Source organism: Actinomadura sp. 3N407 (genome assembly GCF_052245875.1).
Lineage (GTDB): Bacteria > Actinomycetota > Actinomycetes > Streptosporangiales > Streptosporangiaceae > Spirillospora.
Genome location: NZ_JBQQBP010000011.1, coordinates 111,849 through 227,191, shown reverse-complemented (window position 1 = coordinate 227,191; position 115,343 = coordinate 111,849). Strand labels below are relative to the sequence as shown.

At 70.6% G+C, this 115,343-nt stretch carries 102 protein-coding genes and 3 pseudogenes (2 of these 105 cut by a window edge); 59 read left to right on the top strand and 46 right to left on the bottom strand.

The features are described from left to right. From ACTWPP_RS27185 to ACTWPP_RS27170, 4 genes are all read right to left on the bottom strand, one after another. A protein-coding gene (locus ACTWPP_RS27185) for an alpha/beta hydrolase (protein ID WP_443107205.1) crosses the window boundary here: on the bottom strand, positions 1–878 show its 5' portion. Its footprint begins 103 nt before the window's first position; the window shows 878 of its 981 coding nt (coding positions 1–878); it begins with the start codon at positions 876–878; its stop codon lies off the left edge, out of view. Between the two features lie 269 nt (positions 879–1,147). Next, positions 1,148–2,494, bottom strand: coding sequence for a hypothetical protein (locus tag ACTWPP_RS27180; protein ID WP_443107204.1), 1,347 nt, complete (start codon positions 2,492–2,494; stop codon positions 1,148–1,150). Continuing rightward, on the bottom strand, positions 2,494–2,748 hold the full coding sequence (locus ACTWPP_RS27175; protein ID WP_443107203.1) for a hypothetical protein: 255 nt from the start codon (positions 2,746–2,748) through the stop codon (positions 2,494–2,496). Before ACTWPP_RS27175 ends, ACTWPP_RS27180 begins: the two co-directional genes overlap by 1 nt. Before the next feature lie 99 nt (positions 2,749–2,847). Further along, complete coding sequence (locus ACTWPP_RS27170) at positions 2,848–3,138, bottom strand: hypothetical protein (RefSeq protein WP_443107202.1); 291 nt, start codon at positions 3,136–3,138, stop codon at positions 2,848–2,850. Positions 3,139–3,475: 337 nt separating this feature from the next. Here ACTWPP_RS27170 and ACTWPP_RS27165 point away from each other — a divergent pair, with 337 nt between their 5' ends. Then, the gene (locus ACTWPP_RS27165) at positions 3,476–4,444 is read left to right on the top strand and encodes a TIGR03557 family F420-dependent LLM class oxidoreductase (RefSeq protein WP_443107201.1); all 969 of its coding nucleotides are present in this window, start codon (positions 3,476–3,478) and stop codon (positions 4,442–4,444) included. Positions 4,445–4,583: 139 nt separating this feature from the next. Then, positions 4,584–5,561, top strand: a complete 978-nt coding sequence (locus ACTWPP_RS27160; protein WP_443107200.1) for a winged helix-turn-helix transcriptional regulator — start codon at positions 4,584–4,586, stop codon at positions 5,559–5,561. Between the two features lie 210 nt (positions 5,562–5,771). On the opposite strand, the gene ACTWPP_RS27155 is transcribed toward ACTWPP_RS27160, so the two are convergent. Next, entirely contained in the window at positions 5,772–8,042 is a 2,271-nt protein-coding gene (locus ACTWPP_RS27155) for a PA domain-containing protein (RefSeq protein ID WP_443107199.1), read from the bottom strand. A gap of 455 nt (positions 8,043–8,497) precedes the next feature. On the opposite strand from ACTWPP_RS27155, the pseudogene ACTWPP_RS27150 reads away from it, so the two are divergent. Continuing rightward, positions 8,498–9,645, top strand: a pseudogene (locus ACTWPP_RS27150) (RNA-guided endonuclease InsQ/TnpB family protein). A gap of 253 nt (positions 9,646–9,898) precedes the next feature. On the opposite strand, the gene ACTWPP_RS27145 reads toward ACTWPP_RS27150, so the two are convergent. From ACTWPP_RS27145 to ACTWPP_RS27135, 3 genes are all read right to left on the bottom strand, one after another. Further along, positions 9,899–10,228, bottom strand: coding sequence for a MerR family transcriptional regulator (locus ACTWPP_RS27145; RefSeq protein WP_443107198.1), 330 nt, complete (start codon positions 10,226–10,228; stop codon positions 9,899–9,901). Positions 10,229–10,398: 170 nt separating this feature from the next. After that, a complete protein-coding gene (locus tag ACTWPP_RS27140; RefSeq protein WP_443107197.1) occupies positions 10,399–10,839 on the bottom strand; it encodes an Hsp20/alpha crystallin family protein in 441 nt (146 codons plus the stop codon). Positions 10,840–11,153: 314 nt separating this feature from the next. Further along, entirely contained in the window at positions 11,154–12,425 is a 1,272-nt protein-coding gene (locus ACTWPP_RS27135; RefSeq protein ID WP_443107196.1) for a M14 family metallopeptidase, read from the bottom strand. A gap of 836 nt (positions 12,426–13,261) precedes the next feature. Here ACTWPP_RS27135 and ACTWPP_RS27130 point away from each other — a divergent pair. Further along, positions 13,262–13,744 (top strand): hypothetical protein, encoded by a 483-nt coding sequence (locus ACTWPP_RS27130; RefSeq protein WP_443107195.1) that lies wholly within the window; start codon positions 13,262–13,264, stop codon positions 13,742–13,744. Positions 13,745–14,552: 808 nt separating this feature from the next. On the opposite strand, the gene ACTWPP_RS27125 is transcribed toward ACTWPP_RS27130, so the two are convergent. The 5 genes from ACTWPP_RS27125 to ACTWPP_RS27105 form a co-directional block, all read right to left on the bottom strand. Beyond that, positions 14,553–14,966, bottom strand: coding sequence for a DUF6082 family protein (locus ACTWPP_RS27125; protein WP_443107258.1), 414 nt, complete (start codon positions 14,964–14,966; stop codon positions 14,553–14,555). Next, positions 14,879–15,238, bottom strand: a complete 360-nt coding sequence (locus ACTWPP_RS27120; protein ID WP_443107194.1) for a DUF6082 family protein — start codon at positions 15,236–15,238, stop codon at positions 14,879–14,881. Before ACTWPP_RS27120 ends, ACTWPP_RS27125 begins: the two co-directional genes overlap by 88 nt. Before the next feature lie 23 nt (positions 15,239–15,261). After that, positions 15,262–15,861, bottom strand: a complete 600-nt coding sequence (locus ACTWPP_RS27115) for a DUF6879 family protein (protein WP_443107193.1) — start codon at positions 15,859–15,861, stop codon at positions 15,262–15,264. Positions 15,862–15,907: 46 nt separating this feature from the next. Further along, positions 15,908–16,081 (bottom strand): hypothetical protein, encoded by a 174-nt coding sequence (locus ACTWPP_RS27110; RefSeq protein WP_443107192.1) that lies wholly within the window; start codon positions 16,079–16,081, stop codon positions 15,908–15,910. Between the two features lie 456 nt (positions 16,082–16,537). Next, positions 16,538–16,975: an NUDIX domain-containing protein gene (locus ACTWPP_RS27105; RefSeq protein WP_443107191.1), complete on the bottom strand. Its 438-nt coding sequence runs from the start codon at positions 16,973–16,975 to the stop codon at positions 16,538–16,540. Positions 16,976–17,349: 374 nt separating this feature from the next. Between ACTWPP_RS27105 and ACTWPP_RS27100 the strand changes: the two are divergent. After that, positions 17,350–18,076, top strand: a pseudogene (locus ACTWPP_RS27100) (transposase family protein). 252 nt (positions 18,077–18,328) lie between these two features. Continuing rightward, positions 18,329–18,796 carry a hypothetical protein gene (locus tag ACTWPP_RS27095; RefSeq protein ID WP_443107190.1) on the top strand — a complete coding sequence of 156 codons (468 nt, stop codon included), beginning with the start codon at positions 18,329–18,331 and terminating at the stop codon, positions 18,794–18,796. Between the two features lie 833 nt (positions 18,797–19,629). Here the strand turns inward: ACTWPP_RS27095 and ACTWPP_RS27090 are convergent. Both ACTWPP_RS27090 and ACTWPP_RS27085 read right to left on the bottom strand, forming a co-directional pair. After that, positions 19,630–19,896 carry a DUF397 domain-containing protein gene (locus tag ACTWPP_RS27090; protein WP_443107189.1) on the bottom strand — a complete coding sequence of 89 codons (267 nt, stop codon included), beginning with the start codon at positions 19,894–19,896 and terminating at the stop codon, positions 19,630–19,632. Next, a complete protein-coding gene (locus tag ACTWPP_RS27085; protein WP_443107188.1) occupies positions 19,893–20,690 on the bottom strand; it encodes a helix-turn-helix domain-containing protein in 798 nt (265 codons plus the stop codon). Before ACTWPP_RS27085 ends, ACTWPP_RS27090 begins: the two co-directional genes overlap by 4 nt. 209 nt (positions 20,691–20,899) lie before the next feature. Between ACTWPP_RS27085 and ACTWPP_RS27080 the strand changes: the two genes are divergently transcribed. Together ACTWPP_RS27080 and ACTWPP_RS27075 are read left to right on the top strand one after the other, a co-directional pair. Beyond that, positions 20,900–21,100, top strand: a complete 201-nt coding sequence (locus ACTWPP_RS27080; RefSeq protein WP_443107187.1) for a hypothetical protein — start codon at positions 20,900–20,902, stop codon at positions 21,098–21,100. Then, complete coding sequence (locus ACTWPP_RS27075) at positions 21,097–21,411, top strand: hypothetical protein (RefSeq protein ID WP_443107186.1); 315 nt, start codon at positions 21,097–21,099, stop codon at positions 21,409–21,411. The genes ACTWPP_RS27080 and ACTWPP_RS27075 overlap by 4 nt, the downstream gene beginning before the upstream one ends. A gap of 210 nt (positions 21,412–21,621) precedes the next feature. On the opposite strand, the pseudogene ACTWPP_RS27070 reads toward ACTWPP_RS27075, so the two are convergent. Beyond that, positions 21,622–22,250, bottom strand: a pseudogene (locus ACTWPP_RS27070) (DUF7008 domain-containing protein). Between the two features lie 1,059 nt (positions 22,251–23,309). Between ACTWPP_RS27070 and ACTWPP_RS27065 the strand changes: the two are divergent. From ACTWPP_RS27065 to ACTWPP_RS27020, 10 genes are all read left to right on the top strand, one after another. Further along, positions 23,310–24,122 (top strand): hypothetical protein, encoded by an 813-nt coding sequence (locus tag ACTWPP_RS27065; RefSeq protein WP_443107185.1) that lies wholly within the window; start codon positions 23,310–23,312, stop codon positions 24,120–24,122. A gap of 610 nt (positions 24,123–24,732) precedes the next feature. Next, positions 24,733–26,271, top strand: coding sequence for a TIGR02677 family protein (locus tag ACTWPP_RS27060; protein ID WP_443107184.1), 1,539 nt, complete (start codon positions 24,733–24,735; stop codon positions 26,269–26,271). Beyond that, complete coding sequence (locus ACTWPP_RS27055; protein WP_443107183.1) at positions 26,268–27,449, top strand: TIGR02678 family protein; 1,182 nt, start codon at positions 26,268–26,270, stop codon at positions 27,447–27,449. The genes ACTWPP_RS27060 and ACTWPP_RS27055 overlap by 4 nt, the downstream gene beginning before the upstream one ends. Continuing rightward, on the top strand, positions 27,446–31,495 hold the full coding sequence (locus ACTWPP_RS27050) for a TIGR02680 family protein (protein WP_443107182.1): 4,050 nt from the start codon (positions 27,446–27,448) through the stop codon (positions 31,493–31,495). Before ACTWPP_RS27055 ends, ACTWPP_RS27050 begins: the two co-directional genes overlap by 4 nt. Continuing rightward, positions 31,492–32,721 (top strand): TIGR02679 family protein, encoded by a 1,230-nt coding sequence (locus ACTWPP_RS27045; protein WP_443107181.1) that lies wholly within the window; start codon positions 31,492–31,494, stop codon positions 32,719–32,721. The genes ACTWPP_RS27050 and ACTWPP_RS27045 overlap by 4 nt, the downstream gene beginning before the upstream one ends. 88 nt (positions 32,722–32,809) lie before the next feature. Next, positions 32,810–34,345, top strand: coding sequence for an FAD-dependent oxidoreductase (locus tag ACTWPP_RS27040; RefSeq protein ID WP_443107180.1), 1,536 nt, complete (start codon positions 32,810–32,812; stop codon positions 34,343–34,345). A 145-nt stretch (positions 34,346–34,490) separates the two neighbouring features. Continuing rightward, positions 34,491–35,744, top strand: coding sequence for an alpha/beta hydrolase-fold protein (locus ACTWPP_RS27035; RefSeq protein ID WP_443107179.1), 1,254 nt, complete (start codon positions 34,491–34,493; stop codon positions 35,742–35,744). A gap of 127 nt (positions 35,745–35,871) precedes the next feature. After that, entirely contained in the window at positions 35,872–36,855 is a 984-nt protein-coding gene (locus ACTWPP_RS27030; protein WP_443107178.1) for a DUF5954 family protein, read from the top strand. A 37-nt stretch (positions 36,856–36,892) separates the two neighbouring features. After that, positions 36,893–37,444: a hypothetical protein gene (locus ACTWPP_RS27025; protein WP_443107177.1), complete on the top strand. Its 552-nt coding sequence runs from the start codon at positions 36,893–36,895 to the stop codon at positions 37,442–37,444. 88 nt (positions 37,445–37,532) lie between these two features. Continuing rightward, on the top strand, positions 37,533–38,342 hold the full coding sequence (locus ACTWPP_RS27020) for a VOC family protein (protein ID WP_443107176.1): 810 nt from the start codon (positions 37,533–37,535) through the stop codon (positions 38,340–38,342). An 11-nt stretch (positions 38,343–38,353) separates the two neighbouring features. Here ACTWPP_RS27020 and ACTWPP_RS27015 read toward each other — a convergent pair whose 3' ends face one another. Both ACTWPP_RS27015 and ACTWPP_RS27010 read right to left on the bottom strand, forming a co-directional pair. Then, entirely contained in the window at positions 38,354–38,884 is a 531-nt protein-coding gene (locus ACTWPP_RS27015; protein ID WP_443107175.1) for a hypothetical protein, read from the bottom strand. Next, positions 38,866–39,744: a DUF4231 domain-containing protein gene (locus ACTWPP_RS27010; RefSeq protein ID WP_443107174.1), complete on the bottom strand. Its 879-nt coding sequence runs from the start codon at positions 39,742–39,744 to the stop codon at positions 38,866–38,868. Before ACTWPP_RS27010 ends, ACTWPP_RS27015 begins: the two co-directional genes overlap by 19 nt. A gap of 352 nt (positions 39,745–40,096) precedes the next feature. Here ACTWPP_RS27010 and ACTWPP_RS27005 point away from each other — a divergent pair, with 352 nt between their 5' ends. Genes ACTWPP_RS27005 through fxsT form a run of 4 tightly spaced genes read left to right on the top strand, consistent with a single transcriptional unit; the run spans position 40,097 to position 47,788 of the window. Further along, on the top strand, positions 40,097–40,276 hold the full coding sequence (locus ACTWPP_RS27005; protein ID WP_443107173.1) for a hypothetical protein: 180 nt from the start codon (positions 40,097–40,099) through the stop codon (positions 40,274–40,276). Positions 40,277–40,302: 26 nt separating this feature from the next. Then, the gene (locus ACTWPP_RS27000; RefSeq protein ID WP_443107172.1) at positions 40,303–42,579 is read left to right on the top strand and encodes an FxsB family cyclophane-forming radical SAM/SPASM peptide maturase; all 2,277 of its coding nucleotides are present in this window, start codon (positions 40,303–40,305) and stop codon (positions 42,577–42,579) included. A gap of 51 nt (positions 42,580–42,630) precedes the next feature. Further along, positions 42,631–43,848, top strand: a complete 1,218-nt coding sequence (locus ACTWPP_RS26995) for a TIR-like protein FxsC (RefSeq protein ID WP_443107171.1) — start codon at positions 42,631–42,633, stop codon at positions 43,846–43,848. A gap of 13 nt (positions 43,849–43,861) precedes the next feature. Beyond that, positions 43,862–47,788: an FxSxx-COOH system tetratricopeptide repeat protein gene (gene fxsT / locus ACTWPP_RS26990; protein ID WP_443107170.1), complete on the top strand. Its 3,927-nt coding sequence runs from the start codon at positions 43,862–43,864 to the stop codon at positions 47,786–47,788. Here the strand turns inward: fxsT and ACTWPP_RS26985 are convergent. After that, a complete protein-coding gene (locus ACTWPP_RS26985) occupies positions 47,774–48,664 on the bottom strand; it encodes an alpha/beta fold hydrolase (RefSeq protein ID WP_443107169.1) in 891 nt (296 codons plus the stop codon). The two genes, fxsT and ACTWPP_RS26985, sit on opposite strands and share 15 nt — an antisense overlap. A 146-nt stretch (positions 48,665–48,810) precedes the next feature. Then, the gene (locus ACTWPP_RS26980) at positions 48,811–49,458 is read right to left on the bottom strand and encodes a TetR/AcrR family transcriptional regulator (RefSeq protein WP_443107168.1); all 648 of its coding nucleotides are present in this window, start codon (positions 49,456–49,458) and stop codon (positions 48,811–48,813) included. 137 nt (positions 49,459–49,595) lie between these two features. Here ACTWPP_RS26980 and ACTWPP_RS26975 point away from each other — a divergent pair, with 137 nt between their 5' ends. From ACTWPP_RS26975 to ACTWPP_RS26950, 6 genes are all read left to right on the top strand, one after another. Beyond that, on the top strand, positions 49,596–50,810 hold the full coding sequence (locus tag ACTWPP_RS26975; RefSeq protein WP_443107167.1) for a YncE family protein: 1,215 nt from the start codon (positions 49,596–49,598) through the stop codon (positions 50,808–50,810). A gap of 106 nt (positions 50,811–50,916) precedes the next feature. After that, on the top strand, positions 50,917–52,023 hold the full coding sequence (locus ACTWPP_RS26970) for an FUSC family protein (protein WP_443107166.1): 1,107 nt from the start codon (positions 50,917–50,919) through the stop codon (positions 52,021–52,023). A gap of 51 nt (positions 52,024–52,074) precedes the next feature. Further along, a complete protein-coding gene (locus ACTWPP_RS26965) occupies positions 52,075–52,815 on the top strand; it encodes a PIG-L deacetylase family protein (protein ID WP_443107165.1) in 741 nt (246 codons plus the stop codon). Next, positions 52,812–53,534, top strand: coding sequence for a 4-carboxy-4-hydroxy-2-oxoadipate aldolase/oxaloacetate decarboxylase (locus tag ACTWPP_RS26960; RefSeq protein ID WP_443107164.1), 723 nt, complete (start codon positions 52,812–52,814; stop codon positions 53,532–53,534). The genes ACTWPP_RS26965 and ACTWPP_RS26960 overlap by 4 nt, the downstream gene beginning before the upstream one ends. A 4-nt stretch (positions 53,535–53,538) precedes the next feature. After that, the gene (locus tag ACTWPP_RS26955; RefSeq protein WP_443107163.1) at positions 53,539–54,594 is read left to right on the top strand and encodes a 4-oxalomesaconate tautomerase; all 1,056 of its coding nucleotides are present in this window, start codon (positions 53,539–53,541) and stop codon (positions 54,592–54,594) included. Then, positions 54,591–55,538 (top strand): catechol 2,3-dioxygenase, encoded by a 948-nt coding sequence (locus tag ACTWPP_RS26950; protein WP_443107162.1) that lies wholly within the window; start codon positions 54,591–54,593, stop codon positions 55,536–55,538. Before ACTWPP_RS26955 ends, ACTWPP_RS26950 begins: the two co-directional genes overlap by 4 nt. Before the next feature lie 70 nt (positions 55,539–55,608). Here the strand turns inward: ACTWPP_RS26950 and ACTWPP_RS26945 are convergent, their stop codons facing one another. After that, positions 55,609–56,370 (bottom strand): DUF1932 domain-containing protein, encoded by a 762-nt coding sequence (locus ACTWPP_RS26945; protein WP_443107161.1) that lies wholly within the window; start codon positions 56,368–56,370, stop codon positions 55,609–55,611. Between the two features lie 152 nt (positions 56,371–56,522). Between ACTWPP_RS26945 and ACTWPP_RS26940 the strand changes: the two genes are divergently transcribed. Next, positions 56,523–57,155, top strand: coding sequence for a GntR family transcriptional regulator (locus tag ACTWPP_RS26940; protein WP_443107160.1), 633 nt, complete (start codon positions 56,523–56,525; stop codon positions 57,153–57,155). A 109-nt stretch (positions 57,156–57,264) separates the two neighbouring features. Beyond that, entirely contained in the window at positions 57,265–59,307 is a 2,043-nt protein-coding gene (gene fusA, locus ACTWPP_RS26935) for an elongation factor G (protein WP_443107159.1), read from the top strand. An 84-nt stretch (positions 59,308–59,391) separates the two neighbouring features. Here the strand turns inward: fusA and ACTWPP_RS26930 are convergent, their stop codons facing one another. Beyond that, positions 59,392–59,826 carry a DoxX family protein gene (locus ACTWPP_RS26930; RefSeq protein WP_443107158.1) on the bottom strand — a complete coding sequence of 145 codons (435 nt, stop codon included), beginning with the start codon at positions 59,824–59,826 and terminating at the stop codon, positions 59,392–59,394. Continuing rightward, the gene (locus ACTWPP_RS26925; RefSeq protein WP_443107157.1) at positions 59,823–60,776 is read right to left on the bottom strand and encodes a hypothetical protein; all 954 of its coding nucleotides are present in this window, start codon (positions 60,774–60,776) and stop codon (positions 59,823–59,825) included. The genes ACTWPP_RS26930 and ACTWPP_RS26925 overlap by 4 nt, the downstream gene beginning before the upstream one ends. A 447-nt stretch (positions 60,777–61,223) precedes the next feature. Here ACTWPP_RS26925 and ACTWPP_RS26920 point away from each other — a divergent pair, with 447 nt between their 5' ends. Together ACTWPP_RS26920 and bsaP are read left to right on the top strand one after the other, a co-directional pair. Then, complete coding sequence (locus ACTWPP_RS26920) at positions 61,224–62,570, top strand: acetyl-CoA carboxylase biotin carboxylase subunit (protein WP_443107156.1); 1,347 nt, start codon at positions 61,224–61,226, stop codon at positions 62,568–62,570. Positions 62,571–62,594: 24 nt separating this feature from the next. Then, positions 62,595–62,867, top strand: coding sequence for a biotin synthase auxiliary protein BsaP (gene bsaP / locus ACTWPP_RS26915; protein ID WP_443107155.1), 273 nt, complete (start codon positions 62,595–62,597; stop codon positions 62,865–62,867). Here bsaP and ACTWPP_RS26910 read toward each other — a convergent pair. Together ACTWPP_RS26910 and ACTWPP_RS26905 are read right to left on the bottom strand one after the other, a co-directional pair. Then, positions 62,864–63,358, bottom strand: a complete 495-nt coding sequence (locus ACTWPP_RS26910) for a GNAT family N-acetyltransferase (RefSeq protein ID WP_443107154.1) — start codon at positions 63,356–63,358, stop codon at positions 62,864–62,866. The two genes, bsaP and ACTWPP_RS26910, sit on opposite strands and share 4 nt — an antisense overlap. Continuing rightward, positions 63,351–65,012, bottom strand: a complete 1,662-nt coding sequence (locus tag ACTWPP_RS26905) for an acetolactate synthase (RefSeq protein WP_443107153.1) — start codon at positions 65,010–65,012, stop codon at positions 63,351–63,353. Before ACTWPP_RS26905 ends, ACTWPP_RS26910 begins: the two co-directional genes overlap by 8 nt. Before the next feature lie 109 nt (positions 65,013–65,121). On the opposite strand from ACTWPP_RS26905, the gene ACTWPP_RS26900 reads away from it, so the two are divergent. Together ACTWPP_RS26900 and ACTWPP_RS26895 are read left to right on the top strand one after the other, a co-directional pair. Further along, positions 65,122–65,604: a carotenoid oxygenase family protein gene (locus ACTWPP_RS26900; RefSeq protein ID WP_443107152.1), complete on the top strand. Its 483-nt coding sequence runs from the start codon at positions 65,122–65,124 to the stop codon at positions 65,602–65,604. Then, positions 65,580–66,674: a carotenoid oxygenase family protein gene (locus ACTWPP_RS26895; protein WP_443107151.1), complete on the top strand. Its 1,095-nt coding sequence runs from the start codon at positions 65,580–65,582 to the stop codon at positions 66,672–66,674. The genes ACTWPP_RS26900 and ACTWPP_RS26895 overlap by 25 nt, the downstream gene beginning before the upstream one ends. Here the strand turns inward: ACTWPP_RS26895 and ACTWPP_RS26890 are convergent. Then, positions 66,671–67,399 (bottom strand): hypothetical protein, encoded by a 729-nt coding sequence (locus ACTWPP_RS26890; RefSeq protein WP_443107150.1) that lies wholly within the window; start codon positions 67,397–67,399, stop codon positions 66,671–66,673. The genes ACTWPP_RS26895 and ACTWPP_RS26890 overlap by 4 nt on opposite strands. Positions 67,400–67,588: 189 nt before the next feature. Here ACTWPP_RS26890 and bioD point away from each other — a divergent pair, with 189 nt between their 5' ends. Together bioD and bioB are read left to right on the top strand one after the other, a co-directional pair. Further along, positions 67,589–68,314: a dethiobiotin synthase gene (gene bioD, locus ACTWPP_RS26885; RefSeq protein ID WP_443107149.1), complete on the top strand. Its 726-nt coding sequence runs from the start codon at positions 67,589–67,591 to the stop codon at positions 68,312–68,314. Between the two features lie 3 nt (positions 68,315–68,317). Beyond that, positions 68,318–69,406 carry a biotin synthase BioB gene (gene bioB / locus ACTWPP_RS26880; protein ID WP_443107148.1) on the top strand — a complete coding sequence of 363 codons (1,089 nt, stop codon included), beginning with the start codon at positions 68,318–68,320 and terminating at the stop codon, positions 69,404–69,406. 50 nt (positions 69,407–69,456) lie between these two features. On the opposite strand, the gene ACTWPP_RS26875 is transcribed toward bioB, so the two are convergent. The 4 genes from ACTWPP_RS26875 to ACTWPP_RS26860 form a co-directional block, all read right to left on the bottom strand. After that, positions 69,457–69,699: a hypothetical protein gene (locus ACTWPP_RS26875; protein WP_443107147.1), complete on the bottom strand. Its 243-nt coding sequence runs from the start codon at positions 69,697–69,699 to the stop codon at positions 69,457–69,459. A gap of 16 nt (positions 69,700–69,715) precedes the next feature. Then, entirely contained in the window at positions 69,716–70,396 is a 681-nt protein-coding gene (locus tag ACTWPP_RS26870; RefSeq protein ID WP_443107145.1) for a Uma2 family endonuclease, read from the bottom strand. 99 nt (positions 70,397–70,495) lie between these two features. Continuing rightward, positions 70,496–71,224, bottom strand: a complete 729-nt coding sequence (locus ACTWPP_RS26865) for a GntR family transcriptional regulator (RefSeq protein ID WP_067905497.1) — start codon at positions 71,222–71,224, stop codon at positions 70,496–70,498. 112 nt (positions 71,225–71,336) lie between these two features. After that, positions 71,337–72,509: an 8-amino-7-oxononanoate synthase gene (locus ACTWPP_RS26860; RefSeq protein ID WP_443107144.1), complete on the bottom strand. Its 1,173-nt coding sequence runs from the start codon at positions 72,507–72,509 to the stop codon at positions 71,337–71,339. Between the two features lie 75 nt (positions 72,510–72,584). Here ACTWPP_RS26860 and ACTWPP_RS26855 point away from each other — a divergent pair, with 75 nt between their 5' ends. Beyond that, positions 72,585–74,240 (top strand): histidine kinase N-terminal domain-containing protein, encoded by a 1,656-nt coding sequence (locus ACTWPP_RS26855; protein ID WP_443107143.1) that lies wholly within the window; start codon positions 72,585–72,587, stop codon positions 74,238–74,240. 169 nt (positions 74,241–74,409) lie between these two features. Here ACTWPP_RS26855 and ACTWPP_RS26850 read toward each other — a convergent pair whose 3' ends face one another. Both ACTWPP_RS26850 and ACTWPP_RS26845 read right to left on the bottom strand, forming a co-directional pair. Further along, positions 74,410–74,664: a WhiB family transcriptional regulator gene (locus tag ACTWPP_RS26850; RefSeq protein WP_443107142.1), complete on the bottom strand. Its 255-nt coding sequence runs from the start codon at positions 74,662–74,664 to the stop codon at positions 74,410–74,412. A 315-nt stretch (positions 74,665–74,979) separates the two neighbouring features. Beyond that, positions 74,980–75,921 carry a diacylglycerol/lipid kinase family protein gene (locus tag ACTWPP_RS26845; protein ID WP_443107140.1) on the bottom strand — a complete coding sequence of 314 codons (942 nt, stop codon included), beginning with the start codon at positions 75,919–75,921 and terminating at the stop codon, positions 74,980–74,982. Positions 75,922–76,021: 100 nt separating this feature from the next. Here ACTWPP_RS26845 and ACTWPP_RS26840 point away from each other — a divergent pair, with 100 nt between their 5' ends. Next, the gene (locus tag ACTWPP_RS26840; RefSeq protein WP_443107139.1) at positions 76,022–76,579 is read left to right on the top strand and encodes a hypothetical protein; all 558 of its coding nucleotides are present in this window, start codon (positions 76,022–76,024) and stop codon (positions 76,577–76,579) included. 51 nt (positions 76,580–76,630) lie between these two features. Here ACTWPP_RS26840 and ACTWPP_RS26835 read toward each other — a convergent pair whose 3' ends face one another. The 3 genes from ACTWPP_RS26835 to ACTWPP_RS26825 form a co-directional block, all read right to left on the bottom strand. Continuing rightward, positions 76,631–77,389 carry an RNA polymerase sigma factor SigF gene (locus ACTWPP_RS26835; protein WP_026401215.1) on the bottom strand — a complete coding sequence of 253 codons (759 nt, stop codon included), beginning with the start codon at positions 77,387–77,389 and terminating at the stop codon, positions 76,631–76,633. Positions 77,390–77,451: 62 nt separating this feature from the next. Next, positions 77,452–77,880: an anti-sigma factor gene (locus ACTWPP_RS26830; protein WP_443107138.1), complete on the bottom strand. Its 429-nt coding sequence runs from the start codon at positions 77,878–77,880 to the stop codon at positions 77,452–77,454. A gap of 146 nt (positions 77,881–78,026) precedes the next feature. Next, positions 78,027–79,001: a sugar kinase gene (locus ACTWPP_RS26825; protein WP_443107137.1), complete on the bottom strand. Its 975-nt coding sequence runs from the start codon at positions 78,999–79,001 to the stop codon at positions 78,027–78,029. Between the two features lie 136 nt (positions 79,002–79,137). Here ACTWPP_RS26825 and ACTWPP_RS26820 point away from each other — a divergent pair, with 136 nt between their 5' ends. The 12 genes from ACTWPP_RS26820 to ACTWPP_RS26765 all read left to right on the top strand — a co-directional run bounded on the left by ACTWPP_RS26820 (position 79,138) and on the right by ACTWPP_RS26765 (position 93,135). Beyond that, positions 79,138–79,905, top strand: coding sequence for a phytanoyl-CoA dioxygenase family protein (locus ACTWPP_RS26820; protein WP_443107136.1), 768 nt, complete (start codon positions 79,138–79,140; stop codon positions 79,903–79,905). A 10-nt stretch (positions 79,906–79,915) separates the two neighbouring features. After that, positions 79,916–80,965, top strand: coding sequence for a DUF4432 family protein (locus ACTWPP_RS26815; protein WP_443107135.1), 1,050 nt, complete (start codon positions 79,916–79,918; stop codon positions 80,963–80,965). Further along, on the top strand, positions 80,962–81,759 hold the full coding sequence (locus ACTWPP_RS26810) for an SDR family NAD(P)-dependent oxidoreductase (RefSeq protein ID WP_443107134.1): 798 nt from the start codon (positions 80,962–80,964) through the stop codon (positions 81,757–81,759). The genes ACTWPP_RS26815 and ACTWPP_RS26810 overlap by 4 nt, the downstream gene beginning before the upstream one ends. 103 nt (positions 81,760–81,862) lie before the next feature. Beyond that, positions 81,863–83,173 (top strand): DUF5005 domain-containing protein, encoded by a 1,311-nt coding sequence (locus ACTWPP_RS26805; RefSeq protein ID WP_443107133.1) that lies wholly within the window; start codon positions 81,863–81,865, stop codon positions 83,171–83,173. 134 nt (positions 83,174–83,307) lie between these two features. Then, a complete protein-coding gene (locus ACTWPP_RS26800; protein ID WP_443107132.1) occupies positions 83,308–84,264 on the top strand; it encodes an alpha/beta hydrolase in 957 nt (318 codons plus the stop codon). A gap of 35 nt (positions 84,265–84,299) precedes the next feature. Then, positions 84,300–85,001 carry a FadR/GntR family transcriptional regulator gene (locus tag ACTWPP_RS26795; protein ID WP_443107131.1) on the top strand — a complete coding sequence of 234 codons (702 nt, stop codon included), beginning with the start codon at positions 84,300–84,302 and terminating at the stop codon, positions 84,999–85,001. Between the two features lie 122 nt (positions 85,002–85,123). Next, positions 85,124–86,395: an ABC transporter substrate-binding protein gene (locus ACTWPP_RS26790; RefSeq protein ID WP_443107130.1), complete on the top strand. Its 1,272-nt coding sequence runs from the start codon at positions 85,124–85,126 to the stop codon at positions 86,393–86,395. Positions 86,396–86,402: 7 nt separating this feature from the next. Next, positions 86,403–87,377, top strand: a complete 975-nt coding sequence (locus ACTWPP_RS26785; RefSeq protein ID WP_443107129.1) for a carbohydrate ABC transporter permease — start codon at positions 86,403–86,405, stop codon at positions 87,375–87,377. Beyond that, positions 87,374–88,228 carry a carbohydrate ABC transporter permease gene (locus tag ACTWPP_RS26780; RefSeq protein WP_443107128.1) on the top strand — a complete coding sequence of 285 codons (855 nt, stop codon included), beginning with the start codon at positions 87,374–87,376 and terminating at the stop codon, positions 88,226–88,228. Before ACTWPP_RS26785 ends, ACTWPP_RS26780 begins: the two co-directional genes overlap by 4 nt. A gap of 66 nt (positions 88,229–88,294) precedes the next feature. Continuing rightward, positions 88,295–91,387 carry a glycoside hydrolase family 38 C-terminal domain-containing protein gene (locus ACTWPP_RS26775; RefSeq protein WP_443107127.1) on the top strand — a complete coding sequence of 1,031 codons (3,093 nt, stop codon included), beginning with the start codon at positions 88,295–88,297 and terminating at the stop codon, positions 91,385–91,387. Positions 91,388–91,419: 32 nt separating this feature from the next. After that, positions 91,420–92,655, top strand: coding sequence for an enolase C-terminal domain-like protein (locus tag ACTWPP_RS26770; RefSeq protein WP_443107126.1), 1,236 nt, complete (start codon positions 91,420–91,422; stop codon positions 92,653–92,655). A gap of 9 nt (positions 92,656–92,664) precedes the next feature. Beyond that, positions 92,665–93,135, top strand: coding sequence for a GNAT family N-acetyltransferase (locus tag ACTWPP_RS26765; RefSeq protein ID WP_443107125.1), 471 nt, complete (start codon positions 92,665–92,667; stop codon positions 93,133–93,135). A 46-nt stretch (positions 93,136–93,181) separates the two neighbouring features. On the opposite strand, the gene sodN is transcribed toward ACTWPP_RS26765, so the two are convergent. Next, entirely contained in the window at positions 93,182–93,586 is a 405-nt protein-coding gene (sodN, locus tag ACTWPP_RS26760) for a superoxide dismutase, Ni (protein WP_443107124.1), read from the bottom strand. Positions 93,587–93,777: 191 nt separating this feature from the next. Between sodN and sodX the strand changes: the two genes are divergently transcribed. Continuing rightward, positions 93,778–94,233: a nickel-type superoxide dismutase maturation protease gene (gene sodX / locus ACTWPP_RS26755; protein ID WP_443107123.1), complete on the top strand. Its 456-nt coding sequence runs from the start codon at positions 93,778–93,780 to the stop codon at positions 94,231–94,233. On the opposite strand, the gene ACTWPP_RS26750 is transcribed toward sodX, so the two are convergent. Next, positions 94,134–94,697, bottom strand: coding sequence for a CGNR zinc finger domain-containing protein (locus ACTWPP_RS26750; RefSeq protein ID WP_443107122.1), 564 nt, complete (start codon positions 94,695–94,697; stop codon positions 94,134–94,136). The two genes, sodX and ACTWPP_RS26750, sit on opposite strands and share 100 nt — an antisense overlap. Positions 94,698–94,942: 245 nt before the next feature. After that, positions 94,943–96,133 carry an NAD(P)-dependent malic enzyme gene (locus ACTWPP_RS26745; protein ID WP_443107121.1) on the bottom strand — a complete coding sequence of 397 codons (1,191 nt, stop codon included), beginning with the start codon at positions 96,131–96,133 and terminating at the stop codon, positions 94,943–94,945. Positions 96,134–96,534: 401 nt separating this feature from the next. On the opposite strand from ACTWPP_RS26745, the gene ACTWPP_RS26740 reads away from it, so the two are divergent. The 4 genes from ACTWPP_RS26740 to ACTWPP_RS26725 all read left to right on the top strand — a co-directional run bounded on the left by ACTWPP_RS26740 (position 96,535) and on the right by ACTWPP_RS26725 (position 100,248). Beyond that, positions 96,535–97,446 carry an ABC transporter substrate-binding protein gene (locus ACTWPP_RS26740; RefSeq protein ID WP_443107120.1) on the top strand — a complete coding sequence of 304 codons (912 nt, stop codon included), beginning with the start codon at positions 96,535–96,537 and terminating at the stop codon, positions 97,444–97,446. 4 nt (positions 97,447–97,450) lie between these two features. Continuing rightward, positions 97,451–98,362 (top strand): amino acid ABC transporter permease, encoded by a 912-nt coding sequence (locus ACTWPP_RS26735; RefSeq protein WP_443107119.1) that lies wholly within the window; start codon positions 97,451–97,453, stop codon positions 98,360–98,362. An 83-nt stretch (positions 98,363–98,445) separates the two neighbouring features. After that, entirely contained in the window at positions 98,446–99,198 is a 753-nt protein-coding gene (locus ACTWPP_RS26730; protein WP_443107257.1) for an amino acid ABC transporter ATP-binding protein, read from the top strand. An 81-nt stretch (positions 99,199–99,279) separates the two neighbouring features. Next, positions 99,280–100,248, top strand: coding sequence for a zinc-binding dehydrogenase (locus tag ACTWPP_RS26725; protein WP_443107118.1), 969 nt, complete (start codon positions 99,280–99,282; stop codon positions 100,246–100,248). Positions 100,249–100,293: 45 nt separating this feature from the next. Here ACTWPP_RS26725 and ACTWPP_RS26720 read toward each other — a convergent pair whose 3' ends face one another. The 7 genes from ACTWPP_RS26720 to ACTWPP_RS26690 form a co-directional block, all read right to left on the bottom strand. After that, positions 100,294–101,046: a helix-turn-helix transcriptional regulator gene (locus tag ACTWPP_RS26720; RefSeq protein WP_443107117.1), complete on the bottom strand. Its 753-nt coding sequence runs from the start codon at positions 101,044–101,046 to the stop codon at positions 100,294–100,296. Between the two features lie 9 nt (positions 101,047–101,055). Then, the gene (locus ACTWPP_RS26715; RefSeq protein ID WP_443107116.1) at positions 101,056–101,880 is read right to left on the bottom strand and encodes a DUF4097 family beta strand repeat-containing protein; all 825 of its coding nucleotides are present in this window, start codon (positions 101,878–101,880) and stop codon (positions 101,056–101,058) included. A 95-nt stretch (positions 101,881–101,975) separates the two neighbouring features. Further along, on the bottom strand, positions 101,976–102,158 hold the full coding sequence (locus tag ACTWPP_RS26710) for a DUF6104 family protein (protein ID WP_443107115.1): 183 nt from the start codon (positions 102,156–102,158) through the stop codon (positions 101,976–101,978). 123 nt (positions 102,159–102,281) lie between these two features. Beyond that, the gene (locus ACTWPP_RS26705) at positions 102,282–105,968 is read right to left on the bottom strand and encodes a multifunctional oxoglutarate decarboxylase/oxoglutarate dehydrogenase thiamine pyrophosphate-binding subunit/dihydrolipoyllysine-residue succinyltransferase subunit (RefSeq protein WP_443107114.1); all 3,687 of its coding nucleotides are present in this window, start codon (positions 105,966–105,968) and stop codon (positions 102,282–102,284) included. Between the two features lie 405 nt (positions 105,969–106,373). Beyond that, positions 106,374–107,045 carry an AIM24 family protein gene (locus tag ACTWPP_RS26700; protein ID WP_443107113.1) on the bottom strand — a complete coding sequence of 224 codons (672 nt, stop codon included), beginning with the start codon at positions 107,043–107,045 and terminating at the stop codon, positions 106,374–106,376. A gap of 61 nt (positions 107,046–107,106) precedes the next feature. Next, a complete protein-coding gene (locus ACTWPP_RS26695) occupies positions 107,107–108,015 on the bottom strand; it encodes a glutathione S-transferase family protein (RefSeq protein WP_443107112.1) in 909 nt (302 codons plus the stop codon). Positions 108,016–108,099: 84 nt separating this feature from the next. Next, positions 108,100–109,167 (bottom strand): NAD(P)H-dependent amine dehydrogenase family protein, encoded by a 1,068-nt coding sequence (locus ACTWPP_RS26690; protein WP_443107111.1) that lies wholly within the window; start codon positions 109,165–109,167, stop codon positions 108,100–108,102. A 258-nt stretch (positions 109,168–109,425) separates the two neighbouring features. On the opposite strand from ACTWPP_RS26690, the gene ACTWPP_RS26685 reads away from it, so the two are divergent. Together ACTWPP_RS26685 and ACTWPP_RS26680 are read left to right on the top strand one after the other, a co-directional pair. Continuing rightward, positions 109,426–110,328, top strand: a complete 903-nt coding sequence (locus ACTWPP_RS26685) for an SDR family oxidoreductase (RefSeq protein WP_443107110.1) — start codon at positions 109,426–109,428, stop codon at positions 110,326–110,328. Between the two features lie 4 nt (positions 110,329–110,332). Continuing rightward, positions 110,333–111,130: an enoyl-CoA hydratase/isomerase family protein gene (locus ACTWPP_RS26680; protein ID WP_443107109.1), complete on the top strand. Its 798-nt coding sequence runs from the start codon at positions 110,333–110,335 to the stop codon at positions 111,128–111,130. A 97-nt stretch (positions 111,131–111,227) separates the two neighbouring features. Here ACTWPP_RS26680 and ACTWPP_RS26675 read toward each other — a convergent pair whose 3' ends face one another. Continuing rightward, positions 111,228–112,070 carry a sirohydrochlorin chelatase gene (locus tag ACTWPP_RS26675; protein ID WP_443107108.1) on the bottom strand — a complete coding sequence of 281 codons (843 nt, stop codon included), beginning with the start codon at positions 112,068–112,070 and terminating at the stop codon, positions 111,228–111,230. Positions 112,071–112,462: 392 nt separating this feature from the next. On the opposite strand from ACTWPP_RS26675, the gene ACTWPP_RS26670 reads away from it, so the two are divergent. Further along, positions 112,463–115,210, top strand: coding sequence for a sensor histidine kinase (locus tag ACTWPP_RS26670; RefSeq protein ID WP_443107107.1), 2,748 nt, complete (start codon positions 112,463–112,465; stop codon positions 115,208–115,210). Further along, positions 115,210–115,343, top strand: the start of a protein-coding gene (locus ACTWPP_RS26665) for a roadblock/LC7 domain-containing protein (RefSeq protein WP_443107256.1). The gene runs 325 nt beyond the window's last position; only the first 134 of its 459 coding nucleotides appear in the window; it begins with the start codon at positions 115,210–115,212; its stop codon lies off the right edge, out of view. Before ACTWPP_RS26670 ends, ACTWPP_RS26665 begins: the two co-directional genes overlap by 1 nt.

Genomic DNA, 115,343 nt, shown 5'->3' with positions numbered 1-115,343 from the left:
GGGATGCCGAGGTGCCGGAGCCGGCCGACGAACGCGTGCGCGTGTTCGCTCGCGGCCGCCTCGACCGGGTCGGTGAACGGCAGCCCGCCGAGCGACCCGGCCCTGCCGTTGCCGCTGGCCACCCACAGCCGGACGCCGCGCAGCCGCCCCGCGAGATCGACGGGGTTGTGCGCGCGCCAGATCGCGGCCTGGTCGTCGGGGTCGCCCCAGACGCGCCGCCAGTCGGTGCCGGGGCATGCCAGCGCGGGCCCCCAGCCGGTCGAGTTCTTCCCCGGCTCGTGGCCGTGGAGCGTGTGCAGGTATCCGCTGAATGCCGCCGCCGCCTTGAACATGCCGGGGAAGCGGGCCGCGTACAGCATGGCGCCGAGACCGCCCATGGAATTCCCGGCGATGACACGCCGCTTTCCGGCATGGTAGTCGCGTTCGAGAATCCGCCGGAGTTCGGTCATGTGGAACGTCTCCCATTGCGGTGAGCCGCCGTTCCCGTAGTTCCACCAGTCGGAGTAATTGCCGCAGCGTCCGCCGTTCGGCATGACGACGATGACGCCGGTGCGGGCGGTGAGACGCGCGACGTCGGTGTCGCGCGTCCAGGCCCGGTAGCCGTCGACGCCGCCGTGCAGCAGCCACAGGGTGGGCCAGGTGCGGCGGGCGTTCCTCGACCAGCCGCGCGGCAGGAGGAGCCGGACCTTCTCGCGGCGGTCCATGGCGGGTGAGTCGATGGTCAGGTCCAGTGTGCGGGACGCGACGGCCGTTTCGGCGACGACCTCGGCTCCGGTGCCCGCCACCGCGATGGAGCGTTCCACGAGAGCGGACGGGAGGAGCGGGACGAGCAGGGCGAAGGCCGCCGGCCATGCGGCGAGGGTGGTGCGGCGGAACAATGCGGGGGCCTTCCGGAAACGCCGGCCGGGGTGGGGCCGGTCTTCGAAAAGGGGGGAGCGCCGTTGTGCGGCTGATGTGCGATCCCGGCATTGTCGTGAACGCCGGGCCGACGTCGGGACAAGAGGTGAATTTCGCTACTTACTCCGAGTAGGTTCCCGCCGCATGCCCGTCCAAAGCGTCATTGAGAAAGCGTATAAAATGCATTTCGAGTGGTCGCTGCGGCGAGCGCCGGGGCCCGCGGCGGGCACCCGGCGCGCGCTCGGCGAACTCAGCCGTGCGCCATCGGATCGGGGGCGGGGCCGTTCACGTACCGGATGGCCCACCGGAGCAGCGCGCGTCCCACCCCGTACAGGATCAGCGCGACGCCGGCCAGCGGCAGCACGAGCAGGATGATCTGCAACCCGGACGTGATCAGTACGAGCGGCCCGGCCCCGTTCGCGGCGTCATGGCCGAGCTGGCGGATCATCCACCAGTCTTTCGCCACCAGGTCGGGAACCTGGCTGATGATGAGCCCGATCTGGAACACCAGCAGCGGTATGACGGTCAGTACCCAGAGCGTCACGAAGACCTGCGGCCAGCGCTTGAGGTCCCGAAGCCGCGCGTCCGCCGGACGCCGCAGCAGCGCCCGGCGCAGGATCGGCCCGATGTACTTGAACAGGTCGGGGATGCCGATCAGGTCCGACATGATGTAGTACCCGTCGAACCGCAGCGTCGGCAGCAGCTGCTGGATCATCTGGAGATTGACGTACAGGACGGTGACGAGCAGCGGCCCGAACCCCGTCTGCAGGTACAGCAGCGTCAGCCCGACGATGAAGATGGCGTTGAAGTACACCCCGGCCAGATCGGTGCGGAGCCGTCCGCCGCGCCCCAGCCGGTACGACTCGGTGATGTCGGTGTAGAACGCCGGCCACACCAGGTAGATCCCGCAGCCCATGACGCCCGGCCGGACGCCGCCGTACCGGCAGGCCGCAGCGTGCCCGACCTCGTGGAACGCGCACGATGCGATCCCGAGGCCCAGGACCAGCAGGATGCTGACCGGGTTGAAGATCGTGAGCGAGATCGCGTCGACCATGGACCGGGTGGTGAGCAGCCAGGCCTCGCCGGCCGCGAAGGCGATGATCATGGCCGCCATCACCACCGGCCGCAGCAGCCAGGCGAACAGGCCGGCGACGAACCAGGTGAACGATTCGGGGAACACCGCGACCTTGAACCGCAGCGCCAGGAACGGGTCGGCCTTGACCACGGAGGGCGGCGAGCCGTCGCTGTAGGTGGTGACGCCGAGCGGGGCGAGCTTGCGGTCGACGAGGTAGACGATCTGCTCGGCGGTGAGCCGCGCGCCCGCCTCCTCGCTGACGGCCTCGGCCACCCGGTCGAGGGCCCGGCCGACGTCCTCGTCCGCGAGGTGACGGTGCTCGTGGAGGGCCTTGGCGACGAGGAACAGCAGGGGTGGCAGACGGGCGAGCTGCCGGTTCGGCAGGAGGACGAGCTGCGGCGGTTCCCGGTAGCCGGAGTTCTTGAACTCGCCGACGAGCTCGGCGCCTTCGGCGAGCGCCGGCAGGGTGAGCGCGGCCGGGGGTTCTCCGCCTTGCGTGGCCGGCGTGGCTGGCGTGCCCATCAGTGCTGCTGGACCACAGCGCCTGGGACGCAGGTCAGGGTGGAGTAGGCCGGCTGGGCGAACAGGCCGGTCCCGAGCAGGCCGGTGGTGCCGGGGGAGTAGGTCGCCTGGCACGCGTAGACGACCGTGGTGCTGCCGGAGCCGCCCCCGCCGTGCGGCAGAAAGGTGGACAGCAGCAGCCGCTCCGGCAGGATTTCGGGAGCGAGCCGATCCAGATCCGAGTGGGAGAGCGTTCGGGTGTGTGCAGGGGTCATCGTTTCGCCTTCGCTTCGTCGGGAGAAAGGGGGAAGGGCTGGCGGGAGAACGCCAGCCCTTCCCTAGCGGGCCTGAGCCCGCGGTCATGCTCGGTCGGATCAGTGACCCGAGACCACCGTGCTGCCGGCGCAGGTGAACGAGGTGCTGGGGTTCTCCGAGCTGAGGCCCAGCGCGCCGATGAGGCCGCCCTGCGAGTGGTTGATGTTGCTCTGGCACTGCGGGACGACGGCGGTGGTGCCGCCGTCGTGGCCGCCGCCACCGTGGTTGAGGTTGAGGTTGGCGTTCTCGTTTTCGCTGCCGCCGCCAACGAGAAGCGTGGACAGCACGGCGCGCTCCGGCAGGACCTCGCCGGCCAGCAGGTCCAGCTCGGTGTAGCTGAAGGACTTCATGTGGTTCCTTTTCTTCCTTGTCACGCCCGGTTCTCAAGGTGGATACCGGATGTCCCTTGCCTCACCGCGGGTCGCAGCGAGGTAGCTCTACGTATAGCAGATGTCACTGACCGTGGCCAAGCCCCGGGTGCTCAACGGCTGTGTCAAGGCCGTCCACACGAAGCATGACGCGGCCCCGGATCAGGGGCCTCACTCCCGCCCTGACCAGCGGGAGAACCTGACCCGGAGGGGGCGGCATCGCCGCCACGGCAGGCTTGGCGCGATGGGACGCACGGGCCTCGGGGACGCTGACCGTGTCTTGACGATTCGGGACGTCCGGACGGGTATGCGAGTCGACATGGAATTCGGATACACGCTGCTCTGCGAGCAGACACCGCCCAGGCAACTCGTCACCGACCTGGTGGAGGCCGAGGAGGCCGGCTTCGGCTACGCGGCCATCTCCGACCACTACTTCCCGTGGCTGGAGAGCCAGGGCCACTCGGCCTACGCCTGGTCGGTCCTGGGCGCCCTCGCCCAGGCCACCCACCGCATCCCGCTGATGACGCAGGTGACCTGCCCGATCATGCGCTACCACCCGGCCGTGGTGGCGCAGAAGGCCGCCACGGTCGGCGTCCTGTCGGACGGGCGGTTCACGCTCGGGCTCGGCTCCGGCGAGAACCTCAACGAGCACGTCGTCGGGCGCGGCTGGCCGTCGGTGGACGTCCGGCACGAGATGTTCGAGGAGGCCGTCGAGATCATCCGGGCGCTGCTCGGCGGCGACTACGTCAACTACCGGGGCCGGCACTTCGGCGTCGACTCCGCGAAGGTGTACGACCTGCCGGACCAGCCCGTCCGGATCGGGATGGCCGCCTACGGGCCGCGTGCAGGGCGGCTGGCCGCCCGGCACGCCGACCTGCTGATCTCCGACCAGCCCGTCGGGGACGTCGTCGACCTGTTCCGGAACGAAGGCGGCGCGGGCAAACCCGTCTACGGGCAGATCCCCGTCTCCTACGGCGCCGACTACGACGAGTGCAAGGAGCGGGCGCACCGCATCTGGAAGTTCTCGACGCCGGCGTGGAGGGTGATGGCCGAACTCCCGGGTCCGGTGAACTTCGAGGCCGCGACGAAGACCGTCCGTCCCGAGGACGTCGCCGAGTCCGTCCCGTGCGGCGACAACGTGGACGACTACGTCGAGGCCGTCCAGAAGTTCGCGGACGCGGGCTTCACCCATATCGCGCTCTGCCAGTCCGGGCACGAGCACCAGAAGGACTTCCGCACCTGGGCGGAGTCCGACCTGCTCCCCGCCCTCCGCGAACGCTTCGGCTGACCCTTCGGCGCACCCGGGGCCCCGGATCTCCTCCTGGACGATCCCGCTGCCCGTCCTCGGCCGTGACACGCGTCCCCGGGGCGGAGGTCCGCCAGTGGCGGGAACCCACCAAACGGACCGAAAGCCCTAGATTTATGACGTGGCCGAATCATCGTTGCTGGAGGGACTCGGGGTAACCCGCCCTGAAGAAGCGGCCTACCGCGCTCTCCTGCGCGAAGGCCCGTCCACGCTCGCGGCCCTAGCGCGCCGCCTCGGCATGTCCGCCGCCGCGCTCCGCCGGCAGCTGCCGCGGCTGGAGGAACTCGGCCTCGTCACCCGCCTGGCCGGACGTCCCCTGCGCATCCTCGCCACCCCGCCGCACGTCGCGGTGGAGGCGCTCGTCGCGAGCCGGCAGGAGGAGATAGCCCGCAGCCGTGCCGCCATAGGCCCGCTCCTGGCCGAAGCCGCCCCGCACCCCGAAGAACTGGTGGAGGTCGTCAGCGGGCGGGCGGCCGTCGCCCGCCGCTACCTGCAGCTCCTTACCGGGACCCGCGAGGAGCTGATGGTCCTCGTCCAGCCGCCCTTCGCCACCGACGCCGCCGTGTCCAGCGACGAGCAGGAGCGCACGATGGACCGCGGTATCCGCGTCCGCGGCATCTACGGTCCCGACGCGTTCGACGAGCCCGGCGCGCTCGACCGCGTCCGCCGCGCCGTCGCGTCCGGGGAACAGGCCCGCCTGGGCGGCGTCCCCATCAAGCTCGCCATCGCCGACCGCCGCATCGCGATGCTGCCGCTGACCTCGGAGCAGGCCAGCTCCGTCGACAGCTCGCTCATCGTCCACCCGTCCGCCCTGCTGGAAGCCCTGGTCTCGCTCTTCGAGGCCCTCTGGCACACCGCTGTCCCGCTGTCGGGCGCGGACGGTGAGACGGCTCGGGACGACGACGTGCTCACCATGCTCGCCGCGGGTCTGACCGACGACGCCATCGCCCGCCGGCTCGCGATCAGCACCCGGACCGTCCAGCGCAGAGTGCGCGAGATCTGCGATCGCCTGGGCGCCCGCACCCGCTTCCAGGCGGGCGTCCTGTCCACCCGGCGGCATGATCGTGCATCCCCGGAGGGGGACGGATTCCTCCGATGAAAGGAGATCGCGGCCGCCCGCCGCGCTCCCTGGGACCGGCCGGCCCGACGTCCGAGCCCGCTTCCGAAACCGTGACCTCGGCCAGCCGCCGGGTCACGGCGCAGCCGCGGAGCCGGCCCCCGCCCGTATGGGCCGAGGGCCGGCGCTGCCGGGCAGGGAGCTGCCGGCCAGGGCACAGGGCCGCGGCACGCCCTTCGCTCCCGCCGTCGGTCAGTGCAGCTCGAAGGCGCGAGTGATCTCCTGTTCGATCGCGTTGCCCGCGGTGTCTTCGGCGACGACCCGCAGTGACACCGGCCCCTTGCCCTTGATGTGAGCGACACCGTCCTTCACGGGGACGCTCGTCCACGTCACGCCATCGTCGAACGACGTCTCGAGCGAGAGGCGCTCCAACGGCGTGGTCGACCCGTCCTGGTGACGGATGTCCAGTTTCAGCTTCCCGGACCGGGACCTGTTGCGCAGGTCGACGTCGGCGTCGTAGGCGATCTGGAGCAGGGGAAGGAGGGTGACGTCTGTGGTGTGCGCGGAACGGAACGTCCAGGCCGTCTTCGTCATCGGGGACAGCCGAGCCCAGGCGGACTTGTTCAGGAAGTCGTATTCGATGCGGTACTCCGCGTCGCCCGGGACGGTCCGCAGGACGCCCCTCGGGGGACCGGCGGTCTTGGCGACGAGCCGATCGTTCCAGTAGATGCGGAAGTCGGTGGCGAACCCGTTGGGGAACGGGCTCGTGACAGCGTTCGCGAAGTTTCCCCCCGCGTCTGCCAGCCCCACGTGCAGGCGGATCAGGTCACCGTGCCGGGTGATCGGGTCGAGTTGTGGGACCGCGCCGCCGATCGGGGCCTTGAACCAGGCGCGCTCGCCCCGGTATCCCGGCCTGTACGTGGAGTCCCCTGTGGCGAGCACGAGGTGCGGGATCTTCGTCTGGGGGAACTGGAAGTTATAGGGCTCCTCCGGTGTCGAGGCCGACGCCGACCAGGTCGTCTCCGGATCGGCCGAGACGTACTCCACGCGCGTTCTCGGGGCGCCGATGAGCGGCCTGCTGAACGCGACCGTGAAGGTCTCCCAGGGACGGCTGCTGTAGCGCGCGGTGGTCATGGAACCCGTGCCGTGATACGAACTGTCGATCCGCGCCAGGTCCCGCGGGCGCACGACGTGGCGCTGGTTCTCCGAGATCCGCCCGTTCTCAGGGAACACCAGGTCGTACTGGTAGGGACTCTCCACGACACCCTTGGCCTGCACCATCGTGTTCTTCTCGCGCAGCAGGGCCCGTCCCTCCTCGTGGGACAGGCGGACGGTCGGGACCCGCAACCGCGTCCCGTCGCCGCCCGTTTCATCGTTCACGCCCGGCTCGTCGTTGTAGATGGCGACCATGCGGGCACCCGCCTTGGCCGCCCTGTTGGACTGCTCGGCGACGGACACGCCGTCCTTGCGCCGGATGAGCGCGAGACGGCCGCGCAGATCGGCGCCGGGCCCGTCCCCGTCCGCGACCCGCATGCGCGCCTTGCCGTCCAGGCGGGGGAACTGATCCGAGGTGTCGCTGAACTGGTCCGCGCGGTAGTACATCGGGTGCAGCGAGCGGCCCCGGGCCCGCATCGTGATGGCCGGGGCCTCCAGCCGCCACCGCGTGTAGACCTCGAACGTGCCGGTGCGGATCTTCTCGGTCGGCTGGAGGAACACCCGCTCCTCCAGCTTCGCCCCGTGCACGTACACGCCGTCGGCCACGGCCTGACCCTTGGCGGTGCCGCGGGTCCACATCAGGTGGCTGATCGCGCCCAGGTTGGCCTTGGTGGCGTGCCCGGGGGTCTCGACCGTCACCTCCTTCGCCTTGCGCGCGTCGAGGACGATCTCGGTGTCCTCGGTGATCTCGATCTCCGGGTAGCCGACGAAGCTGTAGTTGAGCGGCTTCCCGGAGCCGGTGCTCGGCGCCCACGACGGCATCGTCTTGATGGTGCCCAGGACCGAGTAGGTGCCGGGCCGCAGCCGTACGCAGTCGGCCTGGCTCCAGCGTTCGTCGGTGCACTGCTCGTCCGGGTTCCCGGGCAGCGGCCGTTGCGCGTTGCCCTGCAAGGCGTCCTCGACGTTCAGGAACCGGGCCAGGCCGAGGCCCGGTCGCCCGTCCCGCGCGATGCTCTTCACCCGGACGGTGACGAGGTCACCGGACGCCCGAGGCTTCGGCGCGGCCGGAGGCCGGTGCTCGTGCAGCGCCGTCACGTTGTACCGCTCCGGGTCGTCGGTGAACCTGTCGTCCGGTATCACGTACAGGTCGCCGCCGCTGTGCCTGATCGAGAAGGCTGGGTCGCGTCCCGGCGCGGGCGTCACCGACACGGCCTTGCCCGCGACGTGGACCTTGTCCCCCGTGGGCAGCGAGACGTCGTAGGAACCGCTCTGCGCCCGCCACGCCGGCACCGGTTCGGCGTCCGCGGCCGCCGGCGCCGCGGACCCCAGGACACCGAGCCCCAGGGCCGCCGCGATCTTCAGCCACATGGGCATCCCTCCCCTAGAAGTGGATCTTGATTGTGCGGTCGGTGATCACCGGGAATCCAGACAAAACGCTGGCGGGCTTCCGTCATGGCGGGAACCCGCCAGGGCCTCCGCTTCGTGAAGCCACTGGACGGTCGCACCCTTGAGGAGAAGCTCCGCCCCGTTTTCAGCGCGCCGTCCAGAGGCAGTCGCCCGGCACTCCGCGAACGCTTCGGATGATCAGTGATCCGCATGGGAGCGGACCTTTCATCCAATAAGGTTGCGTAACATTCCGCTCCCACGCACCAGGAGTCACATCCGATGCCGGCAACCGAGCCCCTGGAACCCGACGACCCGTCCGGTGTCGGCCCGTACCGGCTGTCGGGACGGCTCGGCATGGGCGGTCAGGGGGTCGTCTACCTGGTGCATGGTGCCGACGAGAGGCCGGTCGCGCGCAGGCCGCCGCACTGGCCGAGACCCTGCACGCCTGCAACGCCGCGGCGAACCAGGTGTCGCAGGTCGCGTTCGACACCGGCCGGGCCCGCAACTACGACTTGCGCAAAGCCACCTACCAGCAGGTGCGGGACGCGGGGATCGGATCGCAGGCGGCCCAGCATGTGATCAAGAAGGTCGCCGACGCCTACACCACCCTGCGCGCCAACATCCCCGCCGGGAACCTCGGCAGGCCCGGCTCACGACGTCGCGCCCGCGCCGAGGGAAAACCGATCGCGTTCCGGTCGGACGCGGCGCAGCCGTTCGATCAGCGGAACCTGTCGATGGCCCTGGACGTCGGCATGGTGTCGATCTGGACCACCCGCGGCCGGTGCAAGAACATCGCCTTCACCTGCTCCGCCCAGGCGCGCAGATGCTGGCCGAGTGCCCGCGCGGCGAATCGGACCTGCTGTACCGGGACGGCAAATGGCTGCTGCTGGTCACCGTCGACGTGCCCGAACAGCCCATGAACCAGGATCCCGGCGGGTTCGTCGGGGTGGACCTGGGCATCGAGAACATCGCGACCACCTCGGGCGGGTACCGGGCCGCCGGGCGCGGGCTGAACCGGCACCGGGCCCGGCAGGCCGCCCTGCGCCGCAAACTACAACACAAGCGCACCAAGGCCGCCAAACGCGTCCTGAAACGGCAGCGCCGCAGGGAGCGGCGGCGCGCCACCGACATCAACCACTGCGTCTCCAAACGGATCGTGGCCGAGGCTGAACGCACCGGGTACGGGATCGCCCTGGAGGAGTTGACGGGCATCCGCTCCCGGGTACGGCACCGCAAGCCCCAACGGGCCGCGTTCCACTGCTGGGCCTTCGCCCAACTCGCATCGTTCATCTGTTACAAGGCCCGTCGCGCCGGAGTCCCGGTCGTGGTCGTGGATCCGGCCTACACCTCGCAGACCTGCGCCGATTGCGGTCATGTGAGCGGCCGCAACCGGGTGGGCCAGGCCTTGTTCGTCTGCCGGGGCTGCGGCGTCGTTGCGCACGCGGACCGGAACGCTTCCCGCAACATCGCCCACCGAGGCGCTGTTGCGTGGGATGCGGGGCGGCAGTCATCCGCCCCCGCACCCGCCCCTGACCGGGACGGGTACTGGACGCGGCAGGCACCCCGGCAGCCGGCCGGGACCTAGCTGCAAGCTCGGCCGTTCACGGCACGTTCACGGCCGAGAAGCTGACCATCTACTCAACGGCCGTCTCGGCAGAGGCCACCCGATCGAGGTCCTCGCGGAGCCGTCCTTCGCCAGCGGCGGCCTCCGGGGGGAGACCCCGGGCACCTACACCTACCGCCTCGTCCTGCAGAGCCCCAGCCACCAGGAGATCACCCGCACGGTAAAGGTCTGCTGACGAATTCGGAAGGCGCGGGTCCACCTCCCGGGGGCCCGTTCAGGGGCGGTCCCGGGGGCCGGAGCGCAGGGCGTCCAGGCGGCGCGCGAGTTCGTCGCGTTCGCGGGTCACCTGGGCGAGTTCGTGCTGGAGTTCGATGATACGGCGGATGGCGGGCAGAGTCATGCCCTCGTCCATCATGCCGACGACCTGCTGGATGCGGCCGATCTCGTGGCGGCTGTAGCGCCGCTGGCCCCCGGTCGAGCGCTGAGGGGAGACCACCTGCTGGTGGTCGATGCGGCGCAGGAACGCCTGCTGCACGTTGAGCATGTCGGCGACCTGGCCGACGGTGAACAGGGCGGCGTGCTCGTCGTCCATGGGCAGCTTCACGCGCCCTCCCTCTCTGCGGTGCGACTCCCGGGTCCGCCGCGCGGCGGAAGGCCGCGGCCCCGCCGCGGTGAAGCGGTACCTGTGACCCTGGGGTACCGCCCTCGCCGGGACGGGGCCGCGCTGATCGGCCGCCGCCGGCTGATCCGATCCGCTGCCGGCGGCGGGCCCGGTCAGCTCTTGATCGCCTTGCGACCGCCGCCGGACTGCTGGACGGCGACCTTGCGCGGCTTGGCCTTCTCCAGCACGGGGATGCGAACGGCCAGGACGCCGTTGTCGTAGGCGGCCTCGATCGCGTCCGCGTCCAGGTGCTCGGACAGGTAGACCCGGCGGGTGAAGGACCCCATCACACGCTCGCGGACGAACGGGCGCTCGTCCTCGGTGAGCTCCTCCTCGCGGCGCGCGGTGACCGACAGGACACCGCGGTCGACGGTGACCTCGATGGAGCCGGGGTCCACGCCGGGCAGGTCGAACCGCAGGACGACGTCGTCGGCGCGGCGGACGCCGTCCATCGGCATGCCGGTGCCGTTCCCGCCGCCGGTGGCCTGCCGCAAGGCGCGGTCGAACTGGCGCTCGAACTCCTGCACGAACGGGTCGATCGACGTCAGCAGCATCGTGCTTCACCTCCGAAGATTCCCCGGGTCTCCCGGCGACCCGGGACGCCTGATCGCTTCAGAAGAAACCTACAACTCGAATTATAGGTACCTTGCAGCTCGGCTTGTCAAACCCCGCTCCGCAGCCGGGACGCCGAGGGGGTGCGGCAGAGTTCTCGACGGCTGAGTTTCGCCAGGTGAAGTCTCGTTCCGGCCCCGACGACGACGAGACCGGCGGGCGATCCGCCCGCCGGTCTCTCATCGCCCGGCCGCGCTTCCGGCCGCCTCGGCCCCGATGCCGACGCGATGCACCACGCGGTCGGCGCCGGTGGACGTCAGGCGGCGCAGTACTGGCCCTCCTTGCCTATCGCGCGGTAGGGGCAGTCGGCGTAGCCGGTCAGCCGGAGCAGGGCCTCGCGGCTGCGCTGGACCTCGCGGTCGATCGCGGACGGCGGCGGGTAGAAGCTGCCCCCGCCGAGCTCGAACGTGTACGAGAAGATGCGGTGCTCGCCCCACGTCCAGTCGATGGTCGTCCCGTCGGTGATGTAGAGGTCGCTGGACTGTTCCGGGACGAAGCCGTTCGTCCCGGCCAGTTCCCGGCCGATCGTGCGGTGAGCGGCCTCTTCGTCCGCGGACATGGCCCCGGGGACCGTGTTGTTGTAGGTGTAGCCGAACGGCCACAGCACCAGTTCCGCCTCGGAGTGGATGTCCAGGAACATCCCGATCTGCTGCTTCCCGCCCACGACCCGGCTCCGCACGAAGTCGGCGAGCACCTTGGTCTCCGGGGCGGACTCGGGGCCGGTGCCCCGGTAGGTCTGGCTGGAGCCGTTGCCGGACGAGCCGCCGCAGCAGCCCCACCGGTAGGCGAAGTTGCGGTTCAGGTCCGTGCCCACCGACCGCGAGTTGGGCTGGCGGTTCTTCCGCCACCACCGGCCGGGGGAGGTGTCGCTGGTCATGTCGTAGACCTGGCCGTCCGGGTTGACCATCGGCATGATCCAGATTTCGCGCTCGTTCACGAGGTCCGTGATGCGGTCACTGGTCCCGTAGCCGTCGGTGAGCTGCCCGATGTAGTCGAGCGCCTGCTCGGCGGTGAGCCGCTCACGCGCGTGGATGTTGGCGATGATGAGCACTTCGGGCTCGTTCTCGTCGGCCGTCACGTTGTCGCTGATCTTCACGCCGACGATGTCGCGGCCCTGGTAGGATCTTCCGGCGACGAACTGGCGGGCGATCTGCGGATGCGCTGCGACGACGGAGTCCACCTCCTGCCGCATCTCGGCGAACGTGTGGTAGGACGTCGCCGCCCTGGTCGGGGCCGGGGCCGGGGACGGTGCGGACCGCACCGTGAAGCCGAGCCTCCGGATCGCCCGCACCTCGGACGGGATGGCGGTGACCTTGAGTTCGCCCGTCCGGACGTCGTCGATCGCCGCCCCGGTCCGCGCCACCTGGCTGCGCTCCTGGACGGTCGCGGGCCCGGTCACCACGTACTGCCGGGCGGTTTCCGCCGGACCCGGGGCGGAGGCGGCGGAGGGAGCGGCGGGCCCGGCCAGGACCAGGGCGAGCGCCGACGGGATGGCGAGAAGGGAGCACAGTTTGCGGGAGCTTTTCATACGGGGTACCTGCCGTCCGGCTCTGCGCGCCCGGCGTCACATTGCGGGGTGGCCTCAAGGACGCTCACGGACGCTGGCGGTGCCGCCACGATGAACGGAAACCGTCCGCGTGACAATGGCCGGCCGTCCGCCCGCCGGGACACCCGGAAGCCTCCCGCGGTGCACGAAACGCCAGGCCAGAGTTCCCAGGGGCCGGTCGCCGCACGCGAAATTCAATGCAGATCAGGGCCGTTGTGAAATTTCACTTTCGGATCGACGGGCCCTGTGCGCCGGGCCGTGCCGCCTCCGCCCGGAGCGAAGCCGAGGACGCTCCCCATCGGCAGGACTCGGCGCGGGTGCATTTCACGTGTCCGAAGAGAGTGGTATTCGGCTGCCCGTATCCGAACCATTCTCCGCGATATCGACCGCACGCCCGACCTGACTCTGTAACAGGTTCTCATGTGCGGCTCCGCACTCTCGCGGCTGGTGGCAGCGGGTTTCGGTCCGGGGGTCAGGCGAGGGACCCAATCGCCGCTGACGCCGCGATCCAGGCTGGTGAAGGGATTTATGGGCGCCAATATATACCGTTTGCGGCTAAGTCACAATCGAAGTATGGGAGATCTCTGTCCGGGTATTGACCAGCTCATTACTTTTGCTATTGTTCTTGGTAGAACGCGTTCTACTTGCCGTTCGGAGCCTCGCGTCGATGCGGACACGACGGTTCCCGGCTCCCGTCCCTCGATTTGCGACGCCCCGCCGCCCATTGGCCACGGGCGAGGTCGGCGCATGGTCGAAGGACTCCCACCCCATTCCTTCGGGTGCAGGCGCGACGCCCGCCGTTCGAAATGAGGACTCCCATGTCCCGCACCACGAAGCTGGCCACGATCGCCTCGACCGCAGCCGCCGCCGCACTCGCCATCGGCGTGACGGCCACCCCCGCAATGGCCTGGACGGCCGGCGACTTCACGGCCACCCTCAACGGGAACATGACCATCGACGCGGGGATCGCCGCCGAGTGCACCGACTCCACGCTGACCGGCACCATCGACGCCAACGGAAACCTCACCATCACTGACGCCTCGGTCAGCGGCTGCGGTGTCACGGTCACGCCCCAGGGCCTGCCCTGGGACGGCAGCCTCAACAACGGCGTCGCGAGCATCAACGGCTTCTCGATGAGCGCCATCGGCTGCACCTACGGCGGGGACATCAGCGGTAGCTTCACCGGCACCGACCTCCCGGTCACCGCCACCTTCACCGAGCAGACCGTGGGCAAGACCAGCGGCTGGTTCTGCCCGGGCTCCGCCACCGTCACCGCCGCGTACGACTTCAACCCGGCCTGACCCCGGTAGCCGGCCGGCCCGACGTCAGCTGAGCCGGTTCCCGCCCCGTGACCCCGGTTTCCACCCCGCCGGGGTCGCGGGTGCCGGGCCCGCCGGCGAGGGCCGGGCGCGCACCGCGGCCGGGGCGGAGGGGCATGGTCCGCCCGTCCAGGCGGTTCCCGAAGTTCCCCTGCCCGGGACGCGGCGATGATGCGGTCCCCGCGCCGGTCGGCGGCGTCACCGATCATGGTGCGCACGGTCAGGCCGCCGCGATCGTGGACAGCGGAGATCAGGGGCCCGAGGCTGCTCATCCCGTCCGACGCCCCGTTTCGGAGAGCGTCTTGAAGTGGTCCCTTACCGAGGGGTGCCGGCATGAGATCTGGGGCCTTCTCAGGTCGGATGACTGGAAGTTCGCCGGGCCTTCATGCAGGGAGCCGCAGATCCGTGCTCGTGACGCCGGGGACGGTGGCGCCGAGGCACCCGGTGCCCGGCCCGATGCGCAGTGACGGCGACCGGCTTCGTCGCTGTTGACGAGTGCGGAGACTTGCGCTTGGTCGGCCTGGGACGCGTGGCTGTCGCGGGTGTGCGTGCTGTGCGGAGCGACCGGGGGACAGCTGTGGCTGGGCGGCGGGCTGGGCGATCCGGATGGTGCGCCGTACGACCGTGTGATCGGGACGGCGATGGCCCGCACTGACTCCTACGCGTGGGTGGGGCGGCCAGCGACGGCGCCACGGTCGTTTTCCTGTACGGCAGGCCGCATGGGGCGGGCTTTCCGGGGGTCCTGGACGGTGTGCGGCGGCCCGCCGTTCGCCGATGCCGGACGTGAAGGTCAGCTTTGGTGGCGGCGCGTGTCCTGGATGGTCCGGAGAACGCGGTCGGCGAGCATGACGCCGATGCCGCCCAGGATCGTGCCGATGAGGATCCCCCGGTGGCGGCCGGTCACTGAACCGCGGCGCGGTTCTTCGTCGGGGCGGGGTGGGCCCTGCTGTTCCGCCACCCGGTATTCGTCGTCCACGATCTGGTGGAAGCGACGCTCCCGGCGGGTGGAGGACGTGGTGATCCGGGCCTCCCGCGCCGTGGTCCAGAACCGCCTACCGCCTTCCCCTTGGAACAGGCCCTTCGCGAGCAGGCGCAGGTGCCGCTCGTCCAGCATTCTCAGCTCGAAGGACGTCTGCCACTCCGAGAGGATGAGGTTGATGTGCACGTTCTGAAGGTCGGCCTCAGGATCGTCGGCGGGGTCGATGTACCCCAGGCGCGCCGGTAAAGCGGGTTTTCCAGCGCCATTTTCAGCAGGTCGACGTGCAGGACGCGGCGGCCCTGTTCCCGGTTCACCTCGGTGTCGCGCGCCTGAAGGATGAGGGTGGCGGCGATGCCGATGAGTGCGAAGGCCGATAGCAACGCCGACGCCGCGCCGTAGGTCTGGCCGATGAAGCTCAACCGTTCCCACGTCTTGACGTTGCCGCGGAACAGGTCGAGCGCGACCGGGGACAGCCCCACCAACCCCACTGCGAACACGATGAGAAGGATAAGCAGGACGGTCAGGCCAGTGCGTCTATGCCCGCCTCTGGTGAGTCGTGTTCCCGGCACAGGTCACTGTTGCGCAGGGGGCGGCGGAAGCGGGGCGATCTCCCTTTGGAGTAGGACGTGATGTCCTCCCCTTTGTGCCAGAGAGCGGCCAGCTCGGCCCGGCACTCGTCGATGACCGTCCGTTCGGTGATCCGGCGGCCACCGCTGTGGAGACCTGCTTCGTCATAGAGGACTTCGTAGAGGACCCTCGTCCCGAGGATGATGACCTCGGGCATCAGGCGGTCCGCCTCACGGTCGCGGATGGCGGACGCGTCCAGGACGCGGATCTGCTCTCCCGCCTCGGCCCGAACCCGCAACGCCTGCATCTCCCACTGGAGGTACGGCGTGACGGGGGACTCGACGACCCGGACCCGGCGGAGCACGAATTCCTGTTCGGCGAAGCGGCGGCGGAGGGCGCCGCGTCCCTGGTCCTTGATCCGCAGAGATTCGTCCCAGTCGCCGCGCGCGAAGGCTTGGTAGCTGGCGTCGCCCGGTTCCTGGAACGCCTGCCGCCGTTCGAGTTTCCAGAAGTAGTCCTCGATCTCCGCGGAACGCGCCGTGGCTTCGGTCACGTACTCATCTGCGCCAAGGGAGTCCGCGGGAAGGAGCGGGATTCGATCAAGCATCCGGAATATCCGGCTTCGCTGCGATCATCATGTTACGGGGAAGAATGACGATCCTTTCGTCCGGCCCGACGCTGACGCCGGACGGAAGCTGATCGCGGTAGATCTCGGTGAGGTCGCGGTCTATGGCCGCTACGTCACCTTGGTCAGTTCCCACAGATCCGGACACGTTACACCTTCATTGGTGTCGCCCAGCTCGTGCGGGGACTTGCCCAGCCGACGCGCGAAGCGCGCGTTCGGATCGGCTTCCCAGAGCCTCGCCACAGTGGACCCCATCGTCGGCAGTAGTGGAAGCGATTATTGCGAGATCATTCGAGCTCAGCAATACCCAGCCCCGTCACGTCCCACTTCCTGCTTTTTTGGATCGGACAGATAGTGCAATTTGAGTTTGTTTCGGTGCGAGCGGCTCCCGCTCAGGGAAGGCGGCCGGCGCGGCCGGCTGGTGGTTGCGTCTCCCGAGCTGCTGCTGTGTGGTGGGGACGAGCTGGGCCGCCGAGCGGCGTGGGGCCAATGAGCGGGTGCGGAATTCGGCGGGACGGGGAGAGCGTAGATCGGCGGCTGTTCATTCTGGATGTCGCGTGGACTCGTCCCGAAGATGGCGAGGCTCTTGAACGGCGTCGCCGGGTCACAGGCCGATGTTGGCCTTGGCGCCCATGTAGGACCCGGCGCCGGGGAAACCGGCCTGGGCCAGCTCCACGAACCGCTCAGTGAACCCAAGCCCCACCAGGTCGGAGAGCTTCACGAACTCCACACCACGGATCGGCCGGGTGTCGGCCCCGGCCGGAATCTCACCGGCGGTGCCGCCGACGCGGCGGACCTCGAAGGTGATGTGCACGACGTGCGTGCCGCCGCCGGGAAGATGGTCACAGACGTACAGCAACCGGCCGACGGTGACGTCGACGCCGGTCTCCTCGCGCATCTCCCGGACCAGGGCGTCGGCGAGGGGTTCGCCCTCCTCGACCTTCCCGCCCGGCAGAGACCAGGACCGGCCGGTGTCGGTGTCCTGGTCGAGCAGCAGAATATGGTCGTCCTCGATCACGACCCCGGTGACGCGAACCTTCACCCGCCGAACCTATTCCCGGAGACGGCCCGATGACCGGAGACCAGCCGGCATCTGAACCTGTAGCCTCCGGAGCCCAGTGGTTCCGGGACGGGTCTCTGCCGGTCGGCTGAGGCCAGGATCGCGCTTCGGCATGCCTGGGCGAAGTCCGGAAGGCGGGCCAGGTGGTGCAGTGCGGGAGCGAGGTCCGCCAGGACCGCCTCCCCGCCCCACCCTGGAGCCTGCACGGTCAGCAGGGCGACCAGCGTCGGAGGTGCGGCGACCATCTTTTCATCCTGTGGTGGTGGGCTGCTGGTCACAACATGATCGCGATGCGTCAGTTGGCCGTGACGTAGGGAGACCCCTGGTGGACGGGTTGATCACCACAATCACGTCGCCTGAACCAGAGGTCTCTACGTGCTTTCTACCGTGCCGCCCTCGATCTGTCGCGTTCAACGCTGAACTACGTCGCCGGACTGATCCGCCGCCGACGCAAGGCGATCGGGTCGACGTGGCGGCTGCTCGCCCCCGGTCGACAGGCCCTGCTCGTGTTGGCTTATCTGCGCAAGGACGAGACGTTCACCGAGATCAGCGCGGGGTTCGGAGTGTCGGCGACCACCGCCTGGAAATACGTCGAGGAGACCGTCATGCTGCTGTCGGCCCGCTCGCCCGAACTCGCGCAGGCGCTGCGGAAGGCCCGTAGGGACGGGTGACCCATCTGGTGCTGGACGGGACGCTCGTCCACACCGACCGGGTACGGGCAGACCGCCCGTACATTTCCGGCAAGCATCGAGTGCACGGGGGGCGGGCATCCTCACCCTGGCCGACAAGGCCTACCAAGGAGCCGAAGCCGCGGTCGTCATCACGCCCTACAAGGGCAAGGACAAACCCGAGTCACAGAAGCAGGCCAACCGGTCACACGCCAAGCTCCGCGCGCCCGGCGAACGGTCGAATGCCCAGCTCAAGTCATGGCGGATCCTGCGGAAGCTGCGCTGCAGCCCCGGCAAGGCCGGCCACATCGTCAAGGCCATCGCCGTCCTACAAAACCACCACGTCGCCCAGACCGCCCGAGAACGAAATGGGTTCACTGAACGATCGCGATGCTATTTACCCAACCGAACTTGAGGTCAACCCTTGCCACCCGGCCCGGCGCGACCTGATCACCCACGGTTACCGCGAATTCGCGCACTATATTGGCGTGAGTCAGGTATAGCTACCTCTCACCACATTACCGATCCATTAAATCTATGCTGAGTCGGGCGCCCATCACGCAGTGGCGAACTTGATCAGGATTTATTGGCCGAGTCTGGCCACAGGTCTGGGCGCCCAGTGGACGTGGAAACTACCTTCGCGGTACATCCAACGAAGGAGAGGCTGATGCGTAAATTCGTACCAGTGGCCGCCGTCGCGCTCGCTCCAGCACTGTCATCAATGGTCGTTCTCGCGCCCGCGCACGCGGAAACACGAGCTCTGACCCGGCAACACTCGAGCGCGGTGGCCGGCCCGGGGAAAATCTGGAATGTAGCGACCTTCGAATTCAAACCTCGCGGAGACCGGGTCGAACTCTGCGACACCAAGGCCGACGGCCGCGGGGTCAGGTTGCGGATCTATAACGTCACCAAGGACCCCGATGTCAGGGAGTACACCCTCACCAACACCCTCGGCAACAACCATTGCATCACCAGGAGTGCCGCCGACGGGCAACCATGGAACATGGCTGAAAAGCACTGCTTCCGCTTCACGATATGGTCGGTGGACAACGGCGAGCGGGTCGGCAGCAAGTACTGGTGGCAATACCGGAACTACAACAACGACGGGCCCCGGCTTTGCACAGGGGTCGACTAGGGGCCATGCGCGGTCCTCGCCGGTTAGGCCGCGAAACAGGCCACCGGACGCACGCTCTCCGCGGGGGTGCCCCCGGCCATGGGACCACTCGCGAACGTGAATGCACACGGTGAACCCCCTGCCGCAGACCACCGCGTACCGTCCCGGTATGCGGTGGTCTGCGGCGCATGCGACTCGCCCAGAAAGGCGAACTCCTGGACAGGAATTCCTCGTACGGCACCTCGGGAAACCGCTCGACGGCCACCTGCGCGGTGAACAATTTTCATCCTCGGTGAGCCGCACCAGGTGACGGCCGCGGCGACAGGCCGGATGAAAAGGGTTCAATGCGGGTAAGTCATCGCCCTGATGAAGGCAACTCCGCTGGTGGCGAGCGTGTCACTCATTTTCGCCGGGTCAACGGAGGTGCCGGTTTCATCGACGCCGGCTCGCCGCGCTCACATGCTGGACCGGATCGTGGCCGGCAAGGTCATCGCGGGCCTCAACGACGCGCCCGAAGCGGCGGCGCGCCTGCGGCGGGAGGCCCGCGCGGCCGTGAGGCCGACCAGCGCGCACGTGGCACCTGTGTTCCCGTCCAGCGGCCGTATCGGGTGCGTGCGTTCGATGATGGGCGACGTGCACCACTTAGGGACATGGGCGGACGGCCGTAAGGCGGCGTGGCGGGGACGGGACGTGGAAGCGGAAGGTGGCCGTAAGGCGTGGCGGTGGACGCCCTGCCCGGTGAGCGGGCGACGGGGGGCAGGGGGTGCGCGGCGCAATGGGCAGTGGGCGGGCATGGGACGAGCCCCGGCTTTCGTAGGCGGCCGGGGCTCGCAGGGTGTAGTCGGTGGGGGACGTCAGGCCAGGTCGTGCGCGCTGCCCTTGATCTCACGCGTGAACGCCGACCAGGCCGCAACGCTGAAGGTCAACTTCGGCCCGTCCGGGTCCTTGGAGTCTCGGACACCGACCACGGAGGTCAGGTCTGCCACTTCAACGCACTCGCCGCCACTGTGGCCGCTGTGGCTGCTCTTTCGCCACTGACCTGCCAGTTCGACGCATTCGCCGCCGTGGTATCCATGGCTGCTCATGCGCCGCTGGACGGCCGAAGGGTCTGGCGTCTTCATAGGTTCTCCAACAGGGTTCTAAGCATGGCTCTCGACTCCCCTGCGGGGAGCACATGGCCCCTGAGCAGATCCCAGCGTACAACCTTGTCTTTGACCTTGGCGGGCTGTTCAATCAGCAAGCCTTCGCCAGTCGTCTCAACATATGCGACATCCGGTCCTTCTGTGAAGCTGAGGAGTGTCAAAGTCCCCTCGAGTCCAGCATGATAACCAACGCTCTCTGGAATGACGTTGAGCATGACGTTGGATCGTTCGCTCACCTCAAGTAGATATATGAACTGTTCACGCATGATGTCGGGGCTTCCGACGGTACGCCGAAGCGCTGCTTCGTCGAGTGTTAGCCACACGCGGGGCGGGTTAATCTTTGTGAGGACGGACTGTCGCTCCATCCGCTTTGAGACCAGCTCGGACGTGTTGTTGTTCTCGATGGTGCTGATCACGGTGTGGGCGTAGCCTTCGCTCTGAAAGAGTCCGGAGATGACGAGGGGGCTGTAAATGCGTATTGAGGCAGCCTTCTTCTCGCGCTCTGCATACTCGGAGAACCCAGGAGGCAGCACTGTCTGCACCTCTATCTCATTAGCTAGCTTCCAAAGCCGATAGAAGTAGCCGTCTAGCTTAAAGTACGTGTCGAGGTCGTGTGCACTCTGTTCGGAGACTTTTCGTCCACTCTCCATGGTGCTGATCCACTGCGGCGTGCAGCCGAGCGCATCGGCTAGCTCCTTGCCGGTAAGTCCGGCCGCATCCCGCATGCGGCGCAGTTCCGTACCGAAAAAGATGCGCGCTCGATTTTCACCCATTGAGGGCCTCCGGAGGGTTAACCAGGGGGCAGTGGTTGAGTTGATCTTGACCCAGATTGATCAGCACTGTGGAACGGTCACTACCGCACTTTAACCCGGACCGTGAGTGTGATTGCAAGCTTTTCGACGCAACGACAGACAACGAGGTCCCCGAGATGAGCAAGAGGTTGGTATCGAATAATTCCCCGAGAATGGGGCAAATGCCCCTCATGTCCGATTGGTATGGCGAGCCGTTGGACGATGGATTCGTCGCACGCCGCCAGGCCAACCTGAGCGACTACCAGATGCGCAACGGCTGCCTGGGTGAGGTCCAGGCCCGGGACGAGGGCGAGCTGTGGCTTCTCTGTGACGCCCAAACGCGCCTGTCCGAGCGGATCGCCCTCGCCGAGTCCACGAGGAGGCGGCCGTGAGCGTTTCCGAGCGCGAGTCTCCGGCCGTCGAGTCGTACGTCCGGCTGAAGGCGCTGGGGATGCACCTCAAGGCGCACGGATTCACGACCCACCACGTGGCCGGCGGGCTGGTCGTCCGCAACACGACGTCCACCGCGCGGAGCTGCTGCGGAGTCCAAGGGGTCTCCGGCGACACGATCACCTGCCGACCGCACGAGGACGACGAGGGGCGTTGCTGGTTCTTTACGTCCTGGCAGCAGCCCATCGCCGAGTCTGAGCGCATCACCGACGCCCTGGTGATGATCAAGGGCTACCTGGGAGCCCCCGCTTGAAGACTCCTCACATGGGCGCATGGCAACTCGACCCAGCCGCCTACCTGGCCCAACTGAGGGCGGAGTTCCCGACCTTCGGCATCATCGCCGACCCCGTGCGTCCTATCTGGATGGCGGTCAAGGCGATGACGTGTTCATTCGGGCCACAGACGGCCACGTCCTCCGCCAACGCCTCCTGGAGATCTCAGGCCGATGAGCCCGGCCGTCCGCCTACTTGGCAGCCTTCTTCTTCGCGGCCTTCTTGGGAGGCCGCCACAGGGCAAGCTCCTCCCGAGAGAGTTCGGGATACCGCTCCACTTGCTGCTGAAGGTAGCCCTCGTAGGCGACGGCCGGGCTCAACCCGGTCGTCGGGTCAACCTCGCTGTGCCACTGCTTAACCCACGGCAAGACCTCGTCCAGCCCCGCAAGCAGTGGCATAAGCCGCTCAAGCTCCCACCCATCCCGAGTGGTCCGCTCCTCGACCAACGTGACAAGCGCGTGCGCCTGCTCAGCGTGATCCCAGCCAGCCCACCCAATGAGGAGCGCCTGTCCCCATCCGGGCTCGCCCCCGGGTACGAGATAAATCGCTCCTTGGGGACGTCTAGCTTCCCTCGGTTCCGCCAGTACGAGTTCTTGGCGAAGTCCGCGCTCGTGTACTTGGGCGGGACTTGGATATCGAGCCGCTCGCCGGTCTCGTCCTCCTGGCGCTGCAACCGCCACGTCCCTTCCCACTGCGCTCGCTTGCGCAGCCCAGAGTCTTTGTAGCGCAGAGCCGGGATGAACGGCACATGCTCAGCGTCCAGAATCTCGGCGAGCACGTCGATCAGCTCGATGTCCTCGCCCGCATACAGCCGAGCCACCGACACGATGTCGGCATCATCTTGAAGCCGGTCAGCCAAGCCGCCCGACCGTCAGCGTCTTCGGCTGCTCAACCCCACCTCGTCCGGCGCGAACCACAGGTTCCGAGACTCACACCTATTCGGCAGTCAGTATCATAGCGTGCCCTTTTCCTTCTTCTCCACGGCTCGAACGCCCAATGCCGCTTGTACTCCGGCCGTTCAATGAGTCCGATGGTCCGTGGCTGCTTCTCGATCGTCTCGATTTGCTTCTCCACCCGCCGGTAACCCTCCAGCCGCGCCCGGAAATCTCCAGCATCGGCGTAGATCTGTGGCGCGCAAGCCACTGCGTCTCGAGCTCACCGGCCGCCACCTTCCGCGCCAGCACGATCTCGGCACGGAACGTTGGGGCCTGGGCATGCCAGCGTTCGAAACTGGGTGGAACGCGCCGAGGAAGAAGCGGCGGGGCTGCAGGTCGGGTCAATGATGCGCAGTCCGCGGGGGAGGTTGAGCTCTTCGAAGGCAGGCCTCCCGTGGCTCGGGGCGAAGCCGAACTCGTTGATGGCCTCATCGATCGCGGGCTCGCAGAAGCCCCGGTAGGGGCTGCCGGGAGGCAGGTGTTCCACCCCGCGTCGGTGAAGTCGTGGACGGGGACGGGGACGGGGACGGTCGCGGTGTCTGTCCCCTCGTCCGGCAGAGGGCGGGTGGCGTCGGGAGTCGAGGGTCTTGGCCCCCTCAGCGACGGTGGTCCACCCCACGGGTTGTGGTCGAAGAGGCGGGCGGCGATGCAGAAGCGCAGGAGACCGTGTTCAGCACCCAGACGACGGGCGGATTGGGTGATCTGGACCTCAGCCAAGTCCAGTAGGGCATTGAGGGGCGTGTTGAGATCGCCTGTCTGGCTCCTACCCATCCGATCGGCGAGGAGCCCAACGCAGACCGACTGCTACGCCCTGATCGCCGAGATGACCAGGGCGTAGCTGGCTCGGACGCAGATTTTGTTCTGAAGCTTGCGTGGACATTGTGGGTAGGTGCAAAGATACTTGTGTCCGGCATAGGTGGTAAATCGGGCGAACGGGGCCAAGTGTGACGGTTGCAGTGATCCAGCCTTCCTATGGCAACCCAGCCTCCCGGCGACGGTGGGCCGACACCCTGGGGCGCGAGGTGCCGTTCACCGCGTCCGCGCATGAGCCTTACCTGACCAAAGACCAAAAGCAAGCACTGACGGATCTTCACCCTTCGGGCCTGGCTCGGTTCTGGGGAGCCACCTCCTTCCAGAACAGGAAGATGTCGCGTGTGCATTCTGGTGACGTCGTGTTGTTCACCGGTCAAAATGCGGTTCGCGGAATCGGTGAGGTCGGCTACCTGTTCGACAACGCCGCCTTCGCCGACACACTCTGGAAGCCTGATTCCGGTAAGGACAGCTGGAACAATGTTTACAGTCTGCTGAGCTTTCAGGCCACCGAGATAAGTTATGGAGAGATCTGGACGCTGCCGGGCTTCAATGAGGGTGACAACTTCATGGGCCTTCGTATTCTGCAAGGGGACAAGGCCGAAGTTCTGTTGCAGGGTCTCGGCGTCACCACCTCTGCCAGCATCCAAGAAGACCTCATTCGGGAAGATCAGGTCGTTCAGGCTCTCATCGACCGTACTGTTGTGGTTGAACTTGAAGGAGTTCACACGACCCACACCAGTTATCGGTCATCTGCTCGTGAAATACGTGTCCACCGTGCCGAAGCACTTCTGGTGCGTGAGTACGTCGCAAGCTGGCCGGTTACGACATCCGGCGGCTGCGAACGCCGGTGGGGATCACCGACGTCCATATCACTGGGCCCGGCGGTACAGAAATTGTCGAAGCCAAGAGTGACTTCAGCCACAAATGTGTGCGAGATGCCCTAGGTCAGCTTCTAGACTACGTCCCGCACAGTCCGACGCCGGTGAATAGGCTATCCGGCCTTTTCCCCGCCGAGCCCGGGGACAAGTCCGTGCGGCTCCTTCACCGATATGGAGTGGACTGCCTGTATCGCTCCGCTCCCGGCGCCTTTCAACGTCTTTCCGCGCCAGTCGAAGCTCGCGAACACATGGCTAGGACTTGGACGGCGAACTGACTCGGCTCAGTGGAGGATGAGCGGCTCACGCGGCATTGTGCTTCATCACATCGCTGGGAGCGGGATGCGCCGGGTCTCGGGGGTGGTGAGGCGTCCAGTGCGGAGTCGCAGTCCGCGAGCAGCGCGGCGGCGAGCCGGTTCGCCTCCATCACGCGGCCGTGCACCTGCAGCACCTCGAACACGGTGGTGCGAAGGGCCGTGACGGCAAGGACGCTTGATCCAGCGGTTGCGGCGCTGTCGAGGAGGTGGGCGACGGGGCTGGCCGAGGTCCACTTCCTCCGCGACCGTCGCCTGCGACGACCATGACTCCAGGGCAGAATGCAGTCCTGGAGAACTTCGCCGCGTGGCTGCGTAGGCTCGACCCGTTGCCGTGAGGTCATGCCTGGGAGGAGACACGGGGGATGGCGTTGCCGCGTGTCCCGGAAGGGATGTTCCAGTTCACCACTACCGAGCGGGCCGATCTGCATACGGCGGTCATGTACGCGTTCGGGGAGGCGAACGAGCGGCTGGAGACGTCGCTGACGTTCGACCAGGTCCGGGAGCGGCTGCGGCAGGTCGGGTTCTACGCGCCCGTGGACGACGCCGGGCTGACGCGGGCGCTCGGGCAGCTCGCCGCCTGGGAACTCCTCGATGTCGTGCAGAACCACGCCGGCAGTTACGCGACGGCCGAGGAGTACGAGCGGAAGAACCTTCAGTACTCGCTGACGCGGAAGGGCGAGGCCGCGTTCGCGGGCGTGCAGCATGCGCTGGCCGTGCTCACCACGTCCGGGGCGTTGCAGACTGCCGTGCTCGATGCGATTGGTGATCGGCTTGGGGAATTGGGGGAGTTGCTCAAGGACGATGACCCGGGCGTCAACCGGCGGATATTCACGACGCTGCAAGAGCTGGAAGGGCATCTCGACGCGCTCCGTAACAACACCAAGTCCTTCAATGGTGAGCTGCAACGGCTGATGCGGGCGGAGGGGGCCGACCTCACGACGTTCAACGACGTGAAAGGCGCGACGGTCGCCTACCTGCAGGAGTTCGTCACCAACTTGGACGTGCGCGCCGATGCGATCAGCGCCGCGTTGGACGTGGTGGAGCAGCGCGGTGTGAGCGTCCTGCACAGCCGGGCGCTGGACGGGGCGGAACTGCCGCCGTTGCAGGGCGCAGACCCTGCGGTCGCGTGGCTGGCCGCGCGCAGGGCCAAGTGGGACGGGCTTCTCCTGTGGTTCCGGCCGGAGGAAGGGACGCCGCGCGTCCGGCAACTGCATGACGTGGCGCGCAGGGCGATCGTGTCGCTGCTCCAGGTACTCGACCGGATCACCGAGTCGCGGCGGCGTTCGTCCAGCGCAGCGTCCGACTTCCGGACCCTTGCCCGGTGGTTCGCGAACGCGCCGAGCGAGGACGATGCTCATCGGTTGTGGGGGACGGCTTTCGGGCTGACGTCCGCGCGGCACGCCCACCTTGCTCATGCGGACGCCGAGCCCATCCCCACGGCGGCGACCTGGGTTGAGACGCCGCCCGTGGAGGTGTCGGCGCTGCTGCGCACGAGCGGGCGCACGGAGCGGATGGGACGGACGGCCAGGGTCCGGGACGTGAAGGCCCTGCGCGCCGAGCGGCGGGAGCGTGCCCAGCGTGAGCGGGCGGAACTGGAGGCGGCCTGGCAGTGGCTCGCCACTGACGGGCCGTTGCGGCTGTCCGCGTTCGGGCGGCTCGACCACGACACGTTGAGGCGGCTTCTGGATCTGATCGGCCGTGCCCTCGCGGCACGCCCCGACTCGGACGGGCTGCGGCGGGCGCTCACGTCCGACGGCCGTATCGAGGTGCGGTTGTGGCCACCGCCGGACGGGCGCGTCGCGGAACTGCGCACGGCGAAGGGACGCTTCAGAGGCCCCGACTATCTGGTGGACATCCGCTTCCTCGCCGCCGGACCGAGCCGCAAGGTGTCGGGCGCATGAGCAAGCTGGCGAACCAGCTCGTCCAGGCGGAGAAAGAGGAACTGTCGCGGGCGATCCGGCTGCTGCTGGGCCGGCCGCTGATCTCGCTGCATGCGGATCCCGACGGCTTCGACCTGGTCCGCCGCCGCCACTCGGCCCTCGCGCCGTGGTTCGACTACTTCTGCGGCTGGCGGCTGTTCGTGGAGCCCCGCCTCGGCTACGCCCGGCTGGTCAAGGTGAGGGGCGACGCGGATCCGTCCCGTCCGGCGAGGAGGCGGCGCTCGACGCGTGCGCCGTTCGACCGGCGCCGGTACACGCTGCTGTGCCTGGCCGCCGCCGAGACGCTCGCCGCACCGGTCACCACGATCGGCATGCTCGCGCAGCGGGTCGTGCAGGCGGCCGCCGCCGACGAGGACATCCCCGCCTTCGACCCCGTGCGGGGCGACGAACGGGCCGCGTTCGTGGACGCGCTGAAACTGCTGGAGCACCACGGCGCGGTGACGGCGGTCGACGGCGCGACCGACGCCTACCTCGACAGTGCCGAGGCGAAGGTCCTGTACCGGGTGGATGCGACACGTGTCATCCGGCTGCTGTCCGCACCGGTCGCGCCGTCGAGGCTCCCCGAGACCGACTGGCCGGACCTCGGGGAGTTGACGGTCGAGCGCCGTTACGGCTCCGACGAGTCCACCGAGACGCAGCGGAACCTGTGGGCGAGGCATTCGCTGCTGCGCCGCCTCCTCGACGACCCGGTCGTCTACCGGGAGGACCTCGGCCCGGCCGAACTCGCCTACGCGGCCTCGCCGACCGGACGGCAGATCCTCCGCAGGGCCGCGGAGGAGGCGGGGCTGGAGTTCGAGGAGAGAGCCGAGGGCTACCTGCTCGTGGACACCGACGCCGTGGCCACGGACTCCAAGTTCCCCGACGACGGCAGCCACGCGAAGGTGGCGGCCCTGCTGCTTATGGACCAGCTCGTCAAAGCCGGGCCGCTGCCCTTGGCGGGGCTCGTGGACGAGGCCGGGCGGCTCCTCGCGAGCCGTCCGCGCTGGGCCATGGCCTACCAGTCGGATGGCGGCGCCGGGCGGCTGGCGGACGACGCCGTGGCCGTCCTGTCCGGGTTCGGGTTGGCGAAACTTGAGGACGGCCTCGTCCGGGCGATGCCCGCCGCCCACCGGTACACCGTCAACCGCGAGGAGCCATGACCGTCACCGAACTCGTCCCAGCAGAAGCGCCGGCTCCGCGCTGGCGGCCGACCCGCGCCGGGATCCTCAACGTCTGGCGGTACTACGACGAGGTCTTCGAGTTCCACAAGGGACGGCTGCTCCTGCGCGGACCCAACGGCAGCGGCAAGTCCAAGGTCCTCGAACTGCTGCTGCCGTATCTGCTGGACGCCAGCCTGAAGCCCAGCCGGCTGTCCACGTTCGGCGGCAGCGAACGGACCATGCACTGGAACCTCATGGGCGACGGCCACACCGGCAAGACCCGCGTCGGCTACGTGTGGCTGGAGTTCGCCGACGGCCCTCACTGGTTCACCTGCGGCGCCCGGCTGCAGGCGACCACCAACACCAAGAACGTCACCGTCGCGTACTTCACGACTGAGCAGCGCATCGGCGTCGCTGGCGGCCTCGCCCTGACCGGCGACGGCGGCCAGCCGCTCACCCGCGCTCACCTCGCCGAGGCCATCGGGCAGCACGGGCAGGTCCACGAGTCGGCGGACGCCTACCGCACCGCCGTCCGGCGGACCCTCTACGGCGGCCTGACCGAGCAGCGCTACGACTCGCTCCTCACCGCGCTGCGGCAGCTCCGCACGCCCAAGCTCTCCGAGCGGCTCGACCCCGGCCTGCTGTCGGACCTGCTGTCCAGCGCGCTGCCGCCGCTCGGCGAAGGGGAGATCCACGAAATAGCCGAGGGCTTCGAACGGCTCGACCGGCAGCGCGAGGAGCTGCGGAGGCTGGACGGCCACGTCCAGGAGGCCGGACGTCTGGCCGCCCGGCAGCGCACCTACGCGGAGCGCGTCCTGCGCGCCGCGTCGGCACGTCTCATCTCGGCGACGAGCACGATGGACGGCCTCACCGCCAAGGCCCGGATCGGCAAGGAAGACCACGAAAGGGCGCGCGCCGAGCGCGACACCGCGAAGGGACGGCTGGAGGAGGAAGAGGAAAGGGCACGGACCCTCGGTGCCCACATCGACGGGCTCAAGGAGAGCGACGCTTACCGCAGAGGCCATGAGCTGGCCAATCTGCAGGAGAACGTCCGCCAGGCCGAGAACGCGGCCACGAGGGCGCGGGACGTCGCCGACCGGCACGCCGAGGGCGCGCGGCGCAGGCGCGAGGAGGCCGATCAGGCACGCGCCGACGCGGGCACGCAGCACTCCCTGACCGGTCAGGCCCTCGCGGGCGCGCGGCGTGCGGCGGACCGCGCCGGTCTGGCGGCCGTCCACGAGGAGGCCGCTACGGCGGTCGAGGCGGGAACCGCGGACGGCGTCCAGCGGGCACGCGGGCTGCTACGGGCGGCGGTGGCGAGCCGGGACACGCAGATCGGTGAGTTGCGGACCGCTATCCGGGAACACGGCACGGCGGTGGAGCGGCGCGGCGAAGCGGAGGGCGACCGCGATGAAAGCCGGACGCGGCTCGACGAGGCGGTCGCCGAACGCGACGCCGCCGCCGCTGAGCACGAGCGGCGGCTGGAGGCGCTGGCGGCGGAGATCGAGGCGTGGGCGCGCAACTGCGTGCAGCTCTCGTCCCTGGACGCCGACGCACTGATCGCGGCCGTGGAGGACGAGCGTGAATGCGACGAGCTGGTCCTCGCCGCGCGCATGGCACGAATGGACGAGTTCGCCGCCGAGGAAGCCGTGCTGCGGACCCGGCGGGACGCCCTGGCGGAGCAGGTGGCCGACCGGAAACGGCGACGCGACGACCTCGTCCGGAAGAGGGTGCTCGAACCGGACGCCCCCGACACCCGTCCGGCCGACCGCACCGGCCGTCCCGGCGGGCCGCTGTGGCGGCTCGTCGCGTTCGCCGCCGACGTGGCCCTGGACGTGCAGGCCGGTGTCGAGGCCGCGCTCCAGGCCGCCGGGCTCCTCGACGTCTGGGTCATGCCGGACGGCGGTCTGCTGCGCGACGAGCACGACGCCTTCGCCGCCACGCTGATCGCCCGTCCCGCGCCCGGCGCGAGCCTCGCCGGAGTGCTCACCGCCGAGCCCGCCACCGGGGTCCCGCCGGACGTGCTGCACGCCGTCCTGTCCGGCGTCGCCCTCGCGCGGAACGCCCTGGAGATCGACCATCCCGCCGCCATCGGCATGGACGGGTCCTGGCGCCTCGGCACCGTGACGGGCCGCTGGACCAAACCGGAGCCCGCCTACATCGGGGCCACCGCACAGGAACGCGCCCGGCGGCGGCGTATCGCCGAGCTGGACGAGGAGATCGCCGGCCTGGAGGGCGAGCGGGCCGCGTGCGACGAGGAGGCCGGGCGCGTCGGGGCCGCCAGGAAGGCGCTTGACGCGGAGCTGGGCGACCGCCCGTCGCACCAGCCGCTCAGCGCGGCGGCGGACGCGCTGGACGCCGCGCGCCGCAGGACCGGGCAGCGCGGTGACGAGCTGAAGCGCGACGAGAAGCGGCTGCGCGACCGCGAGGCGGCCGTCTCGGCGGCGTTGCGCGCCCTCACCGCGCTCGGTGCCGAGCATGGTCTTCCGGTGAGTGAACCCGCACTCGACGCCTTGGCGGAAGCCGTCCGGGACGTCCGGGAGAACGGGAACGTGTGGGTCCAGCACTGCGAGGCGCTCCTCTCCGCGGAATCCCGTGCCGCGTCCGCGGAGGGAATCGCCGTGGACTACGAGGCGACCGCGGCCGAGTCCGGGGACCGTGCCCGGGAGGAGGCGGAAACCGCCGTGGAGCTGGCCGCGAAGCTCGCCGCCATCGACGCCTCGATCGGCGCCGAGCACAAGGAGGTCCTTGAGAACCTGCGCGCGGCCAGGGCCGAGGCGGAGCAGTGCAGGGTTCGCGGTGAGTCGCTCCGCGAGGAACTGCTCGAACTGGAGAAACGCATCGGGCGTCTGGAAGAGGCCGTGAGCACGGCCGAACAGGCGCGGGACGAGGCGGTCGCCGGCCGTGACCGGGCCGCGGCACGGTTCCGTCATCTCGTGACGGGCCATCTGCCCGACGACGCCGGGCTCGATGTGAGGCTCGCCGCCGAGGACGGTGTCAAGGCCACGCTCGAATGTGCGCGTTCGGTCGGGGTGTCCCTGGACAAGACGCCGCACGAGCCGAAGAACGTCCGCGAAGCGGAGGGGAGACTCTCCGAGGCGATGCACCACGCCAGGGATGTCCTCGCGGACCAGGCCGACCTCGAACTCGTCCAGGACGACGACGTTCAGGTGCTCACCGCCACGATGAACGGGGTGCGCGTCGGGGCGGCGGAGCTGAGTGCGGCGCTGCGGGCGGAACGCGACCAGCGGCGCCAGGACATCACCGACAAGGAACGCGACCTGTTCGACCGGACGCTCGCCGGAGACACGCGCAGGCATCTCGCCGACCGCATCCGGCAGGCGACGGAACTCGTCGAGGGGATGAACCGGCGGCTCGAACGTGTCCGGACGGCGTCGCAGGTGGCGGTGCGGCTGGTGTGGCAGGTGGATCCGCAGCAGAGCGCCGGGATACGCGCCGCGCGCGACCTGCTGCTGCGCGACCCCACGCGGCTGAACGAGCAGGACCGGGAGGCCCTGTACCGGTTCTTCCGCGACCGCGTGGAGGAGGCGCGGGCTGCGAACACGGCGGCGAGCTGGGAGGAGCAGCTCATGGAGGTGCTGGACTACACGGCCTGGCACCGCTTCACCGTCCGGCTCGAACGCGGCGACGGGAAAGGCTGGCAGGACCTCACCCGCAAGCTCCACGGCGCCCTGTCGGGGGGTGAGAAGGCCATCGCGCTGCACCTTCCGCTGTTCGCGGCCGTCGCGGCGCATTACCAGACCGACTCCGGCTGCCCCCGGTTCATCCTGCTGGACGAGGTGTTCGTCGGCGTGGACACCGCCAACCGCGGTCAGGTCTTCGACCTGCTCGTAAATCTCGAGCTCGATCTGGTGCTGACGTCCGATCACGAATGGTGCGACTACCGGGAACTCGACGGCATCGCCATCCACCAGCTCATCACCGGCGACGGCGACGACGCCGTGACGACCGCGCGGTTCGTCTGGGACGGGCACCGCACCGAAGCCGCGGACCCCGCAACCGTGGATGGGGATGCCCTCGTATGAGCGTTCCCGATCGCCTCCGCGACAACGACCTGAAACCGCTGTGGAGCGAACTGCATCGGCGCTTCTCCACTGGCGTCCAGGTCAGCCGCGTCACGGTCAAGGACCTGGACGACGCCCAGCGCGCCGCCCTGGCCGACCTGCTCGGCATGGACCGTTACCCCCCGTCCACGGTCTCCCTCGCCGTGGCACGCCTCGACGCCGTCCTCCTGGAACTCACCGGATCAGACGCCAGGACGGTCACCGAGGAGATACGCGGGACGATCGGCGACCGGGCGGGCGACAGAAGGGAACGGGAGCGCGAGCGGGCCGCCCTCTGGGAATGGTTCGAACGGCATCCCGTCGTGACCGCCGAACCGGCGTTGCTCGGATGGGTCGCGGACGTCCGCCGCCAGGGGCTCGTCGCGGCGTCGGTCCCGTCCACGCGTGCGCTGCTCGAACAGGCGCTCAAGGTGCTGGCGGCGCTGCCCGCCGACGGCGTTCCGCTCGCCTCCTTCGCCACCGGCGTGCTGGGCGATTCGCATGCGCTGGACGATGGCGGGCGGCTTTCCGGGCTGGTTCTGCGCGCCCAGGCGTTCCTCCAAGGGGCCGAACCGCCGGGGGACGCGCAGGAGCGCAGGGCGTTGTGGGAACTCGCGGGCGTCGAGTGCGACGCGCTGTCCACGTCCGTGCTGGTCGCGGGTTTGAGGCCGGCGGGCGCGAGCGTCCTCGCGCAGGCTCTCCGGATGTGGGCGGGCGCGGGGCAGGCGGCCGTGGTGACCCTTCAGCAGTTGCTCGACTCGCCCGATCTCCGTCTGGACGTGCCAGAGGTGTGGGTGACCGAGAATCCCACCGTGCTGGCTCTGGCCGTGCGGCGGTTCGGTGACCGCTGCCCTCCGCTGGTGTGCTCGTCGGGCTGGCCGAACAGCGCCGTCATCCGGTTGCTGCGCACGCTCGGCGGTTCCGGGGCGACACTCCGGTACCACGGCGACTTCGACGGCGAGGGCCTGAGGATCGCCGCCTACGTCATGGCCAAGACCGGTGCCCGTCCGTGGCGCATGTCGTCCGGGGACTATCTCGCGGCACTGGACGCGGCGCCGGGGCCGCATCCGCCGCCGGGACGGGTGACCGAGGCGCCTTGGGATGACGGTCTGGCGCAGGCGCTGGGTGTTCGTGACGCCGCGGTCCTGGAGGAGGCCGTGGCCGTTTCGCTGCTCGCCGACATGGAACCGACCTCTCCAAGGGGTTAACTGTGTGTCACTGACCGATTGCTAAGCGGGGTGGATGGGCAAGGACCTTCGCGTTGGTGCTCCGAGGCGCGCGGAGGCGATGCTCCCCATGAGCGAGATCTCGATGGTCGTCCGTCCCGGCGACAAGCGGTACCCGGCGCTCAGCCGGGGGTTCAACCAGCGGTGGATCGCCGAGCCGGAGTATGTGCGGCTGGTGCGGACGCCCGAGGAGGTGCGGGCGGCGCTCGCCGAGGCGGTGAGCGAGATCCCGGAGAACCCGGAACGGGCACGGATCACCGTGAAGGCCGGCGGACACTGCTACGAGGACTTCGTCTGCGGCGACGACGTGCGGGTGATCCTGGACGTGAGCCCGATGTGCGGGGTGTCGTACGACGGCGGGATGCAGGCGTACTGCGTGGAGGCCGGGGCGACCAACTGGCACGTCTACAGCCACCTGTATCCGGTCAGCGGGAAGGCGCTGCCGGGCGGGTCGTGCTATTCGGTGGGGCTCGGCGGGCACATTCCGGCGGGCGGGTTCGGGCTGCTGTCCCGCCAGCACGGGCTGACCGTCGACTACCTCTACGCGGTGGAGGTGGCGGTGGTGAACGCCGATAAGACGGTCAAGCTCGTCGTGGCCAAACGCGACGACGAGAACGAGCGGCTGCGCGAGCTGCTGTGGGCGCACACCGGGGGCGGCGGCGGGAACTTCGGTGTCGTGACCCGGTTCTGGTTCCGGGGGTTGCCCGAGCCGCCGAAGCAGGTGCTGCTGACCGCGCTCGCCTGGGATTGGAAGGACTTCACCAAGGACGAGTTCACCGCGCTCGTCACCGCGTACGGGACGTACTTCCACGCCCAACAGGACGCGTCCACGGCGGCCGGCAAGCTGTTCGCGCTGCTCAAGCTCAACCACGTCAGCAACGGCCAGATCGGGCTGCTGGCGCAGGTGGACGTGGACGACCCGGACGGGCCGCAGGCGATGACCGACTTCATCGAGGCCGTCGATGGCCGGATCGGGCCGTCGGCGACGAAGATGAGGTCGGTGATGGGCGAACATTTCGTCCACCTGGACACTCCCCGGGTGATGCCGTGGCTGACGGCGGCACAGGCGCTGAACGCCAGCGGGGAGAACCGCTGCGGAAAATACAAGTCCGCTTATCTGCGGAAGCCGTTCACGGAACGGCAGATGAACGCGATGTGGGCTTACCTCGGCAACGAAAAGTACACCGACTACGTGAACAAGCAGGCGCTCATCCAGGTCGACTCGTACGGCAGCGCCATCAACAGCCCCCTGCACCAGACGGCGGTGCGCCAGCGCGATTCCGTCCTGAAACTGCAGTACCAGGTCTACTGGACGAGGCAGGACGCCTACGAGGACACGCACATCGCGTGGATCCGCGACACCTACAGGGCGACGTTCGCAGAGACGGGCGGCGTGCCCGTGGCGGGCGGCGACGTCACGGACGGCTGCTACATCGGGTATCCGGACACCGACCTGAACGACGAGCGGTGGAACGAGTCCGGTCAGTCGTGGGAGATGCTCTACTACAAGGACGCCTACGCGAAACTGCAGGAGATCAAGCGGTACTGGGATCCGCTGAACGTGTTCCGGCATGCCCAGTCCATCCGTCCCGGGCCGGATTTGTGACCGGAACCACGTGACGCAGCGTCACGGATCATCTCGCCTTTATTGCATTCACTGACAATACTTGCGGGTGTGACTGCGGGGACAGTAGTTTCGACGTTCGAGTGGAGCGTCGGGCCCGGGACGGCCTGAGCCGGCTGGGGAGTCCATGAAGAAGCGTACCGACAGGAAGATCGCCATCGCCGGAACGGCGGCGGCGGCCGTGCTGCTGCCCGCCGTCATGGTCGGCCTCGCGCAGGCCGGCGTCGGCGTGCCGAAGGGGCTGTCGGAGGCCGGCGGCAACTCCGAACCGGTGCCCTCGTTCGGCCCCGCGACGCAGCCGTCGGCGCCCGGGACGCCCGTGTCCCCGTCGAAGTCGCCGAAGACGTCGAAGCTGCCCAACGTGCCGCTGAACACCAACCCGTTCACGACGGGCGGCGGCTCGCCCGGTCCGGGCGACCCCGACACCAACGCCGCCAACCGCGGCAAGAAGCCGAAGCTGCCCGCCGGCTCCGGTTCCGGCGGGTACGCCAAGGCTCCCGACGGCGCCACCGTCACCGGTGTCAAGAAGCTCAGCTCGCGGATGTTCGACGTGACGATCGCGTCCCCGGCGCTCGGCGCCGAGGTGAAGACCCGCGTGATGGTCCCGGAGGGCTGGAAGTCCAAGACCACCAAGACGTGGCCTGTCGTGTACGCCTACCACGGCGGCAACAACAACTACACGTCCTGGACGAAGGACTCCAACATCGAGCAGATCATCGGCCCGTACAACGCGATGGTCGTCATGCCCGAGGGCGGCTGGAACGGCTCGTACACCAACTGGTACAACGGCGGCAAGGGCGGCATCCCCGAATGGGAGACCTTCCACATCCGCGAGGTCATCCCGCTGATGGAACGCAACTTCCACGCCGGGTCGGTGCGCGCCGCGATCGGCCTGTCGTCCGGCGGCCAGGGCGCCATCACCTACGCCGAGCGCCACGCCGGGACGTTCAAGTACGCCGCGTCCTACAGCGGCGCGCTCAACATCACCGCCCCCGGCATGCCGATCATCCTGACGTCCATGAACCGGGACGCGGGCACCGCGATCTGGGGTGACCCGATCACCGCGCGGGGGAACTGGCGCAAGCACGACGCGACCGTCATGGTGTCCAGGCTCAAGGGCACCGGCGTCTACGTCTCGTCGGGCAACGGGACGCCCGGCCCCTACGACCCCCCGAACACGCCGCCGCACGACGCGGGCCGCATCGGCGAGCAGCTCTCCGGCACGATGACCGAGAACTTCGTCGCGGCCGCCAAGAGGGCGGGCATTCCCGTGACCTCCCACCTGTACGGGCCCGGGATGCACAACTGGAAGTACTGGAGGCGCGAGCTGGCGCGCAGCTGGCCCGCCATCGCCGCCTCCATCGGCGCCCGCAAGTCCTGACGCCGCCGGAGCGGGCGCGCCGGGGCCTGCGCGCCCGGCCCCGGGACGTCCTCCCGGGACGTCCGGTCCCGGGGCGGAATCGCCGAATCGCGAGCGGCGACCCGCCGTCCCCTGTGACGATGGGGGCATGACGGGAAGTGATGGTGCGGCTCTCGCCGGTGACCTCCCCCTATCCCTGTCGGCCGCGGCCTGCTCGCCGCGACTCGGCGAAGCACGGGCGCGGCAGACCCACCCCGCCGTCCTCTGGTACGGCCCGACGTACGGGGTGATGGAACGGGTCGCCGAGGGCTGGATGATGTCGGGGATGGAGCGGATGACCCCGCAGGACGCCCGCGACTCCCTCGGCTGGTGGTTCCGCAACATGGCCCGGACGAGCGCGACCCCCGAGGCGGACCGCGAGGCGTACTGGGAGGGGGCGGTGCGTCTGGAACGCGAGCGCCGCAACGAGCTGACCGTCGCCGGGCGCGTGTTCCGCGTCGTCCGCGCCGACCGGTTCTGCCGGTTCGGGCTGGACGGCCCGGAGCCACCGCGTCCCACCGACCCCGACGACCTTCCCGAACCCCGCACGCGGCGCGACCCCGACCGGTTCGACCACGGCCTCCTCCCCCCGGCGCGGCGGCCGGGCTGCCCGGAACTGCTGGGGGAGCGGTGGGAGCACGTCCCCGAAGGGCCCGGCGTCCCGCCCGAGGTGACCCGCGACGCCCGCCGCGCCCTGGAGACCCATCCCGGGGTCGCCCGGCTCGCAACCCGGTTCGCCGCCGCCGAGCGGGAGAACGGGGCGTGGCCGCCGCACGGCCCCTTTCTGCACAGTCCCGCCCACGTCCGCGACCACCTCGCCGCGTACTTCGACACGATCGTGCCGATGATGCTGCGGCCGTCCCCGGCCGTCCTCGCCGAGTACCGGGCGGCCGCCGGCCTGCTGCGGGACGGGACGCGGCGCGACGAGGTGACGGTCCTCGGACGCCGTTTCCGCATCGTCCGCGTCGAGTACGTCGTCCGCGTCGGGCCGGACGGCCCCGAAACCCCCCGGCCGTCCGACTACGACCCCGAGGATCCCGTCACCGGTGAGACGGAGGACCTGCACTGGACGGACCTCATCGACGACGACTGACGGCCCGCCGGCGGCCCGGCCGGTAGCGTGGCCGGTGATGAAGGGATTCGCGCGGCGGGAGTTCCAGCTCGTGCTGCTCCGCCGGATGGCCGACTACCAGCCGGGCCTCGTCGAGGACGCGATGCGCGAACTGGGCGCCTCCCGCACCGAGATGCGAGAGGTCAACGCCCGCTGGCAGCGCATCCTGCGGTCCCGGACGTTCCCGCGCGGGCTGCGCCGCTACGAGGCCGTTCTCGGCCCGCCCGCCTCCGTCGCGCAACGGCGGCTCGGCGACGTCGCCTGCGATGTCGCGCGGTGGCCGCCGCTGACCCTGTGGCCCGGCCTGCGCTTCGAGATCATGATGGCGCCGGACGGGTCGGTCATGCACGAATGGCTCGTCCGCGACGGCGTCCCCGCACCTCGGCTGGAGACCGTCGACGACCTCGTCCCGTGGTCGTGCGTGGTCGGCGACGTCGACGAGTGCTTCGGGACGGTGGCTCACCAGGACGGTGACGTGCCGAGCCGATGGCACGCGACCATCACGACATCCGGCGACACGTACGTGGCCCACTTCGTCTGGGGACTGCTGCAGACCGTTGTCGGCATCTGAATCATTGAGATGGGCTTGGCGGTTTCCGACACCGGAGATTGCGCACGCGTTCCTAGCGTGAGGGCATGCGACCTTCGAGGGGACTGCCATGCCCGAGATGACCGAATTCCCTCCAGGTTTCGCGTCGTGGGTCGAGCTGGCCAGCCCGAACCTGGAGGCGTCCAAGCACTTCTACTGCGAGCTGTTCGGCTGGTACACGTACACGCTGACCGCCAAGGGGATGGGGGAGTACGAGGTCTTCACCCTCGGCGACATCCAGGGACCGGAGATCGGCGGGATGTACGAGCTCGCCGACGACTCGCAACGCGCGTCCTGGACGATCTACTTCCGCACCGACGACCTCCCGGCCACGCTCGACGCCGTCCGCGCCGCCGGCGGCCGGGAACTCGTCGAACCCATGGACATCGCCGACCTCGGCCGTATGGCCCAGTGCTCCGACTCCCAGGGCGCCTACTTCGCCCTCTGGGTGGCCTACAACCTCAAAGGCGCCGGCGTCGTCGACGAGCCGTCCGCGATGTGCTGGGTGGAACTGGCCTGCCCCGACATCCACGAGGCCCGCCGCTTCTACGGGGACGTGTTCGGCTGGAAGGCCGTCGACCGCTCCTACTACTCGCCCGCGTACACCAACTGGAAGATCGGCGACTGGTCCGTGGCGGGCATGGTCCCTCTGGAGGAGTGGTGGCCGCCCGGTTTCCCGTCCCACTGGATCCCCTACTTCTGGGTCGCCGACTGCGACGCCGCCGCCGCGCGGGCCACCGATCTCGGGGGGCTGGTCCACGTCCCGCCGACCGACATCCAGCCCGGCCGCTTCTCGGTCATGACCGATCCCGCCGGCGCCCGCCTGGCCGTCATCACCCCGGCGGTCGCCGACCTGGACTCGGTCAAGAAGCGTCCCTGACCGGCGCGGGCTCAGCTCTCCGGACGCGGCGTTCCGGTGCGCCGGGCGCCCTCGGGCCATATGACGTGCACGGCCAGGCCCGCACCGCGGGCGTACTCGACGACCTCGGCGGTCCCGCCGGGTCCCCGCGCCGGGGCGCCGTCCCAGACGGCGATGAGATGGTCGGCGCGGTCGAGCATCGTCAGCCCGGCGTCGCGGTAGGGGCCGGGGCCGGGCAGGCGATGCGTCAGCGCACGGACCCGCGAGGCACGCGCCTTCAGCTCCTCGAAGCCGCCCCGGGCCGTGCCGCCGAGCGCCGCGGCGTAGCCGGTGGCGGGAATGATGACCTCCAGGCGGCCGCCCAGGTCGAGGACGGCGCGCGCGAAGATCTGGTCGGCGCCTGCGGCCAGGCACGACACGCCCACGATGTCGCGTGTGCGCTGCGCGCGAAGCCGCGCGCGGATCGCGGCGTCCACCAGGGCGGTGGTCGGCCCGTCGAGGTCCCGGTGCCCGGTGACGGCGATGCGCAGGTGCGTCCGCCGGTTCATACGTGGGACGCCCACCAGAGGGTGTGCTCCCGCGAGATGGCCTCCTCGACCTCGTCGACGAAGTGCGCCCATTCCGGCTCCGATTCCGGCCACTCGACGCGCGAGGCGATCTCGGCGAGTTCCTGCGCCGCGATGCCGTACGCGGTGGCGAGCTGCTGATGCTGCCGGGTCTGTACCCAGGCGAGGCCGCCGGCGGCGACGGCCCCCACGATCCCCGGCAGGTCGAGGCCGAGCATGCCCACCGCGTTGAGGACGGCCGCGACGAGGCCGAACGCCTCCAGGGAGGCCAGGAACACCGACCAGCGCGCGACGCTGTGCCCGTGCTCGGCCGAGCGACGGCTGTACCAGCGGTACTGGTCCTCGATCCGCCCGGCCCGGTACGCGCGCCGGCGCGCGTCCAGGTCGCGGGCCCGCAGTTCCCGCATCTCGTCGGTGACCTGGAGCCCGCCGGCGTCGTGGTCGACGACCAGCCGGCGCAGGTTGCCGCGGATCACCGAGAAGCGGTGCAGCAGCAGCGACTCGGCGGTGCGGTCGTCCACGTCGTCCGCGCCGAACGGCTGGCCGGCCACCGCGAACCGCCAGGCCAGGGTCTTGGCGGACTCCGCCGCGGCCCTCGACTCGTACCACTGCCGGTCGGGCCGCTCGGTCAGCAGGTAGACCTCGACGACCAGTCCCACGCCGAGTCCGGCGGCCGCCACCAGGGCCGCCGCGTCGATCCGGCTCACCTCGAAGGTGAGCGTCCCCAGCACGGCGGCGGTGAGCAGCGCGATGAGCCGGAGCGCGGTCGCGACGAGCAGCCGGTGCTGCCCGGTCGCCGCGCTCGTATCCGCTGCCCGAAAAAGGGCTGGATAGTGCGATTCGGCAAGTGCCTCCACACTTTGAGTGGAATGTCAGTGCTTGTCCGCGTCAAGGTTGTGTGCAGAAGTCCACACATCTCAGATGTCCGGATTCGGTCACCGGATCGATGAACCCGGCGGGAAGTCCCTGCACCGGAACAGGCGCTTTTCGATTCCAGGGCGAACGCCGGGATTCGAGGCGGTAACGGTCAGGGCCAAAAGAAGACAACGGAAGTGAGTTGTGGCACGCTACCGGGCACGGCGTGTTTCCGGTCTGCACAAAAGTTCGATCGTGCCGTACTAAAGGGCCGCCGGAGCGCCGGCCCGCGCGGTACGTGCTTTTGTGGACGGGCATACAGTCGTGACGTACTGTGACAACGGATGGACGATCATGATCACTCTTGAAGACGCGGGCGCGCCGGAACTCACCGACCTGCGGGCGCTGAAGCCCGAGGAACTGGCCTTTGAGCCCGAGGCCGCCGACCTCGTGGCGAGACTCACCCGGACTGGCGAGATGGACGGGGACGGGTCCGAGGCCGTCCGGGTCGCGGCGTTCAACTCCTTCATCTGACGTCACATTACGAACATTGCGAAGTCATGCCTCCGTCACCGCTGTTCCGGCAATTCGTGCTCAAGGTGCACAGCAGATGTGACCTCGCCTGTGACCATTGCTATGTATTCGAGCACGCCGACCAGAGCTGGCGGAGGCGTCCGGCCGAGATGGCCGTGGGCACCATGCGGCGCGCGGCCGAACGCATCGCCGGCCATGCGCGCGCCCACGGCCTGACGGAGGTCTGCCTCGTCCTGCACGGCGGGGAGCCGCTGCTGGCCGGGCCGGACCACCTCCGCGCCCTCATCACCGCCCTGCGCTCCCCGCTCCGCGACGTCTGCGACATCGACCTGCGGCTGCACACGAACGGCGTCCTGCTCGACCGGCGGTTCTGCGACATGTTCCGCGAGCAGGGCGTCAAGGTCGGCATCTCGCTCGACGGGGACAGGGCGGCCAATGACCGGCATCGCCTGTACCGCGACGGGCGCAGCAGCTACGACAAGGTCGTCCGGGCCATCGACCTGCTCCGCCGCGAGTATCCCGACCTCTACTCGGGGCTGCTCTGCACCATCGACGCCGCCAACGACCCGATCGCGGTCTACGAGGCGCTCGTGGCGCACGGACCGCCCGCGATCGACTTCCTCTGGCCGCACCACACGTGGGACCGTCCGCCGCCGCGCCCGTCCGCCTCCGCCCCCGGCACCGACTACGCCGACTGGCTGAACGTGATCGCCGACCGGTGGCTGGGCGACGGCCGGCCGGTGCCGGTGCGGATGTTCGACTCGATCATCAGCACGTCGCGGGGCGGCCCCAGCTTCACCGAGTCCCTCGGGCTGGAGGCCAGCGACCTGCTGGTCGTGGAGGCCGACGGCGGCTACGAGCAGGCCGACTCGCTGAAGACGGCGTTCGACGGCGCCCCGGACACGGGGATGGACGTGTTCCGGCACTCGATCGACGACGTCGGGCGGCACACCGGCATCGGGGCACGGCAGGGCGGGCTGGCGTCCCTGTGCGGCACCTGCCGGGCATGCCCGGTCGTCGCCACCTGCGGCGGCGGGCTGTTCGCCCACCGGTACAGCGGCGACGGCACCGGCTTCGACAACCCCAGCGTCTTCTGCGGAGATCTCCGCGCGCTGATCGACCACGTCCAGGAGCGGACCACCCCGCCGCATGTGCTGCCGCCCGCCGTGGTGCGGTCGGTGGCGACGGGGCACGGTGACCGCGCCGCGATCGCGCGGCTCGGGACCGCCCAGGCGATCGGCCGCCGGTCCCTGATCGCCGCGGCCGGCGCCGCCGCCGAACCGTCGGAGGCGTGGGAGGCGATCAAGCGGATCGGGGCCGCGGACCCCGACGCCTACGACTGGGCGCTGTCGCATCCCTACCTGCGGGCCTGGGCCGCGGAACGGCTCCGCGCACGGAACGCGCCGGGCGGCGCGGGGCGTGACGACGGGTTGCTGGCGACCGTCGCGTGCCTGGCGGCCGCGCGGGCGGCCGAGAACGTCACCCTGACCGTTCCGGTCCGCGACGGCGGCGTCTACGTCCCGGGGATCGGGCTGCACGAGGTGCCGGGCCGGCGGGAGACCACCGTCCGCGTCGACGCCGGGAGGCTGGAGGTGGACGGCGCCGGGAGGTTCGAGGCGGTCCGGCACCTGACCGCCGGCACGTTCACCGTCGCGCTCGACGACCTCGATCCGCTCCGCGGCTGCCACGACCATCCCGCGGCGGCACGGCTCGGCGCCGGGAAGTTCGCGCGGTGGCAGGCCTTCTTCGAGGAGGCGTGGACGCTGCTGGAGAAGGAGTACGCGGAGTACGCGCCCGCGATCGCGGAGGCGCTGACGACGATCGTCCCGCTCGATCCGCCTGCCTCCGGCGCCAGCGTCAGCTCGGCGGCGCGGGACGCCTACGGGTCGGTCGGGATCGCGCTGCCCGAGAGCCCGGCGATGCTGTGCCTGCTGATCCTGCACGAGTTCCAGCACGTGAAGCTCGGCGCGGTCCTCGACTTCGCCGACCTCTACGACAAGGCCGACGACCGGCTGTACCACGCGCCGTGGCGCCGGGATCCGCGTCCCCTGGAGGGGCTTCTGCAGGGCACGTACGCGCACGTCGCCGTCGCCGACTTCTGGCGCCGGCGGACGCGGTCGGCGGAGCCGGGCGTCGCGGCCGAGGCCGCCCGCCACTTCGGCGACTGGTATCCGAAGACCCTGGCGGCGACCGGCACGCTCCAGGAGTCGGGGTCCCTGACCGGCCTGGGTGAGCAGTTCGTCGCGGAGATGCGCCGGACACTGGAGTCGTGGGACGTCCCGGAACTGCGGCCGATTCGGTAAAACTGCACATTTGACGGGCTGTAATCTCTCCGCCCCTGCCGCTATACATTGATGGGACGCGGAGGGAGCGGCATGGCGGGCAGAATTCAGGCGGAGGAGAGGCGCCCGCATTTCTTTCTGAGTTATGCCAGGTCACGCTACCGCCCCGAAGACTCCGACCGCTGGGTGGCCAAGTTCTTCAATGATCTCTGCCATGACATAGGCCAGGCTACGGGCACGCTGAATCCCGGTTTTATGGACAGGCAGATTCCGGTTGGCAGCGAGTGGCCGGACCAGCTCGCGGACGCGCTCGCGAACTGCCGGGTCTTCGTCGCGCTGTTCTCCCCGGCCTACTTCACCAGCGACTACTGCGGCAGGGAATGGGCGGCCTTCCTGAAGCGCTACCACGCGCAGACCGCCGGGCTGAACCGCCCGCCCGCGATCATCCCGGCGCTGTGGACGCCGATGGACATCCGGGAGATCCCCGAACCGCTGCACAGCATGCAGAACATACCGCCCGAGTTCCCGCGCGCCTACGGCACCGAGGGCCTCTACGGGATCATGAAGCTGGGCCGGTTCCGCGAGCAGTACAAGGAGACGGTGCTGCGGCTCGCCACGGTCGTCAAGGAACGGGCCGCCGAATGCGCTCTCGCGTCCAGCCCCGTCCCGGCGCTCGCGGCGGTGCGGAGCCCGTTCGCCGGCGCGGCGCCGGGGTCGCGGCGTCCCGCCGTCCGGCTCACCCTCGCCGCGCAGGCGCTCGACCAGCTGCCGCCCGAACGGGACACCTACTACTACGGCCGGACGCCCCGAGAGTGGACGCCGTTCCGCAGCGAGGACCACACCCTGCCGATCGGCTCGTTCGCCGAGCAGGTGCTCAGCGAACTCGGTCACCGGTCCATCGTCGAGAGCGCCGACGAGCCGCCGCAGGAGCCGGGGGACGCACCCGGCGTGCTGGTCGTCGACCCGTGGGCGGTCAAGGACCGCGTCATCGGCAAGCGGCTCGGGCAGATCGACCGGGACCCCGTCCACCTCCTGGCCCCGTTCAACTCCGACGACCCGCAGACGGCGCAGGCCGCCGACGTCCTCGGCGCGGACCTGGCGGAGGTCCTGCCCAACGCGGCCGCGCTGAAGGGCTCGGCCCCGTGCGTCACCTCGGCCCGCGCGTTCCGTGACGCGCTCCCCAAGGCCGTCAACGAGGCGCTCACCCGGTACCTGAGGACGACCAACGTGCATCCGCCGCAGGCCCCGGCCTCCATGTCCCGGCCCACCCTCCGGGACCCGGGGACCTAGGCGAGGAGAACCCATGGCGAACACCGGAACGATCGTCACCTTCTACTCCTACAAGGGCGGCACCGGGCGGACGAGCGCGCTCGCCAACGTCGCCTGGATCATGGCCGCGGCCGGGCAGAAGGTGCTCGTCCTCGACTGGGACCTGGAATCGCCGGGGCTGCACAAGTTCTTCCATCCGTTCCTGGACCAGAACATCCTGACCTCGACGCCCGGGGTCATCGACATGCTCGACGAGTACTCGTGGGCGACGACGACCAAACACGAGGACGACGCGCGGGACTGGCACCGCGAGTACGCGCGGGTGCTGCGGCACGCGGTCACCCTCGAATGGGAGTTCCCCGGAGAGGGGACGCTCGACTTCATCTCTGCGGGGCGGCAGAACCGGAACTACTCGTCGCTCACCCGCACGCTGGACTGGGACAACTTCTACGGCCGGCTCGGCGGCGGGCAGTTCTTCGACGCGCTCCGCGACGACATGCGGCGGCACTACGACTACGTCCTGATCGACAGCCGCACCGGATACAGCGACATCGCCGACATCTGCACACTGCAGTTCCCGGACGTCCTGGTCGACTGCTTCACGCTCAGCTACCAGAGCATCGACGGCGCGGCCGACATCGCGATGAACATCGACAGGCGCGACCATGTGCGGCCCATCCGCATCCTGCCCGTCCCGATGCGCATCGACTTCGGGGAGAACGCGAAGGTCGAGGCCGGCCGCGCGTACGCCCGCGCGCGTTTCGACCGTTTCCCGCGCGGCATGTCCCGGCAGGACGCGAACGGCTACTGGCTGTCGATCGAGATCCCGTACCGGCCGTACTACGCGTTCGAGGAGACCCTCGCCACGTTCGGTGACGCTCCGGGGTCGCCCAACTCGATGCTCGCGGCGTTCGAGCGGCTCACCAATGTGATCACCGAGGGCCGGGTGAGCGGGTACACGCCCGTCGGCGAGGAGCTGCGCCTGGCCACCCTCGACCGGTTCACCCGGCGCGGCCCGGCGGAGGTCTCCGACGTGCTCATCAGCTACGTCTCCGCCGACCGTCCCTGGGTCGACTGGATGGCGCTGGCGCTCGGCCGCGCCGGTTTCCGCGTCGTCACCCGCAGCGTGGACGCGGCGCCGGGCGAGGCGCCGGGCGACGAGCCGGGGGAGCCCGGCGAGCACACGGTCGTGCTGGTGTCGCCGGACTCGGTGAACTCGCCGCAGGCGCAGCGGGTGTGGGACTCGCTCGCCAGCCGTACCGCCGCCCCGCGCCGCCGGCTGACGATCGTCCGGGTGCAGGACGCCGCGCTCGGCACGATGTTCGGCGATCAGGTTCCGCTCGACCTGACCGGGCGCGGGGAGCGCGGCGGCGCCGAAGCGCTCGTCCAGGCCCTCGGGCGGCCCGGTTACACCTTCGACCATCCGGCCGAGCACTCCCGGGTGGGGCCGCGTTTCCCCGGCGCCGCCCGGACGGCGCCGCCGATCTGGAACGCCGACCGGCGCAACGCCGTGTTCACCGGCAGGGGCCGGCTCCTGGAGGTGCTCCGCGACGAGCTGCTCGGCAAGACCCGCCGTATCGTCATGCCGCAGGCGCTGCACGGGCTCGGCGGCGTCGGCAAGACGCAGGTCGCCCTGGAGTACGCGCACCGGTTCAAGGCGGACTACGACCTCGTGTGGTGGATCAGCGCGCAGTCGCCCGACTCGATCCGGGTGGGCCTTGCCAACCTGGCCGAGCAGATGGGGCTGCGCGTCGGCGACAACATCACCGACGCGGCCGGTGCCGCTCTGGAGGCGCTGCGCCGCGGCGAGCCCTCCTCCCGCTGGCTGCTGGTCTTCGACAACGCCGACAGCCCGGAGGAGCTCGGGTCCTATCTGCCGGGCGGCGACGGGCACGTCCTGATCACCTCCCGCGACCCGGCCTGGACCAGGCTCGCCATGCCGCTGGAGGTGGACGTGTTCACCGAGGACGAGGCGGCCGCGCACCTGGTCCGCCGCGTCCCGGAAATCTCCGAGGAGAACGCGCGCAAGATCGGCAAGGCGCTGGGCCATCTGCCCCTCGCGATCGAGCAGGCCGCCGCCTGGCTCGCCTCGACGTACATGCCGGCGAGCGAGTACCTGGACGCGCTGGAGCACGAGACCGCCTCCACCCTGGAGCGCAGCGGGGAGAGCTTCCCGCAGTCGGTGGCGATGACCTGGAGCGTCACGTTCCGGCAGCTCCGGGAGGCGTCCCCGGCGGCGGCGCGGCTGCTGGAGCTGCTCGCCTACTTCTCCTCCGAGCCGATCTCGCTCGACCTGATCTACAGCGACGAGACGGCCGGCGTCCTCGCCCCCTACGACGAGACGCTCCGCGACAAGCTGGTGCTCGGCAAGCACGTCCGGGAGATCAGCCGGTTCGCGCTCGCCAAGGTCGACCAGGGCAACAACTCCATCCAGGTGCATCCGCTCGTCCAGGCCGTCATCCGGCACGGGATGGAGCCGGGCCTGACGGAGTCGACGTGCCACGACGTCCACAAGATCCTTCTGGGGGCCCGGCCGAAGCACGGCGACACCGACGATCCGGGCAACTGGCCGAACCTGGAGGAGATCCTCCCGCATGTGAAGCCGTCGGCCGCGGCGCAGTGCGACGACGAGGACGTCCGGCAGATGCTCACCGACCTCGTCCGGTACCAGTGGAAGCGGGGCGTGTTCGACAGCGCGATGGCCGCCGGGCAGGAGCTGGCCGCCGAGTGGAGCGGCAAGCTGGGCCGCGACCACTGGCAGTGGCTGTTCCTGCAGTCGCAGATCGCCAACGTGCTGCGTTCGCAGGGCCACTACGACGAGGCGTACGAGCTGGACGTCGACGTGCTGCGGCGGCAGCAGAGCTCGCCGACGCTCGGCCCGACGCATCCGCACACGCTCATCACGGCCGGCAACCTGGCGGCCGACCTGCGGGCGAAGGGCCAGTTCCGGGAGGCGCTCGCGCTGGACCGGCGGACGTACGAGCAGGCCGCCACGCCGTGGGGGGAGGAGCATCCGCGCACGCTGATGGTGGCGCACAACCTGGCGCTCGACTACCGGCTGACCGGCGACTGGGGCAGCGCCTACCGCTACGACAAGCAGAACCTGGAGCAGCGCCGCGTCTCGCTCGGCGAGGACCATCCCTACACGCTGTTCTCCGAGGCGAACCTGGCGCGGGACCTGCGGGAGGCGGGCCGCTTCGACGAGTCCGTCGCGATGCTGCGGGACGTCTACCGGCGGTACCTGGAGGTGCTCGGCGACCAGATCCTCGACACGCTGCGGACGGCCAAGAGCCTCGCGAGGTCGCTGTGCAGGGCGGGTCTCCGCGAGGAGGCGCTGGCGCTGGCGGAGGAGACCTATGCCCGTTACCAGAGGTACTTTCCGGAGTCGCCGGACGCGCTGCCCGCCGACCTGGAGGTGGCGGCCTGCATGGCGGAGATGGGCGACCTGGTCGGGGGCCGCGACCGCACCCGCGCCGCGCTCGCCACGCACCGGGCCCAGATGGGCGACGACCACCCGTACACCGTGATGATCGAGAGCAACCTCGGGTACCACCTGCGCCGCACCGGCGATCTGGAGGAGGCCTGCGAGCTGACCGCCGGGGCCGTCGCGGCGCTCGGCCGGCTGCTCGGCCACGAGCACCCGTTCGTGCCGCTCGCCGCGGTCAACCACGCGAACTGCCTGGGCGACGCGCGGCGCTTCGAGGAGGCCGAGGCGACGGAGCGCGACGCGCTGGCCAGGCTGTCCCGGGTCCTCGGGGAGGAGCATCCCGACACCCATGCCTGCCGGTCCAACCTGTCGATCACGCTGGAGGGGATGGGCCGGGTCTCGGAGGCCGCGGAGCTGCGCGAGCGGGCGGTCGCCGGGCTGCTGGTCCTCGCCGAGCGGCATCCGCATCCGCTCATCGGGGAGGCGCGGGACGGTGTCCGCGTCGACCGCGACCTCGAACTACAGCCGCTCTGAGCGGCGGCCTGCGGGCCGGGTGAGCCACGTCAGCACGTCCGGCAGGACGTTGAACGCCCCGAAGTGGGCCGAACCCGACTGGACGACGACGGTCGAGGTCGGGATCCGGTCGGCCAGCCACCGGGAGTGCCCGGCCGGGGAGAAGGTGTCGTTCGCGCCGTGCCACAGCATCGTCGGGACGACGATGTCGCCGAGGTCGAAGCCCCACGGCGCGCAGAAGGCGAGCAGGTCGTCGATCCAGCCGTCGGCGGACGTGCGGAACGCCTCCGTGAAGGTCTCCAGGAGCATCCTGCGCATGCCGGCTTCGAGGACGACCCGGCGGTCCGACTGGGTCAGCCCGGCGTAGAGGTCCGCGACGTGCTGCGCGGGGTCGGCCCGGATCCGGTCGGCGATCGAACGCAGCCTGGCCGAGACGAGCGGTCCCTGCCCCCGGACGGCCATGTACTCCCTGGTGTTGGCGGGCGCCATTCCCTCGAACCAGTCCAGGCCCTCCGCCTGCGCGGGAGCGAGCCCGACCAGCGCGGCGGCGCGGGTGGCGCGGCCGGGGAGCAGCGCCGCGCACGCGAGGGCGTGCGGGCCGCCGCCGGACCGCCCGAGGACGGCGAACTCCTCCAGGTCCAGGGCGTCGGCCAGCAGCCGCACGTCGGCGGCGATGTCGGCGACGACGCGTCCGACCTTCCGGTCCGAGCGGCCGTAACCGGGGCGGTCGAAGCTGATGAGCCGGATTCCGAGCTGGTACAGGACCATGGGCCGCGGGATGGGACCGAGCCTGCTGCCGGGTGTGCCGTGCAGGAGAAAGACCGGGAAACCGGTCGGGACCCCCCATTCCTCAACGGCGAGTTCTCGCCCGTCCGCCGCGGAAACGACCCTCGTCAAGATCGTCCTCCGTCCTCGGAACCACCGGTGTGAAACTGTAAGGTCCCCCGTTGCGCTTCTAACCGAAGCGCTCCGTACGCGTCAACCCTGACAAGGGCGCGCTGACGTGCGCTCTATTCATCCCTTACGGGACGGGTGAGATGTGGTCATCCGTCGGCGGCGTGGAGGCGGCCGAGGAGCAGCAGGACGAGTTCGTCGATGAGTTCGTCGAGGGAGGCGTCGACCCAGCCGGCGTCCCAGTCGTGCAGGAGCCCGGTGATGCTGCCGGTGAAGGCCGCGGCGGCGATCCGGTAGTCGCGGTCGGCGATCTCGCCGCGTCCGGCGGCGGCGGCCGCCTCGGCGCAGATGAAGTCGATCCAGCGGGCGCGGCGGGCGAGGCGCTGGCGGTCCATCAGGGGGCTGACACCGATGATCTCGACGAAGGCGATCCGGATGCGGGCGCGGTCGGCGGTGATGCTCGCGGCGTAGGCGCGGAAGAGGCGGGCCGTGCGTTCGGCCAGGGGAAGGCCCTCGACGCCGGGGAGGGCGCTGACGACGGCCTGTTCCGCCGTGTCGTTGACCTCCAGGTGGAGTTCGGCCAGCAGGTCCTCCAGGGTGCTGAACTCCTCGTAGAACTGCCGGGTGGACAGGCCGGCCGCCTCGCTGAGGGCGGCGACCGTGGTGGCCCGGTAGCCGGGGCCGCGGCCGAACAGTTCCAGGCCGGCGTCCAGGAATCTGCGGCGCCGCTCGGCGCGCCGCTCGGCGGCCGACCGGCCGCCGTACCTGCCGGTCGGCGTTGCGCGCCTGCCTGCCACATCGCTCCCTTCGCGCCCGGGACGGCATTTTCCCGCATATGGGCCTTGTGTCGAGCGTCCCGTTGTCCTACCGTCCAGTAACCCAGTCAGAATACGGCCGTTTTCAGACTGGAGACCCACCCCGACAGGAGGTAGTCATGCCCTCCCTCAGTCCCCGAAGACCGGCCGCGCTGCTCGTCTGCGCCCTCCTGGCGGCGGTGACGGCGCTGGCCGGCGGCCTCGCCCCCAAGGCGGAGGCGGTCCAACTGCGGGACGTGATGGCCGTCGGCAACGGCCAGGGCGGCACCGTCAGCTTCATCGACACCGCCACCTACGAGAACCTCGGCTCGATCAACGCCGTCCCGGACCTGCAGGAGCGCCTGGACGCGATGAACCCCGTCGAGCGCATCGGCTACGAGGTCGTCAACAACATCCAGGGCTACCGCAAGCTCGTCGACGACATGGCCGTGTCCCCCGACGGAACGACCCTCTACGTCTCGCGGGGCGTGCTGTCGGACGCCGTCGCCTTCGACATCGCCAGCGAGCGGATGCTCTGGCGGCGCAAGATCGAGGGCTTCAAGGCCGACCACGCCGCGCTGTCGCCGGACGGGACGAAATTCGTCGTCAGCGCCACCACGGCGAGCAAGGCCGAGATCATCGACACCGCGACCGGGGAGCTGGTGACGACCTTCGCCACCGGCAGCTACCCGCACGCCAACGACTACTCGCCCGACGGCACGATCCTGTACAACTCCAGCATCGGCATCACCTCGCTGCCCAAGATCCTCAACGGGCTGAAGGGGTCGAGGTCGGTCACCGCGGTGGACGCGAACACGTTCGAGCATCTGCGCACCTACGAGTTCGAGTACGGGATCCGTCCCGCGGTCTTCACGCGCGACAACACGACCATGTACGCGCAGCTGTCCTACCTGAACGGGTTCGTCGAGTACGACCTGACGGCCAGTGAGATCACGCGGACGGTGGAGATGCCGTTCAGTGACGAGGGCGCCGCGTTGAGCCCGGACGAATACCCGCAGAACTCCGCCCATCACGGCATGGCCATGAACGCCGGCGAGACCAAGCTGTGCATGGCCGGGACGATCGACGACTACGTCTCCATCGTCTCGCGGCCCGGCCTGACCACGGACGGGACCGTCCACTACGACACCGGCGCCCTGCCGTACTGGACCCAGACCGGCCCGAACGGCCGCGACTGCTACGTCTCGCTCGCCGAGAAGAACCAGATCTCGGTGATCGACTACCGGACGGCCGAGGAGGTCGCGCGCATCGACGTCGGCCACTTCCCGCAGCGGGAGCGCGCCGCCGTGCTCACCCCCGAGGCCGTCGGCTCGCTGGACCCCGCCAACGGCTGACCCGCCCCGAACCGGCCATCGCGCGGCCCGCCGGCCACCCACACCCCCGGCGGGCCACGTGGTGGCCCTCGTGGTTTGAAGGCCGGTTCGCGGGAACCGTCCCCCGGTGCGAATCGGGGGACTGCGCGGCCATCTGATGCCCTTCGCCGGCGGCCGGTACTGGGCGGAGCGCCTCAAGCTGACGTTGAAGGCCGTCGTGGCGGCCGTGGTCGCCTGGCTGACGGCCAAGTACCTGGTCGGTCACCCCCAGCCGTACTTCGCCCCGCTGGCCGCGTTGCTCGGCGTGTACCCGACGGTCGCGCGGTCCGTCAAGGAGAGCCTGGCGTACGGCGCCGGGTTCGCCCTCGGTGCGGGCATCGCGATACCGGTCGGTCTGGTGATCGGGGCGACCACGCTCGGGATCGCGGTGGTCCTCTTCGTCGCGATGATGATCGCCGGCTGGCGCAGGCTCGGCGACCAGGCGCCGCAGGTCGCGTTCATCGCGCTGTTCGCGCTGCTGTTCGGCGGGCACCAGGTCACCGGGTACGTGCTGCCGCGCCTCGGCGACGTCATGATCGGCCTGCTGGTCGGGCTGGCCGTGAACACGGTGATCTTCCCTCCGCTGTACCTGCGGCGGGGCGAGTACGCCGTCGGGGAGATGCGCGGCGCGCTGGCCGAGGCCATGGACGCGCTCGCCGAGTATTTCACCGCCCCCGATGAGGCGCGGCGGGTCTGGCAGGAGCGCGAGTCCTCGCTGCTGGGCGTTCAGGAGCAGACGCGGTACGCGGTCGAGCAGGGGCAGGCCAGCCTGCGCGCCAACCCGCGGGCGAGATGGTGGGGCTACCGGTTCCGCTGGGGGGACGTCCCCGAGCAGTGGGCGTCCCCCGCCCAGTTGAACGCGCTGGAGAACGCGATGTCGTACGCGCGCTCGATCGCTTCGACCCTGCGCCTGAGGACGGACGGGGACGGCGAAGGGGACGAGGAGGGCGAGCAGATCGACCCGGACTTCCGGCAGGACTACGCCGCCCTCCTCCGCACGCTCGCCGACCTGGTCCGGCAACTGCCCGAGACGCCGGACGAGGAGACGCTCACCGAGGCCGAGCGGATGCAGGACGAGCTGGAGGCGCCCCGCCGCGGCCCGGGGACGGACGTGGGCGGCCTCTGGGACCCGTACAAGGAGCTCCTGCGGCTCAGCCGCCTTCTGCTCGACCAGGTCCGTGGTCGCCGACCTTAATGTTCTCAGGATTGTTGACAATTTGGGTGACAAGGCCCATCGTGTGGTGCCATGAGCAACGACACCCCGTCCAGTCCCCTTCTGGTGATCAGCGCGCATGCCGGTGACTTCGTGTGGCGCGCCGCGGGCGCGATCGCCCTGGCCGCCGAACGCGGCGACCGCGCGAAGGTCGTGTGCCTGAGCTTCGGTGAGCGCGGCGAGTCCGCCAAGGCGTGGCGCGAGGGCAAGGGCCTGGAGGAGATCAAGGGGGTCCGGCGGGCCGAGGCGGAGGCCGCGGCGGCCGAGCTCGGCGCGGAGATCGAGTTCCTGGACGCCGGGGACTACCCGCTCATCGAGACGCCGCAGCTGGTGGACCGGCTCGTCCGCGTGTACCGGGACTTCGAGCCGGCGGTGGTGCTCACGCACACGCTCGCCGATCCCTACAACGGCGACCATCCGGCGGCGGCGCGGATGGCGCTCCAGGCGCGGGTGCTGGCGCAGGCCATCGGGTACGACGCGCCCGGCGAGCCGCTCGGCGCGCCCCCGGTGTTCTTCTTCGAGCCGCACCAGCCGGAGCAGTGCGGGTTCAAGCCGGACGTGCTGCTCGACATCACGGCGGTGTTCGACCGCAAGCGCAGGGCCATGGAGTGCCTGCCCGCGCAGCGGCACATGTGGGACTACTACACCGACCTCGCCAAGCGGCGGGGCGTGCAGCTGAAGCGCAACGCGGGCCCGAACCTCGGGCTCCCGCACGACACGAGGGCCGAGGCCTACGTCCGGCTGTACCCGCAGACGACGGGGGTCCTGGCGTGAGGACGGTCGTCGTCACGAACCCGCCGCGCGCCGACGCCGCCTCGGTCGACACACTCGCCCGGTACGGGGTCGCGACCGTCCACGAGGCCATGGGACGGACGGGGTGCCTCGGGCCGTCCATCCGTCCCGTGCATCTGGGCTCGCGCGTCGGCGGGACCGCGGTGACCGTCCTGTCGTGGCCCGGCGACAACCTGATGATCCATGTCGCGGTCGAGCAGTGCCGGCCCGGCGACATGCTGGTGGTGACGACCACGTCGCCGTCCACCGACGGGATGTTCGGCGAGCTGTTCGCGACCGCGCTCCAGCACAGGGGCGTGCGCGGCCTCGTCATCAACGCCGGTGTACGGGACGTCGCGGAACTGCACGCGATGGGCTTCCCGGTGTGGTCCGCCGCCGTCAGCGCCCAGGGCACCGTGAAGGCGACACCGGGGTCGGTGAACGTCCCGGTGACGATCGGCGGGCAGGTGGTCCGGCCGGGCGACGTGATCCTCGCCGACGACGACGGGGTGCTGTGCGTCCCGCGCGGCCGCGTCCCGGACGCGATCGCCGCCTCGAAGGCCCGGGAGGAGAAGGAGGCCGCGACCCGGGAGGCGTTCCGGCGCGGCGAACTCGGCCTCGACCGCTACGGGCTGCGCGCCCGGCTGCCCGGGATGGGCATCGAGTACGTCGAGTACGCCGAATACGTCGAGTACGCCGACCATGCCGAGTCGGGAGCGTGAGCCTGTGAACGGCGACGGCGTCCGCTGCATGATGATGCGCGGCGGCACGTCCAAGGGCGCCTACTTCCTGGCCGGGGACCTGCCGTCCGACCCGGCCGGACGCGACGACCTGCTGCTGCGCGTCATGGGCGCCCCCGATCCCCGGCAGATCGACGGGATCGGGGGCGCCCACCCGCTGACCAGCAAGGTCGCGGTCGTCTCCCGAGCCGCCGGCGCGGACGCCGACGTCGACTACCTGTTCCTCCAGGTCGGCGTGGAGGAACCGGTCGTCTCCGACCGGCAGAACTGCGGCAACGTGCTCGCCGGCATCGGGCCGTTCGCCGTCGAACGCGGGCTCGTCGCGGCGGGGGACGAGCGCACGAGCGTCCGCATCAGGATGGTCAACTCGCACAGCGTCGCGACCGCGACCTTCCCCACGCCCGGCGGCGTGGTCGACTACGACGGCGACACCGCCATCTCCGGTGTGCCCGGCACCGCCGCACCGGTCGTCCTGGACTTCGCGGAGACGGAAGGATCGTCCTGCGGGGCGCTGCTTCCCACCGGCCGTCTCCGCGATGTGATCGACGGCATCGAGGTGACCTGCGTCGACAACGGGATGCCGGTGGTGGTCGCCGCCGCGTCCGACCTCGGTGTCACCGGGTACGAGAGCCCGGACGAGCTCGACGCGCTCCGCGACCGCGTCCAGTCGCTGCGCCTGCAGGCCGGTGAGCTGATGGGCCTCGGCGACGTCACCGGCGCCTCGGTGCCCAAGACCACCCTCGTCGCGCCGCCCCGCGCCGGTGGGATGGTCTGCACCCGCACGTTCATCCCGCTGCGCGTGCACGCCTCGATCGGCGTTCTCGGCGCGGTCAGCGTCGCCACCGCCGTGCTGATCGACGGCGCGGTCGGCCACGACCTCGCCGAGTTCCCGCCGCCGGGCGTCCCGATGAGCGTCGAGCACCCGACCGGGCGCCTGGACGTGGAGGTCGAGCTGGACGGCATGACCGTCCGCCGGTCCAGCATCGTCCGGACCGCCCGCAAGCTCTTCGACGGAACAGTCTTCCCCCGGAGCAGACCATGACCATCAAGCACGAGATCGCCCACGTCGGACACGTCGAGCTGCTGACGCCCGAACCCGAGAAGAGCCTGTGGTTCTTCACCCGCGTCATGGGCCTCACCGAGAACGGCACCGAGGGCGACTCGGTGTACCTGCGGACATGGGACGACTACGAGCACCACACCCTCAAGCTCACCGCGCACGGCACGTCCGGCATCCGGCGGACCGGGCTGCGCGCGGCCGGCCCGGAGGCGCTCGACCGGCGCGTCAAGGCGATCGAGGACGCGGGGCTCGGCATCGGCTGGCGCGACGGCGACCCCGGCCTCGGCCCGACCTACGTGTTCCGCGACCCCGACGGCCACGAGCTGGAGATCTACTGGGAGTCGGAGTGGTACCAGGCGCCCCCGGAGCTGGCTCCGTCGCTGAAGAACCAGGCGCAGGCGTACCCGGCGATGGGCGTGTGCGTCCGACGCCTCGACCACGTCAACTTCCTGGCCGCCGAGGTCGAGCCGAGCACCGACTTCCTGCGGGACGTGCTCGGCGGGCACCCGACCGAGCAGATCCGCCTGGACGACGGCACCATCGCCGGCCGCTGGGTCACCTTCACCAACAAGTCATACGACCTCGTCTACACGCGCGACTGGACGCGCACCAACGGCCGCCTGCACCACATCGCGTTCGCGACCGACACCCGCGAGGACATCCTCCGCGCCGCCGACATCTTCCTCGACCACGGCGTCTTCATCGAGACGGGACCGCACAAGCACGCCATCCAGCAGACGTTCTTCCTCTACGTCTACGAGCCGGGAGGCAACCGCGTCGAGCTGTGCAACCCGTCCGCCCGCCTCATCCTGGCACCGGACTGGAAGACCATCACCTGGACGGAGGCGGAGCGCGCGAAGGGCCAGGCGTGGGGCCTGAAGACCATCGAGTCGTTCCACACCCATGGCACCCCGCCGGTCGCCTAACGGCGCCGAACCACGTTCACGTGCGGCGTGTCGCCCTTATCAGGGCTTCATAAGTGCGACATGCCGCAGGTCAACGGGAGAGGCGGGTCAGGAGGTCGCGGCTGGCGGCGGCCATCGCGGGCGGGACGTCCAGGTCGTCCAGCATGGTCGCCGCGGCCTCCATCTCGGCGGCGCGGCGGACGGCGTGCTTGTACGTCCCGCTGACGAGCCGTTCGACGGTGCCCTCGCCGGCCGCCGTCAGCTCCTTGACGATGTTCTCGCGGAGCCAGTCCTCGCAGCCCGCGGCCCGCGCCGCCTCCAGCGCCTCGACGACCGACGCGGCCAGGCCCTTGAAGAAGACGCTGCGCAGCAGCTTGCGGCCCGCCGCCGTCCCGGCCTCGGCGTCCACCACCTCGACGGACGCGCCGAGCGGCGCGAGGACCCGGCGGACGTCCCCGGCCCCGTCGCCGCAGGCCAGCATCGGGGTGCGCAGCCCGCGTCCCGGCACCGGCGCCATGATCGCCACATCGGCGAGGCGGACCCCGGCGGCCTTCGCCGCGGCGTCCAGTTCCCGCTTCAACCCGGGGGACGCGGTGTTCAGATCGGCCCAGACGACACCGTCGCCGACCGCGTCGAGGCCCGCCTTGAGCGCCGCGACGGCGTCATGCGCGCTGTTGACGCTCAGCACGAGATCGGCCCCCGCGACGGCCTCGGCCTCGCTCCGGGTCCCGACCATCCCGTCCGGTGCGGGGACGGCCGGGTCGTACCCGCGCACCGCGGCCCCGGCCGCGACGAGATCGTTCCCGATCGCGCCGCCCGCCTCACCGAGCCCCAGAACCGCGATGGTCGGCATACCGTTCCTCCTCCACGACGGGTTCCCTGCCTGAGCTACCTTAGATCAGCGACAAAATTGGCGACAATTTGTCGTTCTCATCCGGCCTGTTCTCGGGGACCAGTACGGCCGGAGTCAACCAAGGATGAAAATTACTCACTTTCGGAGCGGCCGTGAGCGACGTGGTGGCGGGGATCCGCGAGGCGATCCTCAGCGGCGAGTTCGTCCCGAACCAGCGGCTGATCGAGGCCGACCTGTCCGAGCAGTTCGCCGCCAGCCGCGCCAGCGTCCGCGCGGCGCTGCTCGAACTGGCCAACGAGGGGCTGATCGAGCGCATGCAGAACCGCGGCGCCCGCGTCCGCGCGGTGTCCCTCGACGAGGCCGTCGAGATCTCCGAGGTCCGCATGGTGATCGAGGGACTGTGCGCCGCCAAGGCCGCCGGGCGCGCCACCGCCGAGGACGGCGCGGACCTCCGGGCGATCGGCGAGGAGATGCGCGCCGCCGTCTCCTCCGGCGACGTCCTCGGCTACTCCCGGCTCAACGAGCGGCTCCACAGCCGCATCCGCGAGATCAGCGGGCAGCGGACGGCCGCGGGCGTCCTCGAACGGCTGCGCGCCCAGAACGTCCGCCACCAGTTCAGGCTCGCCATGCACCCGGGCCGGCCGCAGGTCTCCCTCCCGCAGCATCTGGAGATCATCGAGGCGATCCGCGCCCGCGACCCCGAGGCCGCCGAACGCGCCGCCCGCGCCCACCTGCGCAGCGTCATCGAGACCCTCGTCCAGATCGACCGGGGCCGTACCCCCTGAGGACCGGAAAACCCTTCGCCTTCTTGTGGCCCGCGCCGTACCGTCGCGCTTGCCGTAAAGGACGATCTTGTCCGCGGCGGTCGTCATCAAGAGCGAAGGAGGATTCCCGATGACAGCCACATTCCTTGCCCTTGCCAAGGTTCGCAACATCGGGATCATGGCGCACATCGACGCCGGCAAGACGACGACCGCCGAGCGCATCCTGTTCTTCACCGGCGTCTCGCACCGGATCGGCGAGGTCCACGACGGCGCCGCCGCGCTGGACTTCATGAAACAGGAACGGGATCGGGGCATCACGATCACGTCCGCCGCCACGACATGCCACTGGACGCTCGACGGCGTGGAGCACACCATCAACCTGATCGACACGCCCGGCCACGTCGACTTCACCATCGAGGTCGAACGGTGCCTGCGCGTGCTCGACGGCGCCGTGACGGTGTTCGACGGCGTCGCGGGCGTCGAGCCGCAGTCGGAGACGGTGTGGCGGCAGGCCGACCGGTACGGCGTGCCGCGCATCTGCTTCGTCAACAAGCTCGACCGGGCCGGGGCCGACTTCCACCGGTGCGTCGACATGATCCGTGCGCGGCTCGGGGCCGTCCCCCTGGTCATGCAGCTGCCGATCGGGTCGGGGGCCGAGTTCGAGGGCGTCGTCGACCTGGTCTCCGGGCGGGCGCACGTCTGGCCGGACGGCGACCACACGGTCGTGGACGTCCCGGCGGGTCTCGCCGAGGACGCCCGGCGGTGGCGCGGCGCGCTCATCGAGACGGTCGCCGAGCACGACGAGGAGGTCATGGGCCTGTACCTGGACGGCGCCGAGCCGTCGCAGGAGCAGTTGCACGCGGCGATCCGGCGGCTCACGGTCGCGTCCGGCGTCACGGTCACCCCGGTGTTCTGCGGCAGCGCGTTCAAGGACAAGGGCGTCCAGCCCCTCCTGGACGCGGTCGTGCGGTACCTGCCGTCGCCGCTGGACGTCGAGCAGCCGGGCGTCGGGACCGCCTCGGACGAGGCCCCGCCGGCCGCGCTCGCGTTCAAGATCATGAGCGACCGGTTTCTGGGCCGGCTCACCTTCGTCCGGATCTACTCGGGGCGGCTGGTGTCGGGCGCCTCGGTGCTGAACAGCGTCAAGTCCCGCAAGGAGCGCATCGGCAAGATCTACCGCGTGCACGCCGACAGGCGGGAGGAGATCGAGTCGGCGGGCGCCGGCGACATCGTCGCGGTCATGGGCCTGAAGCAGACCACGACCGGCGAGACGCTGTGCGACGACGCGCACCCGGTCTTCCTGGAGTCCATGGACTTCCCGGACCCGGTCATCGAGGTCGCGATCGAGCCGAGGTCCAAGGGCGACAGGGAGAAGCTCGGCGCCGCCATCCAGCGGCTCTCGGAGGAGGACCCGTCCTTCCGGGTCCACGAAGAGAACGGGCAGACCGTCATCGGCGGCATGGGCGAACTCCACCTGGAGATCCTCGTCGACCGCATGAAGGAGGAGTTCGGCGTCGGCGCCAACGTGGGCCGGCCTCGCGTCGCCTACCGCGAGACCGTCCGGCGCCGGGTGGACAAGGTCGATCTCACGCACCGCAAGCAGACGGGAGGCAAGGGCCAGTACGCGAAGGTGCAGATCTCCCTCGAACCCATCGAGGACGGGTACGAGTTCGTCAACAGGGTCACCGGCGGGCGGATCCCGAAGGAGTTCATCCCGTCCGTGGACGCGGGCTGCCAGGAGGCGATGCAGACCGGCGTCCTCGCGGGGCACGAGATGACGGGCGTGCGGGTCACCCTGCTCGACGGTGACTTCCACTCCATCGACTCGTCCGAGCTCGCCTTCAAGATCGCCGGTTCGATGGCGTTCAAGGAGGCCGTCCGGCGCGCGTCCCCGGTGCTGCTCGAACCGGTGATGGCCGTCGAGGTCACCCTCCCCGAGGAGTACCTGGGCTCGGTGATCGGCGACCTCAACGCCCGCCGAGGCCGGGTCGAGGGCACCGGTGAGCGCACCGGCGCCCGGGTCGTCCGCGCCCTGGTCCCGCTGTCGGAGATGTTCGGCTACGTCGGGGCCCTGCGCGGCATGACCTCCGGCCGGGGCGTCTTCACGATGCAGTTCGACCGCTACGCCGAGGTTCCGTCCTCGGTCGCCGAGAGGATCGTCTCGGCGGGCTGATCCCGGCCGGCGCGTCATCACCACCGCGCTGGACGTGCGCAAAGGGGCCCGGCGAACCGCCGGGCCCCTCCGCATTGATCCGGATCAGGTGCGCGAGGCGGCCCTCACCGGCTCGGTGCGGCGGCGGGCGAGGAACGAGTCCAGCGCCCAGGCCCCCGGGCCGAGTACCGCGATCAGCAGGAACGCCCAGCAGAACATCGCCGCGCTCTCGCCGCCGTTGCTTATCGGCAGCAGCGCGTCCGGCTGGTGGACGACGAAGTACGCGTACGCCATCGAACCTGACGCGAGGACGGCCGCCGGACGGGTGAACAGGCCGGCCAGGACCAGCGCGCCGCAGACGAGCTGGATGAGCGCGGCCCACCAGCCCGGCCAGGCGGCGAACTCCAGCGCCTGGCCGCTGCCCCGGTTGCCGCCCAGCACGCCGAACAGCGACGCCGCCCCGTGACACAGGAACAGCAGCCCGACGACGGCGCGGAACAGCGCGAGCACCGGTTCGCCCAGCCGGTCCACCGAGATCATCTCTCGGTCACCCAGCCGGTCATGATGCCCATGACGCCCTTGAATCCCTCCTCGGACGCCCTGTACGACGCGGTGATCTTCAGGGTGTCGCCCCGGTCGATCCGGCCGATCGGCGTACCGCTGCAGGACGGCATGTCGGAGATCTCGGTGTTGCCGTGGTGGTCGATGAACTCCGGTGTGCCGCCCTCCTCGGCCACGCTGCGGCACATCAGCTGCCCGCTGGAGGCGTTCTCGGTCTGCACCGCGATGCCGCCGTGGTGCACGTGCCCGCGGATGTGGACGAGGTCACCCGAGATCGTCGAGCGCCACGTCCGGGAGTTCTCGCTCTCCTGCCCGGGGGGCGTGTCCCAGGTCGAGCCCGCGCAGCCGCCGACGTCCAGCCAGAGCGGCGTGACCGGCGTGACGCGCGAGCCGAACATGGACTGGTAGGTGAAGGTCAGCTCGACGTAGGCGGTCTTCTCCTCGTGCGCGTGGTTCATCAGGTCGGCGAGCAGCGTCCAGCGGTCGCGGGACCCGATCCGGAACCCGTAGCCGGCCGGGAAGACGCTCTCCACCCGCTCGTTGCCGGATGCGAGCACGCGCTCGGGCCCGCCGCACACGGTGTCCCGCGCGGACGAATTGAAGATCACCGCATGGTGCAGCATCGGCCCGGTGTTGATGTTGGCGTTGCTCCCGTCCGCGTAGACGAGATTCGGCTTGAAGCCCGTGACATAGCAGTTCTCGCACGGCTTCCCGATGTTGAAGTCGATCTGGTTCGGCAGCATGCCGTGCTCACCGCCGGCGGCCGCGGGAATGGTGTAGGGCCCGTACCGCAGGGTGACGGTCTGCGACCGCGCCGTTGCCGGTGCGGTCGTCTCGTCCGGTGCAGCCTGGGCGGTGGCGGGGAGCAGCGCCGCGCCGACCAGCGTCGTTGCCGCGCCGATGACGACGAGGAATCTTCTGAGGGACAAGGTCTCCTCCTTGGGGAGCCGCGCCGAGCGGGGAACCGCGGCGCATTTTCTGCATGCGGCGGCAGACCGATATGAAAGGGTTCACAGATTATTCCGCGACAATGCGGAAACGGTCGGCCGCGACGTCCACACGGTGAACCGTGTGCGACGCGAAGTCAATTGTGCCCTGGCACAACAATGCCGCCGCGGACCACTGAGCAGTGAATTCGCCGAACCGCCGGAAAACAGACCGGTGATTTCGCCGATATCACGGCGGAGACCGGACGCGGTCGCCGGCACGACGGGCGGACGTCCGGGGCGCGACGCGGGGGAGCCGCCGGCGGCCCGGGCGCGCAGATCCCTGAGCCGGGATTCGTCGGGCACGGGCCGGACGCGGGGACACCGCCCCCGCTAGTCTCGGCGCATCGGGGCACCGGCCCCGCCGGTCCGCGTGGAGGGAGTCCGCAGGTGTTCGAGTCCGTGCTCGTGGCGAACCGCGGCGAGATCGCCAGCCGGGTCATCCACACGGCACGCGCGATGGGGCTCAAGGCCATCGCGGTGTACTCGCAGGCCGACGCCGACCTGCCGTTCGTCTCCGAGGCGGACGAGGCCGTCCTCCTCGGCCCCGGCGACCCGGCGCGCAGCTACCTCAACGTTCCCGCGGTCCTGGAGGCCGCGCGCCGGACGAACGCGCAGGCCGTCCATCCCGGTGACGGGTTCCTCGCCGAGAGCGCCGCGTTCGCCCGCGCGGTCGCCGGCCACGGCCGCGTCTGGGTCGGGCCGCCGCCGCTCGTCATCGCCCGGATGGGCGACAAGATCAACTCCCGGAACCTGATGAAGGAGGCGGGCGTCCCCGTCGCGACCGGCGTGTGGGAGCCCGTCCCGGACGTCCGGACGGCGGCCGAGGAGGCCGAGCGCATCGGCTACCCCGTCATGGTCAAGCCCGCCGCGGGGGGCGGCGGCATCGGCATGGGCGCCGCCCACGACGAGGAGACGCTGCGCGAGGCGTACGCGGCGGCCCGCGCCGGCGCCGAGCGCCTGTTCGGGCGGAGCGATGTACTGATCGAACGTTACGTGCCGGGCGCCCGGCACGTCGAGGTGCAGATCCTCGGCCTCGCCGACGGCACCGTCGTCGCGCTCGGCGAGCGGGACTGCTCCGTCCAGCGCCGCCATCAGAAGGTCGCCGAGGAGACCCCGTCGCCCGCCGTCACCCCGGCGCTGCGCGAGCGGATGCTCGCCGCCGCCGTCCGCGCGGGCGAGGCGGTCGGTTACCGCGGCGCCGGCACCGTCGAATGCCTCGTCGACCCCGCCGCGCAGGACTTCTTCTTCCTGGAGATGGACACCCGCCTGCAGGCCGAGCATCCCGTCACCGAACTGGTCACCGGCATCGACCTCGTCGAGCAGCAGTTCCGCGTCGCCGCCGGCGAGCCCGTCTCGTTCACGGACGTGACGTCCCGAGGCCAAGCCCTCGAGTTGCGCGTCCTCGCCGAGGATCCGCAGCGGTTCCTCCCCGCCTCGGGCGAGATCAAGGTGTGGGAGGAGCCCGTCGGGGACGGCATCCGCATCGACGCCGGGTACGCCGAGGGCACCGCCGTCACCTCCCATTACGACCCGCTGCTCGCCAAGCTGTGCGTCCACGGCGACGACCGCGGCCACGCGCTGGGCCGGGCGCGCGCCGCCCTCGGCGCGTTCCGCATCGAGGGGCTCGCGACGAACCTGCCCTTCCTGCGGGAACTGCTCGGCCGTCCCGAGTTCGCCGACGGGACCTACGACACCGGGGTGGTGGGACGCATGCGCGCCCCCCGGTCCGGCTGAACCGCTCGAAGAAAGGGAACCGCCGTGGCCGATGTCCGCGCGGAGATGGTGGCGAGCGTCGGGGACGCGGCGGCCGCCGAGGGGGCCGGGTCGGGGAGGCCGATGCCGCGCTACTGCGACCGGTGCGGTGAACCCGCCGCCGAGGGCGACCACACCGCGTGCCGTGCCGCCCGCCTGATGGAGCCGCCGCGCTACTGCCCGCGCTGCCGCCGCCGCATGATCGTCCAGGTCACGCCGCTGGGCTGGACGGCCCGGTGCTCCGAGCACGGCGCGCCGGAGGCGGGTACCGCGTCCTAGAACGCCAGGGCGTAGGTGATCAGGTCCACGCCGGGGACGGGCGCCCAGTCGCGGTCGGGAGTGCGGACGAAACCCATGCGCTCGTACAGGCGGTGCGCGGCGGTCATGTCCGGCCCGGTCGACAGGCGCAGGCCGGTGAGCCCTGCCGCGCGGGCACGGTCGGCGCAGGCCCGGACCATGGCACGGCCGACGCCCCTGCCGCGGGCCTTCTCCCGGACGGCGAGCATTCTGAACTCGGCCTCGTCCGGCCCGGCGACCTCGGCGTAGGGGCTGCCGGGCGGGCAGTACGCGACGGCCCCGGCGACCTCACCGCCGATCTCGGCGACGAGCAGCTCGGATTCGGCGGCGCGGGCGGCGGCGTCCCGGAGCATGCCCACGTACGAGGACGCGGGCGACACCAGGCCGCCGTCCACATAGACCTCCACGGTCAGGTCCCCGATCAGGTCGTACTCGTCCGGGCGGGCCGGGCGGACGATCACCGGATCAGACACCGGTGGTCTTGCGCGGGTAGGAGACGTCCGGGTCGGTCGCGACGTTGACCAGGTACGGGACGCCCGAATCGAACGCGCGGCGCAGCGCGGGCCCGATCTTGTTCGGGTCGGTGACGAGCTCACCGGCGCCGCCGAGCGCCTTCACCACCTCGTCGTAGCGGCAGTGCGGCTGCAGGTCGGCGGCCACGTCGTAGCCGTACAGCATGCGCATCGGGTGTTTCTCCAGCCCCCAGGAGCCGTTGTTGCCCACGATCATGACGACCGGCAGGCCGTGCCGTACCAGGCTATCGGCGTCCATCAGCGACAGGCCGGCGGCTCCGTCGCCGAGCAGCAGCACCACCTGCGCGGACGGGCGGGCGAGGCGCGCCGCGATCGCGTAGCCGAGCCCGGTGCCGAGGCAGCCGTACGGGCCGGGGTCGAGCCAGCCGCCGGGCCGCCGCGGCTCGACGTACTTGCCCGCGTAGGACACGAAGTCGCCGCCGTCCCCGATCACCACGGCGTCGTCGTCGAGGACCTTGGACAGCTCCCCGTAGATCCGCAGCGGGTGGATCGGGTCGGCGCCGGACGCGAGCAGGTCGATGTCGTCGGCGACGGCCGCGCAGGTGGCGTCGCGCAGTCCGTCCCGCCACTGCGCGTAGACGGTGGGGGCCACGCCCGCCTTCGCGCAGGCGGCGGCGAGGTCGGTGAACATCGGGGACAGGTCCCCGGCGGCGGCCCCGGCGGTTCGGGTGTGGGACGCCAGATGGGACGGCGCGTCCGCCAGGTGGACGACCTTGGCCGTCCCGTCGCCGAACGAGCCGTAGCCGAGGCGGAAGTCCAGCGGCGTGCCCGCGACGATGACGAGGTCGGCGTCCCCGAACGCGGCGCCCCTCGCGCGGGTGACGAGCAGCTCGTGCCCGGCGGGCAGGATGCCGCGTCCCTGCCCGTTGGCGACCACGGGCAGCCGCAGCTCCTCGGCGAACGCGCGGGCGGCCTCGTCGGCGCCGTCCATCCACACGTCCGAGCCGAGCACGAGGACGGGACGCCGCGCGGCCTTCAGCAGGCCGGCGACGCGGCTCAGCGCCTCCGGGTCGGCGGGGCGCTCCGGCGGCTCGGGGATCTTGCCGGCGCCGTTCGGGCCGGCGGGGCCGAACAGGTGGTCCATGTGGACGTCGAGGAACACCGGTCCGCGGTGCGGCGCGGCGGCCGTCGCGAAGGCGCGGGCGACGTCGGAGGCGAGGGTGTCCGGCCCGCCCGCCGTCATCGCCAGCTTGGTGACGGGCGCGAGGAGCGGCGGCTGGTCGAGTTCCTGGAGCGCGCCCGCGCCCCACCGGCCCGCGGGGGCGCGGCCGCCGAGGACGACGACCGGTGACCCGTTGAAGTGGGCGGTCGTGATGCCGCTGACCCCGTTGGTGACGCCGGGGCCCGCCGTCAGGACGGCGAGCCCGGTGCGGCGGGTGAGGCGCGCCGTGGCCTCCGCCGCGAACACGGCGGTCTGCTCATGCCGGACGTCCAGGATGCGGGGTACCGCGTCCGTCCCCGTCTTGGCGCCGTCCTCGCCGACCGCGCCGTCGTACAACGGGAACACGTGCCCGCCCGACAACGTGAACATCGTTTCGACGCCGTGCCTGCGGATCTCCGCGATCGCCGTGTCGCCGCCGTGCCGAGCGCTCATGCACGCACCGTAACAAGCGATCGCTTACTTGTGCAGTAGTAGTTAGAGGGTTGACGACCATGGCCGTCCCGCGATTGATTGGCGGGAAGCCGACCCCCGGAAGGTGCCGATGCCGGTCCCGCGCTCGATCCTCGGCAGGCAGGACATCGCCGACATGGACCTGGACGTCGTCGCCGGCGCATGGCCGGACGACGTCCGCGGCCACTTCGTCGTCAGCACGTCCGACCAGCGGACCCGTCCCCTGCACGCCTTCTTCGGCGACGGGATCATGGCCAGGCTGTCGCTCACGCCCGGCACCGGCGGCGCGCCCGCCGGCCGCTTCGCCTGGCGCGCCCGCGTCCTCGACACCCCGTCGGTCCGGCTGCGCGCCAAACGCCCCGACCTGTTCACCGCCGGGCCGGTCGGCACCGGCTCGCCGTGGGGATTCGTCAACGCCGCCAACACCGCGCCGCTGCCGTGGGGCGACCGGCTCTTCGCGACCTGGGACGCCGGCCGCCCCGTCGAGGTCGACCCCGTCACGCTGGAGTTCGTCGCCGAGGTCGGGCACCGCGACGACTGGAACCCGCCGTGGACCAGGCCGTCCTGCCGCTGATCTCCACCACCGCCCACCCGGTCGTCGACCCCGAGCGCGGCTGCCTGTGGAGCGTCAGCCGCGACGTCCTGACCGGCGCGGTCTCCGTGATCCGATATGACGGGACGGGGACACGCGTCCACCGCTGGGACGTCGAGAACGCGGCGCTCCCGCAGGCCACGCACACCATCACCCAGACCCGCGACTGGCTCGTCCTCGCCGACACCGCCTACAGGATCGACCCGGAGGAGGTCTTCGGCGGCGAGCGGACCGTCGCCAACAACCCCGACGGGCCCGTACTGCTCATTCGCAAGGACGACCTCGCCCCGGGACGCGGCACTGTCACCTGCAAGGAATTCCGCATTGCCCCCGAGGTCAACCACTTCTACGCCCGCTACGACGACACCGACGGCGTCCAGGTCGTGATGGAGCACAGCGAAGGCGTGGACATCGGGATGTACCTGCGCGAAGACGACATCGACCTGTTCGGCCGCCCGATCGACCCGGCCCTGCGCGGCATGTACTGCCACGGCATGACCCCCCGCTCACGACCGTCCTGCGGTTCGACCCCGAGACCGGCCAGGTGCGGGAACACGCACGCGCCTGCGACCCGGAACGGTGGTGGCAGGCCGCATAGACCCGTCGCTCTTCCCCGCCGAGGAGACCCCGGCCGTCCTCGTCACCCACGACCGCGAAGACCTCAAGGCCCTGTCCGAATGGACGTTCGCGCTAGACGACTACCCCACGTCGCCGGCATTCGTCCCACGCGGCCGGGCGGCACCCGCTACGCCGGCACCGACCCCGGCGGCCACCACGGATACCTGGTCGTGGCCGTCCACAACGACGACCGGTTCCGCATCGAACTCTTCGACGCCGCCGACGTCGGACGCGGCCCCATCGCCGTCCTGGCCCCGCCCAACGGGACGACGATGCCGTTCCTGATCCACTCCGCGTGGATGCCCGAAGCCGTCCCCGCCCCGAACCTGGAACGCCACAGCTTCGCCGACGACCTCGACGCCCGCCTCGACCAGCTGGCCGCCGACCTGGCCGCCACGGCCCGCGAGGTGGCCGCCGACCTCACCAGCCGCTAGTTCAGGTCCCGGCAGGACGACTCGCCGGGGAGGAGGGGCCGCAGCCTGACCGAGTACGTTCCGCCCTCGCTGCGCCAGACGACGCCGCCCCGGGTCTCGGGCACCTTCCCGGACGGGGCCAGCGTGCAGATGGCGCCCGCCGCCCGCACACCGTCGCCGAGCGGGCCGAGCGGCCACTCCTTGACGGTGGCGCCCGTCCCGGGGGTCTGTCCCGCCAGCACCGCCGTCCTCTCCGGCGTGTACGGCTCGGGCGGCGCCGCCTGGTCGGACGCGGGCCAGCCCGCCGGATCGAGGCGCTTCAGGAACTTCGCCTCCGCGCCGGCCTGGGATTCGGGCTGGATGATCCGGGTCTTCGCGTCGCCCATGGTGACCACGGTGATGACCGCGTCCGCGATCCGGTCGGAGCCGACCGTGTGCGAACGGCCGAAACCGGCCGCGCGGGCCCCGTCCAGGAGCCGCTGAAGCGCCTCCGGCTTCAGGCGGTACTCCGTCAGGCCGCCCCGCGCCCCCTCGGACGCGACGATCGCGCGTCCCGAGGAGTAGAGGGAGAACTCGGGGACGCTTCCCGGGCCGCCGATGCCCGCGATGCCTCCCGTCTCGCGCCGGCGCAGCACGAGGTGCTCCCCGGTGGGGTCCTTCGCAGCGGACGAGGACGCGGTCGGTGTGGGGTGCGGGGACGGCGGCCCGGCAGTCCCGGAGTCGTCGCCGCACGCGGTCAGTGCCATGCAGGCCGTCAAGACCGTGCAGGCGAGCACCGGCGCCCGGCGGGTACGTGCATACGGACCGGCCATGACACTTGGACGGCCGGCCCGCCCCCCGGGTTCCGCCCTTCGAACCTCTTACAAAAACGCCCGCCGAAGACTGTGGGAATCGGCGACCGTCCGCGCGACGGCCCCGCGCTAGTGTCACGCGTTGTGAGTGTGCTCGTGGTCACCGGGACGTGTACGGGCGTGGGCAAGACCGTCGTCACCGCGGCGCTGGCCGCGGTCGCCGCCACGCGCGGCGCGTCCGTCGCCGTCGTCAAGCCCGGCCAGACCGGTGCCCGCGACGGGCAGCCCGGCGACCTCGACGACGTCCGGCGGCTCGCCGGCCTTGACGACGTCCACGAGTTCGCGCGTTTCCCCGACCCGCTGTCGCCCGCCGCCGCGGCCCGCCGCGCCGGCGTCCCGCCCGTCCGGCTGCCCGACGTGGCCGAACGCGTCCGGGACCTGTCCGGAAGCCGGCGGCTCGTGCTGATCGAGGGGGCGGGCGGCCTCCTCGTCCGCTACGACGACGAGGGCACCACGATCGCCGACCTCGCCCGCTGGCTCGGCGCCGCCGTCGTCGTCGTGGCCCGCCCCGACCTCGGCACCCTCAACCACACCGCCCTCACCCTGGAGGCGATGGCGCACCGCGGCGTGCAGCTCGCGGGCGTCGTCATCGGCGAATGGCCCGACGACCCGGACCTCGCGATGCGCAGCAACATCCGCGACCTGGAGACCATCGCGGCCCGGCCGCTGTCGGGCGTCCTGCCCGCCGGCGCGGGCGCACTTGACCCGGCGGAGTTCCTCCTGGCCGCGCACCGCGGCCTGGCCCCCTCGTTCGGCGGCGGTTTCGACGCCGCCGCGTTCCGCGACAGCTTCGGCCTCGACAAGGAGTAGTACGTGAGCGAAGCGAACCAGAAGGCACGGCGGCGAAGCTCACGTACGGCCGAGCCGCAGGGCGAGGCCGCCCTCCGGGCCGCTGGGCCAGGTGGCGTGAGCGACATCCTCGACGTAGCCCGCCGCCAGGTGCTGGAGGAGGGCCGGGGCCTGTCCTCCGACCAGGTCCTCGAATGCCTGACCCTCCCGGACGACCGGCTGGAGGACCTCCTCGCGCTCGCCCACGACGTCCGGATGCGCTGGTGCGGACCCGAGGTCGAGGTCGAGGGCATCGTGTCGCTGAAGACCGGCGGCTGCCCCGAGGACTGCCACTTCTGCTCACAGTCCGGCAAGTTCGAGTCGCCCGTCCGCTCCGTGTGGCTGAACGTCCCCGAGCTCGTCGAGGCCGCGAAGGAGACCGCGAAGACCGGCGCCACCGAGTTCTGCATCGTCGCGGCCGTCCGCGGCCCCGACGAGCGCCTCATGTCGCAGGTCCGCGACGGCATCGAGGCCATCAACGACGCCGTCGAGATCAACATCGCCTGCTCGCTCGGGATGCTGACCCAGGAGCAGGTGGACGAGCTGTCCGCGATGGGCGTCCACCGCTACAACCACAACCTGGAGACGGCCCGCTCCCACTTCCCCAACGTGGTCACCACGCACTCGTGGGAGGAACGCCGGGACACCCTCCGCATGGTCAAGGACGCCGGCATGGAGGTGTGCTGCGGCGGCATCGTCGGCATGGGGGAGACGATCGAGCAGCGCGCCGAGTTCGCCGCCCAGCTCGCCGAACTGGAGCCCGACGAGGTCCCGCTGAACTTCCTCGCGCCGCGTCCCGGTACCCCGTTCGCCGACCTCCCGCTGGTCGAGGGCGCCGACGCGCTCCGCACCATCGCCGCGTTCCGCCTCGCCCTGCCCCGCACCATCCTCCGCTACGCCGGCGGACGCGAACTCACCCTCGGCGACCTCGGCACCCGCGACGGCATGCTCGGCGGCATCAACGCCATCATCGTCGGCAACTACCTGACCACCCTCGGCCGCCCCGCAGAGAAGGACCTACAGCTCCTCACCGACCTGCAAATGCCCATCAAGGCCCTAAGCCAGACTCTGTAGGGACGTCAGCCGCCGGCTGTATCCGCGGGGGCGTCGCTGCGCTCCTCCTCTCACGACTCGCCCCATTCCTGCCGCATGGCCTCCATCTCCTCGTGAGCCTCTCGGAGCGACCGGAGCCAGGGGCGCGGAGTTTTGGGTAGGAAGGGACACGGCGCTCCCTGGATGGAGATCAAGTCCCCTCCGAAGACCTCGACCTTGGCGCCTTCCTCGGCGTTGACCAGGTCCGGGAGCGCACCGCTCTGCCAAAGATTGAACGGCTTGTCCGGGAGTTCGATGCAGTAGAAGTGCTGCACGACGTAGTAGCCATGCTTAGTCCTTCCAGGGCTTCCAGTGCGTGGTATCGACTTCGATATTGAACGGCTCGGGAAGGTGGATCGTCTCTCCGAAGTCCCAGGACTCCTGATGCAGGTAGGCGCCTGTGCCCTGGTCGGGAATGGAATACAGCGTCGTTTTGGCCATCTTGGGGGAACGGTCGACGAGGAGGTAGTACGGCACCTCGGACCTTGCGTAGCCACTCCATTTGTTCTTCTTGCGCCGTGGAGTCGGCTGCGGCGGCCGGTCGAACTCGGCTCCCTTCGGGGAGGTGACTTCCACTGCCATCTCGATCTCGTCCGACATCAGCCGGGGCACATCTGCGTCGGAGGCGGCCAGGAGGATTTCCTCGGTCGCGATCAAGAGATCAGGGATATACCCGTGTACCAGCCCCACCAGATTTATCTCGGCGACCTGCTGCGCAGCCCACGGGTACTCAGGGTCTGCGTCGGCAGCTCTGTCTAGCGCCCGTGTGATGTAGCGCAAGGGTGTGCCGTGCGCGATTGTGGGGGCGGGGGACACGACGATTTCTCCCTCGATGATCTCGATCCTGGATCCTTCGGGGGCGTCGACGTAGTCCTCAAGCTCACCGCGTACCCACAGGTTGTAGGGCGTGTCGGGCAAGTCGGACACCCGCACCTCTCGCGTAGTGCTCACGTTTTGTGACTCCTCCCTCACGGCCTGCTCCCGAGTCAGCGTAGAGAAGGGATGCACCCAGCGTAGCCAGATCCTTCGAACTTGTGGTCGAAAATCCGAGGGGTTGCGGGAAGGAGTAGGTCAGCGGCGGAGGCGGGTGATGAACTTGTAGCGGTCGCCTCGGTACAAGGACTGGGCCCATTCGACGGGCTGGCCGGTGGTGTCGAAGGCGTGGCGGGAGAGCAGGAGCATGGGGAGGCCGACGTCCACGCCGAGGAGCTGGGCGTCGTGGGGGGTGGCGAGGACGGTCTCGATGGTCTCCTCGGCCTCGGTGAGGTGGACGTCGTAGGCCGTGGCGAGCGTCTCGTACAGGGAGCGGTGGCGGGGGAGTTCGCGGCGCAGGCCGGGGAAGCGGCGGGCCGGGAGGTGGGAGGTGTCGATCGACATGGGTTCGCCGTCGGCGAGGCGGAGGCGGTGGACGCGCAGGACCCGGCCGCCGGGACGGATGCACAGGAGGGTGGCGAGGCGCTCGTCCGCGCTGACATAGCCGGCCTCCAGGATGCGGGTCTCGGGGCGCAGCCCGTGGTGCCGCATGTCCTCGGTGTAGCTGACGAGCTGGAGTTCCTGCGACACCTTCGGCTTGGCGACGAAGGTGCCCTTGCCCTGGATGCGCTGCAGGCGCCCTTCGACGACGAGTTCGGCGAGGGCCTGGCGGACGGTGGTGCGGGACGTCTCGTACTTCTCGGCGAGGGTCCGTTCGGGCGGGAGGGGGCTGCCCGGCGGGAGCGACTGGATCAGTTCGACGAGGAGCTCTTTGAGCTTGTAGTACTTGGGGATGCGGGGTGCCTGATTCGGGTGGCGTTTACCGATGTCGCCGAGCGAGGCCCGATCGAATCCGTGCTCGAATCCGCCCCCGTGCCGGGGCCCGCCCCTGACCTCCGTCACGGCATCTCCTCACGTTCATCATCGGTTTTCCCCGATGTTATGCGTGAAGACTACGGGCGGTAGATGTTGCCACCTCCGCCAGGGCCGCCCCGAGGAGTGTGAAGTCGGCCTCGTCCAGCGTGGCACGTGCGGTGAGGCGGAGGCAGGCGCGGCCCTTCGGTACCGAGGGCGGGCGGAAGCAGCCGACGCGAAGCCCGTGCTCCGCGCAGATCCCGGCGGCCCGGACGGCGGCGTGCGGCTCGCCGAGGAACACCGGGACGACGGCCGCGGCGGGTTCGCCGGTCTCCAGGCCGGAACCGGCCGCGAGCGCGGCGATCCGGCGGGCGCGGTCGCGGGCGCGGGCGGGCAGTTCCGGGTCGGATTCGAGGACGTCGAGGGCGGCGAGCGCGGCGCCGGCGGCGGGCGGGTTCAGGCCGGTGTCGAAGATGAACGACCGGCCGGTGTCGACCAGGGCGTCGATCACCTCGGGGGCGCCGAGGACCGCGCCGCCCTGGGAGGCGAGCGATTTGGACAGCGTGAGCGTGAGGATGACGTCGGGCTCGCCCGCGAGGCCGGCGGCGTGCGCGGCGCCCCGGCCGCGGTCGCCGACGACGCCGAGCGCGTGCGCCTCGTCGATCACGAGGAGGGCGCCGTGGGCACGGACGGCCGCGTGCAGCGCCCCCAGCGGCGCGAGGTCGCCGTCCACGGAGAACACCGCGTCGGTGACGACGACGGCGTCGTCCTCGTCGCGGCCGGCGAGGGTCTGCTCGACGGCGGCGACGTCCCGGTGCGGGACGATCACCACGCGGGATCGCGACAGCCGGCACGCGTCCACGATGGAGGCGTGGTTGACCTGGTCGGACACGACGAGCGTGCCGGGCCCGGCGAGGGCGGTGACGGCGCCGAGGTTGGCGAGGAAGCCGGAGGAGAAGACGAGCCCCGCGGGGCTGCCGGTGAACGCGGCGAGCCGCCGGTCCAGTTCGGCGTGCAGCTCGGTGGTTCCGGTGACCAGACGTGAGCCGGTGGAGCCGGTGCCCCACGCGCGGGCCGCGGCGACCGCCCCCTCGACCAGGCGCGGGTCGCCGGCGAGCCCGAGGTAGTCGTTGGACGCCAGGTCCGCGGGCCCACCGGGCCCGGCGGCGCGGGGGCGCAGCGTCCGCCGCAGCCCGGCCTCGGTGCGCCGCGCGGCCGCGTCCCGGAACCGGGCCAGAGGGTCTCGTCCTGCGGTCATGCGGGAATCCTGTCAGGCCGCCCGCGGGCCGGGGCACCGGGCCCGGCACCAAAACCGATCGGCGATGATGGTGGCGTGCCTACCTTGACCGATCTGGTCCGCGACCACAGTGACCTCACCGAGGCCGACCTGGAATGGCTGCACGCGCTGGTGTCGGACTGGCAGCTCCTCGCCGACCTGTCGTTCGCGGACCTGCTGCTCTGGGTGCCGCTGCGGTCGGCGGACGCGCTGCCCGCCGACGCGGCGTCGCGCGGGGGCCGCGGGCAGCGGGGCGTGCTCGACACCGGCGCGGCGGTCCCGGGGTGGGTGGCGATCGCGCAGATGCGGCCGACGACCGGGCCGACCGCCTACCCGGAGGACCTCGTCGGCAAGGTCGTCCGGACGGGACGGCGCGGGCTGATCGACGTGGCGTGGCGGGAGCGGCGGATCGTCCGGGAAGGCGACCCGGAGTGGGGCAGCGGCATCCCCGTCCGGGAGGAGTCGATCCCGGTGCGGCGCGGGGCCAAGGTCCTCGGGGTGATCCAGCGCAGCACGAACCTCAGCTCGGCCCGGACCCCGAGCCGGCTGGAGCTGACGTACCTGCAGAGCGCCAGCGACCTCGCCACGATGATCGCCGAGGGGCGGTTCCCGGTGCAGGGGGAGGAGCCCAACATGGTCCGCTCGCCTCGCGTCGGCGACGGGCTGATGCGGCTGGACCGCTCGGGACGGGTCACCTACGCCAGCCCCAACGCCCAGTCGGCCTACCGGCGGCTCGGCTACCCGGCGGACCTGGTCGGCGATGCGCTCGGGCAGGTCACCGCCGACCTGTGCGACACGGGGGAGCCGATGGAGGAGGCGCTGAGCGTCGTCCTGTCCGGCCGCGCGCCCCGCGAGGTGGAGGTCGAGTCACGCGGGTCGATCATGCAGCTGCGGACGATCCCGCTGATCGTCGGCGGGACCCGGATCGGCGCTGTCGTGCTGTGCCGGGACGTGACCGAGCTGCGCTGGCGCGACCGGGAGCTGCTGACCAAGGACGCCACCATCCGGGAGATCCACCACCGGGTGAAGAACAACCTGCAGACGGTCGCGGCGCTGCTGCGGCTCCAGGCGCGGCGCCTGCAGATCCCGGAGGGACGGGCCGCGCTGGACGAGGCGGTCCGGCGCGTCGGATCCATAGCGATCGTGCACGAGACGCTGTCGCACACCCCCGACGAGCTGATCGACTTCGACGACATCGCCGACCGGGTGATCACGATGGCGGCGGAGGTGTCGACCCCGGAGACGAAGGTCACGCCCAAGCGGACCGGGAGCTTCGGCGTCCTGCCCGCCGAGGTGGCGACGCCGCTGGCGATGGCGCTCACCGAACTGCTGCAGAACGCCCTGGAACACGGCCTCGCCAGCCGGTTCGGGACGCTGGAGGTCGTCGCGCACCGCTACGGCGAGGGGGAGGTGCCGCGCGAGCCGGGCGGCGTGACGGTCTGGGGAGAATGGCCGGAAGCGGGCGACGACGGGCCCCGCGAGGAGGAGGGCGAGGAGCCCGCCGGGCGCCGCCTCGTCACGATCATCGCGGACGACGGCGTCGGGCTCCCCGCGGAGTTCGACGTGGAGAGCAGCGACAGCCTCGGCCTCCAGATCGTCCGCACCCTGATCGTCGGCGAGCTGGGCGGCCGCCTCGACTTCCGCCCCCGGTCCGGCGGCGGCACGGAGGTCGTCGTGGACGTCCCCCTGGACAACCATCGTCCGAGAGCTTGATCGCGATCGTCGTGCGGCGCGGCCGTTCGTCGGCCGGCTGGTGGGGTCTGGGTGAGGGGAACGTCGAAGCGCCCGCGGCCGACGGCCACGGGCGCTCGGGGTGTCTCGCGGGCGCGGGGCTCGCTCTCCGGCCGGGAGGCTCGGAGGCGGCGGCGGGACGGGACGCCGGTCAGAGGCTGCTGCGGGCCCGGATCCGGGAGGCGCGGCGCTTGAGGGCGCGGCGCTCGTCCTCGCCCATTCCGCCCCAGACGCCCGAGTCCTGGCCGGACTCCAGCGCCCAGCGCAGGCAGGCGTCGGTCACATCGCAGCGCCGGCACACCTGCTTGGCCTCTTCGATCTGCAGGATCGCGGGCCCGGTGTTGCCGATCGGGAAGAACAGCTCGGGGTCCACGTCACGGCAGGCTGCGCGGTGGCGCCAGTCCATGCGGTCCACTCCTTCGTCAGGTGGTGGAGAAACTCCACTTTTGTGAACGGTTTCACATGTCGCGAACACCCGGGGTGGCGGTGGCCAGGTCCAGGGGTGAATGTTCGGCGGCGCTGCGAGCAGGGAAGCCGACGGCGTTGGGGCTCCTGTCTCGGATAACGCACTTTGAGCCTGTCAGGGCGGCGCGGGCGGACGCAAGACCTTTGAGAAAGGATTCTCAAAGTATGGGTGTCGCATGTGTCACACCCGCGAAACGGGGGTGTTACTTGGCTCTCACCTGGCAGACCATGACCCTGCGCAGTAAGAACGTGCGCCTCAGATGACGATCCGTATCGCCTTGGGAACCGACCGGAACGTCACGCTCCGATGCTCGCCAAGGTAGTCGCCGTCCAGCTGGAAGGCCACGGGACGCTCCGCGCGCAACGTCACCTCCGACGCGTCGTGCACGTTCACCACGTGGCGGCCCTGGAGCGGACGGGCGCGGGTCGTCAGCATCTGCGCCACCGCCCCCAGCGTCGGACCCACCTCCAGCGAACGGATCCCGAACACGTCCAGGCCGCGCGCGAAATTCGCCCTGGGGCTCGGATTCACCGGGACGTGCCCCATGTAAGTCCACGGAGAGGTATTGGAGACGAACGCCAGGAACAGTCCCGTTTTCGGAGGGCGGCCGGGCTGCTCCAAAGTGAGGGCGGGACGCCGCCGATCCGTCCCGGAGAAGAAATGCCGGACCGCCGTCCGCACGTACAGCGACGTGTAGGCGGTGGCCCCGGCGGCGCGGCGGCGCTCCACCTCGCGGACGACCTCCGCGTCCAGCCCGACGCCCGCGCAGAACGTGAAGTAGCGCTCGGGGCCGCCCTCGTGACTCGCCGTCCCGAGCCCGACCGTCCGGTGCCGGCCCGCCCGCAGCGCCTCCAGCACCGACTTCGTCGCGCCGATCGGGTCGGCGGGCAGGCCGAGCGTCTTGGCGAACACGTTCGCGCTGCCGGACGGCAGCACCGCCAGCGCCGGCAGTTCGGGGGACGGCCCGTCGGCGAGCAGCCCGTTGACGGCCTCGTTCACCGTGCCGTCACCGCCGAGCGCGATCACGACGTCGTAGCCGTCCACGGCCGCCCGCCGGGCCAGTTCGGTCGCGTGGCCGCGGTGGCCGGTCTCGGCGAGGACCAGGTCGAGGTCGCCGGTGAAGGCCCGCATGAGAATGTCGCGGGCCCGCCGGGAGGTCGAGGTCGCCTTGGGGTTGGCGATGAGCATGGCGCGCACGGCGTCAGGGTATCGAGCGTTCCGCATGCGTTCGCCCGGTGTTCGCCTCACTTCCGGGTGCGCGCGGGTGCGCTCCGCCGCGGGAGTAGGGTTTCGGGTTGTGTCGAAGCGTCCCATCACCGTGCAGGCCGCCGCCGCCCTCGAAGCCGCGGAGGGCGTCGCCGCCGTCGGATTCGGCGTCTACACCGGCGTGGAGACGGCCACCGGCGCCGCCGTCGACCCGGCCAGCGCGATCGGGGTCACCGTCCTCGCCCTCGCCGCCGGCCTCGGCATGCTCGCCTGCGCCCGCGGGCTACTGCGCGCCGACCAGTGGAGCCGCGCCCCCACGGTGCTGACCCAGCTGTTCGCGCTTCCGGTCGCGTGGTCGCTGTGGCAGAGCGAGCGTCCCGCCATCGCGATCCCGATGGCCGTGATCGCCGTCCTCGCCCTGGTGACCGTGCTCAGCCCGCCCAGCACCACCTGGCTCATCGAAGACCACGACGAGGAAGACGCACGCGAAGAAGGCCACCGCGACGAAGGCCACGGGGAAGACGAACACCGGGATGACGACCGCGGGGACGCTGAACGCTCCGTCGCCGGCGAAACACCGCCCGAGGGACCGCGCTCGCTGGGGCAGCGCCTCATGGACCGCTTGAAGGTGGACGACACGAAGAAGTGATCGGCGCCGAGGGAGCCGCCGAGGCCCCCCGGCACCGTCCGGAGCGGTCCGTCACTCGTCGGCGGTGAGGCCCTCGCGGAGCTGGGCCAGGGTGCGGGCGAGCAGCCTCGACACGTGCATCTGGGAGATGCCGAGCTCGGCGGCGATCTGCGACTGGGTCATGTTGCCGAAGAACCGCAGCAGCAGGATCTTCTTCTCCCGCGCGGGCAGCTTCTCCAGCAGCGGCTTGAGGGACTCGCGGTACTCCACGCCCTCCAGCGACTCGTCGACCATGCCGAGCGAGTCGGCCACCGCGGGGGCGTCCTCGTCGCCGGAGTCGGGGGCGTCCAGGGACACGGTGGAGTAGGCGTTCGCCGACTCCAGGCCCTCCAGCACCTCCTCCTCGCTCATCTGCAGGTGCGCGGCGAGTTCGCTGACGGTCGGCGCCCGGCCCTCACGCTGGGCGAGGTCGCTGATCGCCTTGGTCAGCGACAGCTTCAGCTCCTGCAGCCGGCGCGGGACGCGCACGGCCCAGCCCTTGTCGCGGAAGTGCCGCTTGATCTCGCCGACGATGGTGGGGGTCGCGTACGTGGAGAACTCCACGCCGCGTTCCAGGTCGAACCGGTCGATCGACTTGATGAGGCCGATGGTGGCGACCTGGATCAGGTCGTCCAGCCACTCGCCGCGGTTGCGGAAGCGGCGGGCGAGATACTCCACCAGCGGCAGATGCAGCTCCACGAGCTGATCGCGGATGCGCTGGCGTTCCGGATCGCCCTCGGGAAGCTCGGCAAGGCGTTCGAACAGGGCACGCGCACGAGCGCGGTCGGGCACCGCGCTCTCGGTCCGCTCGGTGCTCACGTCGGCGACCGTCTGCTCCGTCGTCGTCTTCTCCGTCACGGGGCCCCCGCCGTACCGCGCCGTTTCTGCAGCGTCACGGTGACCCGGTCGTCGGCGCCCACCTGGGCGTCCACCTCGCCCGCCAGCGACGACAGGACCGTCCAGGCGAAGGTGTCGCGGCTGGGCTCCTCGCCGTCCACGGTCAGCACCGACACGGCGATGCGCATGGCGTCCCCGGTCAGCTCGAACTCGCATACCAGGTCGGTCCCGGGAACGGCCTGGGCGAGCAGCATCGCGCACGCCTCGTCGACGGCGATGCGCAGGTCCTCTATCTCGTCCAGCGTGAAGTCCAGCCTGGCCGCGAGCCCCGCGGTGGCGGTCCGCAGGACGGACAGGTAGGCGCTCGCGGCGGGCAGCTTCACCGTCACCACGTCGCGGACGGACAACTTCGTACTGGTCGGCATTGCAGCGGTTTCCTCGGTCACGTCACTCCCTCGCAGGATGGTCCCGCTGCTTCCGAAACTACCGCCTGCGAAGCCCTGTGAGAGACTCCGGCGCGCGTGGCTTTCTCACCAATGTCCGCGCCGACGTGAAAGGACGCGTTCCAAACCCTCCGAGAGGGAGGCGTGCATCACGTGTACAGCCCGGCCGGACGGGCCTCCACGGGCAGCAGGGCGCCGCGGTGGGCGATGACGCGGGCGGCGAGGGCATTGGCCGCCTCGGCCGCCGGCCGCCGCCCGGCGCCGCCGAGCCTGGCCGCGAGGTAGCCGCCGTTGAACGCGTCGCCCGCCGCCGTGGTGTCGACCACGGACACCCCGGGCACGGCCGGGACGGGTTCCTGGCCGCCGTCGCCGGCGATCACGCAACCGCGGTCGCCGAGCTTGACGGCGACCTCGGACACCCCGGCGGTTCGCAGGCGGCGAACGGCGTCGGCGGCGGAGGCGTCCCCGAAGACCGCGCGGTCGTCGGTGAGGGTGGGCAGCGCGACGTCGGTGCGGGACAGGACGGCGGACATGGCGGAGGCGGCGGCGGCGGGCGAGGACCATCCGGCGGGACGGTAGTTGCCGTCGAACGCGACCAGGCCGCCGCGCCGCCGGGTCTCGTCCAGGACGCCGAGCAGCCGTTCCCGTGCGCGGCCGGTCATGATCGACAGGGTGATCCCGGAGAGGTAGACGACGTCGTGACCGGCGATGACGTCGTCGACCTCGTCCGGCTGGGCAGGCCCGAACAGGCCCCGGGCGGCCGACTGCGACCGGTAGTAGTGGAACGTCCGCTCGCCGTCGGCATCGGTGCGGATCAGGTAGAGGCCGGCCTGCCCGCCGGGGACGGCGCGGGTGTGCCGCGCGCCGACGCCGTGGGCGGCCCAGGACTCCCGCATCCTGGTGCTGTGGGGGTCGTCGCCGACAAGGGTGACGAACTGGACGTCGACCGTCCCGGGGGCGGCGCTCCGGGCGAGGTAGGCGGCGACGTTGAAGACGTCCCCGGCGTAGCCCAGCGCGAGCCGGTCGGGGGCGACATGGCTCAGCTCGATCATGCATTCGCCGATCAGGGCGATCCGGACGGGCCGTCCGGGGTTCGCCGGGATCAGGGTGTCCAGCGTGCTCATGGCTTCCTCTCTGCTGGGCGGCCGCGACAGGGGCGACGATACATCTAGACAACAAGTGATCTGATGACTAAGACTGCGTGTGCGGATGCCATCCCGCAAGAGCCCCCGCCCTCGGCCGACACAGAAAGGCACGCTCATGGACGACGATCCGATGCGAGGCTACGACGACGACGGGTACGCGATCTTCAGGAACGTCATCGATTCCGCGCTGCTCGCCGAGGCCGACCGGCACGTCCGCTGGCTGCAGGAACACCACCCCGACCGGACCGGCGAGGACCTGTCCACCGAACTGGTCGCCAAGGACCCGTTCTGGGTGCGGCTCGTCTCCGACGACAGGCTGCTGGACGTCGCGCAGCGGTTCATCGGGCCCGACATCGCCCTGTTCGCCTCCGCCTACATCTCCAAGCCGCCCTACACCGGCAAGGCGGTCCTCTGGCACCAGGACGGCGCGTTCTGGCCGCTCGACCCGATGCGCGTCGTGACGCTCTGGCTCGCCATCGACCGCTCGACACCGGAGAACGGCTGCCTGCGCGTCATCCCCGGCAGCCACAAGGAGGACCTGCACGAGATCAGGGAACGCGACGACGCCGGGGCCGTCTTCGGCGTGGAGAGCGCGGCGGGGGTGGACGAGTCACGCGCCGTGGACCTCGTCCTCGAACCCGGGGACGTCGAGGTCCACCACCCCAACATCATGCACGGCAGCGACGCCAACGAGTCGCCCGACCGGCGTTGCGGCCTGACGATCCGCTACATCCCGACCTCGACCCGGATCACCGAGGAGCCGCTGCCGTTCCCGTCCGCGCTGCTGTTGCGCGGCGAGCCGGGCGTGAACGAGTACCAGCCGCGCCCCCGCTACACGCCTGGCGAGCACTTCGCCTTCAGCGGCGCGGAGAACTGGAGCTGACCGGCCGCCGATGACGTACCGACGACACCGGCCGTCCCGGAACTGGGGTGCCCGCGTCCACGAGATCACATGGGCGGGCCTGGACGCCCTGGTCTTGGAGAACGAGCTGCTGAGGGTGACCGTCCTTGCGGGCAAGGGCGGCGACATCGCCGAGTTCTGCTTCAAGCCGCGCGACATGGACTTCGTGTGGCTGTCGCCGGATGGCCTGCGCAACCCCCGGGACGTCGCCGGCGGCGCGGCGGACGACACCGCCGCGTTCCTCGACGGCTACGAGGGCGGGTGGCAGGAGGTCCTGCCGAACGGCGGCGCCCCGAGCACCTACCGGGGCGCCGCGTTCGCCCAGCACGGCGAGGTCGCCGGGCTTCCGTGGGACGCCGGGATCGTGGCCGACGGCCCCGGTGAGGTCGCCGTCAGGCTCGGCGTGCGGGCCAGGCGGATGCCGCTCGGGCTGGTCAAGACGCTCCGGCTCCGGTCCGGCGAGCCCGAGCTGATCGTCGAGGAGGAACTGCGCAACGAGTCCGGTGTGCCACTGGACGTGATGTGGGGCCACCACATCGTGTTCGGTGCGCCCTTCCTGCGCCCGGGGCACCGGATCAGGCTGCCCGGCGCCGCCCGGGTCGTCCCGCACGAGACCGCCATCGGGCCCGGTGGCCGCCGTGTCGCGGCGGGCGGGCCGCACGCGTGGCCGCATGTCCCCGCCGACACCGGCGGGACCGTCGATCTCGGCGTCGTCCCCGGCCACGGCGCGCCGAGTGAGATCGTCTACCTCACCGGCCTGGACGAGGGCCGCTACGAGGTCGTCGATCCGGACGGGGGCCTCGGGATGCGGGTGCGCTGGGACGTGTCCGTCCTGCCGCATCTCTGGCTGTGGCAGGAGTTCGGCGCGACCACCGGGCATCCATGGTGGGGCCGCGCCTACGTGATGGGTCTGGAGCCGTTCGCCGGATACCCGACGGACGGGCTCGCGGCGGCGGCCGGCAACGGCACCGCGCTCCGGCTGGATCCGCACTCCACCCGGAGTCTCCGGCTGTGCGCGGGCGTGATCGGAGGGGACACGTGAAGGAGTTCGACGGCAGGGTCGCCATCGTGACCGGTGGGTCGCTGGGGATCGGGCGGGCCGTGGTGGAACGGCTCGCGGCGGACGGCGCCGCGGTGGTGTTCTGCGGCATCGGCGAGGACGGAGTCCGGCGGGCGGAGGAGGAGCTGCGCGCGGACGGGCTGGCGGTCACCGGCGTGGTGGCCGACGTCACCGACGCCGCCCAGATGAACGGCCTGGTCGAGGCCGCCGTGTCCCGGCACGGGGGTCTCGACGTGGTGGTGACCTGTGCGGGCGTCCAGCGCTACGGGACGGTCGAGGAGACCACCGAGGAGCTGTGGGACGAGGTGCTCGGCGTCAACGCCAAGGGCGTGTTCCTCGCGTGCCGTGCCGCCGTCCCCGAGCTGCGGCGCCGGGGCGGCGGGGCGATCGTGACGATGTCGTCGGTGCAGGCGTTCGTCTCGCAGGACCGGGTCGCCGCCTACAGCGCCAGCAAGGCCGCGATCAACGCGCTGACGCGGGCGATGGCGCTCGACCACGCCGCCGACGGCATCCGCGCGAACGTGGTCTGCCCGGGGTCGGTCGACACCCCGATGCTGCGCTGGGCCGCCGATCTGTTCCGCGGGGAGGCGAGTCAGGACGCGCAGGTCGCCGAGTGGGGACGGGCGCATCCGCTCGGGCGGGTGGCGGGCGCGGACGAGGTCGCCGAGATGGTCGCGTTCCTCGCCGGGCCGCGCTCGTCGTTCGTGACCGGTGCCGAGCACCGCGTGGACGGCGGCCTCCTCGCCCGCAATCCCGCCGCTCTCCCAGAGATCTAGACACCAAGTCATCTAATGAATAATGATGTGCGCACGGGCCGCGTGTGAACCGCCAACCCCATCCGTCCCCTGGTTCACACGGTGTGCGCTCGCGGAGGTTTCCATGCAGGATCCCGTCCCCTCCCGCCCCTCTCCCGTCCCGCCACGACGTCGGCGGCGGACGCGTGCCGCCGCCGTCACGTCCGCCCTGGTGCTCGGCACCGGGCTGGCCACCGTCCCGGCCGTCCCGGCCGCCGCCGGCTCACCTGGAAACGGCCACGGAAAGGGGCATGGCAAAGGCCACGGGAACAGCGCCGCCGGGCCGGCCTGCTCCGGCCGCCCCGCGCCGACGTTCGGCACGGCCACACCGAACACCGCCGTGAACGACAAGTTCACCGCCTACGGCAACAGCAACGCCCTGCTGGACGACTGGACCGGCGCCGACACGACGTACTCGCTGAAGCTGTCGGACGGGCGCATCGTGTACGCCTACTCGGACACGTTCCTCGGCAAGGTCAACGCGGACGGCTCCCGTTCGCCCACCACCGACGACGGGGGGACGACCCCGTTCATCAACAGCTCCTTCGTCGTGCAGTCGGCCGGCGGCCGGCTCACCACCGTCCACGGCGGGACGGCCGCCGACCCGAAGGCGGTCATGCCGCCCGCGCAGCCGGCCCACTGGTACTGGGCCGGCGACCTGACCCAGACCGGCTCGGAGATCCAGCAGCTCTACCGCGAGTACTACGACCCCGACCCGGCCAACGGCACCGGGTGGGACATGAAGTTCAAGGACAACGTCCTCGCACGCTTCTCCACGAGCGACCTGTCCGAGCCCACCCAGGTCCGTGCGATGCCCTCGGCCCGCGGCGTCCAGTGGGGCTCGGCGCTGCTCAGGGACGGCGGCCACACCTACATCTACGGCACCGAGGACTACACCGACCCCGGCACCAAGGTGAACACCAAGTACCTGCACATCGCGCGGGTGAGCGGCACCGACCTGCGCGGCACGTGGGAGTACCGGACCACGAACGGCTGGTCGCGGTCGGAGACGGCGTCGGCGCGGCTGATGAGCGGCGTGTCCAACGAGTTCAGCGTCACCAGGCGCGGCTCGCACTACCTCATGGTCAACCAGGACACGGAGTTCGCGTTCGGGGCCGAGATCGATGTCCTGACGTCCTGCTCGGCGGCGGGGCCGTTCACCGGTGAGCAGACCGTCTACACCACACCCGAGACCGGCGCGCAGGGCTCGTACGAGAACCCGGAGATCTACACCTACAACGCCCACCAGCACGCGTCGCTGTCGTCCAGCGGCAACCTGGTGATCTCCTACAACGTCAACAGCCTGGACGACGCCAAGGACGACGGGAAGGTCGACAACTACGAGGACGTGACCATCTACCGCGCCCGGTACATCAACCTGCCGGTCTCCGGCTGATCCAGAGCCGCGGTACCGCCGTTCCGTCCACGGCGGCACCGCCTCCAACGCGCCCCCGGGGGACCTCCCGCCCGGGGGCGCGTTCTTCTCCGAACCTCTCCGAACCTCTCCGAATTCGCCAAGGCAGGAGGCCCATGGACGCCGAACTCGCCGCCGCCCTCGATGGCATGCCGTACGTCGGGCTCGCCGACCCCGTCAAGGCCCGCACGGCGATGCGCGACCTCGCCGCCGCCCTGGACGAGCCCGTGACCGGCGCAGGCGCCGAGATCCAGGATCGAACGATTCCGGGGCCGCCGGGCGCGCCTCCCGTCCCGGTGCGGATCTACCGCCCGGAGCGCGCCGCGCGTCCGGCGCCCGTGCTCGTGTACTTCCACGGCGGCGGGTTCGTCACCGGCGGCTTGGAGAACGAGCACGGCCGCTGCGCGGCCTTCGCCGCCAAGGACGGGATCGCGGTCGTGTCGGTCGACTACCGTCTCGCGCCCGAGCATCCGTTCCCCGACGGGTTCGAGGACTGCTACGCGGCGACGGTGTGGGCCCACGAGCACGCGGCCGGGTTCGGCGGCGACCCGGAGCGGGTCGCGGTGGGCGGAGGGAGCGCCGGGGGCGCGCTGGCCGCCGCCGTGGCACTGCGCGCACGGGACGAGGGCGGCCCGCCACTGGTGTTCCAGATGCTGCTCTATCCCGTCCTGGACGACCGCATGGACACCCCGTCGATGCGGGCGTTCACCGAGCCGCCGCTGTTCAACCGCACCGACGTCGAGCACATGTGGCGGCACTACCTGGGCGGGCGGGTCGGCGTCCCGGCGTATGCGGCGCCCGCCCGCGCCGCCGACCTGAGCGGCCTTCCGCCCGCCTACGTGCTGGTCGCGGAGTTCGATCCGCTGCGGGACGAGGATCTCGCCTACGCGCACCGTCTGATCGTCTCGGGGGTCTCCACCGAGGTTCACCATGTGCCGGGCGCCTGCCACGGGTTCGACGGGATCATGACCGCGCGGCTGGGACGTCTGGCGTTCGCGGAGGAGCGGGCCGTCCTGCGGCGGAACCTCGTCCGGGGGCCCGCCGGGAGGCTGGACAACACAATCGCTAAGTGATTAGATGACTTTACTTCTTGGGGAACGAGGTGGCGATGTCACACGATGTGGCCCGGCCGAGCCTGGCGGACGCGCTGACCGAGCGGATGCTGGAGCTGATCAGGTCGGACGGCCTGAGCGCCGGCGACCGGCTGCCGTCGGCACGGGAGCTCTCGCAGCGCTTCGCGGTGACCACGCCGACGCTGCGGGAGGCGCTGCGCCGGCTGGAGGCGACCGGGGCGATCCAGCTCCGGCACGGCTCGGGCATCTACGTGGGCGCCGACCTCGAACGCGTGATCATCCCGAACCCGAACGTCCGGACGCTGGACGGCGACCGGCTGCTCCAGCTCCTGGACGCCCGGCTGCTCATCGAGCCGCCGCTGGCCGCGCAGGCGGCCCACCGGTCCGAGCCCGGCGACCTCGAACGGCTCCGCACCGTCCTGGCCGAGGCGGCCCGGAACCTGACCTCCGGGGAGGAGGCCGAGGCGCGGCTGCACGACGCCAACATGGCCTTTCACCGGGCCACCGCCGGCGCCGCCGGCAACTCCGTCCTCTGCGAGGTCATCGACTCGCTGCTGATGGTGCACTCCTCCGAACAGCGCGAGATACAGCGGATCTTCGACGACCGCACCCGTGACTACGAGGAGCACCGGGCGATCCTCGGTGCCATCGAGGCCGGCGAGGAACGCGAGGCCGAGGCGCTCATGCGTTCCCACCTCGCCGACGTCAAACACGTGATCGAGCAGCGGCTCGGCTGAGCACGCCGCACCCCTGCCGCCGGCGGACGCGTCGCGCGGCCCGTTCGTCCTCCCCCGAACACCCGAATTTCCGAATCCTTCGACCACCCCGATCGGGCACCACCCGATGAAGGAGGCTCACCATGTTGCCGTCCAAGCGACTGCGGGTGACCGCGTTCACCATGGGCGCGCTGCTGCTCGCCGCCGGCTGCGGATCCGGCGACGGCGGCGGCGACACGTCCGAGCTGAAGCTCTACAACGACAAGGGCGCCTGGAAGCCCTTCTTCGAGCAGATGGCCGCCCTCGGCAAGCAGCAGACCGGGCTCGACATGAAGCCGGTCGGCTACACCGACGAGCCGACCTACACGGCCTTCATCAAGAGCTCGTTCCGCACCAACGTCAAACCGGACCTGTTCACCTGGACGACCGGCGGCCGGCTGAAGGAGATCGTCGAGCAGAACCAGGTCGCCGAGACGACGAAGCTCTGGCAGGACGCCATCGGGAGCGGCGACCTCACCGAGGAGCTGAAGACGTACTACACGGTCGACGGCAAGCAGTACTGCGTCCCGTTGAACACCGCCTACTGGGGCATGTTCTACAACAAGAAGCTCTTCGCCGAGCACGACCTGGAGCCGCCCAAGACCTGGGCGGAGCTGGAGAAGCTCGCGCAGACGCTCAAGTCGAAGGGCCAGGTGCCCTTCAACCAGACCACCCCGACGTCGCTGTTCTCCTTCGCCTGGTTCGAGCAGCTCCTCGCCGGCAGCGACCCCGACCTGTACGACCGGCTGTCGAAGGGCGAGGCGTCCTACACCGACCCCGGCGTGGTGAAGGTGATGGAGCGCTGGAAGTCGATGATCGACGCCGGCTACTTCACCAAGCCGGGCGACAAGTCCGACCCCGCCGACCACTTCAAGTCGGGTGAGGCCGCCATGGTCATCAACGGGACGTGGTTCAACACGAGCATGACCCAGCGCGGCCTCAAGCAGGGCGAGGACTACGGATTCTTCTTCATCCCGAACGTGGACCCGTCACTGCGGAAGCGGTCACTGATCTTCGAGAGCGGGCCGCTCTGCTCGCTGCGCAAGGCCCCGGACCCGGATGCCAGCATGAAGTACCTCAAGTGGTGGATCACGCCCGCCGCGCAGGAGAAGTGGGCGAACGCGCGCGGCGACGTGTCCGGCAACCCGAAGGTGAAGGTCGCCGACCCCGAGCTGGACAAGGTCACCAAGGAGGCGGCGTCGAACGAGAACCGGCTCATCCTGCGCTACTTCGAGGCGGCGCCCGCGCCCGTCCTCACCGAGGCGCTCAGCGGGTTCGACAAGTTCCTCAACGAGCCGGGCTCCTACATGGACGTTCTCGAGGCCATCCAGAAGGTGAACGAGAACTACTGGAAGTCCAACGGCGGCGGAAGCTGATCCGTCGATGAGCACGCACAAGGCCACCGCCGACCGTCCGATGCCGGCGGTGGCGCGCGGGCACCGTCCGGGCGACGGCCGCCGCGGCTCGCGCGGCGGCCGCCCCGGGAAGGGCTTCGCGCTGCACGGCCGGTTCCGGCACGTCTACATCTCACCGGCCGTGCTGTTCGTCGCCGTCCTGCTCTACCTGCCGTTCCTGTGGACGGCGTACCTGAGCTTCACCTCCTACGACGGGCTCGCGTCGCCGGAGTTCACCGGCCTGGACAACTACCGGCGGCTCCTCGACGACGAGGCCCTCCTCACCTCGATCCGCAACACGCTGCTGTGGGTCGTCGGGACCATCGCGCTGCCGGTGGGGGGCGGGCTGCTCGTCGCCGTGCTGTCCTACGACGTCAGGGGCGGCGGGTGGTTCCGGCTGCCGTTCCTGCTGCCCTACGCGATGTCCGGCGCCGGCCTCGGCGTGATCTGGGGTTTCATCCTGCAGCCGGACGGGATGGCGAACCAGATCCTGACGACGCTCGGCATGCCCGGCGGCGACACCGCCTTCCTCCAGGACGGCCCGCGCAACACCCTCGCGATGATCGTGGTGTGGACGTGGCAGCAGCTCGGCGTCAACATGCTGCTGTTCGTCGTCGGCCTGCAGTCGATCCCGAAGGGGCCCATCGAGGCGGCCCGCATCGACGGCGCGTCCGGATGGTCGATGTTCCGGCACGTCACCTGGCCGCTGATGCGGCCCATCACCACGGTGGTGCTCGGCCTCGCGCTCGTGGCGGGCCTGAAGAACTTCGACATCGTCTGGGTGATGACGCAGGGCGGGCCGGGACGCTCGTCCGAGACGCTCGCCGTGACCATGTACCGCGACGTGTTCGTCGCCAACGAGTACGGATACGGCTCGGCGGTCGCGGTGCTGCTGACCACCATCACGGGCCTGGCCTCGTACGTCTACCTGCGCCGCCAGATCGGCAAGGAGGAGGTGTCATGACGGAGCGAAGCGGCGGCCGGAGAGCGGGTGCGCTGAACCGGACGGTGCGCCGCGCCGTGCTGGCCGTGCTCGGTGTGGTGTGGCTGTTCCCCACCTACCTGATCGTGGCGAACGCCGTCCGCCCCGCCGACGACTACGACCCGTCGGACGCGGTGTCGCCGCCGTCGTCGGTGGGGCTGTTCGACAACATCTCGCGGGCGTGGGAGCAGACCGCCGTCGGCGGCTCGCTGCTGAGCACGCTGCTCTACAGCGTCGTCTCCCCGGCGCTGGCCGTCCTGCTGGGCGCGCTCGCCGGGTACGCCATCGTGGTACTGAGGCTCAAGCACGGCTTCACCTGGTTCGTGGTGATCTTCGCCGGGACCGTGGTGCCGTTCCAGATGCTGCTGGTGCCGCTGTTCGTCGGCTACAGCAAGGCGGCGCTGTACGACGACCGGCTCGGGCTGATCCTGATCTACTCGGCGATCAACGTCCCGCTCGCCGCGCTGGTGATGCGCAACTTCTTCGGCAACGTCGCCGTGTCGATCTTCGAGGCGGCGCGGCTGGACGGCGCGTCCACGTTCCGCATCTTCTGGCGGATCTACCTCCCGCTGTCGTCGGCGGCGCTGGCCGCCGTGTTCATCCTGGAGTTCACCTTCGTGTGGAACGACCTGCTGTTCGGCCTGACGCTGTCGCAGTCGGAGAACGTCCGGCCGGTGTGGGCGGAGCTGTCGGCGCTCACCACCGACGTGTACGCCGGGACGCCCGTGCCGATCGCGCTGGCCGCCGGGCTGGTGGTCTCGCTGCCGACGGTCGTGCTGTTCCTCGCGACGCAGCGGCTGTTCACGCGCGGCCTGACCCTCGCCCAGTTCTGACGCCACAGAGAAAGCCCACGAGAAGCTCCCCAGAGAAGCTCCCTAGAGAAGGATTGACGCTGAGAAATGACGAGTCGCCTGCTTCAGGCGAGCCTCGGCTCGCCCGACTATGACGGGATCCGCGACGCGCTGCGCCAGGACACCTCCGCCGAGGTGCTCGCGGTGCGCGGACTGTCCGTCCGCGCCGCCGTGCTCCCGCTGTTCAAGCGGGACGAGACCGGCGCGCTCCGGCAGGCCGTCCGGCTGACGCCGTCCGGCGGCGGCCCCGTGGACCTGATGCTCAGGGACGGTGACACCGTCATCGCGAGCGGCGTCGCCGCCGCCGGCGAGACCGTCACGCTGCTCGTCCCCGAGGTGGACGGCCCGCGCCGCGTCACCCTGGAGGTCCGGCGGCCCGATGCCGGCGGGGCGGACGGCCTCGTCGGCGCCGCCCCGCTCGACATCGCCCCGCAGCGCAAGTGGAACGTCTTCGTCGTCCACCACTCGCACCTGGACATCGGCTACACCGACACGCAGGGCACCGTCCTCCGGCACCACCTGGACTACCTCGACGCGGCGCTGCGGCTGTCGCGGCAGACCGACGGGCGCCCGGACGACGCCCGGTTCCGCTGGTCGGTGGAGTCGTCGATGCCGGCGCTGCGCTGGCTCGCGACCCGTCCCGACGACCAGGTCGCCGAGTTCACCGAGCGGGCCCGCGCGGGCGACATCGAGGTCACCGCGTTCCCGATGCAGCTGCACACGGAGGCGTGTTCGACGGAGGAGCTGTACCGGCAGCTCCGCTTCGTCGAGCACCTGCGGCACGAGTACGGCATCGAGGTCCGGTCGGCCATGCACACCGACATCCCGGGCGCGGTCGCCGGGACCGTGGACGCGCTGAACGCGGCCGGCGTCCGGTACCTGGCCGCGGCGCACAACTGGGCCGGACGGTCCGTCCCCTACATCACGGGCGGCGACAAGCTCGCCCGCCCGTTCCGGTGGCGGTCGCCCGGCGGCGGCGAGCTGATCGTCTGGTTCACCGACACCCCGCACGGCATGGCCTACATGGAGGGCAACACCGTCGGGCTCGTCGACGGCTACGACCTCGCCGAGGACCTGCTGCCCCGCTACCTCGGCTCCCTCGCCGACCGGCCCTACCCGTACGGGCCCGGGACGTTCGGCTGGTACGCCGCGCCCGGCCAGGTCGGCGCCGCCAAGGACCCCGACTTCCTGGACGCCGTCCACCTGCGGGTGCAGGGCGCGCACGCCGACAACGCCGGGCCGTCGATCGTCCCCGCCGACATCGCGCACCGGTGGAACGACACGTGGGCGTACCCGCGGCTGCGGATGGCGACCAACGCCGACTTCTTCGCGTACGTCGAGGAGCACCACGGCGACCGGCTCCAGACCCACGAGGGCGACTGGACCGACTGGTGGGCCGACGGCCTCGGCTCCGGCGCCCGCCCCCTCGGCCACGTCCGCCGCGCGCAGAACATCCTCCGGTCCGCCGAGACGCTGCACGCCCTCGCCGACGAGCGCAGCGGCGACCGGACGGGCGCGCCCGCCGCGATCGACGAGGCCTACGACCGCGCCGCGCTGTTCGACGAGCACACCTGGGGCGCCGCCAACCCGTGGGAGGACGCCGAAGAGGGCGGCGACTCCGGCGGGCTGCAGTGGACCCGCAAGTCCCAGGTCGGCTACCAGGCCCACGACGACGCGCTCGACCTGCTCCAGTCCGGCGCACGGCGGCTCGGCGCGACGTTCGGGGCCGCGCCGGACGCGCTCGCCTCGTTCCTCGTCGTCAACCCCGGCACCGCCGCCCGCACCGACGTGGCCCGCGCGTTCCTGCCCCGCGACGTCGTCGCCGCGGACGTCCCGATCACGCTCGTGGACGCCCGCACGGGCGAGCCCGTCCCGCACCGCGAGGAGGAGGTCGACCCGGACGAGTGGCCCACCCGTCCCATCGGACGCCACCTGGAGGCGGTGCTGCCGGACGTCCCCGGCCACGGGCACGTCCGCGTCGACGTGGTCCGCGGCGAGGCCGCCGCGCCCGAGCCGGTCGACCTCGGTTCCGGCGGGACGATCGAGAACGAGTTCTACCGCGTCGCCTACGACGTCAGGGAAGGCCACATCGGCTCGGTGTTCGACAAGGTCGCCGGCCGTGAACTGGTGAACCAGGGCTCCGTCGCCGGGTTCGGGCAGTACGTCTACGACCGGTACGCGACCGCACCGCACTTCAACCACATGTCCGGGCACATGCTCGTCCACGACAAGACCATGCTCGGAGACCGGGCCGTCGGCACCCACGCGACCGTCACCGCGTGCGAGCGCACCCCGGCCGGCGAACGGCTCGTCATCGAGCAGCACGGTAAGGGCGTCGACTGGCTGCGGACCACCATCGACCTGTACGCGGGCGTCCCGCGCGTCGACGTCCGCTACCAGCTCGGCAAGCAGCCCACGGCGGCGAAGGAGGCGGTGTTCTTCGCGTTCCCGTTCGCCGTGGACGGGCCGCCCGCCGCCTGGGAGCTGACCGGCGGCGTCGGCGGCACCGGCGTCCCGAGCGTCCCCGGATCGGCCGAGCACATGCGCCCCATCCGCCACTGGGTCGCGTTCGAGGACCCCGACCTGACCGTCGCGTGGGCGACGCTGGAGGCGCCGCTCGTCCAGTTCGGATCCATCCACATGCCGTACGCGCCGTTCCCGCCCACCCTCGACAACGAGGACGGCACCGTCTACTCGTGGGCGCTGAACAACATCTGGGACACCAACTTCCCGTCCCAGCAGCAGGGCGAGACCACCTTCCGCTATGCCCTCGCGTCCGGCGCCGCCGGGTCGGGCCGCAGGCTCGGCGCCCGCACGGCCGCCGGCCTCACCGACCCGTTCGTCGCCACGCTCGCCACGGGCGCCTCATCCGCGGCCGAGACCGGGACGTTCCTGCACGTCGACGACCCGGACGTCCTCGTCACCTCGGTGGGCCGAGCACGGGACGGCGACGGGCTCGCCGTCCGGCTCCAGTCGCTCGCCGCCGACACGGTGGAGACCCGGCTGCACGTGCCGGGCGTCACCGGCGCGCTGCTGAGCGGCGGGCTGGAGCGTGACCCGGCGGAACTGCCCGTCCGGGACGGCACGATGACGGTGCGGCTGCCCGCGTGCGGCGTCGTCACCGTCACCGTCCTGCGTTGAACGGCACGGCGACGAGCATGGATCGGGGACACATGAAGATCACGGGTATCCGCGCCACCACGGTCACCGTGCCGCTGGAGGCGCCGCTCCTGCACAGCAACGGCGCGCACTGGGGCCGCTTCGTACGGACGATCGTGGAGGTCGAGGCCGACAACGGCCTCGTCGGGCTCGGCGAGATGGGCGGCGGCGGGCAGAGCGCCGAGGCCGCCTTCCAGGCCCTCGTGCCGCATCTGGAGGGACACGACCCGTTCGAGCTGGAGACCCTCCGCTTCAAGATCGCCAACCCGACGGCGAGCCTCTACAACAACCGCACGCAGATCCTCGCCGCGATCGAGTTCGCCTGCCTGGACCTCGTCGGCCAGTACCTCGGCGTCCCGGTGCACGACCTGCTCGGCGGCCGCATCCGCGACTCCGTCCCGTTCGCGTCCTACCTCTTCTACCGCTACCCCGGCGCGGGCGGGTCGCCGGAGGTCCGCACCCCGGACCAGCTCGTCGAGCACGCCCGCGCGCTCAAGGACCGGCACGGGTTCGGCGTCCACAAGCTCAAGGGCGGCGTTTTCCCGCCCGGTCACGAACTGGAGTGCTACAAGGCGCTCGCGGACGCGTTCCCCGGCGACCGTTTCCGCTATGACCCCAACTCCGTGCTCAGCCTGGAGGAGGGACTGCGGTTCGGGAAGGCGATCGAGGACCTCGACAACGACTACCTCGAAGACCCCGTCCTCGGCCTGGAGGGGCTGCGGCTCGTGCGCGAGCGGGTGAACGTCCCCCTCGCCACCAACACCGTCGTCGTGAACTTCGAGCAGCTCGCCGCCAACGTGCTGCGCCGCAGCGCGGACGTCGTCCTTCTCGACACCACGTTCTGGGGCGGCATCCGTCCCTGTGTGAAGGCCGCCGCCGTGTGCGAGACGTTCCAGATCGGCGTGGCCGTGCACTCCTCCGGCGAACTCGGCATCCAGCTCGCCACCATGCTGCACCTCGGTGCCGTCCTGCCCAACCTCACCTACGCCGCCGACGCCCATTACCACCACCTCACCGACGACGTCATCGAGGGCGGCCCCATGCGCTACGCGGACGGCAGGATCCCGGTGCCCTCGGGCCCCGGCCTCGGCGTCCGGCTGGATCGTGACAAGGTCGCCGAGTACGCCGAGCTGTACCGGGAGCTCGGCGGCTACCCCTACGACCGCGACCCCGGCCGTCCCGGCTGGTACCCGCTCGTCCCCAACGACCGCTGGGCGGACCCGTCCGTCCCGCTCGCTCCGCTCGAATAGCCTGCTGGTGTGATCCGATTCGCGACCCCTGGGGACGTTCCCGACATCCTGCGGCTGATCCGCGAGCTCGCGGAGTACGAGCGCGCCCTCCACGAAGTGAAGGCGACCGAGGCGCAGCTGCGCAGCCGATTTTTCGGCGACGACCCGCGCGTCCATGCCCTCGTAGCTGAGCACGAGGGCCGGGTCGTGGGCTTCGCCGTGTGGTTCCTCACATTCTCGACGTGGAACGGCACGCACGGCATCTACCTGGAGGACCTGTTCGTCGAACCGGACGTCCGCGGCCACGGCCACGGCAAGGCGCTCCTCATCGAACTGACCCGCATCGCCGACGAACGCGGCTACGGTCGCGTCGAATGGGCCGTCCTGAACTGGAACGCCCCGGCGATCGGCTTCTACGAGTCCCTCGGTGCCCGCCCCCAGGACGAGTGGACGGTCTACCGCCTCACGGGCGACAGCCTCACCAAGGCCGCCCGGGCATGAACAAGGCCCAGCCCGGTGCCGGGCTGGGCCTCAATGTTCGGGCCGGTCAGCCCTTCTTGGTCTCCCAGAAGATGTCGCTGATCTCGGAGATCTTCGCGAGCAGGTCGTCGGCGACCTTGGTGTCCATGGTGGCCTTGGTGCCGCCGCCACCGCCGGCGAGCTTGGTGGCCTCGTTGAACAGCTGGTGGAGCTGCGGGTACTTCTCGAAGTGCGGCGGCTTGAAGTAGTCGGTCCAGAGCACCCACAGGTGGTGCTTGACCAGCTCCGAGCGCTGCTCCTTGATCAGGATCGCCCGGGCACGGAACTCGGGGTCCTCGTTGGCCGCGTACTTCTCGGTGATCGCCTTGACCGACTCGGCCTCGATCCGGGCCTGCGCCGGGTCGTAGACGCCACACGGCAGGTCGCAGTGCGCGGAGACCGTCGTCTTCGGGCGCAGAAGCTTGAGCAACACCTGCGAATCCCTTCCCTCGTTGCGGATCATGGTCAGGCCACCGACATTACCCTTGTGCTCCCGGGCACGTCCGGCCAGGGCGCTCGGTATTTCGGCCTAAGACCGGGCCGCGGCGCGGCCCGGAACCCTTCCAGCAGTGTTCATGACCGCCGTCCGGCGATCTATGCGGGCGGACGAGGAGGATCATGCGTATGCGCGGGCCGCGCCACCCGATTCTGTGGGGGCTCGCCGGCGGTGTCGTGCTCGCGCTGGCGGGCCTGCGCCGGCGGCTGCGGACCGTCGAGGTCACCGGCGACTCGATGCTGCCCGCGCTGCGGCCGGGGGACTGGCTGCTCGTGCGCGCCGGGGCCCGTCCCGTACGGGGCGACGTCGTCGTCGCGCGGCACCCGGAACGGCCCGGGCTCCTCATCGTCAAACGCGCCGCCCACCGGTCGGGGGACGACGGGTGGTGGCTGGAGAGCGACAACCAGGGGGCCCGGGGCCGCCGCGACAGCTGGGACTTCGGTGCCGTGCCCGACGCACTGGTGGTCGGGCGGGTCGTCGCGCGCTACCGGCCGTTGTCGCGCGCCGGGACGCTCACGCGGGGCGCGCTCGGATGGCAGGCGGCGGTCACGCTCGGCCGGCCGGCGCAGCGGTCGGAGCAGTAGCGGCGCGACCGGTTCGCGGTCGTGTCGAAGAACACCTGCTCGCAGCCCTCCGCCCGGCACAGCCCGAGCCGGTCGACGCCCTGCGCGGCGATCTTCGCCGCGAGGCCCATCGCGGTGCGCGCCGCGTAACGGTCCGGTATCGAGCCGGCCTCGTTGAAGTGCAGATGCCAGTCCTGGCCGTCGTGGCGGGAGATCTGCGGATGGACCGGATGATGGATCAGCAGCGTGTTGAGGCGGTCCACGGCGTCGTCGTCGTCCCCGCGCGCGGCCGAGACGAAGATCGCGCGGAGTTGCGCGCGGAGTTCGCGCATGGCGTCGAGATCGCGGTGCGCGATCCGCCCCCCGAGATGCGGCCGGTGCACCAGCAGGGCCCGCAGCCCTTCGAGATCACGCAGGTCGTCCCCTTGGGCACGCTCCGTGTTCACGAGATCGATCGCCAGGTCTGCGTACGAGGCGAGGTTCACATTCGCTCCTGACGGACTCGACCTGAACGGACGAACTGGCCAGGAGTTATTCCCTCGTGGGGGAAATTACACGGATTTTTGGGAAAAGGTGCCGTGACCAGGGCGCCCGCGGCGCGCGATTGATCATATCCGGTGCGGGCGGACGGCGTGCGGGGGGCACCATCGAATTCCTGATCACCGGCGCGGCCCGCGTCCCCGCGGGAACGCGGGCCGTCCGAAATGCAAGATCGGGAATTGCGGCCGGATCAGATCCGGTTGACGCCCTCCTTGCGGGCCTGCTCGGCCACCGCACGGGTGACGGCCGGGGCGACACGGTCGTCGAACGGGCCGGGGACGACGTAGTCGGGGGTGAGGTCGTCGCCGACGATGCCGGCGAGCGCGTTGGCCGCGGCCAGCTTCATGCCCTCGGTGATCGAGCGCGCCCGGACGTCAAGCGCGCCGCGGAAGATGCCCGGGAACGCCAGCACGTTGTTGATCTGGTTCGGGTAGTCGCTGCGGCCGGTCGCCACGACCTTGGCGTGCCGCCGCGCCACCTCGGGGTGCACCTCGGGGGTGGGGTTGGACAGCGCGAAGACGATCGCGTTCTCCGACATCGTGGCGACGCACGACTCGTGGACGGTGCCGCCGGACAGGCCGATGAAGACGTCGGCGCCGCGCAGCGCCTCCTCCGTGGAACCCTTCAGATGCGACCGGTTGGTGATCTCGGCGATCTGCGTCTTGATCGGGTTCAGCCCGTCCCGGCCCTCGTAGATGAGGCCCTTGCTGTCCGACAGCGCTATGTCGCCGATGCCGCCCTCGATCAGCATCTTGGAGACGGCGATGCCGGACGCGCCCGCGCCGGCCACGACGGCGCGCAGCTCCGACAGCGGCTTGCCGACCAGGCGGGCCGCGTTCTTGAGGGCGGCGAGCGCCACGATCGCGGTGCCGTGCTGGTCGTCGTGGAAGACGGGGATGTCGAGCGCGGCGCGGAGCCGGTCCTCGATCTCGAAGCAGCGGGGGGCGCTGATGTCCTCCAGGTTGATGCCGCCGAAGCTCGGCGCCATCCGGATCACGGTGTCGACGATCTCGTCCACGCCCGTGCAGTTCAGCGCGATCGGCACGGAGTCGACGTCGGCGAACTCCTTGAACAGCAGGGACTTGCCCTCCATGACGGGCATGGAGGCGGCGGGACCGATGTCGCCGAGCCCGAGCACGGCGGTGCCGTCGGTGACGACCGCGACGACCCTGGACGTCCAGGTGTAGTCGTAGGCCAGTTCGGGACGGTCGGCGATCGCGGTGCACACCCGGGCGACGCCCGGGGTGTAGGCCAGCGAAAGATCGTCTTTGTTGCGGACCGGAATGGTCGACCGCATTTCCAGCTTGCCGCCGCGGTGCAGCGAAAAGGCCGGATCATCGTCGAGCGAGGACGGTTCGGTGGGAATGGGCTCAGCAGCCACAGCGACCCCTGTCAGTGAAAGTTGGCTTTCTTGCGATGCCGCCGCGGTGGTGGAGGCGTGGTGGCCGGTCACCTGGTGGTCATCTCGCGACGTACGGGGGTCACCCGTTGTCGGATTCTCTCATACCGCCTCCCGCGTGCTCGGGGACCGGGGTGGTGGTGACCATCACGTGACGGGCTCGAGCCGAACTCGCCGTTTGCTCGACGGAGGTGCGGGTCGGTGCCCGAATGTGGCGGTCCGCTCACGCAGGGTGCCCGCGGGGCGGGGTCCGTACACGCTCCAGGCCCCGTCGTTGCGTGATTGTTTCGGACCCTTTATCCAGATCAGGGAGGTTGTACGCCAAAATGTGCACCTGACCTTCGGATCTGTACGGATCCGACGCAACCACTTGGAGGGGGACCATGATCACCGGTTCTCTGCGCCGTCGCGCCGTCGCGGCGAGCGCGCTCGTGCTGACGGGCGCGCTCGCCCTGTCCGCATGTGGCGACAGTAACGACTCGGGAGACTCGGGCGAATCGGGCGGCTCGAACACGAGCGCGGACGCCAAACTGGCGGCCATGGTCCCGGACGCGATCAAGAGCGACGGCAAGATCGTCGTCGGCACGGACGCGTCCTACCCGCCGAACGAGTCCGTCGACCCGGGCACGCAGAAGATCGTCGGCTGGGACATCGAGCTCTTCGACGCCGTCGCGGCCAAGATCGGCCTGAAGACCGAGTACCACAACGCCGGCTTCGACACGATCATCCCCGGCGTCCAGTCGGGCAAGTACGAGGCCGGCGTCTCCTCCTTCACCGACACCAAGGAGCGCGAGCAGGCCGTCGACTTCGTCACCTACTACTCGGCGGGGACGGCCTGGGCGGCGCTCAAGGGCAACCCCAAGGGCGTCAACCCCGAGGACGCCTGCGGCAAGAGCATCGGCGTCCAGCAGGGCACCGTGCAGGTCGAGGACCTCACGGCGAAGAGCAAGGAGTGCACCGACGCGGGCAAGCCGGCCATCAAGCAGGTCGTCCGCAAGCAGCAGACCGAGGTCAACAACGACCTGGTCGCGGGCAAGGTGGACGCGATGGCCGCCGACTCGCCGATCATCGGTGACGCGGTCAAGAAGACCGGCAAGCTGGAGATCATCGGCGAGGTCTACGACACCGCGCCGTACGGCTACACCTTCGGCAAGAACTCCGGCCAGTTCAAGGACGCCGTGCTGGCCGCGGTGAAGGCGCTCATCGCCGACGGCACCTACAAGAAGATCCTGACCGAGTACGGCGTGGAGAGCGGCGCGATCACCGAACCGGCGATCAACGCCGCGCAGAGCTGATCGCATGACGGTCGACGACGTCGAGAAGGGACGGCCCGAAGCGATTCGGGCCGTCCCCGTCCGGCATCCCGGCCGCTGGGTCGCGGCGGCGGTCGTGGTCGTGCTGATCGCGATGTTCGTCAACTTCCTGGTGACCAGTGATGCGCTGGACTGGCCGGAGCAGCGCAAGTACATCACCTCCGAAGCGGTGCTCAGAGGGGTGTGGCGCACCATCGCGCTGACCGTCGCCGCGATGGTGGGCGGCATGCTGCTCGGCACCGTCCTCGCCCTGATGCGGTTGTCGGCCAACCCACTGCTGAGCGGTGCGGCCTGGGGCTACCTGTGGTTCTTCCGCGGCACGCCGCTCTATACGCAGCTGCTCATCTGGGGCGCGATCGGCTCGCTGTTCCCGACGGTCGGCATCGGCATCCCGTTCGGGCCGGAGTTCCAGACCTGGGAGACGCAGGCGCTGGTCACCCCGATGCTCGCGGCGGGGCTCGGGCTGATCCTCAATGAGGCCGCCTACATGGCCGAGATCGTCCGGGCCGGGATCCTGTCGGTGGACGAGGGCCAGCAGGAGGCGGCGAGCGCCCTCGGCATGTCCCGGATGCAGACCATGGGCCGGATCGTGCTGCCGCAGGCGATGCGGGTCATCGTCCCGCCGACCGGCAACGAGGTGCTCTCCATGATGAAGAACACCTCGCTGGTCGCGGCCATCCCGTTCTCCGAGCTGACCTTCACCGCGCAGACCATCTACGCCAGCACCTACAAGATCATCCCCATGCTGGTGATGGCGTGCCTGTGGTACCTGCTGCTCTCCTCGGTCCTGATGATCGGCCAGTACTACCTTGAGCGCTACTTCAGCCGGGGAGTCGGCAAGGGAACGACGCCGCGCGGGCACCGGATCCGCTTCCGGGGCGGAGGCGGCGGCCAATGAGCGGAGGTGACGACATCGTGGGTGACGACAAGGTGGGCGACCCCCTCGCCAAGCGGCCTCCCGCGCCCGAGAGCGGCGGCCTGATGGTCAAGGCCGAGCAGGTGCACAAGTCGTTCGGCCGGCTGGAGGTGCTGAAGGGCATCGACCTGGAGGTCCGGCAGGGCGAGGTGATGTGCGTCGTCGGCCCGTCCGGGTCGGGCAAGTCCACCTTCCTGCGCTGCATCAACCACCTGGAGAAGATCAACGCCGGGCGGCTGTGGGTGAACGGCCGGCTGGTCGGCTACCGGCAGCAGGGCGGCAAGCTCTACGAACTGCGCGACAGGGAGGTCGCCGCGCAGCGCCGCGAGATCGGCATGGTGTTCCAGCGCTTCAACCTCTTCCCCCACAGGACGGCGCTGGAGAACGTCATGGGGGCGCCGATCTGGGTCAAGGGGCTGCCGAGGGACCAGGTCAGGCAGCAGGCGATCACGCTGCTCGAACGTGTCGGGCTGAGCGAGAAGGCGCAGTCCTACCCGTCGCAGCTGTCCGGCGGGCAGCAGCAGCGGGTGGCGATCGCGCGGGCGCTCGCCATGGAGCCCGCGCTGATGCTGTTCGACGAACCGACCTCCGCCCTGGACCCCGAGCTGGTCGGCGAGGTCCTGGAGGTCATGAAGCAGCTCGCCCTCGACGGCATGACCATGGTCGTGGTCACCCACGAGATGGGCTTCGCCCGCGAGGTCGGCGACTCGCTCGTCTTCATGGACGACGGCGTCGTGGTCGAGAAGGGCACGCCCCGCGAGATCCTGGCCAACCCGCAGCATCGGCGCACCCAGGACTTCCTCTCCAAGGTCCTCTGACCGGGATTGCGGGCACGGCCCGTCCCCCGCACTCCGGGGGGCGGGCCGTTCGCCGTGCCGGCAGGCGGTTAGTGTGCGTTCATGTTCGCTGTCACGGCTACGCAGATCGACGCAGACAATCCGCTGAACGGGCTGACGGCGGGGGAGGTGCCCGAACCCGAGGTACCGGACGGGTGGACGACCGTCACGGTGAAGGCCGCCGCGCTCAACCACCACGACCTGTGGTCGCTCAAGGGCGTAGGGCTGTCCGCCGACAGTCTCCCGATGATCCTCGGCTGCGACGCGGCCGGGGTGGACGAGGACGGCAACGAGGTCATCGTCCACTCGGTGATCGGCGACCCCGCGCGGGGCGGCGGCGACGAGACCCTCGACCCGAAGCGGTCGCTGCTCTCGGAGACGCATCCGGGGACGCTGGCCGAGAAGGTCGCGGTGCCGCGCCGCAACCTCGTCCCCAAGCCCGCCGAGCTGTCGTTCGCGGAGGCGGCCTGCCTGCCGACCGCGTGGCTCACCGCCTACCGGATGCTGTTCGACAAGGCCGGCCTGCAGCCCGGCTCGTCGGTCCTGGTGCAGGGCGCGGGCGGCGGCGTCGCGACCGCGGCGATCGCGCTGGCGTCGGCGGCCGGCTACCGCGTCTACGCGACCAGCCGCAGCGAGGCCAAGCGCAAGCGGGCGCAGGAGCTCGGGGCGGACGCGGCGCTGGAGACGGGCGCGCGGCTCCCCGAGCGGGTGGACGCCGTCATCGAGACGGTCGGGCAGGCGACCTGGTCGCACTCGCTGAAGTCGCTGCGGCCCGGCGGCCGGATCGTGGTGTCCGGCGCCACCAGCGGCCAGGTGCCGCCGGCGGAGCTGAACCGGGTGTTCTTCCTCCAGCTCCAGGTGCTCGGCTCCACGATGGGGACGCGCGACCAGCTGGAGCGGCTGGCGCGGTTCCTGGTCAAGACGGGCACCAGGCCGCTGATCGACCGGACCCTGCCGCTGAGCCGGGCCCGCGAGGGATTCGCCGCGATGGCCGGGGGCGACCTCTTCGGAAAGATCGTCTTCACGCCGTGAGCGCGGACGGCCGGGCGGTGCGGGCCGTGGCCGGGGGCGTCCCGGTCACGGCTTGCCCTGCTCGTCCCCGTCGCCGTGCCCCTCTCGGTGGAGGATCTCGTCCTTGAGGCGGGCGCGCGCCTCGTCCAGGATCGCCTGGGCGGCGGCGAGGCCGTCGTCGTCCAGCCGGGAGTGCTTCGCGGCCTTGCGGACGTCCTCGACGAACTTGCGAAGCAGTCGCTCCAGCTTGAGGCGGGCGACGTCCTCGCGGGTACCGGTCGCCGTCTTCCAGGCGTCGTCCCAGCTCTGCCGCCACTCCTCCTTCCACGTCTGCTTCTGCTCGCGCCAGTACTCCTTGTGGCGCTTCCACTCGTCCTTCTGCCGGTCGGCGGTCTCCTTCCACGCGTCCTTGGACGTGGCCTTGCCCTGGTCGCGCATCGTCCGGGCGGCCTGCGTGAGCTCCTCGCGCAGCGACCGGACGGTCTGCCGGACGTCCTCCTGAACGCCGCGCGCGAACTCCTGCGCCGAGGCGGCGATCTCCTCCTCCAGGTCGGCCAGCTCGTCCATCCGGCGTTCCAGCTCCTCGCGGCCCTTGTCGGTCAGCGAGTACACCTTCTTGCCCTTGATCACCTCATGGGTGACCAGGCCCTCGGACTCCAGCCGGGCCAGCCGCGGGTAGATCGTGCCGGGGGAGGGCGAGTAGACCCCGAGGAACCGGTCCTGCAGAAGCCGGATCACCTCGTACCCGTGCCGCGGGCTCTCCTCCAGCAGCTTCAGCAGGTACAGCCGCAGCCTGCCGTGGCCGAAAACGGGGCTCACGTCGACTCCTCACTTCTCCGTTCGGGGTGCGGTGATCTCCGGTTCGGCGTCGTCGCGGCCGAGGAGGGTGATCGAGCCGGACACCGTGTTGACCGTGAGCCGCCCCGAGCCGTCCCCGAGCTTGCCGGTGACGCTGCGCGCCACGGGCCGCTCCTGCCGGCCGAGTTCGGGGAAGGACGTCTCGATCCGCCCGGCGGCCGAGTTCAGCGTGACCTGCGCGCCGGTGGACTCGGGGATGCGCAGCGCGACCTCGCCGGAGACCGTGTTCACGTCGACCCTGCTGTCGCCGGTCAGGGTGACGTCGGCGGCGATGCGGCCGCTGACCGCCCGCGCCGCCAGATGGTCGAGGGACCCGCCGGCCAGGGACAGGTCGCCGGACACGGACGTGAACGACACCGTCCCGTCCAGGCCCTGCGCCTCGATCGCGCCGGAGACGGTGTTGGCGTCGATCGCACCGGCCACCTCGTCGAGCGTCACGTCGCCGGAGGCGCTCTTGATGGACGTGCGGGCCGTCATGCCGGTCACCACGGCGTCCGCCGACACCAGGTTCAGGGTGAGCGGGCAGTCGTGCGGCACGGTCACCGTGATGGACGCGCGGCATCTCTGCGTGCGCAGCCAGGTCAGCACGCCCTCCCACAGCTTCTCGTGGGTGATCGTGAGCATGCCGGCCTCATGCGTGATCACCAGGGGCGGGCCCTCGACATCGCCGATCATGATGGACGGCCGCTCGTCGGAGGCGAGGACCGAGATGTTCCCCGCGATCAGCGTGGCCCGCAGCGCGACCGCGCCGTCGAAGTCGAGGGTGGCCGGTTCGTCGATCGTCCAGTGCGACATAGGGATCTGCCCCTTCGTCCGAGCGTCCTGTGACCAGTAAACACGATATGTCGCGTCATTGGTAAGTCAAGATGTATCGCGTTTCCGGTCGACGGTCACTCTTCGTCCTCGTCGTCGTCCAGCCGGGCGAGCCAGGTGGCCAGCCGTTCGACGGGCGTCTCGAACTCGGGGTTGAGGTCGACGAACTCGCGCAGCCGCTCCGCCAGCCACGCCAGGCTGACCTCCTCCGCGCCGCGGCGGTCCGCCAGCTCCTCGATGCCCCGATCGGTGAAGTACATGGCCTGATTCCACTCTCTGCGATTCCACCCGCGGACGCCGAGGGCCCCGGCGCAGCGCACCGGAGCCCTCGGGTCTACGTCGTTCCTGATCGGTGGGTCGGGGTTCCCCCCCGGCCGCCTTCTCTACTCGCCGAACAGGCGGGCGAGGAGCGCCTCCTGCTCCGCCTGGTGCATCTTCGCCGAACCCACCGCCGGGGACGAGGACGCCGGACGCGACACCCGCGACATCCGCAGACCCTCGATGTGGTGCGGCAGCTTCAGCGCCATGAACGGCCAGGCGCCCATGTTGGCCGGCTCGTCCTGGACCCACACGACCTCGGCGTCCGCCGGGTACTTCGCCAGCTCCGCCTTGATCTCGTCCACCGGCGGCGGGTACAACCGCTCGACCCGCACGACCGCGGTGTCGTTCGCGCCCGCCGTCTCCCGGGCCTTCACCACCTCGTAGTAGATCTTGCCGGTGGTGAACAGCACCCGCCGCACGCCCGCCGGATCGATCGCCGGGTCGCTCTCCGGGATCACCGGCTGGAACGCGCCCCCGGTGATCTCCGCGACCGGGGACGTGGCGGCCTTCAGCCGCAGCAGCGACTTCGGCGTGAACACGACCAGCGGCTTGTTCCGCCCCGACAGCACCTGCCAGCGCAGCAGATGGAAGTAGTTCGCCGGAGTCGTCGGGTACACGACCGTCATGTTGTCCTGCGCGCACAGCTGCAGGAAGCGCTCGATGCGGGCCGACGAGTGGTCGGGCCCCTGCCCCTCGTAGCCGTGCGGCAGCAGCAGCACCACGCCGGAGTGCTGGCCCCACTTCTGCTCGCCGGACGAGATGTACTCGTCCACGATGCTCTGGGCGCCGTTGGCGAAGTCGCCGAACTGGGCCTCCCACGCGACGAGCGCGTCCGGGCGGGTCATCGAGTAGCCGTACTCGAAGCCCATCGCCGCGTACTCGCTCAGCAGCGAGTCGTGGACGTAGAACTTCGACACGCCCTGCCCGAACTGCTTGAGCGGCGTGTACTCCTCACCGGTCTTGCGGTCCACGAGCACCGCGTGCCGCTGGCCGAACGTCCCGCGCCGGGTGTCCTGCCCGACGAGCCGCACCGGGCGGCCGTCGATCAGCAGCGAACCCATCGCCAGCAGCTCGCCGGTCGCCCAGTCGATCGCGTCGTCCTCGATCATCTGCGCGCGGCGCTGCAGGATCGGCTGCAGCCGCGGATGCGGGGTGAAGCCCTCCGGCAGGCTGACCTGCGACTCGATGACCCGCTTGACGGTCTCCTGCGGGATCGCCGACCCGGCCTTGCCGTGGTCGATCGGGATCCGCTCCTCGACGTCCGGCTTCACGACCGAACCCGGCTCCTGGGGCCGCTTCACCGCCTCCCGGGTCTCGGTGAACGCCCGCTCCAGCTGCTCCTGGTAGTCCCGGAGGGCCTGCTCGGCCTCCTCGACCGTGATGTCGCCGCGGCCGATCAGCGCCTCGGTGTACAGCTTGCGCACCGACCGCTTCGCGTCGATCAGGTCGTACATCAGCGGCTGGGTGAACGACGGGTTCTCGCCCTCGTTGTGGCCCCGGCGCCGGTAGCAGACCATGTCGATGACGACGTCCTTCTTGAACGTCTGCCGGTACTCGAACGCCAGCCGCGCCACCCGCGCGCACGCCTCCGGGTCGTCGCCGTTGACGTGGAAGATCGGCGCCTGGATCATCCGGGCCACGTCCGTGGAGTAGACGCTGGAACGCGAGTACTCGGGGGCGGTCGTGAAGCCGACCTGGTTGTTGATCACCACGTGCACGGTGCCGCCGGTGCGGTAGCCGCGCAGCTGCGACAGGTTCAGCGTCTCGGCCACCACGCCCTGACCCGCGAACGCGGCGTCGCCGTGGAGCAGCACGGGCAGCACGCTGAAGCCGGCCTCGCCGACGTCCAGCAGGTCCTGCTTGGCGCGGACCACGCCCTCCAGCACCGGGTCGACCGTCTCCAGGTGGGACGGGTTCGCGACCAGCTCGCAGTGGATCTTGGAGCCGTCGTCGGCGACGAAGTCGCCGGACGCGCCGAGGTGGTACTTCACGTCGCCGGAGCCCTGCGCGCTGCGCGGGTCGAGGTTGCCCTCGAACTCGCCGAAGATCTGCCCGTAGGACTTGCCGACGATGTTGGCCAGCACGTTCAGCCGGCCGCGGTGCGCCATGCCGATGACGACCTCGTCCAGGCTGTCCTTCGCCGCCGCGGAGATCACCGAGTCCAGCAGCGGGATGACGGACTCGCCGCCCTCCAGCGAGAACCGCTTCTGCCCGACGAACTTCGTCTGCAGGAACGTCTCGAACGCCTCGGCGCTGTTCAGCCGGCGCAGCACGTGCAGCTGCTCCTTGCGCGACGGCTTGTCGTGCGGGACCTCCACGCGCTCCTGGATCCAGGCCCGCTCCTCCGGGTCCTGCATGTGCATGTACTCGATGCCGACCGTCCGGCAGTACGCCATCCGCAGCACGCCGAGGATCTCGCGCAGCTTCATCGTCGGCTTGCCGCCGAACCCGCCCGTCGCGAACTCGCGCTCCAGGTCCCACAGGGTGAGGCCGTGCCTGAGGATGTCCAGGTCGGGGTGGCGCCGCTGCTTGTACTCCAGCGGGTCGGTGTCGGCCATCAGGTGGCCGCGGACCCGGTAGGCGTGGATCAGCTCGTGCACCCGGGCGACCTTGGCGACGTCGTCCTCATGGCTCGCGGAGATGTCCTTGACCCAGCGCACCGGCTCGTACGGGATGCGCAGCGCCTCGAAGATCTCGTCGTAGAAGCCGTCCGCGCCGAGCAGCAGCTCGTGGATGCGGCGCAGGAAGTCGCCGGACTGCGCGCCCTGGATGATCCGGTGGTCGTAGGTGGAGGTCAGCGTCATCACCTTGCTGATCCCCATGCGCGACAGCGTGTCGCTGGACGCGCCCGCGAACTCGGCCGGGTACTCCATCGCGCCCACGCCGATGATCGTCCCCTGGCCGGGCATCAGCCGCGGCACCGAGTGCACCGTCCCGATCGTGCCCGGGTTCGTGAGGCTGATCGTGGTGCCCTGGAAGTCCTCGATGGTGAGCTTGTTGCCGCGCGCCTTGCGGACGATCTCCTCGTAGGCGGCCCAGAACTGGCGGAAGTCCAGCGTCTCGGCCGTCTTGATGCTCGGCACCACCAGCTGCCGCGACCCGTCGCTCTTCTGCAGGTCGATCGCGAGCCCGAAGTTGACGTGCTCCGGCCGGATCATCACCGGCTTCCCGTCCACCTCGGTGAACGCGGTGTTCATCTCCGGCATCGCGACGAGCGCCTTGACGATCGCGTACCCGATCAGGTGGGTGAACGAGACCTTGCCGCCGCGGCCGCGCTTCAGGTGGTTGTTGACGACGATGCGGTTGTCGATCAGCAGCTTGGCCGGGATGGTCCGCACGCTCGTCGCGGTCGGCACGCCCAGGCTGGACTCCATGTTGGTGGCCGTCCGCGCGGCGACGCCGCGCAGCCTGACCTCCTCGGCGCCCGCCGGCACCGGCGGCGGCGCCGGCTTCTTCGCGGCCTTCTCGTCCGCCTTCGGGGCGGGCTTGGGCGCGGGTCCGGCCGGGGCCTTCGGGGGCTCGACCGGCTGCTGCGGTGTCGGCGGAGCGGCCGCTGTGCCGTTCGGCGCAGTGCTCTGGGAGGGGGCCTGGGGCGCCCCGGGGGACGCTGGGGTCACGGACCCGGGCCGGCTGTCCGGCTGGTAGTCCGCGAAAAAGTTCCACCAAGCCTCGTCAACCGAGTTCGGGTCTTCGAGGTACTTCTGGTACAGCTCGTCGACCAGCCACTCGTTGGCACCGAAGTCTGTCATCGTTGGGTCGGCACTAGTTTGCGACGACTCTGTCGACACGGCGGAGATCGCCCTCTTCCGCAGCTCGCAGGTAATTTCTAAGACGCATCAAGGCTACTCGTTCTTGTTCCGCTCCCACGCCAGCACCGTGAGACGCCGCTGTGCTCGTTGCGGTGCCCTCCTGCTTCGGGGCCCGGCGGCCCTCCATCGTCGGGCACCGCGTGCCGGTCTCTGCATCGCTCCATCCCGCCTTGGCGGCTCGCTGCGCTATCAGGGTCTCGCTTCGCCCGCCCCTGCCTTCGGTCGCGATCGCGGTGGTCGGGGCCGCTGCGTGCTCGCGGTCTCGGCCGGTGTGCTCGCGCCAACCGAAATGGCACAACCTGCCGAAGTCGGGACCGCGACTTCGGCACTTTCTGGGACTCCGGGTCAGTGGGTGTGGGGGGCGACGGTGGGGCCTTCGCTGGCCTGGATGAGGACGAAGCCCTGGCCCTGGTAGGCGAGCTGCATGGCCTCGCCGCTGCCGCGGCCGATGAGGGCGCTGGCCTTGAACGTGCGGTTGACGCCGACCTGGAGGCTGGTGCTCCACGCGACGGCGGACTGGCCGTCGGCGAACGTGGGGGCCCGGCCGCAGTCGAGCATGACCGGGGTGCCGTGGGTGGTGAGGGCGACGAAGCCGGTACCTGTCAGGGTGGTGTTGAACAGGCCGCCCGCGGCGATGCCCGCGCCCTGGACGCGCTGGATGTCGGACTGCAGGTGCGAGTCGTAGGCGAGGATGTTGGCGCCGTTGACCGTGAGGCCCTCGTTCTCCAGGTAGAACAGGTGGATGTCGTCGGCGTCGTTGGCGACGAACAGCAGGCCCTGCCCCTTGACGCGCATGAGCGGGACGCCCTCGCCGGTCAGGGCCTTCTTCATGAACTTGCCGATGCCGCCGGAGCCTTCGTAGTCGAACTCCATCTGGCCCTGGAAGGCCACCATGGAACCCTGCCGGGCCAGGACGTCCCCGTTGAGGTGGATCCGGAGCATCTTGGAGTTCTGAAGGGCGAAGTGGCCGGGGAGCTGCTGCCCCTGGTCCATGTTTCCGAAGAACTGGCTACGCATGGTCGGGTCGTGCCTCTCGTGGGGATTACTGGAGGTTCGCCAGCATAACGAGGTGACGAGGTCAGCCGTCCCGGCCGTGCGGGGCGGTCCACTCGACGAGAGGTCCCTTGGGGACGACGCCCGACGGGTTGATGTTGCGCTGCGTCACGTAGTAGTGGCGTTTGATGTGGTCGAAGTTCGTGGTCTCCCCGAACGCGGGGATCGAGTACAGGTCGCGGGCGTAGGCCCACAGGTTCGGGTAGTCCGTCAGCTGGCGCAGGTTGCACTTGAAGTGGGAGTAGTAGACGGCGTCGAAGCGCGCGAGCGTCGGGTAGAGCCGGACGTCGGCCTCGGTGATCTCGTCGCCGAACAGGTAGCGGCGGTCGGCGAGGCGTTCTTCGAGCCGGTCGAGGGTGGTGAAGAGGGCGTCGAAGGCGTCCTCGTACGCGCCCTGGGACGTGGCGAACCCGGACTTGTAGACCCCGTTGTTGACGGTCGTGTAGACGAGGCCGTTCAGTTCGTCGATCTCGGGGCGGAGCGCCTCCGGGTACAGGTCGGGCGCCCCCGGCCGGTGGTGGACGGTGAACTCCGTCTCCATCATCGTGGTGATGTTCGGGAAGTCGTTGGTGACCAGCCGCTCGGTCTCGGTGTCCCAGATGCACGGGACGGTGTAGCGGCCCTCGAAGGACGGGTCGGTGCCGAGGTACAGCTCGGAGAGGAACACCGCGCCGGTGACGGGGTCGCGGTCGGGGAACCGCCAGCCGCGCTCGTCCCGGATCGGGTCGACGACGGCGACGCTGATCGCGTCCTCCAGGCCGAGCAGGCGCCGGACGATCAGGCTGCGCTGCGCCCACGGGCACGCGTAGGAGACGAAGAGCCGGTAGCGGCCGGGCTCGGCGGGCAGGCCGCTCGACCCGTCGGCCGTGATCCGGTCGGTGAACCGGTTCGCCTGCCGGACGAACCGTCCCCCCTCGACCTCTTGGACGCTCATGCCGCACTCCTCCCGACGTCGATGGGCGGGTCCCACGGCCCACGATAACCGCCGGAGGCCCGGCTCGAACGGCTCCGCGGCCGCTCAGATCCGCATGTGGCCGCCGACCGTCGGCAGGTCCAGGTAGGTGCGGACACCCGGCTCGGCGGCGCAGACGACCGGGACGGAGTTGAGCGCGTGGGCCGCGGCGGCGGAGATCTCGTCGGAGACCCACTGCTCGTCGGTCACCAGGGTGAGGGAGGGCCGGCCGTCCAGGCGCAGCGAGTATCCGGGGCGTCCCCACTCGTCGGGCATCCGGGCGGCGTCGGCCTTGTGCACGATCTCGATGGTGATCACGGGCCGTCCGGCGGCCAGGCCGCTGAAGGTCCAGCGGGCCGCCGCGACCGTGTCGCGCGGGATCGGCCCGGCGGCGGTGGCGAGGTCGGTGCGGGCGAGCCGGTGCTCCACGTCCACGTCGATCTCGTCCAGGTCGACGCCGAGCCCGGCCGCGACCAGGTGCAGGCTCTCGGAGAAGACCGTCCGCATGGCGGTGCGGGCGGGCCGCAGCGCGCGCCGGTACGCCTCCTCGTTCTTCCCGAAGCCGAGCATGTGGTGGACCATCTGCCAGGACGGGTGCCGGGCGAAGTCGAAGACCTGCCGGGTGTAGACGTGGGTGATCCGCTGGGACAGCCGCGCCAGCGTCAGCGGCATGACGTCGGCCATGAAGCCGCCGCTGATCCCGCTGCCGTGGACCGAGACGCCGCCGCGCTTGCAGGCCTGCTCCAGTTCGTTCACGTAGTGCGGGCCGTGGGCCTGCGGGTAGACGAGGCCGTTCAGGGAGACGATGTTCTTGCCGGACGACAGCAGCGAGCAGATCAGGTCGAGTTCGGCGAACCGGTCGGGTGACGGGCTCGGCGCGTAGAGGACGCAGTCGGCGTCCAGGTCGAGGATGTCGTGGACGTCGCCGGTCGCGGCGACGCCGATGGGGTCGCGGCCGGCGAGGACGCCGGCGTCGACGCCGGCCTTGGCGGGCGTGTGCACCCAGGCGCCGGCCAGCTCCATGTCGTCCCGGTCGAGGACGCCGTTGATCACGCTGCGGCCGACCGCGCCCGTCGCCCACTGCACCACGCGGTAGGGGCGGCGGCTCGGCGTGAAAGCGTCGGCGGTGCTCATCGAGACGGGACCTCCGTTGCTCCTCGCGGCTTCGATGAGTGAACCTGTGCGGGGAGGAGACTACGCCGCGCCTCCGGGTGAAAAGCGGCTTTCGGCGCAACTTCCTCTAACGTCCCATCGTACGCAGGACTGGCCGGGCGTCCAGGCGGGAACGAACCCCCGGGGGCCGCGGCCGAGCGGGATTCGGTTTACTGGTACCACTTGGTAACCCCCGGGTGATCGCCTGGGGTCGCAGTCGGTGGATGTGAGGAGACAGAGATGTCGGAACTGCGCTACGACGGCCGGGTCGCGGTCGTGACCGGGGCGGGCCACGGCCTCGGCCGCCAGCACGCGCTGGAGCTCGCCGCGCGCGGTGCCAAGGTCGTCGTCAACGACCTCGGCGGCGACCGGTCCGGGGTCGGCACCTCCGCCGGTCCCGCCCAGGACGTCGTGGACGAGATCAAGAAGAACGGCGGCGAGGCCGTCGCCAACCCCGACAACGTCGCGACCCCCGAGGGCGCGCAGGCGATCGTCAAGACCGCGCTGGACACGTTCGGCAAGGTCGACATCGTCATCAACAACGCGGGCATCCTGCGTGACAAGTCCTTCAAGAACATGAGCCCGGAGGAGTTCGACGCGGTCATCGCCGTGCACCTGCGCGGCTCGTTCCTCGTCTCCAGCGCCGCCTGGGCGCACCTGCGCGAGAACGGCTACGGCCGGATCGTCAACACCTCGTCCCCGGCGGGCCTGTTCGGCAACTTCGGCCAGGCCAACTACTCCACGGCCAAGATGGGCCTCGTCGGGTTCACCAAGACCCTCGCCCAGGAGGGCGCCAAGTACGACATCAAGGCCAACGCGATCGCCCCGGTCGCCTGGACCCGGATGACCGAGGACCTGCTGCCCGCCGACTTCGCCGACAAGCTCGGCGTCGACCAGGTCACGCCGCTGGTCGCCTACCTCGTCCACGAGGGCAACGAGGACTCCGGCGAGGTCTACACCGTCGGCGGCGGCCGCATCGCGAAGATCTTCGTGGCGGAGGGCCCCGGCTACGGGCAGAAGGCGACGCTGTCGGTCGAGGACGTCCGCGACAACTGGGCGGCCATCAACGCGGCCGAGCCGATGACCGTGTTCAAGAACGTGGGCGAGCAGATGGGCCCCCTCATCCAGCAGCTCACCTCCTGAGCCGTTGGGCGCGATCAAGCTCGACCGGCGGGACGGGGTCCTCACCATCACCCTGTCCCGCCCGGAGCGTCTGAACGCCGTCGACGGCGCGCTCACCGAGGAGATGCTCGACGCCCTGAACGAGCTGGCGCGCGACCCCGACACCCATGTCGTCGTGCTCACCGGCGAGGGCCGCGGGTTCTGCTCGGGCATGGACATCCAGGGCGGCGACACGGGTGAGCGGACCTCGGAGGGCCGCGTCCAGCGGCTCTACCGGGGCATCGCGCGCGGCGGCGAGGTCACCGCGCGGCTGCGGGAGATCCCGCAGCCGGTGATCGCGGCGCTGCGCGGCCCCGTCGCGGGCATGGGCGTCTCCTGGGCCCTGGCCTGCGACATGCGGGTCGCCGACCCGACGACGCGCTTCGTGGTGCCGTTCGTGAACCTCGGCCTGTCGGCCGGCGACTGCGGCCTGTCCTGGCTGCTGCCCCGCCTCGCGGGCCCGGCCAGGGCCGCGGAGATCGGCTACCGGGCCCAGCGCCTGGACGCGACCCGCGCCGACGCCCTCGGCCTCATCACCGAGATCGCCCCCGAGGGCGCGGACCTGGAGTCCGCGCAGGCCCTGGCCGACGAGCTGCTCACCAGGTCCCCGTACGGGTTGCGCCGCACGAAGGAGCTGCTGAACGCGTCACTGGACGTGCCCGGCCTCCGGCGGCAGCTCATGGCGGAGACCGCCGTCCAGACCCTCGCCTTCTTCACCGAGGATCTGGCCGAGGGCATGACCGCCACCCTCGAGAAACGCCCGCCCGATTTCCACAACCGCTGAAGGTCGCGGCTCCACCTCCGGCGGCCGAAGCCCGGCCGCCGGAGCACGGGTCGTGCGGCCGGGGGGACGGCGGTTCCAGGGGGTCGCCCCCCTGGAATCACTCGGACAGCGCCAGGGAGAGTGCCTCGACGTAGCGGAGCGCGGCGAGCCTGGCCAGGGCGGGGTGGGCGCCCAGGGGGGCGGAGTGGGCGGAGCCCACGGTGGCCGCGGCGGAGGAGACCAGCGCCCCCTCCGGTTCGGGGCCGATCAGGTGCGGGGCGACCGCGATGGACGTGGCGCCGGCGGCGCGCAGTTGTTCGGCGGCGGCCTTGACGGACGCCTCGTCGTTCAGCGAGGCGGTGAAGACGGGGGCCGCGAGCCGGGAGGCGAGGAGCACGCCGGTGACCTCGGCCTGGCGCACGGCCGTGGCGTCTCCCGGTGTGGCCACGATGACGCCGGACGCGGCGGTCACCATCGTCATCAGCCTGATCCGGTCGGCGCGGGCGAGGCCGGCGTCGGCGAGCCGGTCGTGCAGCGCCTCGGCGATGAGCGGGTGCGGGCCGAGCGGCTCGGCGGCGACGGCGCGCACCGGGGCGCCCGCCACCGCGGCGTGGACGGCCGCGTCCAGTGCCGGGTCGGGCCCGGTGGACAGCGGGACGACCACCGCGGCGAGCCGGTCCTCCTCGCGGGGCAGCCCGGCGAGGACCGCGTGCAGGTTCGCCTCGTCCCCCTCCAGGTGCGCGATGTACGCGGGCTGGCCGGTGTGCTCGATCTCGACGAGCCTGGCGAGCTCGCCGCCGATCTCTGTACCGGCGTGCCGGGCGGGGCCGGGTACGGCCAGGATGAGCGTGGGGGATCCGTGCGGCAGCAGGAAGGATTCGTCGCCGCGGTGCCGGCCGCCGCGGGGTGTGCGGCGCCGTCGCGACGGAAGTGCCTCGGATGCCTGGCTTTCGGGACTCACGGCGGGCATCGTAACGTCCCGCGGCCCGGAAGTCGGCCTCCCGGCCCCGCCGGACGTGTTCGGCGGCCCGGTGCGGGCGCCCTCGTTCCAGCCGCCGTCGTTGCCTGTATGAATCGTGGATCTCCTTCCCGTGCCGGCCGCGACGCGAGCGGTGGGTGAAGCAGCACAGTATGGCGCAACCGCCCCCGGGCGACAGGGGGAAATGAAGTAAATTGTCCGGCTTTGCCGCAATCTCTTTGCGGAGGTTCGGTGTCCCCGGTGTGGCGAGGCGCATAGCCGCAGGTGACACGGAATGGTGGCAATGCGTCCGAAAGGCGCCAAAGGGGTTGCGGCCCGGTCGCGCACCGCCTTTATGATCCAGGGATCCTCCGCGCCGGAACGTTCGAGGTCACATGAAATCCGTTTCATCCAGGGGGGACGCCCCCCAGGACACCACGGCGAAGACCGATGGGCGTCACGGCCCGCTCCGACGCCCGGGTGCGCGTGCCGGCCGCCGCCGCACGCGCTCGATCCGTTCGAGGGTCGCCGCGCTGCTCCTCGTGCCGCTGCTGTCCCTCGTCGCGCTGTGGGGATACGCCGCCAACGTCACCGGGCGCGACGCCCTCGCCCAGCGCAACTACCACACGCTCGACCGCAAGTTCGCGCCGAGCGGCCAGGGCGTCCTGGTGGAGCTGGGCAAGGAACGCCAGGCGTCCGCCGTGTTCCTCAGCACCCCGAGCTCCAAGGCGCCCTCCACGCCCAACGCGCTCGTCCTGCAGCGCAACCGCGTCGACGGCGCCATCGCCCACTTCCGCCGCGAGGCCACCTCCGAGGCCGCGCGCGGCGCCACCACCGAAGAGATGGAGGAGCGCGTCTCCGACGTCCTGGAGGCGCTCGGCGGGCTCGCCGGGCTCCGCTCCGCGGTCGACGACCGGTCCATCGAGCGGCTGACCGCCATCAACAGCTACAGCACGATGGTCGACGACATGCACCGGCTGTACGACGGCCTCGTGGTCATCGACGACTCCGAGCTCTACAACTGGACGCTGTCCACCCGGCACGCCGGCCGCGCCATGGAACTGCTGCAGCGCGAGAACGCCCTGATCGCCTCGGCCCTCGTCACCGGCGGCCGGCTGACGGAGCCCGAGCACCGGCTGTTCGTGGAGATGGTGGGCGAGCAGCGCTGGCAGTGGATCAAGCAGCGCTCCCTCCTCGACCCGGAGGTCTACGCGACCGGGACCGCGCAGGTCTTCGCCTCCCCCCAGTACCAGAGCTTCCGGGAGATCGAGGACCGGATCGCCGACGCCGACCCGGGCAAGCCGCTGCCCGTCGGAGCACAGGAGTGGCGGCGCACCGCGGAGCCGCTGGTGCTGGCGATCAACGAGATGCTGCTCGGCAACTCCAAACGCGCGGGCGAGCACGCCGACGACCTCGGCCGCGCCGCCTACGTCCGGCTCGGCGTCGTCGGCGGCCTCGGCCTGCTGGCGATCCTCGTCTCGGTGCTGCTGTCGCTGCGGTTCGCGCGCGGGTTCGTCCGCGAGCTGGTCGGGCTCCGCGGCTCCGCGGAGGAACTGGCCGACCGCCGGCTGCCCGGCGTCGTCGACCGGCTGAGCCGCAACGAGGGCGTGGACGTCGACGCGGAGGCGCCGCCGCTGGAGGCCGGCCGCACCACCGAGGTCGCCCGGCTCGCCGACGCGTTCTCCAAGGTGCAGCGCACCGCCGTCGACGCCGCCGTCGGCCAGGCCGAGCTGCGGGCCGGCGTCAGCCGCATCTTCCTCAACATCGCTCGCCGCAACCAGTCGCTCCTGCACCGCCAGCTGACGATGCTGGACGGCCTGGAGAGCCGCGCCGAGGCCGACGACCTGGAGGACCTGTTCCGGATCGACCACCTCACCACCCGCATGCGGCGGCACGCGGAAAGCCTGATCATCCTGTCAGGAGCCACGCCCGGACGCGGCTGGCGGCATCCGGTGCGCGTCGCCGACGTGCTGCGCGCCGCCGTCTCGGAGATCGAGGACTACACCCGCGCGACCGTCCTCACCGAGTCCGAGGACGGCCTCGTCGGCGCGGCCGTCACCGACGTGATCCACCTGCTGGCCGAGCTGCTGGAGAACGCGGCGTCGTTCTCCCCGCCCAACACCGAGGTGCGGGTGATGGCCGAGCGCGTCGGCACCGGGTTCGCCGTCGAGATCGAGGACCGCGGCCTCGGCGTCAAGCCCGGGCAGCTCGACGAGGCCAACCGGCGGCTCGCCGAGCCGCCCGAGTACGACCTGGTCGACACCGACCAGCTCGGGCTGTTCGTCGTCGCGCGGCTGGCGGCCCGGCACAACATCTCGGTGTCGCTGCAGCGTTCCCCGTACGGCGGCGTGACGGCGATCGTGCTGCTGCCGCACGAGCTCGTGGTGCCCGCGGAGCACATGGCGGCGGCCATGCTGCCCCCGGCGTCCGAATCCGGAGAGGACCGCGCGAACGACGGCGACGCGGACCCGGCGGCGGGCGGCGAGACGTCCGCCGGCCGGGGCCGGGAGCCCGTGCTGGTGCCCGCGCCGCGGTCCGAGTCGGTCGTCCAGCTGCGCGAGGCCGAGACGACCGGGCGGTTCGCCTCCCTGCCCGCGGACGAGCCGCACCGGCGGCGCCGGCGCGGACGCGACACCGGGCACCACGAGGACGCCGGCGGGCACGTGGAGGCGCCACCCGCCCTCCCCGAGCTCACCGGGCCCGCGACGCCGTGGGGTCTCCCCGAGGGCGCCGCGCCCGGCGTCCCGCCCGCCCCGGCCCCGAACCCGTGGTCGGACGACGCCGTCCCGGTTCCGCAGGACGAGCACGCCCGGTGGTCCGGGGAGGCCGCGCCTTCCCAGGGCTCCGCGGACGACATCGTGGACGCGGAAGAGATCGTGGACGCCGACGAGATCGTGGACGCCGACGCCCAGGAGGACTGGCAGCCCGCGGAAACCCACGCGGGCCTGCCCCGCAGGGTGCGGCAGGAGAACCTGGCCCCGCAGCTGCGCAAGAGACCCCCGCCACCCCCGCCACGCGTCGACGGAGGCGCGTCCGGGGGCGTCGCACGCTCGCCCGAGGAGGCACGTTCGCTGATGGCATCGATACAACAGGGATGGCGGCGCGGCCGCGCGTCGGACGTGGGGGATGAGGGGACGCGATGATGCACAACACCGTGGCAGGCGAGCTGAACTGGCTGCTCAACGACTTCGCCGACCGGGTGACGGCGGTGCGGCAGGCGGTGATCCTGTCCCGGGACGGCCTGGCGATCGCCGCGTCCACCGAACTCGGCCGCGA

Coding starts and splice junctions, on each gene's coding strand:
- ACTWPP_RS27180 (WP_443107204.1), bottom strand. CDS start 2,494: ATGGGCACGCCAGCCACGCCGGCCACGCAAGGCGGAGAACCCCCGGCC.
- ACTWPP_RS27175 (WP_443107203.1), bottom strand. CDS start 2,748: ATGACCCCTGCACACACCCGAACGCTCTCCCACTCGGATCTGGATCGG.
- ACTWPP_RS27170 (WP_443107202.1), bottom strand. CDS start 3,138: ATGAAGTCCTTCAGCTACACCGAGCTGGACCTGCTGGCCGGCGAGGTC.
- ACTWPP_RS27165 (WP_443107201.1), top strand. CDS start 3,476: ATGGAATTCGGATACACGCTGCTCTGCGAGCAGACACCGCCCAGGCAA.
- ACTWPP_RS27155 (WP_443107199.1), bottom strand. CDS start 8,042: ATGTGGCTGAAGATCGCGGCGGCCCTGGGGCTCGGTGTCCTGGGGTCC.
- ACTWPP_RS27140 (WP_443107197.1), bottom strand. CDS start 10,839: ATGCTGCTGACGTCGATCGACCCGTTCGTGCAGGAGTTCGAGCGCCAG.
- ACTWPP_RS27135 (WP_443107196.1), bottom strand. CDS start 12,425: ATGAAAAGCTCCCGCAAACTGTGCTCCCTTCTCGCCATCCCGTCGGCG.
- ACTWPP_RS27130 (WP_443107195.1), top strand. CDS start 13,262: ATGTCCCGCACCACGAAGCTGGCCACGATCGCCTCGACCGCAGCCGCC.
- ACTWPP_RS27095 (WP_443107190.1), top strand. CDS start 18,329: ATGCGTAAATTCGTACCAGTGGCCGCCGTCGCGCTCGCTCCAGCACTG.
- ACTWPP_RS27090 (WP_443107189.1), bottom strand. CDS start 19,896: ATGAAGACGCCAGACCCTTCGGCCGTCCAGCGGCGCATGAGCAGCCAT.
- ACTWPP_RS27085 (WP_443107188.1), bottom strand. CDS start 20,690: ATGGGTGAAAATCGAGCGCGCATCTTTTTCGGTACGGAACTGCGCCGC.
- ACTWPP_RS27080 (WP_443107187.1), top strand. CDS start 20,900: ATGTCCGATTGGTATGGCGAGCCGTTGGACGATGGATTCGTCGCACGC.
- ACTWPP_RS27060 (WP_443107184.1), top strand. CDS start 24,733: ATGGCGTTGCCGCGTGTCCCGGAAGGGATGTTCCAGTTCACCACTACC.
- ACTWPP_RS27055 (WP_443107183.1), top strand. CDS start 26,268: ATGAGCAAGCTGGCGAACCAGCTCGTCCAGGCGGAGAAAGAGGAACTG.
- ACTWPP_RS27050 (WP_443107182.1), top strand. CDS start 27,446: ATGACCGTCACCGAACTCGTCCCAGCAGAAGCGCCGGCTCCGCGCTGG.
- ACTWPP_RS27045 (WP_443107181.1), top strand. CDS start 31,492: ATGAGCGTTCCCGATCGCCTCCGCGACAACGACCTGAAACCGCTGTGG.
- ACTWPP_RS27040 (WP_443107180.1), top strand. CDS start 32,810: ATGAGCGAGATCTCGATGGTCGTCCGTCCCGGCGACAAGCGGTACCCG.
- ACTWPP_RS27035 (WP_443107179.1), top strand. CDS start 34,491: ATGAAGAAGCGTACCGACAGGAAGATCGCCATCGCCGGAACGGCGGCG.
- ACTWPP_RS27030 (WP_443107178.1), top strand. CDS start 35,872: ATGACGGGAAGTGATGGTGCGGCTCTCGCCGGTGACCTCCCCCTATCC.
- ACTWPP_RS27025 (WP_443107177.1), top strand. CDS start 36,893: ATGAAGGGATTCGCGCGGCGGGAGTTCCAGCTCGTGCTGCTCCGCCGG.
- ACTWPP_RS27020 (WP_443107176.1), top strand. CDS start 37,533: ATGCCCGAGATGACCGAATTCCCTCCAGGTTTCGCGTCGTGGGTCGAG.
- ACTWPP_RS27005 (WP_443107173.1), top strand. CDS start 40,097: ATGATCACTCTTGAAGACGCGGGCGCGCCGGAACTCACCGACCTGCGG.
- ACTWPP_RS27000 (WP_443107172.1), top strand. CDS start 40,303: ATGCCTCCGTCACCGCTGTTCCGGCAATTCGTGCTCAAGGTGCACAGC.
- ACTWPP_RS26995 (WP_443107171.1), top strand. CDS start 42,631: ATGGGACGCGGAGGGAGCGGCATGGCGGGCAGAATTCAGGCGGAGGAG.
- fxsT (WP_443107170.1), top strand. CDS start 43,862: ATGGCGAACACCGGAACGATCGTCACCTTCTACTCCTACAAGGGCGGC.
- ACTWPP_RS26975 (WP_443107167.1), top strand. CDS start 49,596: ATGCCCTCCCTCAGTCCCCGAAGACCGGCCGCGCTGCTCGTCTGCGCC.
- ACTWPP_RS26965 (WP_443107165.1), top strand. CDS start 52,075: ATGAGCAACGACACCCCGTCCAGTCCCCTTCTGGTGATCAGCGCGCAT.
- ACTWPP_RS26950 (WP_443107162.1), top strand. CDS start 54,591: ATGACCATCAAGCACGAGATCGCCCACGTCGGACACGTCGAGCTGCTG.
- ACTWPP_RS26945 (WP_443107161.1), bottom strand. CDS start 56,370: ATGCCGACCATCGCGGTTCTGGGGCTCGGTGAGGCGGGCGGCGCGATC.
- fusA (WP_443107159.1), top strand. CDS start 57,265: ATGACAGCCACATTCCTTGCCCTTGCCAAGGTTCGCAACATCGGGATC.
- ACTWPP_RS26930 (WP_443107158.1), bottom strand. CDS start 59,826: ATGATCTCGGTGGACCGGCTGGGCGAACCGGTGCTCGCGCTGTTCCGC.
- ACTWPP_RS26905 (WP_443107153.1), bottom strand. CDS start 65,012: ATGAGCGCTCGGCACGGCGGCGACACGGCGATCGCGGAGATCCGCAGG.
- ACTWPP_RS26900 (WP_443107152.1), top strand. CDS start 65,122: ATGCCGGTCCCGCGCTCGATCCTCGGCAGGCAGGACATCGCCGACATG.
- ACTWPP_RS26890 (WP_443107150.1), bottom strand. CDS start 67,399: ATGGCACTGACCGCGTGCGGCGACGACTCCGGGACTGCCGGGCCGCCG.
- ACTWPP_RS26860 (WP_443107144.1), bottom strand. CDS start 72,509: ATGACCGCAGGACGAGACCCTCTGGCCCGGTTCCGGGACGCGGCCGCG.
- ACTWPP_RS26850 (WP_443107142.1), bottom strand. CDS start 74,664: ATGGACTGGCGCCACCGCGCAGCCTGCCGTGACGTGGACCCCGAGCTG.
- ACTWPP_RS26825 (WP_443107137.1), bottom strand. CDS start 79,001: ATGAGCACGCTGGACACCCTGATCCCGGCGAACCCCGGACGGCCCGTC.
- ACTWPP_RS26820 (WP_443107136.1), top strand. CDS start 79,138: ATGGACGACGATCCGATGCGAGGCTACGACGACGACGGGTACGCGATC.
- ACTWPP_RS26815 (WP_443107135.1), top strand. CDS start 79,916: ATGACGTACCGACGACACCGGCCGTCCCGGAACTGGGGTGCCCGCGTC.
- ACTWPP_RS26805 (WP_443107133.1), top strand. CDS start 81,863: ATGCAGGATCCCGTCCCCTCCCGCCCCTCTCCCGTCCCGCCACGACGT.
- ACTWPP_RS26800 (WP_443107132.1), top strand. CDS start 83,308: ATGGACGCCGAACTCGCCGCCGCCCTCGATGGCATGCCGTACGTCGGG.
- ACTWPP_RS26795 (WP_443107131.1), top strand. CDS start 84,300: ATGTCACACGATGTGGCCCGGCCGAGCCTGGCGGACGCGCTGACCGAG.
- ACTWPP_RS26790 (WP_443107130.1), top strand. CDS start 85,124: ATGTTGCCGTCCAAGCGACTGCGGGTGACCGCGTTCACCATGGGCGCG.
- ACTWPP_RS26785 (WP_443107129.1), top strand. CDS start 86,403: ATGAGCACGCACAAGGCCACCGCCGACCGTCCGATGCCGGCGGTGGCG.
- ACTWPP_RS26780 (WP_443107128.1), top strand. CDS start 87,374: ATGACGGAGCGAAGCGGCGGCCGGAGAGCGGGTGCGCTGAACCGGACG.
- ACTWPP_RS26775 (WP_443107127.1), top strand. CDS start 88,295: ATGACGAGTCGCCTGCTTCAGGCGAGCCTCGGCTCGCCCGACTATGAC.
- ACTWPP_RS26770 (WP_443107126.1), top strand. CDS start 91,420: ATGAAGATCACGGGTATCCGCGCCACCACGGTCACCGTGCCGCTGGAG.
- sodX (WP_443107123.1), top strand. CDS start 93,778: ATGCGCGGGCCGCGCCACCCGATTCTGTGGGGGCTCGCCGGCGGTGTC.
- ACTWPP_RS26740 (WP_443107120.1), top strand. CDS start 96,535: ATGATCACCGGTTCTCTGCGCCGTCGCGCCGTCGCGGCGAGCGCGCTC.
- ACTWPP_RS26735 (WP_443107119.1), top strand. CDS start 97,451: ATGACGGTCGACGACGTCGAGAAGGGACGGCCCGAAGCGATTCGGGCC.
- ACTWPP_RS26730 (WP_443107257.1), top strand. CDS start 98,446: ATGGTCAAGGCCGAGCAGGTGCACAAGTCGTTCGGCCGGCTGGAGGTG.
- ACTWPP_RS26725 (WP_443107118.1), top strand. CDS start 99,280: ATGTTCGCTGTCACGGCTACGCAGATCGACGCAGACAATCCGCTGAAC.
- ACTWPP_RS26715 (WP_443107116.1), bottom strand. CDS start 101,880: ATGTCGCACTGGACGATCGACGAACCGGCCACCCTCGACTTCGACGGC.
- ACTWPP_RS26710 (WP_443107115.1), bottom strand. CDS start 102,158: ATGTACTTCACCGATCGGGGCATCGAGGAGCTGGCGGACCGCCGCGGC.
- ACTWPP_RS26705 (WP_443107114.1), bottom strand. CDS start 105,968: ATGACAGACTTCGGTGCCAACGAGTGGCTGGTCGACGAGCTGTACCAG.
- ACTWPP_RS26700 (WP_443107113.1), bottom strand. CDS start 107,045: ATGCGTAGCCAGTTCTTCGGAAACATGGACCAGGGGCAGCAGCTCCCC.
- ACTWPP_RS26695 (WP_443107112.1), bottom strand. CDS start 108,015: ATGAGCGTCCAAGAGGTCGAGGGGGGACGGTTCGTCCGGCAGGCGAAC.
- ACTWPP_RS26690 (WP_443107111.1), bottom strand. CDS start 109,167: ATGAGCACCGCCGACGCTTTCACGCCGAGCCGCCGCCCCTACCGCGTG.
- ACTWPP_RS26685 (WP_443107110.1), top strand. CDS start 109,426: ATGTCGGAACTGCGCTACGACGGCCGGGTCGCGGTCGTGACCGGGGCG.
- ACTWPP_RS26670 (WP_443107107.1), top strand. CDS start 112,463: ATGAAATCCGTTTCATCCAGGGGGGACGCCCCCCAGGACACCACGGCG.